The following is a 115,343-nucleotide window of genomic DNA, read 5'->3' as shown; positions in this document are numbered from 1 at the left end:
ACAGAAAACAATTTCTCAAACCAATTTTTCTATATACAGGGATTTACATTGCTGGGATATGGCCTTTACATGGGTTCCTTTCGGTTTTTATCAAAGTTATTCTGTGGATATCAAGGTTAAAGCTTCGATTCTTCAGGATTTAAAACTGAGCAAGAGAAAAGGATATTATACCAAATTCTAAAAACCGATATTTTATGCTAGCTGAAATTATAACCATTGGTGATGAAATACTGATTGGTCAGATTGTGGATACCAATTCGGCCTGGATGGCTAAGGAATTAAATCTGATCGGTATCAAGGTGAAGCAGGTAAGTTCTGTTTCTGATGATGCAGATCACATTACTGAAGCCTTACAGCTGGCTGAAAAAAGGGCTGATATCATATTAATTACCGGAGGCCTTGGGCCAACTAAAGACGACATCACGAAAGTGACCATGGCAAAGTATTTTAACATGGGCTTTAGAAGGGATCAGGAAACACTGGATCATGTTACGGAGATCTTTACACGGTTTAATAAGCCGATGATTGAAGTGAACAGGAAGCAGGCTGATGTACCTGATGGCTGCACGGTTATTAAAAACCAGAATGGTACTGCTCCTTGTATGTGGTTTGAGATGCGTGGCAAAATATTCGTGTCGATGCCCGGTGTTCCATTCGAGATGATGTACCTGATGGAGGAGGAGATTCTGCCTCGTTTAAAACGCACACTTAAACTACCTGCAATAGTTCATAAAACGATTCTTACTGCAAATATTGGAGAGTCATTTTTGGCTGAGGAGATTGCGGATATTGAGGATGGTTTACCTGCACACATCAAACTGGCTTATTTGCCAAAATTGGGGCAAATCAGGTTGAGGTTGAGCGGAACGGGTTCGGATGAGGCTGCGCTTAAAGCTGAGATTGAAGTTTATGCGCAGCAGATTGTTACCAGGGTTAAACAATACGTAGTTGTTGAGGATGATATTGCGCTGGAAAAGGCCATCCTGGATATCATGGATAAAAGGAAGTTGAGCTTGTCGACCGCCGAAAGCTGCACAGGTGGATATATTGCGCAGATGATAACCCAGCATCCTGGTTGTTCTTCGGTATTTGCCGGTGGTGCGGTCACTTATTCCAATCAATTGAAGATGTCGGTTTTGGGCGTATTGCCAGAAACGTTGAATATTTTTGGAGCAGTTAGTGAAGAAACTGTAAAAGAAATGGCACTTGGTGCTATTGCAAATTTTAAAACGGATTATGCCATTTCTGTAAGTGGGATTGCCGGACCTGATGGAGGAACTGAAAGTAAACCTGTTGGTACTGTGTGGATTGCCGTAGCAAGTAAGCGTGGTGTAGCGACCCGGTTATTTAAATTTGGTAACCGCAGAGCCCAAAATATTGAGCGTTCTGCCGTCGCCGCTTTGTCGATGCTTTTAAATGAGCTTAAACAAGATGTGGCTTAAGTCTGTAAAAAACTTTACTTTTGCACCTGATACAAATCATAAAATAAAAAATGGCTCAATACGAATTATTGTTACCTAAAATGGGGGAGAGCGTTGCAGAGGCAACCATTATTAAATGGGTTAAACAGCCCGGAGATAAGATTGACCTGGATGATACCATTTTAGAGATCGCAACTGATAAGGTGGATTCTGAAGTTCCATCACCAATTACTGGTGTATTAGTAAAGCAATTATTTAAAGAAGACGATATTGTACAAGTGGGTGCAGTAATTGCCATCATAGAAACAGATGGGGCTACTCCGGTTAAGGTTGAAGCTGTAGAAGCACCAGTTGTAGTTGAGGAGCGCGTTGCTGAGCCTGTTTTAGAAAAGATTCCGGGTATGGAGCAGCTTTCTGTTGAAAGTGCCTCAGACCGCTTTTATTCGCCATTGGTAAAGAACATTGCAGCGCAGGAAGGTATTGCACTGAATGAGCTGGACGGCATTGCCGGAACTGGATCTGACGGGCGTTTAACCAAAGATGATTTATTAAACTATATTCAAAATAAAAAAGGTGGGAAGGCTCCTGCAGCGGTAGCTACAACACCTGTTGTTTCGGCTGAGCAAGCCGCTAAACCAGCTACAGCACCAGCAGTAAAAGCTCCGGCGACAGCTGCTACAAGCGTAAGCGGTGGTGATGAGATTATTGAGATGGACAGGATGCGTAAGCTGATTGCTGAGCACATGATCATGAGCAAGCATACTTCTCCGCACGTAACTTCTTTTGTTGAAGCTGATGTGACCAATATGGTGATGTGGCGTGAAAAGGTTAAACGTAATTTTGAAAAACGTGAAAATGAGAAAATTACCTTTACACCAATCTTTGTAGAAGCAGTAAGTAAAGCCATAAAAGATTTTCCAATGATCAACGTATCTGTAAATGGTACGCAGATCATTAAGAAAAAAGATATCAATATTGGTATGGCTGCAGCTTTGCCAAGTGGAAACCTGATTGTTCCGGTTATTAAAAATGCAGATCAGCTAAACCTGGTTGGTTTAACTAAATCTGTGAATGACCTGGCAAGCCGTGCGCGTAACTCTAAGTTAAAGCCGGATGAAACACAAAATGGAACTTTCACCTTAACGAACGTTGGTTCTTTTGGTAATGTAATGGGAACCCCGATTATCAATCAGCCACAGGTAGCGATACTTGCTGTTGGTGCGATCATCAAGAAACCAGCTGTTCTGGAAACGGAGTTTGGTGATGTGATTGCGATCAGACACATGATGTTCCTATCTTTATCGTACGACCACAGGGTTGTGGATGGAGCGCTTGGTGGATCCTTTGTGCGCAGGGTAGCAGATTACCTGGAGAACTGGGATACGAACAGAGAGATATAATTTACAACATAAATGAAAAAGGCCCCAAATTGGGGCCTTTTTCATTATCAAAACAAAAGGGGTTAACTCACTAATGCTTGTTCTTTAGCTACAGTTTGAATCTGCTCCTCTGTATAAGTGTATTTCCCTGTGTGGGCAATAAACACATCTTTTTGCTCCAGTAACTCGCGGTTGGCCAACAGGCTTTTCAGATTTATATTTCCAATTACATATTTGTAATCATCACGAGTGAAACGTTCAACGATGTTTTCAATTTGTAGTTTTTCTACTGTATACTCATGTGTGTAACGCAAGTAAACTTCAAGGCTTACATCATCTGTGTGCTCAAGTCCGTTATGTTGGTGGTATTTTTTATACTCGTAACGGTAATCGTATCTTAAAGCGGCAATGTCTGATAGTACAGCTGCACCTGTAGGGTGGCCGCCAGCTCCTTTTCCAAAAAAGAATTGTTTATCGGCAAAGGCTGCCTGAACGGTTACGCCGTTGTATTCATTTTCAACATTGAAAAGGAAATCGTCAGACTTCACAAACTTAGGCATTACATAAGTAACTACTTGTTTCGTGCTGATTTTGCGTGCTGTAGGGACAAGCTTGATTTTGAAGTTCTTTTCTCTTGCAAAGCGAATATCATTCTCCGAAAGATGTTGAATACCTATGTTAAAGATTTTATCCGGGTTAATGAACAAACCGTAAGCATGGGCAGTAGCGATGGCCAGTTTAAATTTAGGATCATAGCCTCCAACATCAAGGATAGGGTTGGTTTCGGCAAAGCCTAAGTCCTGCGCTTGTTTAAGGGCTACACCATACTCAAGGTTTTCATTAAATATTTTAGACAGGATGTAGTTTGAAGAACCGTTAAAGATACCGCTGATACCGTGAAGTAATTCGTTGTCGTAATATTCTTCCAGGTTACGGATGATTGGGATACTTCCACATACTGATCCTTCGTAAAGTAATGACGTATTGTGTTTCTCTTGTAAATCAACCAATTCTGCCAGGTGCGTGGCAATCATTTTTTTGTTGGCTGAAACTACATTTTTACCACTGATTAACGCCCTTTTAACGATATTATAAGCAACGTCTGCGTCATCTATTAATTCAACGATGGTATTGATCTCCGGATTGTTTAGCAATTCATCATGATCCGTTGTGAAAAGGTGTGCATCCAGTGTACGTTTCTTGTCTGCGTTTTTTATGGCGATCTTAATGATTTCAAGATTCAAATCCTGACCACGGATAATGTCGTGCAACCCCTGGCCAACTACCCCAAAACCAAATAAACCAATTTTAAGTTTCTTGCTCATCTAATTATTATGCTGTTTTATGTAATTTAATTATTTTCTTGTTGGTGCTCTCCTTAAGGAAATTACCTATGACATTGGTAAGTGCATCTGTTTCTATAAGAAATCCATCATGCCCATAGGCAGATTTCAGACTATGGAATTCTGCTCCTTGTATGTGCTTACTTAGGAATTCCTGTTCGCAAACCGGGAATAATACATCGTTTTCGATTCCTATAACCAGTGTATTTGCTTTTACTAATGCTAAGGCATCGGTAATACTGTTTCTGTTTCTTCCTACATTATGACTATCCATCGCTTTGCTTAAGTAGTAGTAACTGTAAGCATTAAAGCGTTTGCATAGTTTTTCTCCCTGGTAGTTTTGATAAGAGGAAGCTCTGAAGCAACCTGTTTTATCGTTTACACTTTCCAGTTGAGTTGTTGAATAGGCATCGTATGTTCTGTAGGATAATAAGGCAATGCTTCTGGCTACTTTCAGACCTTTTAAGCCACCATCAGGTTTTTGCGCATAGAAACTGCGATCGGCCGTGATGGCTAAACGCTGACTCTCGTTAAAGGCAATGCCCCATGGTGAATGAACTGCATTGGTAGCCATTAAAATCAGGTTCTCAATAATGTTTTGATCTGTAATGGCCCATTCTAAAGCTTGTTGTCCGCCTAATGAGCCGCCAATAAGTACCTTGATATTCTGAATGCCTAGATGTGTGGCTAACAGGCGATGCGCCGAAACCAGATCTCTGATGGTAAATTCAGGGAAAGCAAGGTAGTATGGTAAGCCCGTTACCGGGTTTACACTTGCAGGACTGGTACTTCCATAATGCGATCCAAGTACATTGGCGCAGATGATGAAATGCTCATCAGGATTAAACAGGGAGTTGTTGCCAAACAATCCTTTCCACCAATCCAATACATCAGAATTGGCTGTAAGTGCATGGCAAACCCAAATTACATTGTCCTTTTTTGCATTTAGCTTACCATAGGTCTGATAAGCTATTTCTAGCTTACGTAACTTTTTGCCGCTTTCAAGCTTAAAAGTTTTGTTGTAATTGTATGTGGATATGGTACTCATTATTAGATCTTGATAAAATTGAGAATGTTGTTATTTGTTTATAGCAGCAAAAGCTTGTTCGAAATCAGCCTTGATGTCGTCAATATGTTCAATTCCTACAGATACTCTCAACTGATTTGGAGTAACACCGGCGGCTAGTTGTTCTGCATCACTCAATTGTTGATGTGTAGTTGCTGCCGGTTGTATAATTAATGTTTTTGCATCACCAACATTTGCTAGGTGACTTACCAGGTTAAGGCTGTCGACCAGCAAAGTCGCTTTTTCTTTAGCGCCATGTAGTTCGAAAGACAATACTGCTCCGAAACCATTTTGCAGGTATTTTTTAGCATTGGTATGGTAAGGACTGCTTTCCAGGCCAGGATAGTTTACGCTTTTTACAGCTTTGTGATTTTCAAGCCAGGTAGCTAAAGCCAAGGCGTTATCTACGTGACGTTGTACACGAAGTGATAAGGTTTCTAGACCTTGTAGTAATTGGAAAGAGTTGAAAGGGGAGATGGCCGGACCGAAATCCCTTAAGCCTTCTACACGTGCACGAATGATGAACTGGATGTTGCCAAAAGGTCCTTCAGCACCAAAGGTGTCACTGAATACCAATCCGTGATAACCTTCTGAAGGCTCTGAAAACTGAGGGAACTTACCATTTCCCCAGTTGTAGTTTCCTCCGTCAACGATTACGCCACCGATACTTGTTCCGTGTCCGCCAATCCATTTAGTAGCCGATTGAACTACGATATGTGCACCGTGCTCTAAAGGCTTGAACAGGTAGCCTGCTGCGCCAAAAGTATTGTCTACGATTAATGGTAAGTCGTGCTTTTTAGCAATAGCAGAGATCTTTTCGAAATCAATGATGCTATAGGCCGGGTTACCGATACTTTCCAGATAGATTGCTTTTGTATTTGCGTCAATTTTAGCTTCGAAATCATTAGGATCATCGCCATTGGCAAATTTAACTTCTATGCCTAAGCGTTTGAAACCAACTTTGAACTGGTTGTAAGAACCACCATATAAATGTGATGAGGAAACGAAGTTGTCGCCTGCCTGTAGTATGTTGTTTAAAGCAATGAATTGTGCCGCTTGTCCGGATGAAACCGCTAATGCTGCCACACCACCTTCAAGGGCCGCCACACGTTTTTCAAATACGTCGGTGGTAGGGTTCATGATACGGGTGTAGATGTTACCAAATTCTTTTAATGCAAAAAGGTTGGCACCATGTTCGGAACTTTGAAATCCGTAAGAAGTGGTTTGATATATAGGTACGGCTCTTGAACCTGTAGTAGGATCTATTTGCTGACCTGCGTGTACTTGTAATGTTTCGAATTTATGGGTAGTTGACATATGAGCTTAATTTTTTTTATATGGTTAAATAGGTTTCTTAGTGGCATACGATTAGGCAGAAAAGGGCATAAAAGTATATAGTCGTTTTGCGTACCCATTAAGGGCCTTCCGATGAATTAAAGAAATGCAAAAGGAAGATTTAAAGATTATTGCATGCAGCAACACATACACATGGTATGCTGTGGGCAACAATAATGACTAAGATTGGAAATAATTGTTTTCATACGTTTAAATTTATCTTTCCAAATGGCACCATGCCAGCTGGTCAGGAATTGGCACCTTCTCCATTTTGGGAGGGTTGCCAGTGGGTCAAAGAGCCTGTCTCTCGCCACTTCTTTATAAATCAAACCTTTCAATTAAGAGGGGTTGACTTGATTAGCTTTCGCTAATTGATGGGTCAAATGTACTGCTATCTTACAAAATAACCAAAATTAAATTCTGATTATTTTGTAATAGTTTGGTAATTAGCTTTTTGTGTTGTGTTTTTTGTTGGGTTTATGAGCTGATTTTAAGCTAGAGCTTGCTCAAAATCATCAATTAGGTCGTCGATATGCTCGAGCCCTACAGAGATCCGAATTAAATTCTGTGGGGTCTTGGTGTCGGGCCCTTCAACTGATGCACGGTGTTCGATTAAGCTCTCTACGCCTCCGAGACTGGTTGCCTGGGCAAATAGCTTTACTTTGTTCACTACTTTTCTGGCTTCTTCTGCGTCGCCTTTAACAAGGATGGATAGCATGCCTCCAAAACTGCTCATTTGTTTTTTTGCCGTTTCGTGTCCGGGGTGACCAGGGAGACCAGGATAATAGACAGTTTCTACGGCTGGGTGTTTTTCCAGATAAAGGGCCAGGGCCATACCATTTTCACAATGTCCGCGCATACGATAGGCCAGAGTTTTTATGCTTCTTATTAATAGGAAGCAGTCGAACGGTGATGGCACTGCACCGCCAATTTGTTGTATGTTCCTGATTTTTTCCCACAGTTCATTTTTTTCAGCGGTAACCAATATACCCCCAAGCACGTCGCTATGGCCACCAATGTATTTCGTAGAGGAATGCATCACGAGGTCGGCCCCAAGCAGAATCGGATTTTGCAGGCATGGTGATGCAAAAGTGCTATCGCAGGCCAATACCAATCCATTCGCTTTACTGATTTCTGCTATCGCGGCGATATCGGTAATTTTTAACAATGGGTTGGATGGGGTTTCTGTCCAGATCATTACCGTGTTGGTTTTGATGTGCTTTTTGATCCCTTCAACATCCGTCATATCGATGAAGTCAATTTCCAGTGTATCTGCAAAAATGGTCTGTAGCTGCTTCTTAAAGCCCCAGTACATATCATCGGGTGCCAGGATATGGCTTCCTGGTTTGAGCGCCTGGAAGACGGTCATTCCTGCTGTATTTCCTGAAGAGAGTGCACAGGCCTCAGCTCCTTTTTCTAATTCTGAAATGATGTTTTCAAGTGCAGATCTGTTTGGATTGCTTACTCTGCTGTACATGTGTCCACCAGAGTATCCACCCTCGGCATTTCTTAAAAAAGTTGTAGATAGATTTATAGGTGGTGTAACATCCTGCGTGCTGATGTTGTATAAATTTCCGGCATGTATGGCTAAGGTTTCTGCTCTCATTATTATGGGGTTAAATGCTGAAAAATTAAGCGAGGGTGTTAATAGGCTAAAGTTAAAAATTATTATGTGGAAGTTTTGGCAGGATTTATGTATTTAAAAAGTAAAAATACTTAATATGAAAAGAATATTCCTGATAGCAGCCATTTTTTGCAGTGCAATAATGGTATTGCAAAGCTGTTCTCCTAAAGGTGCAGCTACGACTCAAACAATTAGAAGAGGTAATGTAACCGGTAATTGGGTGTTGAATGACATTACTTTTGAAGGCGTTCCTCAATCATCTGTTAAATCATTATTCGGTGAATCATCGTACAAGTGTTTTATTGGAAGTGCATGGAGACTAACCAATAGCGGTAATGGTAGCTATACACTAGGAAGTGAATGTGCTGGTAAAATGCAGACTATTTACTGGTCGGCCAGCCCTAAAGAAGATACATTCCAGTTTAAAAAGATATATGAAGGTGATAAAGCTAAAAATGTAACAGAAGGTTACAGGATGTTGCTTTCTTCAGCTAATGGAGACAATATGGTGATTAAAACTCCTGTAGAATATGGAAGTGGTACAGCTTATATTGTTTTGAACTTTACTAAAGCGCAAAAATAAGGGGAAAAATAACCGTTCTCATTCGGAGTCTGGCATCTGTTGCGAAAAGCAACAGCGCCTGAGGCCTCCTCAGAGAAGGTAATTTTTCTGGTCAGACAGTAGTTATAAACTAACTGAAGAGAAAGGCAGCTTTTACAGCAATTAACCTGATTAGCAGGTTCGAAAAACAAAAAAGGTTCGTTGACAAACGAACCTTTTTTTGTTGTAATGATATTTATATCGTAATTATATTTATAGAGTAATTATATCACCCTTTTTCTATACCCCGCTATTACCCTATTTCTTCCGCCTGTAAAATATAGTAAACCGGTAATCGCATTAAAGAACAGAAAGCCAGTAAGCCACATTAATTTTTCTGAGGTATTTAATCTTTTTGATGGAAGTATCTCCATTAATACCATGATCGTATAAACAGCGCTTAAGCCAACACCTAGCGCAAGGATAGGTAGGAAGGTTGCCATGTGCATTATTTTGAAAGCAATTCCAATGACCGTACAGATAAAGCTGATGCCAAATATGGTTTTTAGGATGGTGTCTTTGTTCATGAGTTCGTTTTTTTATAAAAGTATGTTTTTTTAGCTGAGAGAGGAAATATTCATATTTACCCTGTAATTTAAGGGGATTGGATGGTAAAGTGCTTTGACACAAGGCTGACAGGTAAAATCGGTTAAAAAAACGGGTATCTAATGATTTTATACTATTTTTGTCCATTATACATTATAGATGGATACTACTTCAAAACTTGCTTTGATCTTAGAAGATGCTGATCTGTCAGCTGAATTAAAAGCAATAGCCTTAAAGGTTCAAAATCAGGAACGAATTACATTCGATGAGGGTGTTTACCTTTATAAACATGGGGAGCTTGGTTATCTTGGTACCCTGGCTAACTATATAAGGGAGCGAAAGCATGGTGATAACACTTACTTCAATCGTAATTTTCATATTGAGCCTACAAATGTTTGTGTTTATGATTGCAAGTTTTGTTCTTATTCGCGCTTGATTAAAGAGCGTGAAGAAGGCTGGGAGATGAGCGTAGACGGTATGATGGACGTATTGAAAAAATACGACAATGAACCGGTTACTGAAGTACACATCACCGGTGGGGTAGTACCTAAGCAGAATCTTGATTTTTATAGTGATTTTTTTAGAAAAGCAAAGGCACATCGCCCTGATCTTCATATCAAAGCCCTAACTCCTGTTGAGTATTATTACATCTTTAAAAAGGCTAAACTAAGTCATTATGATGGAATGAAATATATGCAGGAAGCTGGTCTGGATTCAATGCCAGGTGGTGGTGCAGAGATTTTTCATCCTGAAATAAGAGAGAAAATTGCGCATGATAAATGTAATGCGGAGCAATGGCTGGATATACATGAGCAGGCACATAAACTGGGTATGAAAACCAATGCAACGATGTTGTACGGGCATATTGAAGAGTTTTGGCATCGTGTTGATCATATGGAACGCTTGCGTGTTCAACAGGATAAATCAGGAGGTTTCCAGGCTTTCATTCCACTTAAATTCAGAAACCAGAACAACCAGATGGACAATGTGCCGGAGGTTTCGGTAATTGAGGATTTGAGGAATTATGCCATTGCCAGGATATACATGGATAATTTTGATCACATTAAAGCTTATTGGGCAATGATTAGCAGGCAGACTGCACAGTTGTCGCTTAACTTTGGTGTGGATGATATAGATGGTACTTTAGATGATACCACTAAAATCTACTCTATGGCAGGTGCTGAAGAACAACACCCAGCTATGAATACCCAGGAATTGGTTAACCTGATTAAACAGGTAAATCGTAAACCAATTGAAAGAGATACTTTGTACAATGTTGTAACTGATTATACTGATGTTGTTTTTGAAGACGAGAAGAAGCCTCAGTATTATAAATTGCCGGTAATTAATTAGAATGGATAAGGAATTATATATCATCAGACATGGTGAAACAGATTTAAATAAGCAGGGGATTGTACAGGGAAGAGGGATTAATAGCGATCTGAATGATAAAGGTCGGACTCAGGCTGCTGCATTTTATGCTGCCTATAAAGATGTTCCCTTTGATAAAGTATATACCTCTAAATTAAAGCGTACCCATCAAACTGTTAAAGATTTTCTTGATGCAGGTACACCATGGGAACAGTTGTCGGGTTTAGATGAACTTGCATGGGGCATATGGGAAGGTCAGCCTAATAATGAAGAAGCGATTGCAGCTTTTAAAGGCCTGATGGAGGAATGGGAAGGTGGCGATTATGATGCACGTTTCGAAGGTGGCGAAAGTCCGAATGATGTGGTGCTTCGTGAAAAAGAAGCTATTGAGGTCATCAAAAATGCACCAAATGAGCAAACTGTTTTGATTTGTATGCATGGTCGTGCAATGCGCTTATTCTTATGCTTGCTTACCAACAGACCCATATCGGAAATGACGGAGTTTCCTCATCAAAATACTACACTTTATAAAGTTAAATATACCGGTGGTCAGTTCACGATTACTGAATTTAACAATACCGATCATTTAAAATAATACTGTTGAATAAGATTAAAATTTCTGCCGTTTCCTATACCAATACCAAGCCCTTTATTTACGGAATTGAACATTCAGCATTGCTGGATCAGATTGATCTTAGCTTAGATATTCCTACAGATTGTGCTGCTAAATTAATTGGAGGACAGGTGGATATAGGTTTGATTCCCGTAGCTGCTATCCCTCTTGTACCAAATGCGAATATTGTTGCCGACTATTGCATCGGATCTGTTGGTGCAGTGAATTCTGTATTCATTTTTAGCAAGGTGCCAGTGGAAGAAATAAAAACGGTAAGACTGGATAGTCATTCAAGAACGTCTAATAACCTGGCTAAAGTATTATTGAAATTTCATTTCAGGCAGTCGGTAAATTACCACACGAATGATATTGAGGATACAGATGCCTTCGTTTTAATTGGCGACCGTACTTTCGGTAGGAAGGATGAGTTTGCCTATTCCTATGATATGGGACAGGAGTGGATGAATTTTACAGGCTTGCCATTCGTTTACGCTGCATGGGTAGCTAATAAAGCGATTCCGCAGGCTTTTATCAATGATTTTAATGAGGCCCTTTCATTTGGCCTTTCTAAACGTCGGGTTTTGTTGGAGGAATTGCCGAAACTGGCTAATTTTGATCTGGACGATTACCTGATGCATAAGCTTGATTTTGAGCTGACTGATAAAAAGCGCGAGGCATTAACCTTGTTCTTGTCGTACATTGCACAATTATAAACCTATTCACATTTTTTTAATTTTCAACAAAACGTAAAGCCTACAGCTCAAATAGTATCTTTACGATTTTGTAAACTGAATCATTTTGGCTAAAGATAATACTAAGGAAACTCCATTAATGCAACAATACAATGCGATTAAAGCAAAGTATCCAGGAGCATTATTACTATTTAGAGTAGGCGATTTTTATGAAACATTTGGTGAAGATGCGGTAAAGACTGCCCAGATTTTGGGTATCGTATTAACGAGGAGGGGTACAGGACCAAACGGCGGCGCGTTAGAGTTAGCCGGTTTCCCGCATCACTCCTTAGATAATTACCTTTCAAAGTTGGTTAGAGCCGGACAGCGGGTAGCGATATGCGATCAGTTGGAGGATCCTAAAACCACTAAAACCATTGTGAAAAGAGGGGTGACCGAACTGGTTACACCGGGTGTGGCTTACAATGACAATATCCTTAGTCAGAAATCTAACAATTATTTAGCTTCAGTTTACTTTGATAAAGCCCAGCTGGGCGTTTCTTTTGTGGACATTTCTACCGGAGAATTCCATGTAGCCCAAGGAAGCTCTGAATATATTGACAAGCTTTTACAGGGCTTTAAACCCAATGAAGTTGTTTTCCAAAAGAGTAAAAGGAAAGAGTTCATGGAGTTGTTTGGGGATAGGTTTTATACTTATCATTTGGACGATTGGGCTTTTACTCATGATTATGCCAATGAAATCTTAACCAAGCATTTTGAAGTTAGTTCTTTAAAGGGATTTGGGGTAGATAGGTTGCAAACAGGTATTGTTGCTGCTGGTGTAGCTTTACATTATCTGAATGAGACTGAGCACCGTAATTTAAAGCACATTACTTCCATCAGTCGATTGGAAGAAGATAAATACATGTGGCTGGATCGTTTTACCATCCGCAATCTGGAGTTGGTGAGTTCGGCAAATGAGAATGCCGTAACCCTTTTCCAGGTATTGGATCAAACCAGTACCCCAATGGGCGCGCGTTTGCTTCATAAGTGGATTATCATGCCGCTTAAGGAGTTAAAACCTATACAAGAACGTTTGGGAATGGTAGATTTCCTGGTAAAGCATGATGAGCTTGTACAGGATTTCTTGTCGCATATTAAGCAGATTGGTGACCTGGAAAGACTAATCTCTAAAGTTGGCCTTCAAAAGGTTGGGCCAAGGGAATTGTGTCAGTTAAAAAAATCATTATACCACATTGAGTCGGTTAAAAAGCTGGCTGAAGAATCAAAGAATCCATTTTTAATGGCGCTGGCTGAGCAGCTGGATCCTTGCCTGAGTATCAGAGAGAAACTGGAGCGGGAATTACAACAGGACCCACCAGCTTTATTGATCAAAGGAAATGTGATTGCTGATGGTATAGATGATGAATTGGACCGCCTGCGTAAAATCTCTTTCGGTGGAAAGGATTACCTGGTGGAAATTCAGAAAAGAGAAGCTGCTGCAACCGGTATCCCTTCCTTAAAGGTGGCCTTTAACAATGTTTTTGGCTATTATCTGGAAGTTACCCATACACATAAGGATAAAGTGCCGGCAGATTGGATCAGGAAGCAAACGCTGGTAAGTGCTGAGCGTTATATCACTCCCGAATTAAAAGAATACGAAGAACAGATTTTAGGTGCTGAAGAAAAGATTCAGCAAATAGAAGTTCGGATGTATGCCGAGTTGATGCACCAGGTAAGTGCCTATATCAGGCCCATACAGCTGAATGCATATTTAACTGCCCAGTTGGATGTATTACTTTGCTTTGCGCAACTGGCTGTTAAGAATCATTATGTAAAACCTGAGGTAAACAAGGGTAAAGGTTTGGATATTAAGGGTGGAAGGCATCCTGTTATTGAAAAAAGATTGCCTGTAGGTGAAGAGTACATCACCAATGATGTGTTTTTGGATAACGAAAATCAACAGATTATTATTATTACCGGTCCCAATATGTCGGGTAAGTCGGCCATACTGCGTCAAACCGGTTTGATTGTGCTGATGGGTCAGATGGGTTGTTTTGTGCCGGCTAAGGCGGCTACAATAGGTTTGGTCGACAAGATCTTCACCCGTGTAGGTGCCTCCGATAACTTATCATCCGGAGAAAGTACGTTCATGGTTGAAATGAATGAAACGGCTAGTATCCTGAATAACATATCAGATAACAGTTTAATCCTGCTGGATGAGATTGGTAGGGGTACAAGTACTTATGATGGAATTTCTATTGCCTGGGCTATAGCTGAGTTTTTACATACACATCCAACAGCCAAGCCAAAAACACTCTTTGCAACGCATTATCATGAATTGAATGAGCTGGCAGCTACGATGAACCGCGTTAAAAACTTCAATGTCTCCATTAAAGAGGTTGGAAATAAGGTGATCTTTTTAAGAAAGCTGATTCCTGGAGGCAGTGAGCATAGTTTTGGTATTCATGTGGCTAAAATGGCCGGTATGCCTCCTAAGCTGATCAATAGGGCTAACGAGATTTTAAAGAAACTTGAAATAGACCGGACGGAAGGTCAGAGTATAAAAGACAGCATAAAGAAGGTTCAGAACCAGGCTTATCAATTGCACATGTTTGCGGTGGATGATCCGGTTTTGGTCAAGATCAGAGATATGCTAAACAACCTGGATGTGAATGTATTGACGCCAGTGGAAGCATTGTTGAAGTTGGATGAGATACAGCGTTTAATTAAGCAGTAATATGAATATGTTAGCGACATTAAGTAAAAGCAGATTATTGATGATCCTAGTGATCATGTTATTTTTTTCGGCTTGTAGTTCGAAAAAGTATACGGTTAAATCTAATACTAAGGCTGATGCTATGTCGCATTTAAAGAACAAGCAGTTGTATCGGTTTGTAACAGACTGGACAGGTGTGAATTATCGTTATGGTGGAATGGATAAAAGAGGGGTAGATTGTTCAGGCTTGGCTTTTCTGTTGCAAAAGGATATTTACGGAAATGAACTGCCAAGGAGTTCGAAGGATCAGGCGCGTGTGGTGAAAGAAAAAAGTTTGAGTAAGTTAAATGAAGGCGATTTGATTTTCTTTTCATTCAGTGGCCGGACTGTAGATCATGTTGGGGTATACCTTAACAACAATTACTTTGTGCATGCTTCAACATCGCGCGGGGTGGTGGTAGATGATCTGAGTATTCCTGTTTACCAAAGAGCTTTTGTAAAAGCCGGTTCCTTAAAAAACTAATATGAGTAAAGCAAAACACGATATTTCATTCTGGACAAAATATAAGAAGTTTGCCACTACTGAGATCCTGATGTACCTGATTATGGTGATCGGAATTGCTGTGGGGATTTTAATTCTTAGCTAAGTTTCTATCCTGTCAGCATGGGATATTATTCTATTCGTTTATAAATTAAGAGGTTACCAAATAAGTTGAGGTTTAATGAATGATTTTTACGACTTTTGAGTTGCTACCAAAAAGTGTAAAATGAAATTAAATTTAAAACGCCCACTCGCTTTTTTTGATCTGGAAACTACCGGCATTAATGTCGGTGCTGATCGTATTGTTGAAATTGCTATTTTAAAAGCAATGCCAGATGGATCAGAAGTGATCAAATCAATGCGGATTAACCCTGAAATGCCTATTCCATTGCATTCATCGTTGATCCACGGGATTTATGATGAGGATATCGCTACAGCGCCAACGTTTAAGGATGTTGCTGCTGAACTAGCTGAATTTATAGGTGACGCAGATCTTGCAGGTTACAATTCAAACAGATTCGATATTCCGGTATTGCTGGAAGAATTCTTAAGAGCTGAAATAGATTTCGAGATGCTCGACAGAAAGTTTGTTGATGTTCAGAATATTTTCCATCAGATGGAACAACGTACATTGCGTGCTGCTTATAAGTTCTATTGTAATAAGGATATCGTTAATGCGCATTCGGCTGAGGCTGATATTACGGCTACTTATCATGTATTGCTGGCACAAATTGAACGTTATAAAGAGGTTGATTTTGAGGATAAGCAAGGAAACATATCTAAGCCGGTTGTAAATGACGTGCATGCGCTTCATGTTTTTACCAATATGAACAAGCCTGTTGATTTTGCAGGAAGAATGGTTTACAATGAAAAAGAAGAAGAAACATTCAACTTTGGGAAACATAAAGGTAAAACCGTAGAGCATGTTTTTGATATTGAGCCAAGCTATTATGCCTGGATGAAACAAGGTGATTTTCCTTTATACACCAAGAAAAAACTAGACGAGATCTGGGCAAGATGGAGTAAAAAGAAAGATTTACTTAAGCAGGAGCGTCAACAGCAGGCAGAGGCTAACAGGCCAAAACCAGCTCAGGCACAACCTCAGCAGAGTAAGCCGCAACCTGTGCAACAAAAAAAGGAGAAACCTCCTGTTGATGTAACCCACGATATGTTGGAACAGTTGAAGATGAAGTTTGGCAAATAAAGCCTTATATAATAAAAAGACCCTCTAGAGGGTCTTTTTTATGAAATCAATATTTCTTGTTAGTCCTTTAAATTTGGTGCGCTTAACTGCGGAGTTTTTAAAGATGGTTTTGAAAACATCTTCGGTAATGTCCAGCCAGTCCTCACGTTTCATTTGTAGCAATTGCTCATTTGGTTTAAACAGGGGTTCAACATTCGGAGCTGAAAACCTGTTCCAGGGACAAACATCCTGACAAACGTCGCAGCCGAACATCCAGTTATCCATTTTATTTTGAAAGGCCGGGTCGATTTCTTCCCTCAGTTCGATGGTTAAATAGGATATGCATTTGTTTGCATCTATTACAAATGGGGATAAAATAGCTTCAGTAGGGCAGGCGTCGATGCATTTTGTACAGGTACCACAGTGGTCGGTTTGGAATGGATTGTCGTATTCCAATTCGAGGTCGACAATCAGCTCTGCAAGGAAAAAGAATGATCCGTTCTTTTTATTAATCAGGTTACTGTTTTTACCGATCCATCCGATGCCGGCACGTTTTGCCCATGCGCGGTCTAATACCGGTGCTGAATCAACAAAAGCACGACCGGCTACTTCACCGATCTCTTCTCCAATAAAATTAAGCAGCTGGAACAACTTGTCTTTTATGACCTGATGGTAATCTGCACCATAAGCATATTTAGAAATTTTTGGCGCAGCCGGATCTGTTTGGCGCTCTTCTGGGAAATAGTTGAGCGTTAATGAAATGACAGATTTTGAATCGTCGACCAGTAGCCTTGGGTCCAGTCGTTTATCGAAATGGTTCTCCATGTAAGCCATTTGACCATGGTGTTTATTTTTCAGCCATTTCTCCAGCTTAGGTGCTTCGTCTTCCAAAAATTCTGCTTTGGCAATGCCGCATTGCATAAAGCCAAGCCGGCTGGCTTCTGCTTTAATCATTTTGCTATATCTGGAGGCATTGTTTAACATCCCTGCAAAGATAAGGCTTTGTAATGGAAACTTTTTAAAGGCCCGCTTGTTGTTAATTTAATAGTTAAAGCTTATAGTTATGGAAAATATGGAAAATGAAGAGCAAAAAAAACCGGAGGAAAAGCCGCATGCGCATAAACCCATTGAACATGATTATGCAAAGCATCAAGCTGACCCAGGTCCACCACGTGAGGCTGTCGAGGAAGAGGATATCAATGGAGCAGCAGTGGTAATGAGATGGCTTATACCACTGCTTGTTGTCGCATTGTTGATATATTGGTTGTTTTTTAAATAGCTTATTTAAGCAATCTCACCTCATATAGATCTTTTCGACGGTCTTTCAGGATACGTACGGTACCGAAATGGTGTAATTCATCCAGAAGATGTAAATCTACGTCAGCTACCAGCATCATTTCTGTATTGGGGGTAGTCTCTGCTTTAACCCCATTGGTAGGGAACGCAAAATCTGAAGGCGTGAAGACTGCAGATTGCGCGTACTGTATATCCATGTTATTTACTTTAGGTAGATTGCCTACAGAACCGGCAATGGCCACATAACATTCGTTTTCAATTGCTCTGGCTTGTGCGCAATGTCTTACCCTGGTATATCCGTTTTGTGTATCCGTTAAGAAGGGAACGAAGAGGATTTGCATGCCTTGATCGGAATAGATTCTGCTTAGTTCAGGGAATTCCACATCGTAACAGATCAATATGCCTACTTTACCACAATCGGTATCAAATACCTGAATCTTATCACCCCCAACCATACCATAGTATTTTTGCTCATTTGGAGTGATGTGAATCTTTCTGAATTCATCTGTTTTACCGCTTCTGTGGCATAAATAAGAAGCGTTGTATAGTTTGTTGTTCTCAACGAGTGGCAAACTGCCGGATATGATGTTTACATTGTAAGACAGCGCGTACTGCTGAATTCTTTCTACAATTTCTCCGGTCAGTTCTGCCAGTTTACGCATGGCCTCCATTTCCGGTAAATGGTTATAAGGTTGTAGTAATGGTGTGTTGAAGAATTCAGGAAACATGATGAAGTCTGAATGGTAGCCACTCACTGCGTCGACAAAGAATTCTACCTGTTCATAAAAGGCATCAATATCAGGAAACAAACGCATTTGCCATTGTACCAGACCGAGTCTGATGGTTTTAGCGGAGCGGGCTGAGGCATCAATCCCCTGGTAATATATGTTATTCCATTCAATTAGTGTTGCAAACTCTTTAGATTCATGATCTCCGGGTAGGTAGTTTTTAAGGACTTTCCTTACGTGGAAATCGTTAGATAACTGGAAGGTAAGGGTAGGATCGTAGACCTCCTTAGCTTTAACTTTATCTATATATTGTCGGGGGCTAAGCTTATCAGCATATTCATGATAACCGGGGATGCGGCCTCCGGCAATGATACTTTTAAGGTTTAAGCTTTCGCAGAGCTCTTTTCGGGCTTCATATAGCCTTCTGCCTAACCTTAATCCCCGATATTCAGGGTGCACAAATATCTCAATCCCATACAATACATCACCTTCCGGATCATGAGTGGAGAAAGAGTAATCACCAGTTATGTTTTTATAAGTATGCCTGTCGCCGTATTCATCATAATCCACAATAATCGATAACGAACAAGCTACAACCTTATCGTCCACTGCAATGCAAAGCTGACCTTCAGGAAATAATTTAAGCAGCCGTTCAATGCTGCTTTTACTCCATATTTGTCCCAGGGTTTCGTAAGCTTGTTGCATGGATTCCCTTAAATCATTGTAATCCGATAAGGTCAATTTTCTTGTTTCTACGTTCATATAAGCGGTTTTGTCTTATAAGAGAACAGAAAAATGGCCTAAAAGTTTAGTGATTTGACTAAATACCTTTTAAAACTGATAACATCTTTTGTATCAGCTGCCTTATTCGTTTGAAGCTATAGCATTTAAAACAATCTTCCTGTTTGTCCAGGGAAATTTCTTTGTAGATGTTTATATGCTGCTTCTGTTACTTCACGACCCCTTGAAGTACGCATCAGAAAACCTTCCTGAATCAGGAATGGTTCATAAACTTCTTCAATGGTACCCTCATCTTCTCCTACAGCAGTAGCTATGGTTTTTAAACCAACTGGGCCACCTTTGAATTTATCAATGATGGTGGTTAGGATCTTATTGTCCATTTCATCTAAACCATGCTCATCCACGTTTAAGGCTTTTAACGCATAACGGGCAATGTCGGTATTGATTTCTCCGGTACCTTTAATCTGTGCAAAATCTCTTGTACGTCGTAGCAATGCGTTGGCAATACGTGGGGTACCACGACTACGGCGTGCAATTTCATAAGCTCCTTCATCAGTAATAGGTGTTTTTAATATCTCTGAGGATCTTAAAACGATAGTTGTAAGGAGTTTTGCATCATAGTAGGCCAGTCGGGAGTTGATTCCAAACCTTGCTCTTAATGGCGCTGTAAGCAAGCCGGAGCGGGTTGTTGCCCCTACAAGGGTAAAAGGATTTAAACTGATCTGTACAGAGCGGGCATTGGGCCCACTCTCCAGCATAATATCTATTTTAAAGTCCTCCATTGCCGAATACAAGTATTCTTCAACCAGGGGACTTAATCGGTGTATCTCATCAATAAACAGGATGTCGCCTTCGTCGAGCCCGGTTAATAAACCAGCCAGATCACCTGGCTTGTCCAATACAGGGCCGGAAGTAACTTTAATACCTACACCCATTTCATTGGCAATGATATAGGAGAGGGTGGTTTTACCTAGTCCCGGAGGGCCGTGTAATAAAACATGATCCAGTGGTTCGCCACGTAATTTTGCGGCCTGCACAAAGATCTTCAGGTTCTCCATCACTTTTTCCTGTCCGGTGAAATCATCAAAAGCCTGCGGCCGCAATACTTTTTCAATATCGCGTTCTATAGGTGACAGGTTTTCGGATGATGGATCAAGATTCTCGTTCATTGCTCAAAAATACGCTTAAAAAATTAGAATTATAGAATAGGCTAGCTAAATTTGGCTGCTACAACCGCTTCTTTAACACCTTTGGCATAGTTGTAAAAACCTTCGCCAGATTTAATTCCTTTATTGCCAGCGGTAACCATATTTACCAGTAAAGGGCATGGAGCATATTTTGGGTTTCCAAAGCCGTCCTGCAATACACGTAATATAGCCAGGCAAACATCCAGACCAATAAAATCGGCCAGTTGTAATGGTCCCATTGGGTGCGCCATTCCTAATTTCATTACGGTATCAATTTCTTCAACACCCGCAACGTTTTCATATAATGTATAGATCGCCTCATTGATCATAGGCATTAATATTCTATTGGCCACAAAACCAGGGTAGTCGTTTACTTCGACAGGGACTTTAGCCAGTTTTTTAGAGAGATCCATGATCAGGGCAGTAGTTTTATCGCTGGTTGCATAACCACGAATTACTTCTACCAGTTTCATTACAGGAACCGGGTTCATAAAGTGCATACCGATCACTTTATCACCGCGATTTGTTACTGAAGCTATTTTGGTGATAGAAATAGAGGAGGTATTGCTGGCAAGGATGGCCTGAGGTTTAGCAAACGCATCCAGTTCTTTAAAGATCTTTAGTTTAAGATCAAGGTTCTCCGTTGCAGCCTCTACAATAAGATCTGCATCGGCTACACCGGCCTGCATATCTGTAAAACTGATGATGTTTTTTAATGTCGCTGCTTTGTCCGCTTCAGTTATGGTCCCTTTAGTAACCTGTCGGTCGAGGTTTTTACTGATGGTGTTTATAGCTCTTTGTATGGCTTCAATATTGATATCGATAAGATTTACCTGATAGCCAAATTGCGCAAAAGTATGCGCTATACCGTTGCCCATCGTACCTGAGCCGATTACTGCGATGTGTTTCATTGGTTTTTATGATGTTAGTGTTAGTTTAATATTTTATGGCGCTAATCTATTTATAATCCACGACCCGTCCACCAAATCGTAAACAATTCTATCGTGCAGCCTGCTCGGTCGCCCTTGCCAAAATTCCATATGTGTTGGTTCTATTAAATATCCGCCCCAATGAGCAGGGTGTGGAATTTCTTTGCCTTCGTATTCTTTTGTTAGCTGAACAACTTTATCTTCAAGAGATTCACGGCTGTTGAGTATACTGCTTTGTGGCGAAGCCATGGCGCCAATCTGGCTGCCGGCAGGGCGTGAGTGGAAGTAATTTGCAGAGGTTTGCGGATCAACTTTGCTTACCACGCCTTCGATCCGCACCTGACGTTCCAGTTCGGCCCAAAAAAATACAAGTGCAGCTTCAGGGTTTTCTAAAAGATCCTGCCCTTTTTTGCTTTCATAATTGGTGTAAAATACAAAGCCATTCTCATCATATTCTTTTAATAATACGATTCTGGCAGAGGGTTTTCCATAGCGGTCGGCCGTAGCCAGTGTCATTACATTTGGTTCGTATAGCTGTGCATCCAGAGCGGCCAAAAACCATTTGCCGAATTGATGGAGGGGATTGGCTTCAACATCATTTTCTGTAAGCTGAGCAGTTTTGTATTCCTGCCTTAAATTGTGTAAATTATTTTTGTTAAGCTCCATACGCAAAAATAGGTTTTAGTTTATTCAAATTTATCCCTAAATTTCCAAAATGATAAGCAGGTTACAACCCAAGTTAGGCAGATTACTAATTTCTGAGCCATTTTTAATGGATCCTAATTTTAAGCGTTCTGTAATTCTAATTACAGAACATCAGGAAGAGGGAACAGTTGGGTTTATTCTTAACCATTCCAGTACTATAAAACTTAAAGATATTGTTCCTGAGTTGAACGAAGCAGATTTTCCTGTATATCTTGGTGGACCGGTAGAAACGGATACCATACATTTTATACACAGATGCCCTGAATTGATGATGGATGGCCAGGAAGTTGGAAAAGGAATATTTTGGGGCGGTAATTTTGAAACCTTAAAAGTACTGATCAATAACAACAGTATTAAAGGGGAAGATATTAAGTTTTTTATCGGGTATTCGGGCTGGAGTGCAATACAATTGGAGATGGAAATGAAAGACAATACCTGGATTGCGTCTGATGAATTTCATCCCGATGTGGTTTTCTCCAATCATGAAGAAAACCTTTGGCGGGAAGTAATAGTTAATCTAGGGCCAAAATATGCTCATGTAAGCAAATTCCCCCAGGATCCGAATTTGAATTAAGCTTACATATCAGCAGCGCTTTCTTCAACTTTCTTTCTTAGCTCATCTTTGTAAGACTGCATTTTATCTGCCAGTGAAGCGTCGGCTGTAGAAAGTATCTGAACAGCTAGTAAACCTGCATTTTTTGCTGCATTTAACGCAACTGTCGCTACAGGAATACCATTTGGCATTTGCAGGATAGAAAGGATAGAATCCCAACCATCAATAGAATTTGAAGATTTAACAGGAACGCCAATAACCGGCAATACGGTAATTGAAGCAACCATTCCCGGCAAATGCGCAGCACCGCCTGCACCTGCGATAATTACTTTTAATCCTCTGGAAGCAGCACTTTTAGCGTATTCAAACATCCTTTCGGGTGTACGGTGTGCTGACACTACAGTCATTTCAAATTCAACTCCAAACTCTTTAAAAATATCGGCAGCATCTTGCATGATGTGAAGATCCGACTTGCTGCCCATGATAATGCCTACTTGTACGCTCATTTATGAAATAACTTTTAGTGTGTTTTTAATGTAATTGGCTTTTTGTATTGCGCCATCCCTGTTTTGATCTACCACGGTAATGTGGCCCATTTTACGGAATGGTTTGGTATATTTTTTACCATAAAGATGTACGTAAACGCCTTCTATGGCCATAATCTTTTCTAATCCCTGGTATTTTGCAACGCCATTGTGGTTTTTCTCGCCCAATAGGTTAATCATTACTGCATGGTTGATGGTACTGGTATCTCCTAATGGCAAGTTAAATATCGCACGTAAATGTTGTGCAAATTGTGAAACACGATTACCTTCAATGGTTTGGTGACCGCTGTTATGTGGACGTGGAGCCAGTTCATTTACCAGCAAATCGCCATTTTTAGTCACAAACATCTCTACTGCCAGCAAGCCTGTTATATTAAGAGAAGAAGCAATGTTTTTAGCTATAACTTCAGCTCTATTTTGTAATTCCTCCGGGTAAGTAGAAGGGGAGATCAGAAACTCGACAAGGTTTGCTTCTGCATTGAATTCCATCTCCACCATTGGAAATGTTTTCATATCACCTTTAGGATTTCTGGCAACAATGATCGCGATCTCTTTTTCAAAATCTACCAGTTCCTCAATTAAGCAAGGTGCATCAAAGGCCTGATCAATATCAGCCACCTCATTTATCCTCATTACTCCTTTACCATCATAACCATCTTTACGTTGTTTAAGAATGTAAGGGAAATCAAACCTGCTGTTCAGCATGTCTTCCTTAGTATTTACCAATTGAAAAGGAGCGGTAGGAATGTTGTTTTCTTTAAAAAACTGTTTTTGTACACCTTTGTCCTGGATTAAACGGATTACCCTTGATTGTGGGAATACTTGTTTTCCTTCTTTCTCCAGTTGCTCAAGAGCTTCGATATTAACCTTTTCTATTTCGATGGTGATGATGTCTGCTTTCTTTCCGAAGTTATAAACGGTATCAAAATCGGTAATCGAGCCGCATTGAAAGTAATTTGCTAGATGTTTACATGGAGCGTCAGTATCTGGGTCTAAAACGAGGGTAGTCAGGTTGTAATTGATGGCTTCCTGTATCATCATTCTGCCCAATTGTCCGCCGCCTAATATTCCTAATTTTAAATCACTTATTTGTTTTGCCATATCTATATGAAAAAGTTATGCTTATTTTGCACAAAAATAACAATATAAACGGATTGATGGATGCAGATGCTATAATTATTGGGGCCGGAGCTTGCGGTTTGATGTGTGCGGTACAGGCGGGGTACCTTGGTAAGCGGGTTATTTTGTTGGAGAAAAATGATCAGCCAGGTGCTAAGATCCTGATTTCGGGAGGGGGAAGATGTAATTATACAAATATGTATGCCACCGATGAACAGTTTATATCCGAGAATAAACATTTTGTAAAATCGGCTTTTACGCAGTGGACAGTTGATGATACCATTAGTTTTTTTGAAACCTATGGCATTGATGGAAAGGAGAAGACTCTTGGACAGTTGTTTCCTGAAGGAAAGAATGCGAAGGATGTTGTTTCGGTATTTACGTCGATTTGTGAAGATTTTGGGCAACAGCTGATCTGTAATGCGGAAGTTTCGGATATAGAATTACTTGCTGATGGATTTAGCGTAAAATATGAAAAGGGAAACAAAACCCGTATTTTAAAGGCACCCAAATTGGTTATTGCAACAGGTGGCTTACCTATTCCAAAAATGGGGGCTACTGATTTTGCTTTGCGCTTTGCGAGGAAACAGGGGTTGAAAATTGTTGAAACTGCACCGGCTTTGGTGCCACTAACTATAACCGGGAAAGATGAAGAGTGGTATGCTCATTTATCGGGTAACAGCGTTTTCTGTAAGGTAAGCAATGATCGGATAGCATTTGAAGAGAATATACTCTTTACGCATTGGGGCTTAAGTGGTCCGGCAATTTTGCAGATCTCCTCTTACTGGAAGCGTGGCGAGGTATTTAATATTGATCTGTTGCCTCATCAAAATATAACGGAATTAATAGAAACGGAACGTAAACATAATGGGAAAACATTGCTGTCGACCTTGTTTAACCGTTTTTATGCAAAGAAATTTACAGATGCGCTTGGTAAATATTTGCCAATAGAAAAACAGGTAGCAGCACTAACTAAAGTTGAATTGGAATTGATTGAACAAACCATTCACAGGTTTATGGTAAAAGCGGCGGGTGATAAGGGCTATGATAAAGCTGAAGTGATGCGTGGGGGAATAGATACCAATGAACTGTCCTCCAAAACGCTGGAATGCAAACAGGTTCCTGGTCTTTATTTTGGAGGTGAATGCATTGATGTTACAGGTTGGCTTGGTGGCTATAATTTTCAATGGGCCTGGGCAAGCGGTTTCGTGATTGCCCAGAACCTGTAAGTTAAAAAATTAAAAGGAGGTGTTACTCACAGTTTGGAATTGTGTAAGTCCATGTTTCAGAAATTCCTGTAGGGAAGGTGTACACCATTCCTTTTCCGTTTTCAAACCATAGTTTGCCGCGCATTTTTTCTCGATTACCTATTTCGTTCATAGATAGGCTGTCATAGATTCTACCATTAATCATGACGTACTTGATTTTTTCAGAATTTCTGATGTCATCTAATGGATTGGCATCCATAACAATCAGATCTGCAAGTTTGCCAACTTCCAGAGAACCGATTTCCTTGCTCATGCCCAGGTAAGCAGCACCATTTACTGTAGCACAGCGGATGGCTTGTAAAGGAGTCATGCCGCCCTGAGCCAGCATCCATAGTTCCCAATGCGCACCAAGGCCCTGGATTTGTCCATGTGCACCTAGATTTACTTTGGTGCCACCATCTGCAATTTGTTTTGTTGCTTTGGCAACTTCGATATGGCCATAGTCACCATATTCTGAAGTCGTTCTTCTACGGGCGCGTGGATCTATAATTGAGCGGGGTGTGAAAGCCATTAACCGTTCATTTTCCCAAACATTGGTTCTGTCGTACCAGTAGTTTTCTCCCCACTGACTACCGTAGCTTACGATAAGCGTAGGGGTGTAGGCTACCTGGGTTTTGTTCCAGAAACTGGTAATGTCTTTATACACCGGGGCAACCGGAATACTGTGTTCAATGCCTGTATGTCCATCAGCTACCATATTCATGTTGGTAAAGAATGTTGATCCGCCTTCGGGAACAACCATCATTTTTAATTGTCTGGCTGCTTCGAGTATTTGCTGACGTTGATCACGACGGGGCTGATTATAAGATTTTACTGAAAATGCACCTACAGCTTTTAACCTTCTAAGGTTTGATAAGGCATCGTCGAGGTTATTAATAACCACCTTGAAGTCGCCATCTGCACCATAAAGAATGGAACCTGTAGAGTATAAGCGAGGGCCAACTAACCGACCTGCTTTAATCATTTCGGATTGACTAAACACCATTTCGGTATTGCTGGAAGGATCATGCGAAGTGGTTACACCAAAGGCCAGGTTGGCGAGGTACGACCAATCATTTTGTGGACTTATACCATCGGGACTGGTACGTAAATGGGCATGTACATCTATCATACCAGGCATAATGGTTTTTCCGGTCACATCAATAACTCTGGTGTTTGGTGGTAATGGCAGATCTTTGCCAATGGATACAATTTTATTGTTTTCAATAAGTATGGTTCCATTTTCTATGACTTCATCACCTTTCATGGTGATGATTCTAGCACCAGTTAAAGCGGTGAATCCGGTGGGTACATCACTTTTTAGTTTTAATCCTATAGTCAGCCCAACACTATCAGGTGGGCGAATACCTTGTGTAGAGCCATCCGTAAAGTTAAAAGCGGATTTAACCTCCCGGCTAAAGTATTGTTCTCCTAATGTCCAGAATAGATTGTTGCTGTCATTGCTCCAGTGAATATAGGTACCTGCATCCTTTGTAATACGGGTAAGTGGTATGGCTTTATTGGTTGATGACAGTTCGAGTGCAGTACCGGCTGTAACCATTGGGGTTACATAAATATTAAACAGTTCGGTAAAAGCCATCCATTTGCCATCCGGACTAGGGCTAAATTGTGTGGCATAGGTAGAGGTGTAATGTGTGCGCTCATTGCCGCCATTTAAATCGACACTTTTAAAGGCTTTCTTTCCGCCTTCGGAGGATTGGAAATAGATCCTTGTGTCGTCGGTATTGAACAATGGTTTGATACCGCTTTCGGAGATAAGGGTTTTAGGTCCACCATTCGCCGACATGGTGAATATACCTGTTCCACGCCCGTAGGAGTAACCCAATACATCATTTCCTACTCCTTTTCTGAATACGATTTTGTCTCCTTTGTTAGAAAATGAAGGTGAGTAGTAGAAACCTTTTTCTTCTGTTAGGGTTACGGTTTTTCCGGATTTAAGGTCTGTTTTTTTTACAGCACCTTTAAATTCGTCGCTCCATGTGGTATAAATAACTGATTTGCCATCGCTGCTGATTTCAGGCTCAAATTCGAAATCAAGGCTTTTGGTTATTCTTTCTGGTGTGCCATTCGGGAGGTCTTTTTTGTATAAGAATCCGGCTGCATTGAAAACGACAAACTTACCATCAGCTGATGTAGTGAGCTGGCGAATCATTTTTACCGAAACTTCAGGGTTAAATACTTGTTGAGGGAAATTGAGCGCCTCCTGGATGGTTTGAGAGGTAGTTACATGAAATGGAATGATGTTGGTGAATAAGGAATGGAGGTCGATCTTTTTGATCTTTCCCTTGGCATAAAATACGATGCTTTTTCCATCTGGTGTCCAGGCATAATTCGGGTACACACCAAAAATGGCCCATGTTTCCTGCTGATCGTGTGAAAGCTCTTCATATATTGGCCATTCTTCAGCTGTTTGCAGGTTTTGCAATACCAATACAGATTTTAATCTGATTCGCTTTACATAGGCCATCATTTTACCATCAGGGGATATTTGTGGTCTCGCTGCACCTCCGGCCTGAGCAATCAGATTGGTTATTTTTCCTGTTGTGAGGTCTAGTTGCCTAATGGCATATATCATCCCATTGGGATCTTTACTGTATTCAAAGTTAGGGCCGGGCGACATGTCTTCACTATAATAAAGATATCTGCCATTGGGTGAAACATTTGGTTCTCCGGCATCCTGCTGGTCATTTTTTCTTTTGGTTAGTTGTACACCTTCACCACCATAAATGTTATACATCCACATTTCTCCGGCACCTAAAGAACGACTGCCTGTAAAGTGTTTGCGTGCGATAAGGTATTCGCTGTTGGGCATCCATGTGGCGTTATTGAGCAAACGGAAGGTTTCTTTGGTTACCTGTCTTTTAGCAGAACCGTCGCGGTTCATAATCCAGATATTATCGCCACCATTTTTATCACTTGTATAGGAAATATATTTTCCATTCGGACTAAAGCGGGGTTGAATGTCCCAGGCAGGTCCGCCACTTAACAATACTGCCGGACCACCAATAATGGGCATGGTATAGAGATCTCCCAGCATATCGAATACGATATCCTTACCATCAGGGCTCACATCGAGGTTCATCCAAGTGCCTTCATCAGTATTTAAAGTAAAGGTTTTGGTTGTACCCTTATACTTTTCTATATCCCATTTTTTATCCTGGGAGAACGACGATTGAAGTATTAATAGGAAAATTAATAGTAAAAATGATGTTCTCATATGATCCGAAGTGTAATTTAGAGGGCTAATTTAGTAATATCAGTTCATTTTTATAGTTTTGATGGGCAACCTTTTTATGAACGAAGCAGAGATATTAAAGCGATATTGGGGATTTGATAGTTTCAGACCGTTACAGGATGACATCATCAGGTCTGTTTTACAGGGGAATGATACTTTGGCGCTATTGCCTACAGGTGGAGGGAAATCTATTTGTTTCCAGGTACCGGCAATGGTAAAAGAGGGGATCTGTATTGTGATCTCACCTTTGGTGGCCCTGATGAAGGACCAGGTAGAGGGGTTGAAAGCAAAAGGTATTGATGCTGTTGCGATTTATGCCGGGATGGGTAAACGGGAAATAGATATCCTGTTGGATAATTGTATTTACGGAAACATCAAATTTTTGTATTTATCTCCTGAGCGATTATTATCGGAATTGGTGCGTATTCGCATCTCCTATATGAATGTGAATTTAATTGCTGTTGATGAAGCGCATTGCGTTTCACAATGGGGATATGATTTCAGACCCCCTTATCTGAAGGTTAATGAGATCAGAGAAATTCATCCTGAAGTGCCGGTGCTGGCCCTTACTGCTACAGCAACCCGTTTTGTTAGAAACGATATTGTAGAGAAACTACACTTTAAACAACCTAATGTTTTTGTACAGAGCTTTGCCCGTAAAAATCTGAGTTACGTTGTGTTAAATGATGAAGATAAGTATAGAAAGCTAATCAGTATCGTTAACAATGTGAAGGGGAGTGGACTGGTCTACGTGCGTAACAGAAGGGAGACCGCAGAGGTTGCTCATTTTTTAAGCAGGAACGGAATTGCCGCGGATTTTTATCATGCCGGCGTGGAGAAAGATGAGCGTTTTAAAAAGCAGGAGGACTGGAAACGCAACCGGATAAGGGTAATGGTAGCCACCAATGCTTTTGGAATGGGGATTGATAAACCGGATGTTCGTTTTGTTGTGCATTTAGATCTGCCGGATAGCTTAGAGGCTTACTATCAGGAAGCTGGAAGAGCCGGAAGGGATGAGCAGAAGGCTTATGCTGTTTTGCTGGCGAATAAGTCTGATGAACTATCTCTCAAAGCTAAGTATGCGGATAGTTTCCCAACGGTTGAAGAGATCAAAAAGGTTTATCATTATTTGGGCAATTATTTTCAATTGGCTTATGGTGCCGGTGAAGGATTGACCTTCAGTTTTGATCTGGCAGATTTTTGCAAAAGATTTAATGTCGGGGTCATAAAAACCATGGCTGCACTGAAGTTTTTGGAGCATGACGGTTACCTCACTTTATCGGAGAATATATTTTTACCTTCCAGATTGTTGTTTGTGGTAGGTAACGAAGATCTGTATAGATTTCAAATAGAGAATGCTGGTTATGATCCGCTTATAAAATCTATCTTAAGGTCTTATGGAGGTGCTTTTGAACAGTATGTGAAGATCAGTGAAGCTGATATTGCCGGGAAAACCAGGATTTCCTTTAAGGATGTTGTGCGGCACCTGAACAATTTGCAGGATCAGGGATTGCTTTCCTATCTGCCGCAAACAGACCAGCCGCAATTGCAATATTTGCGACCAAGGTTGGATTTTAATCATATGGATATCGATGCCCGGTATATCGAACAGCGTAAGCAAATCCAGACTGATCAGGTCAAGGCCGTGTTGGCTTATATGGGTAAAAAAGAGTGCAGGAGTATACAGTTGCTGGCGTATTTTGATGAGCCGGAAGGAGAAAAGTGTGGGGTATGCGATGTGTGTCTGGCAGAGAAGAAGGCAGATGATGCGGATGAGTTGCCCGATAGAATTGACTTTGAAATTGTGACCCTTTTACAAGTTGAGATGCGTTCCCTGGATGATTTGGTTGCTGGGATTCATGTGGGTACTGAAAATGAGCGCCTGGAGCAGATCCGTGTATTGCTTGACGCGGGAAAAATTAAAACAGATGGTAAAAATTATTATCTTTAAACTTATGAAGAACATATCCCTTATTGGCTTTTTTATCCCTGTTTTACTCGCAGGATGTGATAGCAATTGTATTGAAGATTCTGGTAATCATATTAGCCGAACAGTCACTGTAAAGAATTTTGACGAGATAAAAGTAGAAGGCGCAATTAAACTGGTGATTACCCAGGATAGCAGCTATAGTATCCGGGTTGAAGCAGATTCAAATATTATTACTTATGTAAAAGCTAAGGTTTCTGGCTCTGAATTAAAGATTAAACTGGATGATGCTAACTACTGTGGACAGGATTCAATTGTGGTGCACGCAGGAATAGGAGAGTTAAAGGAGTTGAATCTGTCAGGTGCTGTTGAGGTTGCAGGGGAAGGTCCGATTTATGCAGGCGATGTAGATTTTACATTTTCGGGCGCTTCAAAGGTAAATCTGAATGTGAATGCATCTAAAGTAACTACAAAAGCTGATGGCGTAACTAAAATTACATTGACTGGTCAGACGGGTACACATAATTTAAAAATTAATGGAACAGGGCAGTTAAATGCTTTTGATTTTGTTGCTGGTATTTACAACATCGATATTGATGGCACAGGGAAAGCGAATATTAATGTGCTTAATGATTTGAAAGTTAAAACTTCAGGAACCAGTGAAATCTATTATAAAGGTAATCCTAAAAAGGTAGATGAGCGGAAATCCGGAGCTGCTAAATTGGAAAAAGTAAATTAGCCTGATTAGTGCTTTTTTAGCTACTTTAGCATCCTTATTTGATTCATGGAACTTAAAAACAACAAGAAAGTTATTCGATCGTGGGCATTTTTTGATTGGGCCAATTCTGCTTATAACTTAGTTATCACCTCAACGATATTTCCTGCTTATTACACGATAATTACTACAACCAAGGAGCATGGCGACCAGGTTACATTTTTTGGCAGGACTTTTACTAACACCGCTTTGTCTAATTATGCGCTTTCGATAGCCTATTTGATTATGGTTATTTTATTACCTATCCTCTCCTCGATGGCGGATTACAGAGGTAATAAAAAGCTGTTTATGAAACTGTTTACTTATATGGGCGGTTTGGCGTGTATAGGACTTTATTTCTTCAAACTCGAAACCCTTGAAATTGGAATCATTTGTTTTGCTATTGCAGCAATGGGCTATGTAGGAGGGGTGATGTTTAACAATTCCTATCTTCCTGAAATTGCGACGCCAGATCAGCAGGACCGGGTAAGTGCCAAAGGATATGCTTTTGGATATATTGGAAGTGTATTGCTACAGCTGGTTTGCTTTGTTTTTGTATTGAAGCCAGAGCTGTTTGGGATTACAGATCTTTCTTTTCCACCAAGGTTATCCTTTTTGCTGGTTGGTTTGTGGTGGATTGGTTTTGCCCAGATATCTTTTAAAAGATTACCTGCGGGAAGCCCCAATTATAAGGCGATTAACAAAAATGTAATTCACAATGGTTTTCAGGAGCTTATCAAAGTTTGGAAACAGTTAAAGCATATGAAGTTTTTGAAGAAGTTTTTGCTGGCTTTCTTCTTTTATTCTATGGGCGTGCAGACGATTATGCTGGCCGCGGCTGGTTTTGGTGAGAAAACGTTACAATTGGGGACTGCAAAACTGATTGCTGTGATTCTAATCATACAGCTGGTAGCTATCGCAGGTGCAGTACTAATGTCGAACTTTGCAAAAAAAATAGGTAATATTAAGGTGTTGATCTTTGTGGTTATCATTTGGATCGCTGCTTGTTTTTGTGCGTATTTTATAAGTAATGAATATCAGTTTTATGGTTTGGCTGCAATCGTTGGTCTGATCATGGGAGGGATCCAATCCTTATCGCGTTCTACTTATTCTAAATATTTGCCTGCCGATACGCCTGATACAGCTTCATTCTTTAGTTTTTACGATGTTACAGAGAAGATGGCGATTGTAATTGGTCTGTTCAGTTTTGCCTTTATAGAAGAGGCGACCGGCAGTATGCGGAATTCTATTATTGCTTTGGCGTCATTTTTTGTAATAGGATTGGTATTTTTGCTGTTGCTTAAAAAAATAGAACCGAAATTGGCGAAGGCCGATAGCCATTCTTAATTTACCTACATGAAGATAGAATTATTTATACCTTGTTTTATTGATCAGCTGTATCCTGAAACCGCGTTTAATACCATTAAGTTATTGGAAAAGTGCGGTTGTGAGGTGTATTATAATTCTGCTCAAACTTGTTGTGGACAACCTGCTTATAATGCAGGTTACTGGGAGCAGGCTAAAGAGACAGGGATTAAGTTTTTAAATGACTTTTCGGAAACAGATTATATCGTTGCACCATCGGCTTCTTGTGTAGGGATGGTGAAAAATGGTTTCAATGATTTGTTTACCAATACGACCGTTCATAATAAATGCAGGAACGTACAAGGTAATATATTTGAGCTTTCCGACTTTCTGGTGAATGTATTGAAAAGAGATTACTTTGGCGCTGAATTGGAGGGGAAAGCTGTTTACCATGATTCCTGCAGTGGGTTGAGAGAGTGTAAGATCAAAGAGGAACCAAGGCAATTGTTGTCTAAAGTCCACGGACTGGAGATGGTTGAAATGAAAGATACGGATATGTGCTGTGGCTTTGGTGGAACCTTCGCAGTTAAGTTCGATGCTATTTCTTCTGCCATGGCCGAACAGAAAGTAAACAATGCATTGGAGCAAGGTGCTGAATATGTTATTTCTACGGATTTATCCTGCCTGATGCATCTACAGGGATATATCGACAAAAATAATATTTCTTTAAAAACCATGCATTTGGCTGATGTTTTAGCGAGTGGTTGGCTTGAAAGCACGGAATATTAAGCTCAAAAATCTCCTGGACTATATAATCCGGGTAAACTTAGTTAGATAGGAAAACAACAAATGCTATAAAAAGTTGGATAGTGTCCTAAAAAACAGCAAGTTCAAGCAGTTCTTTCCGAACTCACTTTTTAGGCCATTACGATTTTAATGCCTTTACCCTGATATTAGACAAGTATTTTCTTATCTTCGCAGTATTAAAAATCACTTAGTACGTGATTACTTTTAACAATTTCATTAATTTTTAAATCATAGTTGTAGATGATTAATATTACACTTCCTGACGGTTCTAGTCGTCAGTATGAAAAGGGCACAACTGCCCATCAAATTGCATTATCAATTTCAGAGGGTCTTGCCCGTAATGTTTTAGCTGCCGAAGTAAACGGCGAAGTTTGGGATTCATCGAGGCCTATTGAGGCTGATGCTTCTGTTAAACTATTAACCTGGAACGATCAGGCTGGTAAAGCTACATTCTGGCATTCATCTGCGCATATCATGGCAGAGGCTTTAGAGATTTTATATCCTGGAACGAAATTCGGTATTGGTCCGGCTATTGAAACCGGCTTTTACTATGACGTTGATTTTGGCGACAGAGAGTTCTCTTCAGATGATTTTAAAGCTATCGAAACCAAGATTATTGAACTGGCAAAACAGAAAGAAGTTTTTGCTCGTAAATCAGTTTCTAAGGCCGATGCTATTGCTTATTTTGAAGAAAAGGGTGATGAGTATAAGCTAGACCTTTTAGAAGGTTTAGAAGATGGTAAGATCACTTTTTATACACAAGGGGAGTTTACAGATCTTTGTCGCGGTCCACATATTCCTAATACAGGATTTGTAAAAGCTGTAAAACTAATGAACGTTGCAGGTGCTTACTGGCGTGGCGACGAAACAAGAAAACAATTAACCCGTATTTACGGCGTAACGTTCCCTAAGGCAAGTGAACTGACTGAGTACCTTCATATGATTGAAGAGGCTAAGAAAAGAGATCACCGTAAATTGGGTAAAGAACTTGAACTGTTTGCTTTTTCTGAAAAAGTAGGTATGGGCTTGCCATTGTGGTTGCCTAAAGGTGCTGCTTTGCGCGAACGTCTGGTTCAGTTTTTAACAAAAGCACAGAGTAAGGCTGGTTATGAGCAGGTGGTAACACCGCATATCGGTCATAAGAACTTATACATTACTTCCGGCCATTATGAGAAATATGGTAAGGATGCTTTTCAGCCGATAAAAACACCACAGGAAGGAGAGGAGTTCTTTTTGAAGCCGATGAATTGTCCGCATCACTGCGAGATTTATAAGGTTAAACCTCGTTCTTACAAGGATCTTCCTTTGCGTTTTGCAGAGTTTGGTACGGTTTATCGTTATGAGCAAAGTGGTGAACTGCATGGTTTAACCCGTGTTCGTGGCTTTACTCAGGATGATGCGCATTTGTTCTGCAGACCAGATCAGGTAAAAGAGGAGTTTAAAAAGGTAATTGACCTGGTATTGTATGTTTTCAAATCTTTAGGTTTTGATAATTATACGGCTCAGGTTTCCTTAAGAGATCCGGAAAATAAATCAAAATACATTGGAAGCGACGAAAACTGGCACCTTGCAGAATCAGCGATTATAGAAGCTGCTGCGGAGAAAGGTTTGCCGACAGTAGTTGAGTACGGTGAGGCAGCTTTCTATGGTCCGAAATTGGATTTCATGGTTAAGGATGCTTTGGGAAGAAAATGGCAACTTGGAACCATTCAGGTTGATTATAATTTACCTGAGCGTTTTGAATTGGAGTACACTGGAAGCGACAACCTGAAACACAGACCAGTGATGATTCACAGGGCTCCATTCGGCTCTTTAGAGCGTTTCATTGCTGTTTTGATTGAGCATTGTGCGGGTAATTTCCCATTATGGTTATCTCCGGAGCAATTTATTATCCTTCCTATCTCTGAAAAGTATGAAGAATATGCAAAAAAAGTTTCAGATGAACTAAATAATTCCGATATTCGCGGGCTGATTGACTTCCGGGATGAGAAGATTGGAAGGAAAATCAGGGATGCAGAGGTTAAGAAAATCCCTTATATGTTGATTATTGGTGAGAAGGAAATGGCAGAAGGAAAGGCATCAGTAAGGAAACATGGCGAGGGAGATTTAGGTGAAATGACCCTGCAGGAGTTTAGTGAATTATTAATTAAAGAAATAACAGTTTAAACAATATACAAATTTGGCATTAGGCAGACCAGGATTTAACAGGGGACCACGTCCTCCTTTTAAGAAAAAAGAAGCAGAACATAATATTAATCAGCATATCAGAGCACAAGAGGTGCGATTGGCTGGAGATAATGTTGAACCGGGGATCTATCCTTTGGCAAAAGCTTTGGCCCTTGCCGACGAATTGGAATTGGATTTGGTAGAGATATCTCCAAATGCAGTACCTCCGGTTTGTAGGATTATTGATTACAGTAAGTTTGTTTACGAGCAGAAGAAAAAGCAGAAAGAGATTAAAGCAAACGCAAAACAAACTGTAATTAAGGAGATCCGTTTTGGACCTAACACTAACGATCATGATTTTCAGTTTAAACTAAAGCATGCTGTTAGTTTCCTGGAGAATGGTGAGAAAGTTAGGGCTTATGTTCACTTTAAAGGTAGAGCGATTGTTTACAAAGAACAAGGTGAGATCTTGTTATTGAAATTTGCTCAGGCCCTTGAGGATATAGGCAAGGTAGAGTTACTACCTAAATTAGAAGGTAAGCGTATGTTTTTGACGCTTGCACCTAAGGTTGTTAAGAAATAAATTACATTAATATAAACACAGGTTATGCCAAAAATGAAAACCAATTCCAGTGCTAAAAAGCGTTTTAAGCTTACTGGAACAGGTAAAATCGCAAGGAAGAATGCCTACAAAAGCCACATCTTAACTAAGATGTCGACTAAACGTAAGCGTAATTTAGGACACACTTCAATGGTGTCAGCAGCTGACACGGGCAACGTTAAACGTATGCTTGCAATCGGTAAATAATTAATTTTTAACCAGGTAACCGGTAGTAAGTTTGCTGTAATACGCAACGCCGTTTATCAAAAACAACAAACACATGCCACGTTCGGTAAACGCAGTAGCTTCGAGAAGAAGAAGGAAAAAGGTCTTAAATTTAGCCAAAGGTTATTGGGGATCAAGAAGCAAGGTTTTCACCATTGCTAAAAATACGGTAGAAAAAGGTTTGCAATATGCATACCGTGACCGTAAAGTTAAGAAAAGAGAATTCCGCGGATTGTGGATTCAGCGTATCAACGCTGGAGCACGTCAGCACGGTATATCTTACTCTCAGTTAATTGGTAAATTAGCTAGCAAAAACATCGGTTTAAACCGTAAAGTTTTAGCAGATTTAGCTATGAACCATCCAGAAGCTTTTAAAGCTGTAATTGATGCAGTAAAATAGATATAACTTATAAGTTATAAAAAAAGGGGGAGTCGATTGACTCCCCCTTTTTTGTTTATCATATGGTGCGTAAATTATAATGTAATGTGCTGACCTGCCTTTTTGATATTCTCGCTATCTACGACACTCATTTTTGGAATTCTTCCAAGGACTTTTACCTTGCTGTAGTTCGTAATGTATTGCTCGCTTTCCTGATTTTCTGTTCCATTGAAGACAATACCTTCAACGCTGATATTATTTGCTTTAAGTACTTCCAGGGTTAGTAGGGTATGATTAATACTACCCAGGTAGTTTTGCGATACAACAATCACTTTGGCTTGTAAACTTTTGATCAGGTCCAGGATTAACTCGTTATCATTTAAGGGAACCATTAAGCCACCGGCTCCTTCAATAATCAGATGGTTATTGGTTTGTGGCTTTTTAATGGATTCAACTGTAATGTTGATTCCATCTAGCTTTGCCGATAGGTGTGGTGATAAAGGCTGACTAAGGCGATAGCTTTCGGGATGTATGATGGTATCTGGGCTAACCAGATGTTTTACAAAAAGACTATCACTAATGTCCAGGTCGCCTGATTGCACAGGCTTCCAGTAATCTGCTTTTAGTTTTTCTGTAAGTATGGCGCTCACAATCGTTTTGCCAATACCTGTACCAATCCCCGTAATAAAATAAGTATTATTCATGTTTTAAGGTCTTTAATTCGTTAACCAGCATTTCAATTTCCTGATCGCTGTTAAATAGATGAAGGCAGATTCTTAATCTCTCTTTTCCTTCGGCAACTGTAGGACTCAATATTGCTCTGATATCTAATCCTTTATTTTGCAGTGTTTGAGCAGCTTCTTTTGCGGCAATGCTATTGTTGTATAAAACAGTTTGTATAGCACTCGTACTTGGAATGGTACGAACATTTGATTTTCTGACCAAATCCAGGTACAGGGCTATTTTTGATTTTATTTGGACGGTATGATCCGTTTTTGCCAGAATTTGGTAGGCGGAATGGATTGTCGCTATGGAATGAATAGGGGCAGCAGTAGTATAAACAAAAGATCGTGCAAAGTTGATGAGGTATGCGCGGAGATTTGTGGATCCAAGTACAATGGCACCATGACAGCCAAGTGCTTTCCCAAAAGTTACGATTCGTGCGAAGACCATATTTTCAAGACCAAGCATTTGCACGAGTCCGCTGCCAAACGCTCCGAATATACCCAGAGCATGGGCTTCGTCGACGATTAGGTGTGCCTGGTATTGCACACAAAGTTTACTGATCTCGGCTAAAGGGGCAATGTCGCCATCCATTGAATACACACTTTCTGTAAGTACATATACATTGCCCCTGGCTATTTTTAATTTGGCTTCCAGCTGATGCAGATCGTTATGTTTAAAGGTATAACGGTTGGCATGACTAAGTCTTGCTCCGTCGATCAGACTGGCATGTATCAATTCATCAGAGATAATGGTATCTCCACGTTGCGCTAAGCTTGATATAAGCCCCACATTGGCATCATAACCTGAATTGAATATCAGTCCTGCTTCTGCGTGATGAAAGACAGCAATGCCTCGTTCTGTCTCTTCTGTAAATGCGTGATTGCCACTAAGCAGACGCGAGCCTGTCGCTCCGTTTTTATAATCTGTTAGATGAGTCAGTGCGCTTGCAGTGTGCTTCTTTAATTCGGATGATCTTGCAAAGCCTAGATAATCATTAGAAGAAAAATCTATGGGGAATTCAGTTGAGGAGAGCGTTCTTAAGATGCCTTTATCGGCTCTTTGTTGTAACCTGTTTTGAATGAATTGCTCTGCGTTGTTCATGGTATTCAAAAATATACAAAGCAGATTAAAGTATACCCGTCAACCTGAATTTATTTTGCTTCGCAGCTACTCCGTGGTCAGGTTGATGGGTGTTAAATATATAGGTAGATGTTTTTAGTTTTTGTTCAGTTGCGAGATTGACTTCTGCATCTGTGCCATCATTGTGCTTAGTGTTTCTATGGTAGGTTCAGGTGTTGGATCGGGTAAAGCCGTTGAGATATAAGCCTTGGCTTTCCATATTTCCAGGATATCGTCAGCTGAGACGGTATATGGATCATAGATTTTATTGTCTGATATCAACTTAAGATCTTTGTTTTCTTTAAAGCGGTTTCCTGCTCTTTTGTAAACAACACCTTCGTTTTTGCTGACAACAATATAAGTTTCTCCGGTTTTAACGTCATTCCAGTTATCCATGTATTCGGCAACGATTACACTTCCCGGTTGTATAGGCAACATGGAATCGCCAACAATTTCAAATGCCCTGAATGTTCCATGCTTTAAAAAAGGTAGGGGTAGCTGAAATTTAGGTAGGTCTTTAATATACTGAGGATCGGCAAATCCGTTTAAGTAGCCGGCACTAGCCTTTACGGGTACCATCTCAATATTCTCATTATCGTCTTTATCAACTGATATGCTTAATATCCGAAGATTAGAACCCTGGCTTTTTGGTTTGGGTTTCCAGTCTTCATTGATGTTTTCGTTAATGAATTCATCTATTGTTAGGTCAAAGTGTTCTGCTATTTTTTTTAGCAAATCGTATTTTGGCTCCGCCCTGTCTTCTTCATAAGCACCAATAAGCGACCTTTTAATTCCCATAGCATCAGCGAATTGCTGCTGAGTGAGGCCTTTTTTCTTTCTTAAGTACTTAAGGTTGGATGAAATATTTGACATAAAATAAAAAGTTAGAATTAATTTGTTTTTACTAAAATTGTTAGTATTATTGTGCCAATAAAGTTAGTATTATTAATTTGAATATCCAATAGGTGTACTAACTAATTTAGTTTATTAAATTTAAGCTTAATGTTATGAAAAAATTTGTGTACGTGGTAACCGACAGGAACAGAACTAGTTTACATGTAGGTATGAGTTCTGATCTAATTAAAACATTAGATTTCTACAAACAGATGCCTTGTTTATTCTTTGACAGTGGACAGCAGTTAACCAGGCTGGTTTATTTTGAAGAGTTCAAAACAGAGGCTCAGGCATTAAGTCGCTTTAAATTAGTTAGCAGATTTACCAGGATGCAGAAAGAACGTTTGGTAAGATCTTGTAACCCGGATTGGGTTGATTTAACCATTGGTTTGGATTTCGAACACATTACTTCCGGGAGAAAAATGATCAATCAGGTTAACCTGTCATTTAATATGCTTTCTTAAATTTCATCATTGCAGCGTATACATATAAACTATATAAAAAAAGTCGTATCATGATTCATGATACGACTTCTGGTTGGCTTTTAACCGACTCTTCAGGTGATTACCAGCCTGGTGCAAAGGTTAAGCCAAACACGCCGGTTTTGATGTCATTACGCTGAAAAGGAATAGCATAGTAAGGTTCCAGTACAAATGCCCCAAATATATTTACCCTTAAGGATATACCAACACTCATTGCTGGTACGCGTTCATTGGTTTTAGTATAGATTTTATTTCCATTTAGGTCCGTCAGTTCATTTCCCTGATCATCTTTCAATGGATCTATATTATTTGTGGGTTGATTTTTGAAAACAACTTTAGAGCCTTCATTCCATGCTAAGCCAGCATCAAAGAAGAGGTTTAGATCCGTAAACAGGAATTTAGAAGGGATTGCAGATAATTTCTTAGGTCCTGTAAATGGTAACCTCAGTTCAAGATTAAATACCGCTATTTTGTTTCCAGACAATTGGTTGATATCAAAACCATTGGAAATGCCACCACTGTTGTTATAAAGAGAAGTCGCTTCGTAGCCCCTTATCAAGTAGGGGTAGCCTATAAACAAAGGATATAGGTTTTCTCCGTCTTTACCTATTCTTAAATAGTTATAACTTCTTGCTGCTAGTGTAACCGGCTTTAAACGCCAGTATTTCCTTAAGTCAACATTAACAGCAGAAAAATTATAATCTCCAAAATATTGCTCAGCTCCAACTCTATATCTAAAGCCATCCAAAGGTGAGGTGATTCCGTTTATAGAATTGTCGCCAACAAATGAAGCGTTTGCCTGGAATATATTGAAGCTTTTAAATGGCACTCCAAATTCATTGGTAGCCTGATCTAAAGGAACTTTAGTCTTTTCTGATGCAATGAAATATCCAGGGTAGCCATTTACATTTTCGTAGTAATTACTGATGCGGTCGATCCTGTAACTGTAACGTGAGAAGGCTCCACCAGCTTCAAAGCGGTGTACTTTGTTGAAAGGATAGGCTGCAAATAATTGTGCCTGGTCTTCAAATGTTCTGATCAGGTTGGTTCTGTCATTAAGCACGTCGATTTGTTGCCCGTTGTTGTCGAGTTTATCAGGGACAAATTCTCTGAAACCGGTTATATACGGTATATGTGATAAAGCAGCACCCCAATTGATTCTGTTTTGTTGATTGATATAGCCTACTAAACCGCCAAAATCATAGATTTCACCATTTACAGATAGGTTTGCAACAATCTGATTTCGACCAAGGATATCACTAAACATACCAACAATCCCCCCTTGTACGCCTGTGCCGAATCTGCTTGTTGAAACACCAACACCGCTATTTGCCAGGTAGTCTAATTTGAATTTAGGTTTGTAAGGAACCAATCGCATGGAGTCTGCAGTTGTTCTTTCAAATTTTTCAAAATTATTTAGGTTTGCATTAACGATGTCAACGCCAAGATTTTCCATTGGAGGTAAAATGGCAGCATCAAAATTTACATCATTAGCTTCTACTGGTTTTGCGCGGAAGCTGCTAAGGGGTGAGTTGTACAAGGTATACCGTTGTGAGCGGTAGTAGCTGTATATGATTTCGTCATTTCTGGATACTGAAATGGCTGGTGAGAACTCGGTGATTCCACTGATTCCCGTAAAGTACTCGGTAAGTTGTTTTACGCTGTTGTCAGTTAGGTTGTACTCATAAAGATTTCTAAATCCATCTCTGTTTGACAGGAAGAATAGTCTTTTGCTATCTCCTGAGAACTGTGCATTGAGATTGTTTGCTCCCGGGAATACTGGAATATCTGTTAATGATTTACTATCAATGTCGTACACGGTAAGGTTGATCGGGTGTACAGCTGTTTTGTTGTTGCTGGACATGGATACTCTGTCTGATGAAAAAGCGATTTTCTTCCCATCCTGTGAGTAGGCCGGGGCATAATCAGAATAGATGTCGTTAGTGATTTGGGTAACTTGTCTGGTTTTTAAGTTGTAACTAAAGATATCGCTTTGTCCCTGAATCATTCCTGAGAAGGCAAGGTCGTCACCATTTGGAGACCAGGATAGATTCCCAAACTGCGCTACGTTGCCCATTTCTGCTCGTAGTGCAACTGAACCGTTGTCTACATTAATGATCATCAGCTGGTTTTTACCTTTACTGAATATACTAAATGCGAACTGCTTACCGTCTGGCGACCATGTTCCGGCGGATTCTAAAAAGTTGAAATCATCGATATGGGAATTGGATACCTGGCTACTCAGTTTTCTAAGAATTTTACCTGTTTTGGCATCAGCGAGGAAGAGATCAATTCCAAAAAGATCTTTCTCGGATAAAAAGGCAAGGTATTTTCCATCCGGACTGATGGCCGGTGCAACGTTCATATTGCCTGCATTTTTATTGTCTATGATCTTTGTTCCAACGATTTTAATCTGGGAGCTGTCGGACTTAAGCATAGGGCGATAATGGGCTTCAATGGCGTTTTTCCATAAGCCGGATAGTGCTCTGTCGTCATAGCCAAAAGTATATCTCAATCCATTTTCGTAACCATATTTTGCTGTCGCTTTAAACAATGGGACAATGGTCGTATCACCGTAAACGGAACCAACGAAAGTCCAGAATGCCTGGCCATAACGGTAAGGGAAGTACTTATTTGAGTTGGTTAAATCTTTTAATGAAGGGATATCTCTGTTTAATAGGGCATCACGCATCCACATGGAAGTAAAAGCATCTGTTTTACCTACAGATAGATATTCGGCCATACCCTCAATCATCCATAAAGGTATCTGACTAATGTTTTCCAGGTTTATCGAATCTTTTTCCAGCAGGAGGTGGTATTGGAAGGCGTGAACAAGCTCATGGCCCAGTACATGTCGGGTTTGGTTGTTCAACTCCATAACAGGCATAATTACCCTGTTTTTAAAAGCTTCGGTAACACCACCGGTTCCTATACCTATGTCACCTTGCAAGGCTGTTGTTTGCTGAAAATCCGGGTGGTTGTTGTATAGGATAATTGGATTCTTTTTTACAAAAGTATCTTTAAATATTTCCTGGTGCATTTTGTACCAGGTTTCAGCATCCTGAGCAAACTTTTCTATAAATTTTTCATTCTGCAGGTAGTAGTAGATTTCAAAGTGTGGGGTTTGCAGAACTTTGAATTTCTCATTGTTGTAGCGAACCTTATTTTGTCCAAAATATTGGGCATGAAGATCGGCATAAGGTGCCATGAGAATGAAAAGGATGGGGATTATTCTTGTTAGAAAAGTAGATCTTTTATTCATAGCGCTTATATTTTACTGGATTATTGATTGTTTTTCTTTCTTTCCTTTTCTTCCTGACGTTGCTTTCTCCTCATTTCCCTTTCTTCTTTTCTGGTAAGCGGAACTTCAGTAGTAGGCTGTTTAGCTGGTTCAACTGTTTTCTTTTCTTCTGTTTTCGGGAGTACAGGCTCATTTTGAACTGGCGCCGTTTCTTCTATTGGAGGTACATCAAAATTAGTTGAATCCACAGCTAAGCTATCATTAGAGGTTGTGTCGACTTGTTGTCTTGGGGTAGGGCAGTCAATCTCTTTCGTGATTTTTACCTTAGCCTTAGGGAAAGGTCCCATGGTATATCCCGTACTTGAGTCTTTATATACTTTTTCCATGAACTTGCCAAAAATAGGCAGAGCGGTTCTTGAGCCTTCACCTGTTTCTCCATTTTTGAAGTGCGCTGTGCGCTCATCGCAACCTATCCAGATACCTGTTACCAGGTCTTTGGTAACGCCCATGTACCATGCATCTACATAATCACTCGATGTGCCTGTCTTTCCACCAATCTGGTTTCCTTTTTTCCAAAGATCCCATTCCCATAAAGCCTGAGAGGTTCCACCTGGTTCGTCCATTCCTCCTCTAAGCATGTACAGCATTAACCACGACATTTCTTCTGTAAGAGTTCTTTTTGTTTTTGCTTTGAATTCTTCAATGACATTATCGTCCAGATCGGTAATCTTTTCAACAAGAATCGGATCGGTCTTTATACCATCATTTAAAAAGGTGCCATAGGCTTTAACCATTTCAAATACGGTAACATCATTCGGCCCCAAGCCCACTGACGGAACGGATTCTAAATCACTCTCGATACCGCATTCATGTGCCCATTTTACCACATTATCCCATCCAACTTTTTCAGTAATTTGTGCTGTAACGGTATTTACAGAGCGTGCCATTGCGTAACGTAGCGACATCTCATTGTAACTAAAGCTGTAGCTCGCATTTTTAGGCTCCCAGTACTCTGTTTTTCCTTTTTCCTGATAGGCTATTTTTACAGGCTTATCGGTAAGCTTATCGCATGGACTCATACCACTTTCAAGCGCGGCAAGGTATGCGAAAGGTTTAAATATAGAACCTGCTTGTCTTTTCGATTGGTTTACGTGATCGTATTTAAAGTATTTATGGTCAATACCACCAACCCATACTTTTATTTTACCATTGAAAGGATCAAGGGTCATCATTCCTGCATTCATGATTTTTCCGTAATAACGGATCGAGTCCATGGTAGAGAAAAGCGTGTCTCTGTCACCTTTCCAGGTAAAGATTCTCATCTTTTTCTTTTTATTAAAATATGCGTTTATAGAATCGGGGGTATTGGCGTATTTTTTTTCCAGTTGTTTATAAATCGGAAGGTTGCGCATGGCGCGATCCGGATAGTCTACTTTTTTCCCTTCAGAATCTTCCCATGGATCTTCATTGCCCCAAACACTATAAAATCTTCTTTGAAGGGTTTTCATTTGTTCGGCTACAGCTTCTTCTGCATATTGTTGAAGTTTTGAGTCAATGGTTGTATAGATTTTTAATCCATCTTCATATAGGTTATAGCCATTGTCTTTACACCATTTTTCAAGGTATTTATCTACTGCGGCTCTTAAATAAGAATCGCCATCACTTCCTTCATCAATTCTTCCTTCCTTAAGTTTTATCGGCGTGTTTTTGTAAGTGTTTAATTCGGCAGCAGAAATATAGTTATACTTGTTCATCTGCGCCAGGGCAACATTACGACGTTCTAATGCTTTCTGAGGGTTTCTGATTGGGTTATAGGTTGTTGTGCCTTTTAACATACCTACCAGCAATGCTGATTCGGGTACTTCGAGTTGATTGGCTTCTTTATCAAAATAGATGCGGGAAGCGGTTTTGATACCATATGCATTATTACCAAACGAAACGGTGTTTAGATACATGGTAATGATATCGTTTTTAGTATAGTTGGATTCTAATTTTACCGCAGTAAGCCATTCTTTTAGTTTGGCTACGATGGTACGAAGCACTGGGACATGACTTAAAAAACCTTGTGATTTGTTGTATCTGGTACGGTACAGGTTTTTTGCCAGCTGTTGGGTAATGGTACTTGCTCCGCGCTTGTCGCCGGTAGCAGTAGAGATTCCACTGGAAAGCAATGAACGGAAGTCGATACCCATGTGGCTGTAAAAACGAACGTCCTCCGTAGCTACGAGGGCGTTGATTACACTGGGCGATATCTCATTAAAATTTACAGGTGTGCGGTTTTCTTTGTAATAGCGACCGATTAATTTTCCATCGGATGTATATAGTTCTGAGCCTACACGAAGGGTAGGTGCTTTGATGTCTTTATAAGATGGAGAGTACCCAAAAAGCCATAAGAAATTGAGTTGCAGCGCACAAAAAAAGATGATGATACAAAAAAGGAATATGCTTGAATAACGGATGTACTTATTGCTAATTTCTTTAAACATGGACGTAAAGATCAAAAAAACGTAAAACAGTTTGTGTTAAATAGTGTTAAAACTTAACAGTGCAAATTAACGTAATTAATTTACTTAAATTTTAGCTCAAATTTATAAAGGTTTACAATTTCTTGCTATATATTTTTATTTGATTGCTTATGAAGATAGATGTTAAACAATATCAGGTTGCTGCCGGGAAAAAAGTTTCGCTTAATGACTATTCCACATGTTATAACGGATCGACTGAAAAGGACGATGGTACCGAAGAGCTGGCAGAGATTAAAGCGCAATTGACCAGGTTTCAGGAAATATTCTATGCTGCCGATTCTCACTCTATTTTGATTATGTTTCAGGCAATGGATGCCGCAGGAAAAGATGGTGTGATATCGCATGTGATGTCAGGTTTAAATCCTCAGGGCTGCCAGGTATATAGTTTTAAAGCGCCTACTTCAGAAGAATATGATCATGATTTTTTATGGCGTCATTATAAGGCTTTGCCAGAAAGGGGACGTATAGGTGTTCACAACCGGTCGCATTATGAGAATGTGCTGGTTTGTAAAGTTCACCCTGAATACGTGTTGAATGAGCGGGTTCCGGGCTATACCGATATTAAGAAAATTGATGAAACATTCTGGAAGCGGCGGTATGAGAGCATCCGGAATTTCGAGAAACACCTTACTGACAATGGAACAGTGATCATAAAGATATTTTTGTATGTTTCAAAAGAAGAACAAAAAAAACGCTTTCTGGAAAGAATTGATGACCCTGCAAAGAATTGGAAGTTCTCTTCCGGGGATATAGCTGAAAGGGGATTGTGGAAGGATTATATGAAGGCTTATGAGGAGGCTTTGTCTGAAACCTCTACAGAAGCATCGCCCTGGTACATTGTCCCAGCTGATAAAAAATGGTATGCAAGGTTAGTAGTCAGTGACATTCTTTTACAAACTTTTAAGGGTTTGGACCTTAAATTTCCTGTATTGGCTAAGCCGGAACAAGAGCAACTGGTTGAAATCAAAAAGCAACTACTTGATGAAACCATCATGAGTTTACACTCGAAAGCAATGAATAAAAACTCATGATAGCTTCATTACCATTAAGAAACAAATTACACTCCAATGAAAAATAATTGTTATTGCCGCTTTTTCTCCAATTCGTAATTGTACAGTAGCTTTCCAATGTTCTTCATAAAAGGATAGCAGACAGTTTCGTATTCATATTTGCCATCATTGTAAATACCATCTTCATTGGATTGAACAACTGCTGTCAGAAAGAATTCGATGTCGTTTTTACTGTCTTTGAAGTAGGCGTTGTCTATGATGAATCCGTATGAATCTCCGTATTTATTAAATATCCTGAGGTCCGGATTCAATAGCGCGCCCTTTTCCCGACCGTAATAAAGCATTTTCGCATAGGTTGGCCAGAATTCCTTTGGGTCATAAGCAGGGTAATCGCTTTCAGTGGGTAATTTGCTCATGTAGGTATAGATCAGTTCATAATCTGCAGGTTTCAGGTTGAATCGTTCTGAAGCGGGGAAGGCTTTTGGATACATGAGTCTTTTTAGCATTGATTGTTGATTTGGGATACTAAAAGCATTTTTGTTGGCCAGAGTAAAGGGCTTATTGACTAATTTTTCAGCGCTATCTATGTAGCCAGTTCCCATTGTTGTAGCAGACAATTCTAAGGGGTATTCTTTTGGGTCGTACTGGGCTGGTTGTGTATATATCAGTTTTTCTTTATTATAGAATTTGATGGGGTTAGTGTGTTTTGCGGAGTTGCCGGCATCACCGATGGCAAGACGGTTTAGTATGCGACTATCATCAAAACCATACTTTTTAAGTTTTTGATTGATCTCTGCACGACCTATGAATTCGAATAATCTATTAAATGCATCATTATCGCTGGTTAACAGGATTTTTTTGATGTAATGTTCAATGGACGGGAGTCCGTTTTTATCAGTGGTATCTTTACGCACTTTGGTTTGCCCCATATAGGCGCTATCAGTAAGCATAGTACTTTGTGCAGTTAGTCCTGTTATGTTCAATTCATTGATCTTCTCCAATGCAAAGACAACGGCGGCGAGTTTTACCGTGCTGGCTGGGTAAAAATACCGGTGAGGATCCAAATTGTAGCTATAGCTTCTAAACAATGGGGGGAGGTTTTCATTTTTAATTACCTGCGTGTACAACACCTGTATCTGGTTTTTTTGTGGATGATTTAATACGGCGGTAAATAGATCCGGATGTTGACGCATTAATTTCTCTATCAGGATTGTATCAGTTTTTTGTGCCATAGCAGGGAGGCTGATCAGGAGTATAAAGGCGAAAATTATTCTATTCATTGTTATGCATTAATAAGGATAAATATAAGTATTAAAAAATATATGAATTATGGATGTTGGTGGTAGTTGAATTATTAAGTACATTCGCAGCGCTTTTGGTTCCGGTTTAGGGTTAACCTATCTGGATTAAAAGGGAATACGGTGTAATTCCGTAACTGTCCCGCAGCTGTAAGCTCTGTAACGGTGTTCAAATCTAAGCCACTTTTCTAAAACCTGTAAAGGGGGAGAATGGGAAGGCAGGATATCCGGGAGTAAGTCAGAAGACCTGCCACGAGTAATAAATTTCATAGCTTTCGGGGATTGAAGCTAGGGGTGAGTGCTTATTTACTGTATTTCATTTCCTTAATCTAACTGTTTGCTGTGGGTAATAGCTCACAAACAAAAACAATATAAAATGAAGCTTAATAGTAAACTATTAATTGCAATGAGTGCTGGTATAATCCAGCTAGGTGTTACAGAGACATCGCAGGCCCAGAAGGTTGTAGACCTTGATAACGTTGTTATTTCGGCCACAAAGAACGACCAGAAGCAATCGCAGACTGGTAAGGTGGTTACCATTATCGGACGGGATGTGTTAGACCGTAGTCAGGGTAAAAATTTGGTTGAACTGCTAAACGAACAAGCCGGACTTGTTGTAGGTGGTGCAACGGCAAATGCAGGCTTAAATAAGAGTTTGTTTTTAAGAGGTGCAGGAAGTGCTTATGCTGTAGTGTTGATTGATGGTATTCTGGTAAGTAATCCGGCTGGTTCAGGAAGTGCATTTGACCTTCGTATGTTCTCAATCGATCAGATTGACCATATCGAGATTTTAAAAGGCGGTCAGTCGACCATTTACGGTTCTGATGCGGTATCCGGCGTAATTAACATCGTAACTAAAAAAGGTAAGGATGCTGGCAATAGCGTTTATGGTGTAGCTAGCTACGGAACTTATAACACCTATAAAGGTACTATAGGGATGAGTGCTAATGTGGATAAATTCTCTTACAACATTGCTTACACTCAAGGAAAAACTGATGGTTTTTCGGAAGCAGCTGAACCAGCTGGAAATACAACTCCATTTGAAAAGGATGGCAACAATACTGCGGCAGTTAACGCGAATTTCTCTTTGCAGGCCACGGATAATTTTAGCATTAGCCCTTTCCTTCGCTATTTTTATGGACATTACGATTTTGATGCGACATCGTTTACGGATAACCCAACTAACAATTCGAAGGTGAAGCACTTTAATGGGGGTGTTAGCTCAAGATATAATTTCGGAACAGGTAAAGTGACGTTCAATTACAGCTACGAAACTTCTTCGATTGGTTCTGTAAATCAATATGGATCAAATCTTGGTGAAGGTAAGTTGAATCTGATTGATTTATTTTACAATCAAAAAGTAGGTAGTAATGTTGATGTTTTAGTGGGTTTGGATAATAGGGCTACGAGCTCCAGAACGAATTCTGGTTCAAGCGTGTCGACCAACCTATTTAGTACTTATGCATCTGTATTTGCACATGATTTAAGCATTTTTAACCTTGAAGTTGGCGGACGTTACAATAAACATAAACAATATGGTGAAAACTATACTTACAACATTACCCCTTCGATTAACATTATAAGACAAGTAAAGCTATTTGGTACGCTTTCAACTTCATTTAAGACGCCTACATTGGAGAATTTATTCGGATTGTATGGGGCTAATTTAAATCTTAAACCAGAGAGTTCTAAAAACTACGAAGCAGGTGTTAGCCTCAGTCTTGCGGACAATAAATACACGTTGCGTATTGCGGGTTTTAAAAGGGATTTAACAGATGGTATTGTGTATGGAAATGTGGGGTATGTAAACCAGGCACACCAAACAGCTAAAGGTTTTGAGGTAGAGCCATCATTGAAATTTGGTGCGTTTAATATCAACGCATTTTATGCTTATGTAGAAGGGACAGAATTTAATTTTGTGACCAACGAGGTTTCTGACTATCTGTTGCGTCGACCAAAGCATATTTTTGGTTTAAATGCAGGAATTCAGGCTACTAATAAGCTTTATGTAAGTTCTTCATTTAAGTATAATGGCAAGCGTACGGATGGTAATTTTGATGATTATGTAATTGAAAACCTTCCTGCTTACAAATTATTAAACTTCTATGGGGAGTATACGCTGATTAAAAAAGTAAAGCTATTTGCAGATTTTAAGAACGTTTTGAACGAGAAGTATAATGAATTTTATGGTTACAATAACATGGGCTTCAATGTGAACGCCGGTGTAAGTTTTACCATTAAATAAAACCATAGGTTAATTAACCTTTTTTTATCATAAAGGCCTCTTTTGTATCATGCAAAAGAGGCCTTTTATTTTATAAGTGTTTGCTGGTATCTATATAATAAGTACCTTCGCAGCGCTTTTGGTTCCCGATAGGAATTAACCTATCTGGATTAAAAGGGAATACGGTGTAATTCCGTAACTGTCCCGCAGCTGTAAGCTCTATAACGGTATTCAAATCGAAGCCACTTTTCTAAACCTTTAACAAGGGGACGATTGGGAAGGCAGAATATCCGGGAGTAAGTCAGAAGACCTGCCATTCGCTTTTATGATTTCATAGCTTTCGGGGATTGAAGCTAGGAGTGAGTGCTTATTTATTGTATTTCATTTCCTTAATCTAACTGTTTGCTGTGGGTAATACTCACAACAAAATGATAAGAAACAAATATGCCTTTAGGGGTGTTAATTGTGCTTTATTGACTGCTATTGCCGTTACCGGCTGCAGTCTCCTTGTGCCTCAAAATCTTAAGGCACAAACAGGGGCAATTAAAACCTTAAAATCAGATTCCTTAAATAAAGTAAACCAACTCAAAGAAGTCCAGATCAATAGGGTAAAGGTTACTCGCCGACAAACCTCTTCTACACCACTGCAAATATTATCAGGAGCAGAGTTACAAAGGTTAAACAGTTTATCCGTTGCTGACGCCGTTCGCTTTTTCTCAGGTGTTCAGTTAAAGGACTATGGGGGTATTGGTGGCTTAAAAACCATTAACGTGCGTAGCATGGGAACCAATCATACTGCCGTGTTTTATGATGGCGTGCAACTTGGTAATGCTCAAAACGGGCAGGTAGATCTTGGAAAGTTTTCTTTGGATAACATTGAGGAAATAGAATTGTATAATGGCCAGAAAAGCACTGTTTTTCAGTCGGCCAAAGGCTTTGCATCTGGAAGCTCCCTTTACCTTAACGCCAAACAACCTGTTTTCGAGAAGGGACAGCATGATCATTTAACCGCAACATTTAAAACAGGTTCCTTTGGTTTAATTAACCCATCAGTTCGCTGGCAAAGGAAAGTAAGCGATAAGGTTTATGGTTCATTCAGCACGGAATACAAAAAGGCTAATGGAAAATATAAATTCCATGATACCAATGGCGCATACGATACCACACTGGTGAGAAAAAACGGCGACATAGAAACCATGAGGATCGAAGGGGGCTTGTATGGTAAATTGCCGGATAGCAGTGAATGGAGTGCCAAAGTGTATTTCTACAATGATGAGCAAGGTCTGCCAGGGGCGATAGTTAACAATGTGTACGACTTTACCCAGCGCTTATGGAACAGGAATTTCTTTGTTCAGGGGAATTATAAAAAAGAAGCGGGCAGGTATAACCTGATGGCATCTGCAAAGTATGCCAACGACTATTCCAGGTATCTGGATCCAACTATTGTTAAGGATGATGGGCTTACCAATAACATATACAAGCAGCAGGAGTTCTATTTAACCCTATCTAACCGCTATAAAATCAATTCTTTATGGGATGTTGTATTGTCAACAGATTACCAGCGCAATACCTTAGATGCTAACCTGTATCGTTTCCCATATCCAACCCGACAAACAGTATTGATTGCGGTGGCTACAGAAATTCGTCTGAACAGGTTAAACATCCAGGCCAATTTACTGGGGACACTGGTAAATGACGAAGTAGAACAATATTACTCTGCAGGTAATAAAAGTGAATTTACGCCCACGGTAATGACCTCATGGCAGCCTTTTAGTTCAAAGGAGTTCCGTTTGCGTGCCTTTTATAAGCACATTTTCAGGATGCCAACCTTTAATGATCTCTATTATACATTTATTGGAAGCACCTTTCTTAAGCCCGAATATACTCAGCAGTACGATCTGGGTTTTACGTATATAAAGGTCTTTGAAAATAATTGGTTGAGCCAGATCAGTGTACAATCAGATGCTTATTACAATACGGTAAAGGACAAAATTGTTGCTGTTCCGGGAGCCAATCTATTTAGGTGGAGCATGCAAAATTTAGGACGGGTGGAAATAAAAGGACTGGATGTGAATGCGCAGTCTGTCTGGAAAATTACAGATAAACTAAGGGCTAATGCAGGACTTACCTATACTTATCAGCAGGCACTTAATGTTACCAATGTGAATTTGAACTACATGCACCAGATTCCTTATACGCCCCTTCATAGCGGTTCAGTTATTGGCGGACTGGACTGGAAAAACTTAAGCTTGAATTATAGTTACATCTATACCGGCGAGCGGTATGATCAGAGTGCAAATATTCCTGCAAACTATGTTCAGCCCTGGTATACACACGACATCGCCTTTCAATACAATAAACAGCTTACCAGTAAAAACATCCGTTTTTCGGCCGAAGTAAATAACCTGTTTAACCAGTCTTACGCCGTAATTACCAATTTCCCTATCCCTGGACGTTCATATCGTTTCACGCTATCTTATTCTTACTAATGATGAACAATAGAAAACTATATTTTTTATACCTGGTTCTGCTTTGTGGGCTAACATTTACAGCCTGCAGGAAGGATTTAAATCCTGTAAAAGAAGAAGCAGAAATGACTGTTCCTGATCCTTCTAGTGTGATAAAGGGTTTTTACCTGGTAAACGAGGGAAACATGAATATGAATAAGGCTTCATTGGATTACCTGGATTTCAGAACTGGCCTATATCGCAGAAATATTTACGGTAAAGTTAATCCCGAAGTAGTGAAAGGATTGGGGGATGTTGGGAATGACATCGCGGTGTATGGTTCTAAACTGTATGTGGTAGTCAATATTTCTAATAAGGTAGAGGTATTGGATGTTAAAACCGGAAAGAAGATTAAGCAGATTGACGTGCTCAACTGCCGCTACATCACTTTCCATAAAGGCAATGCTTATGTAAGCGCCTATTTAGGTGAAGTGGGTGATCCAAAAGCACCGCGAGGAGTTGTGGTACGCATAGATACGGCGACTTTGAAAGAGGATAAAAGGATAGAGGTAGGTAGGCAACCTGAGGAAATGGCGATTGTTGGAGAAAAGTTATATGTAGCCAATTCAGGAGGGTATAGTCCGCCAAATTACGAACGAACCGTTTCAGTAATTGATTTGAATGCTTTTCAGGTGGTTAAAAACATAGATGTGGCTATAAATCTGCATCGTCTTAAGGCTGATCAGTATGGAGACCTCTATGTCACTTCAAGGGGGGATTATTATGATACCCCTTCCAAACTTTTTGTGATTGATACCAAAACTGAGACCATTAAAAAGACCTTTGATATTGGGGTAAGCAATCTGGCAATTGATGGCGATAAAGCCTACTTCTACAGTACTGAATTTAGCTACATAACGGGAGGTAATACCATAAGTTACGGTGTCTTAAATGTAAAAGATGAGCTGTTTGCTGATCAGAAGTTTATCACTGACGGTACAGACAAAAATATTCTCATCCCATATGGAATTGCTGTTAATCCTTTTACCAAGGATGTATTTGTAACGGATGCCAAAGATTACGTTTCGCCCGGAACCTTGTATTGTTTCAATTCGGCGGGGAAAAGGAAATGGTCTGTTACCACCGGCGATATCCCTGCACACTTCGCATTTATTTATTAAATCATATATAATCTTAAAATGAATTTCAACAAAACCAATCTGAGTTTGAAATCTGCAATGGTATTGCTTATTGCTTTTCAAATGTCTGTTAGTTCCTGTAAAAAGGATGAATCTGAGGACACCGGTTATGTAACCAGGCCTATAACTTCATCGAGCAGCAAGTTTATCAGTAAAATATATGAGTATATGCCTGCTCCTGGTCAATTTATTAACGAAGGGGTGGGGAGTGTTGCTGCTGCTGAGGCACTTGTAGGTAAAGCCCGCCAGGGATTACTTTCCCTGGGCGGATTTGGCGGGTATCTTATTTTTGGTTTCGACCACTCGATAGCCAACGGAGAAGGTGCTGATATTGGTATTTTTGGTAACCCCTTAACCGGCACAAATGGGGAATGGTCTGAGCCAGGTATCGTGATGGTGATGCAGGATCTGAACAACAACGGATTGCCTGATGATGGAAACTGGTATGAATTGGCCGGAAGTGAGTACCATAAAGTCGAAACCATCAAAAACTATAAGATTACTTATTATAATCCTAAAAATACAACTGATGATATCAGGTGGACTGATAATCAGGGTAAAGAGGGATATATCCTAAGAAACCCCTTTCATAACAAACAGTATTATCCATTATGGATTAAAGATCAGGATCAGCTCACATTTACCGGTACCAAGTTGAAGAATACCTTGTCTGATGGATCCATAATTACCAATAAACCATTTGAATGGGGGTATTTTGACAATGGATCTGAAGACTATAAAACCATGATGGAAACTTCAGGACTACCTTATAATTCTTTTGATATCTCCTGGGCTGTTGATGATCAGGGTAAGCCTGTCGCTTTGAAACATATCGACTTTGTTAAGGTTTATACCGCGCAAAATTCGAATGGAAACCCATATGAGCCGGTTAGAGATAGTCCAAGATCAAGATTTCTGGGAGAGATTTCTGCTGAGATCGGTGGGGCAATTGATATCAGCCTAGACTTAAAGAAATAATCTGTTTTAAACCAATACAAACTAAATAAAATGAAGAAAGTTAACTGCAATTTTAGCCGTTTAACGCTAGCGCTCGCTATGCTTGGTTCCGTAATGATCACTTCTTGTCAAAAAGACGAATCAGCTGAGCCTGTTATAATTGATCCTGTAGTGCCTGCTCCGGTTATTACCGGAACAAAAGGAGTGTATGTACTTTGTGAAGGCACGATGGGCGATAACAATAGTGCTATCTCTTACTATGATATTGAAAGTGGCGATTCAGAGAAGGACTACTTTAAAAAGATTAATGGCCGATCGCTGGGCGAAACTGCCAATGACCTTAAAGCTTACGGAAGTAAAATGTACTGTGTGCTTTCGGGTATTCAGGGCAAAAAGCAATCATTTGTTGAGGTTATTGATATCGCTACCGGAAAATCCCTTAAATCGATATCTTTTAATTCTGCAATTGATGGTTATATGCCTCGTTACGTTACTTTCTATAAGAATAAGGCCTATGTTTCCCGCTATGATGGGGTGATCAGTCGCATTGATACGGCTACCATGGCTATTGATGGGGAACTTCAATTGCTTAACGGAACCCAAAAGGCAGGTGGACTGGAAGGCTTGGCCGCTGCCAATGGCAAGTTGTATGTGACCAATTCTGACCATCCTTATTATGGGGGCTTGAAAGACAAAGTAACAGTGATCGACCTGGAGAAATTTACAAAGCTAAAGGATATTGCTGTTGGCTATAACCCCGTAAAGATTACTGCAGCAGCAAATGGCGATTTACTGGTTGTATCCTGGGGTAATTACATGGATTTAATGCCTGATCTTAGAAGAATCAGCAGCAGCACCGATATGGTTACAGGAACCTATGATCAGAACGTTGGCCCAATGACCTCGAATAAAAACAAAGCTTATTTAATTACAGACTGGAATAGCGCCATTAAAAGCTTTGATGTAACTACAGGTACGGTTACAAGTGATTTTATTAAGGATGGTACTTCTTTAAACACGATGTATGGTGTTAATGTGAATGCTTTTAATGAGAATGTGCTGATTACTGATGCGAATTATTTCAATTCAAACGAAGGAAAGGCCTATTGCTTTACAGTAAACGGTAAAAAGAAATTCGAATTTGTAACAGCTGGTTTGCCTCAGCATGCAGTTTTCGCTTATACCTACAAATAATATTCAGCAATATAACCTGATTATATCACAGTATACGCTCTCTTAAATAAATATCTAAACAAATAAATGAAGATTTTAAACTTAAAAAATGCAGCACTTGCACTAGTTATGTCAAGTGCTTTAGTTGCGTGTAAAAAGGACGACAGTGTTAAAGAAGAATTACCCGTTGTAAGCAAGTATGAAAACGGTTTTTTTGTAATCAACGAAGGTTGGATGGGGCATGGTACCGGTTCAGTGAGCTTTTTTGATAATGAATCAGGAACATTGAAAGACAGTGTGTTTCAGAAAGAAAACCCAAATAGCAGCGGATTTGAGCCAACTAGCTCGACAGTTCAATTTGCTACAAAGTTTAACAATAACCTTTATGTAGTGAGTAAAGTTAGAGGACCTGTTGTGGTAGCTGATGCCAAAACAATGAAAGAAGTTGGTCGTATTCCAGGATCCGCTGATTACGATTGGCGTGCTTTTGTTGGATTGGACGAAAACAGGGGGCTTTTAAGTAGTTCTGATGGGGTTTATTTAATTAATCTTAAGACGCTTAAACCTTCATTTAAGTTATTAGGTGCCAGCGGACAAACGGGAGACATGCTAAAAGCAGGTAAATACATCTTTGTACTTAACCAATCGGCAGGTGTGATTATCTATGATGCAGATGACCTTAGTGTTGTTAAGAAAATAAAGAGTGTTACTTTAGGTTTCGCCCAAACACCTAATCAAAAGGTATGGTATACCAAAGCTAAATTCTTGTACAGCGCTAATCCTCAAACTTTAGAAACGGATAGTGTTGAATTACCTTTTACACCTTCGAATACCTGGTTTGCCTGGTTCTCGTCGCCAATTGTAGCCTCTACAAAAGACAATACCGTATTTTTATTGAAGTCGCCAAGTTTTGGTGGCGGTAAAGAACTTTATAAGTACACTGAAGGCAACAAATCAACGCTGGATAAGCCGTTCATCACTACACCTGATAAACAGTCGTTCTATAAAAAGAACTTAGGATACAACCCGCAAACCAATCAGATTGTAACTACGACTGTGCAGGATGGCTATGGCGTAAACTACGCTGTGAACAATATCTATTTTCACAATGCAGAAACAGGGGCGTTGATTAAACAGATTCCATACAGCGGATATTATTTCCCTTCGATGTTTGTATTCCATTAATTTACAGAATACCTTATCATATTATCTGTTTAAATAGTAACTTTGCGTTATAAATTAAAAGAACATGTCTGGATCTAAATTTAATCCGAGTACCATAATTCTGTTAGCAGTTGTTGTACTTGTAAGCATTTTCCGCATAGCGGCGCCTCACTCTGATAATTTCAAAGAAATAGCCAATTTTTCGGCTGTTGGGGCTATTGCCTTATTTGGAGGAGCATATTTTAACAACAATTTAAAGGCCTATGGCTTTCCTTTATTGGTATTGTTGCTAAGTGATATTTTCATTGCTCAGACTTCAGGTTTTGGATTTTTCTATGGTGGGTGGTATTGGACATACATCGCATTTGTGATGATGGTTTTTGCAAGCAAGCAATTGCTTAAAAAAGTAAATACCCAAAACTTAGTATTGTCAACCATCGTTATTACCCTTATTCACTGGGTAGTTTCTGATATCAGTGCTATGTACGTGCCAGGATTATATCCAACTACATTGGCTGGTTTTGGCGCTTGTCTGATCGCTGCTATTCCATTTGAATTGAAGTTTTTATACGGCACACTGGTTTACGGATCAGTAATGTTTGGTGTAATGGCATTATATCCTAGCTTGAGTTTAAAGAAGAGCGTTAACGCATAAACTTATCCGCGATAAGGTATTTAAAGGTTGCCCCTAAAAGGCAACCTTTTTTTGTACCCATACATTCTCGTCTGATCATATAGGGCCTCTGTTGCATTTATTGTTGCTGTGGTTGTTTTACACAGGTTAATGCTGTATCAGATTTAGAAAACCAGAGAACTTAGCGGTCCTTTAACTCGGCCAATATCTCTTCGCCAATAAGATTAACTGTATGTTCGCATAAAACGAAGTTTAGCCGATCGGAATTTAAATCCGGCGAGTAAAATGGTAAATCACCGGCCACAACTTCTTCATCAGGTACCTGTTCCCATTGTTCCCCGTCAGCATCTAGTTTAACCGCTCCAATAATGCCCCCAAAATAGGTGACCAGGTATTGCCTTTCTGTGATGGGTAAGATCGTTAACGCTACTTCATCCCGACCAAAACCAACTTTAATATTAAATGGTTCCATATCAAGACAACAGGAAGATGCAAGCTTTTGTTTTGTAGTGTGTTACATTATGGTTATGCCAGCGTTAAAACCTAACCAGCCCTTAGTGTCTTTTCCAAAACTGGTATGGTTAACTGGCACCACATTTTGCTTATATCCCGGAGCACTGGAGCCTGCAGAAGTATCACCGCTATAAAACGCAAAAGCAGGACCACCAAATACAGTTAGCCCCCTAAACAGCTGAAACTGAAAGTTACTTTGAATGCGGTTAAGTATATTTGCATCGTTCCAATGCCCAAGATACAGGAGCTGTCCGGTTAATTCTAAGCCAATAGCCATGCCTTTGTTAAACAGAAAGTCGTGACCGATACCCATCCCTACAGTTTTTATTTTTTCCTGATCAGATACATTTATGCCGGCAAATAATACCGTATACAGCTTGTTATTCCCCGTTTTAAATGAAAAATTGGTATTCACAGTCTCGTTAGTGGAGACGCTTATTTTATGGTATCCATTTTTTACAAAATTGATTAAACCCAGGCTATACCCTGAAGAAGTATCAGCAATGTTGATTAAACCAAGCTGGAAGCCCTCCATTTTCTTCGCGTAATTAAATACCCCTGCAATCTGTACTCCCTTTAGGTGTTTTGAAACAACATTACCAATTCCAGCTATTTGTACACCATCATAGTCTTTTTTAACCAGGTTTGCTACACCGCTCGCTTGCAGCCCCTTCATGTTATTCGCCGTAGAATTAAATATTCCGGCTATTTGGAAGCCGCTAGCATCACCTTTTACATTATTCCATACTCCAGCTGCCTGTAACCCACTCTGCTTCCCTCTGCTATCATTTGCAAGGCCCGAAACCTGGATGCCGTTTACAGACCCTCCAACCTGATTAAAAAGCCCCGAAACCTGAAGTTTCTTTACATCGCCCTTCGTGATATTGAAAAGCCCGGCAATTTCAAAGCCGTCGGTACCGGCCGTATACCCTCCTAAAACATTTAGCGAGAATCGATTTATTACCTGCGAACTCATGATGCCATGGGAACTTAATCCCGGTGTTAAGGAGGCTTGAAATGGACTATTAGCAAAAAAGTCAGGGATATTCAAACTCTGAATTCTTTGTTTTGAAGAAATAAAAAAACGGCCAAACCCTGAGTTTTCTATATCATCATAGCCAGCGTTTCGTTTAGTATCTTCGGGATCATTATAGCCTTCCGGTTTTACTTTTATGTCAGATAAAAAGATCAGGGTAGTATCACGGTAACTCTCTTTACTCGCAGTTAAGATCACTTCGTTGTGATTGCCCTTGAATTTTAACTTAAAATGACCCTTACTGTCTGTAAGGGTCGATTGCAGCAATCTTTTTTCATAAACACTAGCTTGTTTAACTCTTAATCCTGTTTCCCTGTCTATTATGAAGCCACTAATCAGATATAGCTTTTCACCAGTGGCAATATTTTCGGGCTCAATAGTCAGGTGGTTTGCAGCATAACGAAGGATAATGTATGCTCCGTGCTCAGCATAATCAACTTTGTTGTTGAATAACCGGTTTAATATCTCCCTTACGGGTACATTCCTCATACCTAGAGTAATCAAACTGTCTTGCCTGAATAATGTGCCGCTATAAGAGAAATAGAAGTTTCCGGCTTTGCTAATCTTGTTCAGAACTTCAGGTATTTTTTGATCTTTCACCTCGATACTCACCCTTTTCTCCAGATTATGCTGAGATGGGATTTTTGGCAATTGTGCTTTTGAGTATCCTATGATGAGCAATAGGATCAGGGTGATGTTGATTCTCATTATTGGTTTTTAGACAATAAAATTTGGTTTTCGTTACGCTGAATAGTGAGGTCTAAAGTTTTGCAAATAATGTCTAAGTTATCATCCAGGCTTGCAGTAGTTTTTAAGGTTGTGTTTAATGTGAGGTTGCTTATTGCAGGATCATTAAGAATGATGTTTGCATCATATGCTTCATTTAGTAATTCAACCATCTTCCATAGGGGAGTGTTGTTAGCATTAAATTCTTTGCTGCGGTAATAGTTGTACAACTGATCCGTGCTTGGCTCTTTGATTAATTTATCTGCGTAATTTTTAATGATGGCTTTTTCTCCTTTCTGAAGATTTATATGATCATTACCCAGGCTTACTTTAACAATTCCTGTTTCAACAATTACTTCAGTTTGGCTCTTTAAGTGCTTTATATTAAACGAAGTGCCAACAACAAGGATTGATATTTGATCTACATCAATTACAAATGGTCTTGATTCGTCGTGTACCACATTAAAGAACACTTCCCCCTTTTCAAGATGGATGCTTCTATTGTTTTGAAAATTGTTGGCATAGCTAATCTTTGCGTTTTTATTTAAGGTAAGCGCCGAGCCATCTGGTAGTACTTTAGTGGTTACTGCATTCCCTGCTGTAAAATCTATATACGAAACAGGAGAGAGGATACTGTACAAAGACCATCCGGCGGCCACCAGTACTAACATGGCCGCAATTTTAAGCCAGCTATATTTTGGCCTTAATTTTTGTGTTATTGGCGCCTGGCTTTTGCTGTCTGCTTTATGTTTAAATCTCACCCATGCCTCGTTTTCGTTGACCTGGCTTTGACTTGAAAGTGCTTTGCTACTCGTCCATATTTTCTCGAATTGTAAAAAATAGGTTTTATTAGCCGGAGCAGCATCAAGCCAGTTTTGCACTGTGATGCTTTCCCTTTCATCTGTTTCATTTAATAGAAACTTTATCAATAATTCATCAGTCATTCTATTTCTTTTAATTAAAGTAATCCTTGTAATACATCAGGCCTAATAAAACCAGAGAGAGGAAGTCGGCCAGCTCCAAACGTAAAATCCTAAGTGCTTTGCCCATTTGGTTTTCAATAGTTTTTACCGATAGCCCAAGTCGCTCCGCAATTTCTTTGTACTTCAATTCTTCAAACCTACTCATCTGAAATATAGTTCGACATTGCTCAGGTAAGCGGTTTAAGGCAATGTTAAGGTTAAATGTCAATTCAGTCATCTCTATTTTTGACGATGCTGGCTCATTTTCATGATTCATGGTATAGGTTGCAAAGTCCTGGTATTTGGTTTTGATCTTTTGATGTTTTAAGAAATTCAGACTATCGTTGTATACACACTTATAAAGGTAGGCCTTTAAGGAGGACTGAACAGTCAGCAAATCCCGCTTTTCCCAAAATTTTAAGAACATGTTTTGTACGATCTCTTCTGCATCATCCTCATCTTTTAAAATTACGTAGGCATAGGCATACAATGCTTTAAAATGATCTTTGAACAATTGTTCAAAAGCGTGATCATCATATTGCTGATGTCTGTTTTCTGGAGTGCTGTGATTTAATTTCAAAGTATAAGTCTATTCAAATTTATGGTTTGCTATACCGGTAGCACTGTTTATTTCTTCAAATCTATGTACTGAAATTTAGGAAACAAACATTGCCCCGGTAAAAGCCCGGTGAATTTAAAAACTGTACTGGATTCCGCCACTATAGCCGATATAGAAGGCCTGGAAGTTGTTGTCCTTTTTGTTCTCCCAGGTGTTGATGTACTTTTTGTTTAGTTTCCTGCCTTCAGTTGTGTTGGTATTCACGTAATTAAATGATGGTCCTCCAAAGAGTTCAAGGTTGCGCGTGATTTTAAGTGCTGGCATTAATCTGAATGATGTTTTGAAATATTCACCCGCTTTGAAACTTTCTAGTCCTATCCCCGTAATTTCTGCATTTAATCTAAAAGAGTTGGATTGGAAGAAATGTGCACCTAAACCTGCCTCAAATGCGTATACTTCATCTGAATTTTTAAAATTATAGCCCAGACCAATAATTCCATAAAGTACTTTTCCTCCAGATCTGAAAGATAGCATGGTGGTAAGGGTTTCATCTGTAGTCAGGCCAATGCTCTTCTCACCATTTTTTACAATGTTGATGATACCAATTGGATAATCACTACTATCAGCTACGTTGATAAAACCTGCAATCTGGGCACCTTTTACCTTTTTGGCTATATTGATAAAGCCTGCTATTTGAGTCCCATTAATGTCTTTAGCCTTATTGATAAACCCCGCAACCTGAGTACCACTTATGTTTTTTGCGATACTGGCAAAACCTGAAAACTGTATCCCTTTAGTATCGTTTTTTGAAAGATTAGCGAGACCGGCAACGGCAACTGTATTTCCGCCGCCATAGGTATTTAGCACACCGGAAAATAGTCCTCCGTTTGCTGCGGTGCCTATATGGTTTGAAATACCGGCAAATTGAAAGCCTTTGGTGTCATTGCGGACTATGTTAGCAATCCCTGCAAAGGATGCGCCCCTTTCGGCTGCAGACACACCGGCTAGCACGTGGAAGGAGAGGTTGTTGGTATCTAATGCTGCATGTTTTCCATTGGTGCTCACTGGGTAAGTAAAGCCGACGTGCAGCTTTCCCATAGTCTTGTTTTGACCAAGAGATTTTGCTCCGGTAGTTAGTAAAACCGCACATGCCAGCACTTTTAAAGCATTAAATTGAAAATTCGTTTTGTAGAATGTAAGTCTCATTTTTGTCTTATTTTAAAGTAAGACAACGGAATGAACTTTTACCCCTACGCATGGGGCAAATAAATTTTGCTTTTAATCTTGCTTGCTTAGTCTTTGCCTTCCAAAGTATAAAATTGTCAATGCAAGTATGGAGGTTACGGCCATAACACTTACCGTAGGTACAGCAGATTTAACACTAAAAAGGCTAACGCCCACAGAAGCTAAAGCACCCACACCCATTTGAATGGCGCCCATTAAGGCCGATGCACTGCCTGCATTTTTTGTAAAAGGTACAAGCGTAAGGGCAGAGGCATTTGGACTCACAAAACCCAGGCAACATAGGAACACAAAGAGCAGAATGGTGGTTTCTGCAAGTCCAAACCACCCGTTGATGCTACCAATTAAAAATACAAGTGCTGTTACCACTTGCGTAATCAATGCAGCAAATATCAATTGCTGACTGGTATAACGCCTAAGCATCAATGTATTTACCTGACTGGAGCCTATAAAACCAAACGAAAGCAAGGCGAATATCCAGCCGTAGGTTTCTTCACTCACCTTAAATATTTCCATAAACAGGAGTGGAGAACCCGAGATATAGGCAAATAGACCAGAAAAAGCCAGGGCACCTGTAATCGCATAAGTGTAAAACTGAGGTGTTTTAAAAACCGTCCAGAAACTGTTTATGATTGGTTTGGGTTTTAAGGAAATGTTGGTGTCCGGTTTATAGCTGTCGGGCAATCATAGCCAGCTGGCTATTAAGTTAAATGCACCCAGACCAAGTAAGATTAAAAATATAGAATGCCAGCCCAAAGCTACCGTTACATATCCACCTAATGTTGGAGCGATCATTGGTGAAACGCCCAAAACAAGCATCAGCAGTGCAAAAACTTTGGCATTTTCCTTAACAGGGAATAAGTCGCGCACCATGGCTACAGCAGCAACTGTAGCGGCACAACTTCCAAGTGCCTGAATAAACCTCAGGATGATTAAGGCATCTATACTGGTGGCAAAAGCACAGCCTGCAGAAGCAAGAATATACACCAGCAAGCCGATATACAGTGGCTTTTTCCTTCCAAATCTATCCAATAATGGTCCGTATAGCAACTGCCCGGCTGATATGCCAATGAAAAAACTGGATAGGGATAGCGCTACCATCGAGGTATTTGTGCGAAGATCAGCTGCTATAGCGGGAAATCCAGGAAGGTACATGTCAATTGAAAAAGGCCCAAGTGCAGTTAATGAGCCCAGTATTAATATCAGACTGTAGTATTTTTTTTGTGTCATTGTTTTAAATAGGGTTCACACCGTTGAATGCTGAGCGAGCGGGAGCATGTTGTGAAGGTCTGCAAATATAGTAATCTTCTACCTAAGCAAAAGGTATCTTCCGGTTAGATTTGTGTAATGAAAATGTGAAAACCAAGAATAGATTAATTATTGCTTTATCTTTGTGAAAGGGCATAGCCTGATCAGTAATTAATTGTTAGATGCGTATGATTTTATATGTTAAGAATATGGTTTGCGACCGTTGTATCATGATTGTGAGACAGCAGTTAGAGAATTTCGGTTTAAGGGTTAATGAGATATCTTTAGGTAAGATTGAGGTTGAACCTTCACCTGATGCAAATCAATTACAGGACATCGCGACTGCAATGCAATCTTTAGGGTTTGAATTGATCGATAAGGAAAAAGATCAGCTGGTAGAGCAGATTAAAAATCAGGTTGTTGAATTGGTTCATTATTCTGATTTGACTACAATTGGACAGAGTTTAACCCAAACAATTGCTGATAGATTGAACAAGGACTACGCCTACCTAAGTCGCCAGTTTTCAGAAGCTGAGGGGCTAACCATCGAAAAGTACATTATTCAGCAAAAGATCGAGAAGGTAAAAGAGCTGATGGAGTATGGTGAGCTAAATCTAAATGAGATAGCTTTTAAGATGGGCTATAGCAGCAGTGCTCATTTATCCACTCAATTTAAAACAATTACCGGTTTTACACCGAGCAAGTATAAATCAGCACAATTAAACAATAGAAAACCGTTAGATAAGGTTAAATAACACCGATATTTTAGCATTTTTGCTAATTAAAACCCGCACACATAAATAAAAATTATAAGTAAAGAATGAATAATATGATTGATCATCCCGGTGTTATTATTGGGTTTGCAGTAGTGGTAATAGTCATGCTCCTGTTGGATTTGGGAGTTTTTAACAAGAAGGTTCATGCAGTAAGTAATAAGGAAGCTGCCATTTGGTCGATCGTTTGGATAAGCCTTTCGATGCTTTTTAGTGGTGTGGTTTATCTAACCTCCGGATTCGAAAAGTTTACGCAGTTTCAGTCCGCCTATTGGATAGAGAAGGCCCTTTCAGTTGATAACCTATTTGTTTTTATATTGGTTTTTGGCTTTTTTAAGGTTCCGAAAGAACTGCATCATAAGGTATTGTTCTGGGGGATCCTTGGTGCATTGGTATTCCGCGCCATCTTTATTTTTGCAGGCGTAGGTCTGATAAATATGACTTATTTACCTGAAATGATGGTGCTCGGATACGTAGTAGAAGTGAATGTCGTATTATTTCTGTTTGGTTTATTCCTGATCTATGCAGGAGTAAAATCCTGGGTTGGACATGATGATGAGGAGGAGAACAAAGACTTTAGTAAAAGTACCGGAGCACGTCTGATTTACAAGTTCTTTAAGGTTAGTGATAAATTTGATGGTGCTAAGTTTTTCACCGTTCAAAATGGCGTTAAAATGGCTACACCTTTATTGGTTGTTGTGGCTGTAATTGAGTTTACCGATCTATTGTTTGCTGTAGATTCGATACCAGCAATCTTCGCGATCGCTCCTGATGATCCTTTCATCTTATATACCTCTAATATATTTGCCATCTTAGGCTTAAGAGCGCTTTACTTCCTTTTAGCAAACTTCATTCATATGTTTAGCTTGCTGAAGTACGGATTGGCGATCATTTTAGCTTTCATAGGTGTTAAAATGGTTATCTCGCCACTTTATCACATCTCATCACCAGTGTCTTTAATCATTGTTGCTGGTGTATTGCTTATTGCGGTTGTTGCCTCACTTGTTTTTGCACCTAAAGAGGGTGGAGTTGCAAAAAACGCTGATTAATAATTTTGGTACATAAAAAAAGCGCATGCCTGATATCAGGCATGCGCTTTTTTTATGTGAAGAATTTACAGATTAGTACAATGAAAATTCAACACGACGGTTTTTCTGACGACCTTCAGCAGTTTTGTTCGATGCTATAGGTTGGTTCGGACCGTATCCTGTTGCTTCAATACGTGAAGCGTTAGCGCCTTGAGATACTAAGTAAGCTTTGATGGATTCAGCTCTATCTTTGGATAAACGTAAGTTTAAAGCCATTGAACCTGTGTTATCAGTATGTCCGGCTAATTTTAAGCTAAAGTTTTTCGCAACCAATAACTCCGCAACTCTATTTAAAGTAGCATATGAGGTAGGACGAATAGTAGCTTTTCCTAAGTCAAACTCCAGGTTTTTAATTGCTTCCTCAACAACTTTACGATCTGCTTCAGTTACAATAACTTTAGTTTCTTTGATCACCTCACGTTGAACTTTGATAGGGCAACCTGAACCATCTACAACAGTATTAGCTTTTGTACCTGGACATTTGTCGAATTTGTTTGCAACGCCATCATTATCTTCATCAGCCATATCTTTAGCATATTGAGTTCTGTCTCTTTCTGCATTTTGCTCAGCAGTAGATAATGCTCTTCTTAACTCAGCACTTTCTTCAGCAGTCTGGTTACGTAAGTTAGCCAATGAACTGTAGTTCTGTAACTGTGGTTTTGATTTGCTGCCTAAAGCAAATTCTAAACCAGCATGTCCATATGAGAATTTGTCGAATTTACCAGTGTTATTACCGTCAAAATCACCTCTTTTGGTAAAGTTAACATCATAACCAAAGTCTAAATTGATGCCTTTAGCGATACCTAATTTAAAACCGGCCCCTACAGGGATGAAATATCCTTCTTTGTAACCTTGATTATCAACTGTCGTTCCGTTGGTCACATCAGTACCTGCAGATAGGTAACCCGCACCAGCTTTCACATAAGGAATCAATATTGCATTTTCGTTATTGATGCTGATGTTTGCCAGGTTGTAAACTGCTGTTAAAGCTGCCGACCATTCTAATTTTGTTTCAAAGCTAGTGTTAGGTGTATAAGTAGCAGTGGATGTATTAAAGGATCTCAAACCTTCAACTTTACCTGCTAAGAAATCAGCTTGTAAGCCTAAAGCCGGGAACAGTTGTTTTTTGATATATCCACCGTAACCCAGTGATTCTTTAGCTGCCTGGAAATCGCGTTGACTACCATTAAAGATGGTGTTCGAACTTAATACGCCAGCATGAGCACCGATAGACCAGGTGCGAAAAGATTTTTCTGAAAATCTATTTGTCGGTTGGTCTTGGGCAAAAAGCTGCGAAGATAATCCAACCAGGGAAAGCACTAAGGCTGTTTTTGTGAATTTTGAAGTCATTTCTTTATATTTAGATGTTTGTTACCCAGCTTTAAAATAGCCAAGATAACTGTCTTCTTGTAATAACCTTGCCAAAGCCAATTTTCTTAATTATTAATTCGTAATACATTAATAGTCATTGGTTTATTTGAATCCATGGAAATTGTAAAAGAAATAGATTTTCTACTGAAAGCCTTAAAAATCTGTATAGTATTTACTACATATTTGAGGGTTTCAATAATCTTATAACTCAAAAATCTCGTCCTTTTTGGGGATAACCACATTATAGTTTTCCTGCTGCAGCGCGTCAGCAAGATAGTTGAGGCTTCTTTTTTCGCCATGTACTAAAAATACCTTCTTTAAAGTAGCAGGATCTTGCTGTTTAACGGTGTTCAGCAGGTCATTATGATCTCCATGTCCACTCAACAAATCCGTTTGCTTTATGGTTGCATAAACCATCAGGTCGCGGTTTCTTAACCTAACAATAGGGTCGCCTCTTAAAAGTCTGTCGCCCAGAGTGCCCTTTGCACAATACCCAATAAACAGGATGGTGCAATAATAATTCTGGATGTTATAGTAGAGGTGATCCTGTATTCTACCGCCTTCTAGCATTCCTGCAGATGATATAATGATACAAGGCTCATGATAATTACTTATCGATACACTTTCCCGTTTGTCGTGAACATACGAAAGCTCCTTGAAATCTGTAAGCTCAGTTTTATCTTCATAAAAATCCTGTGCCTCGTCATTCAGGTAATGCTGGTATTTATGGTATATTTCGGTAGCTGAACTGGCTAGTGGGCTATCGATAAACACCTTAACAGGTGGGAGTAGTTTTTTACTGAACAGCTTATTCAGGGCATAGGCCAGTGCTTGTGTCCTACCAATACTAAATGCTGGAATGATTAGTCTGCCGGGATATTTAATACAGGATTCCGTTATGGTTTCAATTAACTTTTGCTCCAGTGTGGTATCGGTAGTGTGTAATCTGCCACCATAGGTAGATTCAGAAACCAGGTAATCCACTGGTGGAATAACTTGCGGATCAATTAGTAAAGGGTAGTTTTTCCGGCCAATATCCCCTGTAAATGCAATTTTCTTTGTTGTACCATTATCATTCACTGTAAGATATACTGCTGCGGCACCTAACAAGTGTCCTACGGGTATAAAGGTTACGGAAAGATTTTCATTGATTCTGAATTCCTTTTGAAAACCGATAGTTACAAATCGCTCTACCGTTTCAGCAACATGTTTATATAAGTATAAGGGCTGCGGGCCAGATCCTTGTCTTTTAGAACGTGAGCGCTTGTTCTGCTTGCTTAAAAAAATATTTACCGAATCTAACAAAAGTAGTTCAGTCAGCTCGGCAGTGGGTGGGGTACAAAGAATTTGTCCATTGAAACCCATTCTTACTAAGGTGGGTAAATTCCCCGAATGATCAATATGTGCATGGGTCAAGATCACCACGTCTATGTCTGCCGGATCAAATGGAAAGAACATATTCTCGATCTGACGGGAATCCTTTTCATAATCAAGGCCGCAGTCAATCAATATATTATAGTTCTCCAGTTGTAAAAGATGCATACTTCCTGTTACCTGTTCTGCAGCACCTAAGATTGTCAATTTCATGTTTACTTATTTAACCATTCTATCCAGTCGGACACAATATAATTGTAATTTGCTAAAGGAGCCTGAATACTGGACACTATTTTCCAGTTCAATAATTCATCTTTAAAAACAGGAGGCGTTAATCGGGCTTTTAAAGTAGCCGCGGTATAAAAGGTTTGTTTACTGGGATGATCGGGCGAGCAGGCATTATAGGTATGCCCAAATGCTTCATTTTTAAGCAAGTTTAAACTGATGCCAATGCAATCATCCAGATGAATCAGGTTGATGGGAGCCTGGCCATTAGGTACATCAGTCTTACCGGCAAAAAATCTCCCTGGATCCCTGTTTGGACCAACCAGACCTGCAAAACGGATAATCGTATAAGTAAAATCGTTTTGGTTTTTGAGCATGTTTTCGGCCTCCAGCATAGCTATGGCAGAAGGGGTTTCAGGCTGCGGTATAGACCATTCGTTTACCTCGGCATTCACATCTCCATATACTGCAATTGAACTGATAAACACCAGTTGTTTTACATGGTTAAGCTTGGCGGCATGAATGATCCGTTCTATTTTGTAACAGAAATCAGCTTGTTCAGCGCTACTTCTTTTTGGAGGGATGGAAACGAATAAGATATCACTTTGAAAAAAAGAGGGGTCATAGTGTTCTTCATCCTTTTGGAAATTGACCAGAAAGGGCTCAATCTGATGTGCTGATAGTGTTTCAAGCTTTTCGGTAGTAGTGCTTGAGCCTTTAACACGGTAACCGGATTGGGTTAATACTTTTGCCAATTCCAATCCGTACCAGCCGCAACCTAAAATACTTATGGTTTTCTTTATGTTTTCCGCTTTCTCAGCTATTGGATGATCCATCTGATATGCTTTTCTTATTGAATTATAGATGAACCATGAGCTAACTAACAAATTGTGTGCTCATGAAAAAGGGGTAATGTTCCGGACATTCCCCTTTTATTAAACCGAGTTGGGTAATTAAAGTACTGCTACGTTTGCTGCTTCAGGACCTTTTTTACCTTCATTTAATTCAAATTCAACACTGTCGCCTTCATTCAATTCTCTGAATGAATCGCCTGCAATTGCAGAAAAGTGCACGAATATATCTTTACCTCCGTCTTCTGGAGTTATAAATCCAAACCCTTTTGCCGAATTAAACCATTTAACTTTTCCTGTTGTGCGCATATTATTTTAATATATTTTTCGTTTGTGAAACTAATCAATTGAACTTTAATATCAAAGGTACCGTCGCCGAAAAGATACGATGTTTACGAAAATGACAAGATTCGGGAAATCCGGATGTAAAAAAACAATTATGGAGGAATGATGACCTTTGGCATCATTTTTTCTTACATTAATAAGAATACACTATTTAGTTTAAAATTTAAGGTTATGAAAAAGGTACTTTTAGTTATAGTATTGGGGATTGGATTATCAGCCTGTTCAAATAATGCTAAAGAAGAAGCATTGATTAAGGAAAAAGCAATAGCTGCAATAAAGGATAGTTTAAGACTAGATAGTTTTAAAAAAGCAGATATAAAAGCTAAAGAGGAAGAAAAGGAAGCGCAACGTCTGGCCCAGATCAAAGAAGAGAAACGAGTGCTTTTATTGTCTGAGCGAAATGAAGCTGCCGCTGCCCGTTCATCAAATTCAAACAATAGTAGTGAAGCCGCTACTCCTGCTAAGAAAAAAGGATGGAGCCAGGCTGCTAAAGGAGCCGTTATTGGAGCAGGTGCAGGTGCTTTAGGTGGTGTACTTATTGATAAAAAAGACGGCAGAGGAGCCATCATTGGTGGTGTAGTAGGTGCGGGTACGGGATATATAATTGGCCGTAGTCAGGACAGAAAATCAGGAAGGGTTCAGCCAAAAAATTAATTTTACCTAGTTTAAAAAGGGCCTAATGAAATTTGTTTTCGTTAGGCCCTTTTTTATTTTACAACAATAACTACTTTGCGTCCCGCATCAGGTAATAAAAGTATGCACAAGCGAGTAACATCCCGCTGATCAACATCCACAATACGTTGTAACCATAATTCTCGGCGATGAAAAAGCCTGCTGTTGGTCCCACCAGTGAGGCAACAGACCAGCATAACATATATCCTGCGGCGTATAATCCTCTGTTAAATTCGTTAGACCTGCTCATTACAAAGGTATTGATGAAAGGTAAAGCGAACATCTCACCAATGGTGAATAAAACAATACACATGCACCCCAGCAATACGGGCAGGTTAAAAGGCAGCAGCAATACAAGGAAGCAGGCTGCAATGAAGAAAACACCAACAACAATAAAGAAGATTGGTGAACGCTTGTTTTCGATTTTATGAATCATCACCATCTCAAATAGGGCAATGATAATACCATTGAAACCCAAAATCAGGCCGATCATAAATTCATCAATCTTCCATACCTGCTTAAAAAATACAGGTACTACTCTGAATATCAGGAATGCACAAATGATAAATACCGTGCTCAGTAATATGAATTTAATAAAGACAATGTCTTGCCAAGGCTTCATAACAATCATATCCTTAGTCTTTTCCTTTATGGCTTTTCGGTATCCCTTAATTCTGGGAAGGAACCATAAGATCGCTAATCCAGCAATGATACTTACTGCTCCATCAACAATAAATAACATCTTGTAGTTGTACGACGCAATCAGTCCACCCATACTTACGCCTACAGCCCATCCGATATTGGTAGCCAGTCGGTTAAGTGAATAGGAACGTGTTTCAAGCCCTGGCTTTGCATAAGCTGCAATGGCTGCAAAGTTTGCCGGTCTGAATGCTTCTGAGAAAAAACTGATCACTACAGCGAGGATACATAAGGTTTGAAAATGAGTAACATTGGCAAAGATCAGGAAGAAAATACCACTAACAATGGCAGCCACAATCTGTACAGGGCGAAAGCCTACTACATCGGTGAGCTTACCGCCGGCAGCAGAACCCAGAATGGAACCGAGCCCAAACAGGGTAATAATATATCCTGCGTCGGAGGCCGGTCTGTGCAGCGATTGGGTAACGAAAAGCCCCATAAATGGAACAGCCATGTATCCACTTCTGTTGATGAGCATTACGATACTCAGGATCCAGGTCTCACGGCTCAATCCTGTAAAAGATTGCTTGTAAGTGGTAGTGATTTCTTTAAATAGTGACATAATAAGTTAGTGCGGCAAAGATACTATTCTTAAATTGCCATTGTATGGTGAAAACAGTAATTCCGTAGACTATGACCAATTTACTTGAACAACAGTATCAACTTATAAAAGAAGTAAGAGAAGTGGTTTTTCAGTACCTGGAGTTTGAGGTAAAGCAGGACCTTGTAAAGGCTGTGGATAGTTTCAACAATAGAAGTATTGCCTATCTAATGACTCATGTGGCTAATACTTATATCGCATGGGCCGGTAATTTTGCTTTGTCTATGCAGAAATCCTATTATACTGAAACTGATGGCGAAACGGTAGCGGAGCTCAGGTTAATCTTTAAGGAAGTAGATCTCACCATGGAACAATTCATTTCACGTTTTTCCGAAAAACCATTTACCCCTGTTAAGGGTTACAGATGGGTGGATAAGTACATTGAAACGGATGCTTACAGTATTTTTACGCATGTATTGACTCATGAATTTCACCACAAAGGGCAATCAATGACTATGAGCAGGCTCCTGGGGCATATACCTCCTGATACTGATATTTTGAGATTTTAATTATAGTATGGAAAAGCGCGAAAATTATCGCTGTCCCTACAGGTATCGTGTCTCCATTTTCCTATTCATAGTAGAAAGGATAAGTATTGTGCAAACTGCGGTACACGATTCAGCTCTGATTAACAAGCTTTTCGAAGATAAGTAGAGGACAGGATTTTTATGGAGGCGTTAAATAATAAAGCGTCCGGTCATGGTAAATGATCAGACGCTTTATTTAAGATTAATAACTCATTTTAACGATTTTCTCTGCATCTGCAGGGGCAAGCGTTTTATGCTCACCTAAGCCTAGCCAACCTCTTTCGGTAAAGCGCTCAGATACTTTCTCTGCCGTACCTTCATATGCCGAAGTGTAATCCGATAATTTGGTGTCTATCCCCAGCGAATGAAAAAAATCGACAGTCTTTTCAATTGCTGCTTTGGCTATTTCTTCAGTTGATCCAGATTGTATGTTCCATACGCGTTTACCATATTGGGCTAGTTTTTCTTTCTTAGCTTCAAAGTTGTAGTGGTAGTGACTTGGTGCAATAACGGCTAATGTCCGGGCATGATCTATTCCGAACAAAGCAGTTAGCTCATGTCCCATCGCATGGACTGCCCAATCCGTAGGAACACCTTTTTGTATCAATCCGTTTAAAGCCATGGTACAGCTCCACATAAAATTAGCTGCGGCGTCATAATCTGCTGGATCTTTCATGATTTTTGGTGCAATTTCAATCAATGTCTGCAATATGCTTTCCGAAAAACGATCTTGTAAAAGTGCTCCAATGGGGTAAGTCATATATTGTTCAAGTACATGCGTATAAGCATCGGCTACTCCATTTGCCAGTTGTCGCTCTGGAATGGATTTAACTACCTCTGGATCCAGGATTGAAAATTCCGGGAATAACCCAGGGCCTCCCATAGCCAGCTTTTCCTGAGTTTCTTTCCTGGTGATTACGGCGCCTGAGTTCATTTCAGAACCTGTAGCAGGCAAAGTCAGGACCGTTCCGAAAGGCAATCCTTTTTCTGTTTTGATGGCGTTTTTAAGGATGTCCCATGGGGTATCTCCTGTGTATAAAGCAGCTGCCGACAGGAACTTAACGCCATCTATTACCGAGCCGCCACCAACGGCTAGCATATAAGTAATGTTTTTCTCTTTGATGATTTTTAAGGCATCCATCAAAATTTCATATTCCGGATTGGCGGGGATACCCGAAAATTCTACGACTTCAAAGCCGCTCAATGCATTTTTTACCTGCTCATATATCCCGTTGGTCTTAATAGATCCACCGCCATAAAGCATCATTACCTTTGCATTTTCTGGGATCTCATTACCCAGTTTTTCTATTTGACCTTTACCAAAAATAATCTTGGTCGGGTTTTTAAATTCGAAATTTAACATATGTTTTTGAATTTGAAATCATTTGTAGTAGGTTTCCCTACCGGACGATTATTTAACAGGATTACTTTATTCATAGGTTGAGGTTTTGTTTTGATACTGATTGTTCAGGGAGCAAATTATGTAAACAATACTTTGATCAATTGTGTTTCTCTCTTTTTCGATTAATGCGTTTACTGAGGGCAACAAAGGTATTCTCACAGATAGTATTATCTACAGAAACCTTTCAATAAACGATTTCCTGGGAATCATATGCAGGTAAGCATAATCTCCGGAAAGTTGGCGTCGCTGTTTCAACTGATATAAGAAATGTCCTCCAAGGTCGACGATGATCGGGCATTCCGCCTGGTACCAGACAGCGTGTGGATGTTTCCAGCAAAAGGAGTAATAATGTGAGGTGAGTTTGATTGTTTTTAATTCTGCGTGATAGAAGTTTAATCTTTTAGCGTTGTTTCCCAGCAGCAAGTGATCTGATTTGCGGATCATACAAAGATGGTCGGTATGACAAAACTCATAATCATCAAGTTTCGGATCGTCTACATCCGGTAAGCTTTTAAGGATCCTGAACCCCTTGAACTTCTTACCATTCAATATCCATATCAACTTCGGATAAAATGCTTCCCTGCTTCTCAGTTCAGCCATACTGATTGGCGAATTCTGAAACTCAAGCGTAGTACCACAGGGCGTATGTACATCTGCGCGGTGAAGATCCCCCAATAATTTATCAGGGAAACTGATTTCCCGGAAAGCAGGAGGGAAAGCTAGTTTCCAGTTCTTATGCCAGGGTGTTTCACCCGGGTAGTACCCGGGTAATTTCCCTTCCGTTGGAACCGTTACGACTAATCCATCAGCGCTTTCATTACCAGAAATATCGAAGTTCAAATCCATTAGTAAAAGACAACAAACACCAGCAGGCTCCAAATTTATACTAATATAATTAGTATACAAAAAATTAGATAAAATCCCATATTTTTGGTTTGTATTCCATAATAATAACCTACTGCTATGAATATTGAAGATTTGCGTGATTATTGCCTCAGCAAACCCGGAACCACTGAAGGAATGCCATTCGGCGAACAAACTCTGGTATTTAAAGTAGGAGGTAAGATCTTCCTGCTGATCGGACTGGAACAAGCCAACCGTTTCAATGTCAAATGCGATCCGGAACGCGCTATAGAATTAAGGGAACAACACCATGAAATTATTCCTGGCTTCCATATGAATAAGAAACACTGGAATACCGTTTATCTCGACGGAGGCCTAACCTCGGTACTGATCCGCGAATTGATCGACCATTCCTATGATCTGGTATTGAAGAGCCTGCCTAAAAGCCTACAGAATTTATGAAACATCAAGCAATATCTATCCGACCATTTAATGTTTTCTGTACGATCCATTAGGAATCCTTTGGCACTTCGGCGAGTTTTTTTAAGTAGGTTAATCAAAAAAAGATATCATGGAGAACAAGACCCCCTCAAAATTGGACGGAGTATTTTACATATAAAATACGTTAAATTTATGCCCATCAGGGTCAGCAAATACAAAACCATAGTATCCCGCTCCAAACTCTTTAGGTTTTGAAACGATTTTTCCGCCTGCGCTTTGGACTTCTTTCTCCCATTTGTTCACCTCATCTTTGCTTTCAGCAGAAAGCGTAAATATGATTTCGTTTGCAATGTGTGCGTCGGAAATTTCAATCTCCACATTCGCTTTCAGCTTGTCTTTTAAAAAGAAGTGCATTACAAAATTATTCTCACCAAAAAAAAAGCTTGTCAGGTCGTCAGACCTCCCGTTGGATCTAAATCCCAGTTCCGTATAAAATTTAGTTGTTCGGTCCAGATCACTTACTGTTAAATTTGACCATATCTTTTTCGGGTTCATATCTATCTTTTTTATTTATAGTTCGCGATTGCTTCTTTTTAACGCATTAATCAATTTTTTGTTTTTAATCGTTGGAATTTAAAATCGAACTGGAAGTCACAATGCATGACTTCCAGTCGCCGAAAGGTAACGCGCTATAAAATCATCCTAACTTGGGTCGTACAGCCAAACCTGTTCTGTGAGCATCGGATGTTTGGATGCCACTAAGGTTTGTGCTTCCTGGCTGGGATAAATACCCCAGGCGTTTAGGAATGGTAGCATGTCTTTTGTGGTATAGTCGGATATCAGCTCATAAAAGTAATCCAGTTTTTTCTGGTTTCTAATCACCGAATTGGGGTAGGCTGTAGTACTAAAATCTAGTGTACTGGCCCTTGCGGTATTAGACATATAGGTGATGATTCCGTAGCCATATTTTTCCATCAACTGCATAAACAAACCAAACCTTACATCTAAACTAGCCGAAGTATACAATTTATCCTTGTTTGGATTAGGGATCGAGGTAAAGGCAAGTACGGCAGGCATCATTTGTGCTATTTTGGTATGCTTATAGCCCGCGCGATTGGTCACTTTAAGAGAAAATATATTATTTGAGACTTCCTGAAGGTCGATCCAGCTCCACAAACCTCCCATTTGCATGTTGTGCCCTATTTCATGATAGGATCCCCAGTTTCCACCAGTCCATTGATTGATGTCTACAGCCTGGGAAAAATAATTGTCATTGGCTGTTGCAACAACGGGGTATCCCGCATGTTGTGCCCCTGCACTGGGTTGTATATCGTGTACAATTCTCCAGGGAGTACCCGGCATCCGGTTTTTAACATTAGTAGTGGTAGATGACCAGCCATACCAGGCCATCATATCATGGTATAGTTTATCATCAAATTTGGCTACCAGTGCCGTAGGACTTGCCAAAGGATAGGTAGCCAAACGCTTGGTTTCCATAGTCAGGATCAGTCTTCTTCCACGCAATTCAAAGAATGGGACGGTAGTATTGGCAATCATAGCCTGCCATTGTGCATCAGTAGTCACGTCCCTAACATAATCCGGAGATTTGACGGCGCCGCTTATGGTCAGGTTAACGATATACCCCAAAGGATTAGCTACTCTGATCCAGATTTGTCCGCCATAAAGGTTCCGGGCAGTATTGGTACCTGATGTCAGCGCATTTTTTGTGAAAATGATCGGATCACGTTTACGGGATGCAGGAGCTATTGAAGTAAGGTTGTCAGTATGGGCACCAATCTGAACCTCCAGTCCGGGTGTATTTGCCGGTGCTTCAATGGTGATCAGCTCTCCTGCAGGTGCGTATAGCCCCGTACTTAGCCAGGCATCAGGTGCTTTTGATATTTTTAGGTCTTCAGTGGTAACCTTTGTGTAGGTAAGGTCGAGGGCGACATTGTAATTGGTAAGCCGTGGTTCGCTCGATGCTACCAATCCAGGGAAAATTCTGGCAGCGGGATATTTTGAGGTGTCTGTACCTGGCACAATTGGCAATACACTTGCAATCTTCCGCAGACTTCCGGCAGAGATCTTCTCGATGTTCTCTGTTTCCAGCTTGTTTTTTTTACAATTTGTGTTTAGCATAACAAGCAGGCAGCTTGTGCAAAACAATAGGGTAGTTTTCATAATCATACTTCAGGTTTAGGTTTATTTTTATTTGGTTTGGATGAAATCCATTACTCAAATCTGAAGGATTATTATTTTAAAAAAGATGAAAATTCTAAAGGATTGGGTAGACAAATCCCTTATCCAAATAACGTACCTTTTGCATGAGCTTGTCTTCGATCTCTTCCACACGGTAACCGCAGATTACGCCTGTAATTTTTGACACATTTGGGTTTATTTGTGGCGCCTGAGCACTTCTTCTTTTGTGCGTCCTTTTTTCTCGGCTTTCTGAATGTAATGCGGATAAACGCTTGCAAAAGACATTTTATATACTCGTATGTTATTATTCATTTTACCTGTGATTATTTGCCAAAGTTAGTCGTTTTGTCTGAGGGATAGAAGCGGGTAGGTGGAATGTTAAGTGTTCCTTGATTATTTTTAATTGAAATATTTTGTTTAAACTTGCCGGCTCCACTCCGTTATAATTTCGTAAATTGGTACGGGAGAGGGTTTATGCAGAGATATGATAAATATACAGATTCGCAGTTAGCTGGCCTACTAAAAAAAGGGGACAGGGATGCTTTTACTGCAATTTACGAACGCTTTTTTGGTGTACTTTATATTCATGCCTTCAATAGACTAAAAAATAAGGACGAAGCAAAAGATGCGATACAGGATTTATTTATCCGGTTGTGGAACAAACGAGACTCAGTTGACTTTACCAATCTTTCCAATTATTTATATACAGCAGTAAGAAATGCGGTAATGAATGTCATATCTCATAAAGCCGTTGAGTCTAAATATATTTCGGCATTGCCCCAATCTATCGTAATAGCAGATTGTATAACCGACCACCGATTAAGAGAGCGCCAGCTTTCGGAGATCATAAGCAAGGAAATTGAACTGCTCCCTCCAAAAATGCGGGAAGTCTTTCAACTCAGCCGCTTTCATAACCTAAGCCATAAAGAAATTGCAGAGCAACTGGGCATTTCAGAGCAATCCGTTAGAAGTCATGTCAAAAATGCGCTCAAAATACTCAGAGTACGGTTAGGATTGGTACTCTATCTGGTCTTATTGATCAGCCGCTAATATTATTTTTATTTTTTATCATTTTTTTTACCCCTATGCTATGGGGGATTCCTGTCTATATTATTAAGGGGCCAGTTGAGCCTCCATGATGGATAATGGAAAACATAGATTTACAACACTTATTAAGGAAATATAAAGCTGGTTCTTGTAATCCGGAAGAACTGGCCTTGCTGGAAAACTGGTATTTACAATGGCAGGTTGAACCTAAACAGCTGACAGAAGAAGACTTAATAGACCTGAAGAAAGATATCTGGCAAAAAATTGATGAAGAAACCAAAGTCACTAAGCCTGTTAAACTATGGCCTCGAATCGGTATAGCTGCGGCAGTTGCTGCCATTATTCTCTCTACTGGTATTTGGTTTTTGAAAAATAATCAATCAGGTCCGCATACCTATGCAAGTGATGTAGCCCCTGGTCGCTCAGGTGCTACGTTGACACTAGCGAATGGCCAAAAGATCAATTTAACCAGTGCGGCCAATGGCGAACTAGCCAGTCAATCAGGAGTAACCATTAGCAAATCCGCCAATGGACAGCTCATCTATGAGATCAAAGAAAACACAAATCAGGAAGTTCAACTAAATACGCTATCAACAGCGAATGGAGAAACTTATAAAGTCCGTTTGCCCGACGGATCGTTGGTATGGTTGAATGCGACGTCCAGCTTAACCTTTTCAAGCAACTTAAATGAAGGGGGCAAGCGTAGGGTAAAACTTATCGGCGAGGGGTATTTTGAGGTAGCAAAGGATAAAGACCGTCCTTTTATTGTAGAAAGTTCCAATCAGGAAGTTGAAGTACTTGGCACTCACTTTAATATCAATGCTTATCAAGATGAAGATATGATAAAAACTACCCTGATTGAAGGCAGCGTAAAAGTGTCAACCCTGCAGTTGCAAAAGACGCTGTTACCTGGCCATGAAGCTGTAAAATCTGGAAATGACATTCAAGTCCATAACGTTAAAGCGGAACAGGCAGCAGCCTGGAAAGACGGGAGATTTGTCTTTGACGATAAAAAAATTGGGGACATCATGAAAATGATAGAACGCTGGTATAATGTACAGGTAATCTATGAGGGAGAAATGCCTGAAGACCTTTTCCTGGGGTCGGTATCCAGATTTGATCATGTTTCTCAGGTATTGAATGTATTGGAATCAACCGGCAGGATTCATTTTAAAGTAGAGGATAGAAAAATTTATGTTTCAAGATAGTTAACAGAATAATAAACCTAATTCATAAAGTATGACAGAAAGTATACGAAAGGAATATTAGAACAGGATTAAACTAAAAACCCGAAAGTGTGACAACACTTCCGGGATAAGATTGGTCCGCGAATTAAATCAACGTAAACCTCAGTTTGCCAACAGTTTCGAAGCAAAGGCAAGCTGAATAACCAACTAAAACAAATGTACAAAAATTACACTAGGAAACTCGGTGTACCGCATCTGGTATACCATAAAATCTTGCTGACTATGCGATTAACCGCCGTCATACTATTGGCTACACTGATGCAGGTAAGTGCCTCCGGCCTCGCCCAAAAAATTACTTTATCCAAGTCGAATGCCAGCCTGGATAATGTGCTGAACGAACTGCGTCTACAAAGTGGATTCGATTTTGTTTATACCAATGTGCTTTTAAATAAGTCAAAGCGTGTTACCATCACTGTAAAAGGAGTTCAGCTTGAAGATGTGCTTGATGCAGTTTTTAAAGATCAGCCCCTGACTTACTCCATCAACAACAAAATCGTAATCATCAAAGCCAAAGAACAATCACTTCTTGATAACATTATTGCCCGATTTCAGGCAGTCGATATCAAGGGCCGTGTGGTTGATGAAGCGGGAAATTCAATGCCAGGGGTCTCGATCAGATTAAAAAGTGGAAATAAAGGAACGATAACTGACAATAACGGTAGATTTTCTTTATCAAACGTTGCAGAAGATGATATTATACTCTTTGCATTTGTAGGCTACGACCTTAAACAACTAAAGGCAATAGAGGCTAAAGGAACCGATATTGTAGTCACCTTGAAACCTAAGGTAAATAGCCTTGATGAGGTAGTTGCTGTGGGATATGGAACTACAAGAAGAAGGGATCTCACAGGCTCGGTTGCTTCCGTTGATATCAATGAAGTGAAAAATACCCCGTTTGTAAGTATCGATCAGGCATTGTCGGGCAAGGCTGCCGGTGTGCAGGTGGTACAGGCTGATGGTTCGCCGGGAGGTATGGCGAAGATCCGCATACGTGGCGGGAGTTCTTTGATTGGCGGAAATGATCCACTGTATATTATTGACGGGGTTCAGATCACCATTCAAAACAGATATGTACAGAGTGAAGCAGAAGTGCGGAACCCGGTGGAAGCCCTGGGGAATGATGACAATTATGCGAGTAATGGTGTAGGTTCTTCTTTTTCGCGTGGATTAAATACGCTTGCGGGTTTGAACATCAATGATATTGAGACCATCGACATTTTGAAAGATGCCTCAGCAACGGCAATCTATGGGTCCAGGGCTGCCAATGGCGTTGTAATCATCACTACAAAAAAAGGAAAACTCAATCAAAAGCCTGTGTTGGAAGCCAATTACTACACTGGAATGAGTAAAGCAATTACCGAAAAGTTGTTGAATGCGGATCAGTACAAGAGCGTGATGCTGGAGGGGGCGAAAAATCTCAATGCGCTTAGAGCTGCTCAGAACCGACCTGCCGATGGAGTTGCAACCTCAATCATCAATGATCCTAATTTTCTAGGCACGGCTAATACCGACTGGCTAGACCTGATTACGCGCACCGGCGTTACCCAAAATGCAGACATTAGCGTGCGTGGGGGAGGAACCGGATCACGTTATTACACTTCACTGGCCTACAATGATTCAAAAGGAACCCTGCTGGGAACCGATTTCAGCAGGATCGCAGGCAAAGTAAACCTGGACAATGAGATCAACAGTAAGTTGCGTGTAATTACTAACCTGGACTATGCTTTTACCAAAAACAATGTAACCAACGGGATTTATTCTTCTGCGATTTATGCCCCGCCAACGTTAAACCCATATAATGCCGATGGCAGCCCGGTAGCATTTAATACTGCAGCTACAGGGTTTGGTCAATACACGGATATCCAGAATCCCCTGGCGCTTTTACAAGGAAAAAACAGTTCAAAAAATAACCTGTTATTGGGTTCTCTTTCGCTGGAGTATGACATACTGAAATCGCTTAAATTCAGGAGTACCGCCTCGGTAAATTATTCAAGCTATCATCAACTGAACTACGCACCTTCTTCGGTCTCTGTTACAGATGCTTCCGGAATCAATTCGGTAAATTCGAACGGTGGTATAGGTAGTCAGGCCCAGACTCAGCAAACCGATGTGTTCTACGAAAATACCTTAACCTATGAAAAACAGTTTAACGAAAACAACCGGCTGACCCTATTAGCGGGAACCTCCTGGCAAAAGACAAATGCTGAAACCTTTTCGGCTTCCGGACAGGGGTTTCCGGACGATACTTTTCTGAACGGATTGTCATCTGCAGCTCTGGCACTTCCTCCGCAAGCAAGCGAGTCACAGAGTGCGCTGCTCAGCTTTTATATGCGTGCAAACTATGCATTAAAAGAAAGATATCTCCTCACCTTGACTGCCAGATCGGATGAATCCTCTAAATTTCCTAAAAACAACAGAATAAGTTATTTCCCTTCGTTTGGTATTGCATGGAGAGCATCTGAAGAGTCATTTCTGAAATCATCTACCTGGCTAAGCGAACTAAAATTCCGTGCCAGTGCGGGCTATACCGGTTCTCAGAACTTAGGCAACAACCTATTTTATACGCTATTTACCCCTTCAGCTTATGCATCAACAAATGCATTAATCCCTACACAGTTGGGGAATGATCAGATCAAATGGGAAACGACCTTGCAAAAGGACGCAGGTGTGGACTTTGCCATTTTCAATTCGAGGATTACCGGCTCAGTTGGTTACTATAATAAACAAACTTCTGATCTGCTGATGGCCTATACAGTGGCGACAAGTTCGGGTTTCAATTCAGCACTTGTCAATGTGGCTGACATTAGGAACCAGGGTTGGGAATTCGACCTGAGGGCGGATATCGTACGTGGGAAAAATTTCACCTGGAACCTTGCTGCCAACATTTCCCGCAACAAATCCAAAGTGACCAATATCAACAGGGATTTGCAGAATCCAAATACCATTTCCCAGGAAACTGATCCATTTGTCAACTCCTTATTTATCGGTAACACGATATTACGCGAAGGGAGTCCGGTTGGATTGATTTTTGGATACCAATATGATGGGGTAATTAAGAACCAGCAAGAGCTGGATGCCTACAAACAAGCGAGTTTGTATGCGCAATTTGGAATTCTTTCCAATCTTGCCATTGGTTATCCAAGGTACAAACTTCAGGAAAGTGGTGTTTACAAAGGATACTTCAAACGTGATGTCATCGGTAATGCTGAACCTAAGTTCTATGGAGGTATCACCAACAACTTCCGATACAAACAATTTAACCTGGTTACTTTATTTAGCTACTCGGTGGGAGGAGATATTCTTTATCTGCCAGATGTTAGCTCACTAGGCCTTTCAGATAGGGGCAATCTCAATACCAGGGTACTATTACCTCATTATACCGCGCAGACTCCGGATGCAGACCGGCCAAGTCTGGTGTACACCGAAAGTAACCGATTTGGAACCGGTAGCTCCGACCTCACCGTACATGACGCCTCCTATATTAAGCTGAAATCAATTTCCCTTGGCTATCAGCTACCGGATAATTTAAGTAAACGACTTGGACTTGGTTCATCGATGGTTTATGTATCAGGCAGTAATCTCTTTACGATTACAGGGTATCCAGGTCCGGATCCAGAGATTAGCAATGATCCTTATAGTTTAATCAGCGGGTATACCGACTCTGCCAATTATCCCTCTATGCGTCAGTTCACTTTTGGGCTGAGAATTGGATTCTAAATGTTCTGTATAACCACAAAAAAAATTTCACATGAAACGAATTTCAAAATATATTTTACTTGCAGCATTTTTCGGGACTTTAGTATCCTGTGATAAGCAGCTCAGCGAGCCCCCTGCAAACGCCAGGGTGGATGGCACCGCGATTACTGATCAGAAATCAGCACAAACGGTCCTAAATGGCGCATACTATCGGTTTGCAAATGTAGATAATAACAATGTAACAAACTGGACAAGCCATCAGGTTGCGGGGGGTATGTATAACGGGCTCCTCGCTTATGGTGTTGGCCAGCTACCTGATGAAAGAAACGAGAATGCTAGTGCTGGATATGCTCCCATGATTTGGACGCAGTCTTACTTGTTGGTCACAGCTACAAATGCTGTAATCGACGGTGTGAGTGCACTGGCGGACAATGCATTTGTAGGTTCCAGAAAAAATGAAATTATCGGAGAAAGCCGTTTTTTACGTGCATACGGACACTTTAAGCTACTTGTATATTTTTCAGAATGGTTTAAGCAGGATAGCAAAAATGGTGTACTAATCAGGGATAAATTTATCACCTTAAGTCAGGTTCCCAAGGCACGCAGTACTGTCGCCGAATCTTACGCTTTTATACTGGCTGATCTGGATTTCGCAATAGCCAATGCCCCGGCTACTAACCCAAATTACTATGCTACCAAATGGGCAGCCATGGCATTAAAGATGAGGGTACTGCTATGCCGTGGTCAGCAAACTGACTATACAGAAGTCAACAGTCTGGGAAATACTTTGATCCAAAGTGGTCCTTATGCACTGGAAAACAACCTTAAGGATATTTTCTATACAAAGGGTTTGAGCAGTACGGAAGTGATTTTTGGTGTCAAACCGCAACCCAGTCAGGAATTGTTCTATTATATCCAAAGCCGGGCGTACTATCCTGGTCAGTCTTCCGTGTTTGCAGCTACACAAAAATTTAAGGACCTGCTACAGAACGACCCAAGGGGAACATGGATGGTCGGAGCGCTGACACCTTACCAGGCTTATTCACCGAACACCTATTATTTTCTAAAATATATCGCAGTCGGAGGAAATCCTTCACAACTCACCGAAACCTCCTATGCTTTGCGTTTGTCTGAAGTTTACCTGATGCGGGCGGAGGCAATTATTCGTTCTAATGGTGGTGACCTCAATGCTGCAAAATCGTTGATCAAAACGGTTATGGGCAAAGCAGGTGTGACCAACTTTTCGGCCGTTGATGATGCAAACACGACAGATGCACTGCTGTTGCAGAATTATTATGAAGTAGAACGAAACCTCACCGGAGAGGATGGTATTGAGTGGCTAACCCTGATGCGTTTGCCTTTTGCTACGGTAAAGCAACTCAGACCAACTATAGTTTCAGATATTCAATTCTATTTCCCGGTACCCAGATCAGAGTTCGATACCAATCCGCTCTTCGGAATACAAAACACTGGCTACGGACAATAAATAATGACCCTATATTTTAATGATATGAAACATACAATCAAAAAAATGAACATTTTAAAAAGAATAATCTTTGCTGTCGTTTTAATCATCCCCACAACTATAGCTGCCGCTCAGAGTAAGGCAGCCCTAACGATAGGAGACACCGCGCCTGAATTGAAATATGCCAAATGGATTAAGGGAACACCTGTAACTAAATACGAAAAAGACCACCTCTACGTATTTGAATTCTGGGCCACCTGGTGCGGCCCATGTAAAGCTGCCATGCCTCATTTATCAGAACTGGCCAAAAAATATCAGGGGAAAGTTACTTTTGTTGGCGTTAACATCTGGGAAAAAACCGGTGATAAACCTTACGAATCATCGTTACCCGCGGTGACTAACTTCGTGAAAAGTGTTGGAGATAAAATGGCCTATAATGTGATAGCTGATAATAATGAGCAACATATGGCCAATAAGTGGATGATTGCAGCTGGTCAAAATGGGATTCCTTCAACCTTTTTGCTGAAAAATGATAAGGTCATATGGATTGGCCATCCGATGAAACTGGATTCAATTATAGAACTGTCAATTTCTGGAAAGTATGACATGGAGGCATTTAAGCAAGAGTTCAATGGCTCAAAGATTAAAAATGAGGCATATATGGCTAAATTTAAAATTTTGGAACCCATGATGAAAGCTTTTAAAGCCAAAGAATACGATAAAACTTTAGCGATCATCGACACGCTTAACATCTCAGATCCAATGATCTCGATGCAGGCAAATGTTGCGAAGCTGAATGTATTGTTTGCGCAAAAAAAGGAAACAGAAGCACTGAGTTTTAGTCAAAACTGGCTCAAAGACAATAAAGGTTTCGGTGGAACTGTGGCCGGTATAATTATAGGAATTGAAGGCCTGTCCAAAAAATCTTATTTGTATGCGGCAGACCTTGGCAAAGCTGTATTGGCGGAAGAAGGAGTTGTTAAACCGCTGGTCCAACATTTTATCGCAACTGCATATGATAAGGCTGGCGATGTGAAAGCGGCTGTAGCTTTCGAGATAATGGCGGTTCAAGGTGCTAAAGATGCTTTAAAAGAAGGAAAATTTGTGGGCTCTATATTGGATTCTACAGTTACCGAATTTGAAGCGCAGCTGGATTTATATAAAAAGAAATTATAAAATGATGAACAGAATTTTAAACCTAATGATGCTGGCCCTGCTTTTAATTGCAGGGCCACTCCTGGCACAACAGCGTCCGACAAGTCCGGTTAAAGTGTTATTTGTAGGCTATGATCCGGTTAAGCCTATGCCCGAAATTAAACGGTCTGCTCCGGGTATGATGTCTGAAAAGGAATTCAAGGCTGAATATCCGCTGCGCATGCCTGCTTTCAAGGCACTACTTAGTCAGTATTTTGCTGAAGTGAAAACTATTGATTGTAGAGACTGGAAACCAGCCGATTCTGAGCCTTATGATGTAACGATCTTCGATTTTGCAACCACACCTACAGAACCATCAAAAATGGAAAAGGATGCCAAAGGCGAAAATAAGTTTACAGCAGCCAGGTACCTGCCCGATAATTTTTCTAAACCAGTTATTTTTATAGCAAGTACCGCTGATGAAATGGGCCGCAGGATAGGACTTAAACTGGATTGGCTTTGTCTGTGCCTGGATGCAGACGCACATCACCTGAATGCCAACCATGCGATCTTTAAAGGACCTCTGGAAAAGGTAATACCAACTATGGAAAATAAAAAAGCACCTGATGGGATTTTTCACTATGCAAGTGGTGCGGGTGTTCCCAAGGAAATCCCGATGTGGAGGGTGCAAAAAACGGGCTATCTTGATGGTAAAGGGAGCAGGATAGGATTGGTTTCTCGGGGCAACAGGTTCGCAGAATCCCCGGATGCGGAGATGATTTCCAGCGGGGTTTGCGCAAAGGATGTAGGTGCGGTAGCATTGGGCCGCCATGGCAATTTCTTTTTGTGGGGTTTCAGTGCTTCGCCAACTGATATGACAGATGAAGGCAAAAAAGTTTTTGTAAATGCGGTTGCTTACATGAAACAATTTAATGGTAAAACGCCAATTGCCAGGAAATACAACGACCGTATGGCAACTACCGATGATGTGCGGGAGATTATTGCTGCTGCAACTAAAGCGCATTATAACGACTATGTAGCACAAATGAAATCATTTAATGAAGGCAATGTGAAAGAAAGCAAGCGCCTTGCCGATAAAAAAGCAGCGGGTCAAACACTGACTCGCGAGGAAGAAGCCTCCCTCCCTTATATTGGAAATACGCAGGAAATTGACTCCTGGGAAACTTATCTGAAAAGATCAATGGGGAAATTTGCTGATAAGTTTGGTACAGACGCTGAAGCTTTCCAGAAATATTTGAAGGATAATGACGGTTACATTTATTGTAATCCGGATGGTTTTTATGACTATTCAATTGATGAAGATGTTCAACAGATAGGGGTGTCTAATCACAGCGTGATGCTGTTGGATGTATGTGTTGGCATGCTGAAAAAAGGCAAGCAGAGCGAACTGGCATTACGCGTGCTGAAAAGGTACACCGGCGAAAACTTTAATACTGCAAAGGAATGGGCCAGCTGGCTGTCCAAAAACAGGAATAAATTATTTTTTTCGGAGACGAATGGATATAGATTTATGATCAATACTTATAGCTAATGAAAAAGTTAATCGGATTATTTATGATCTTTTTATCTAGCGGATTGTGTGCCAGTGCACAGTCCGCCTTCGAAAAAAAGATAACAGCCGCAGTGACGCAGTTAACATCTACTGAGCCAACCAATGAGAACCCCGTTACTTTAAATGCCCGGATACTACTGGAAAAAGATAGTATTGCCGTTATCGTTAAAGTCCGCATGGCACCGGGCTGGCACGTTTATCAGTACGTACCTTCTACCATGCCTTATATTCCAATAGAACAGATTTTAAAACTGCCGGAAGGCTTGCAAGCGGTAGGTAAGTGGGAGATCAGTAAACCCTTTCCTTTTGCCAACGACCCTGGTGTGCTGATTTATGAAAAACAGGCTTGGTTTGTACATAGAGTAGTAAGGTCAGCAGGAGCCAGAAGTGGTGGGGTAATCCAGACGGGTTTATATTATCAGGCCTGTGATCTACGGCAATGTCTTCCCCCTGTTGAAAAGATTTTTGATCTGAAGGTAGAACCAGGGAACTAGTCAAGATAGTTTTTCTACAAATTTTTCGAACGCTCCATTGTTGAATAACACAGGCCCATGACCAAAACAAATTACCTTCGGTTTTAAGGCAGCAAGTTTTTTAACAGAATGGATGTTTTGTTCCATATTCGTTGTGAATAAGTGAGGTGGAAGGCGCAATCCCACGCTGGTGGTCAACAAGTTCATGTTAAGCATCACATCGCCAGCAATCAGAACCCCATCTTCTTCTCTAAAAAAGGATAGATGTCCTGCAGCATGTCCCGGCGTTTCAACGACTGTAAAGCTTCCGACCATATCTCCTTCTTTTATTGTTTCCGAGACAGGCCAAGCACTACCAGCCCAATAGCGCTGCTGAAAACGAGCGATAAAGTGGTTTTTATCGGGGTAAGTATCAGTTACTAACCCCGATTCAGCCCCCGTTTTCTCCAGTTCTGAAGTCAGAAGAGGGATTTTTAATTTTTCACAAATTCTACTGCTACTACCTTGATGATCAGCATGGGCATGTGTCAGGACATGCTTCTTAATGGACCTCCCGGCGATAGATTTTAGTATTTTACCGGCAGAGCTACGAATCCCGGCATCAACAAGTATATCATCAATCACATAACAATTGATGGCATTTCTGGGCATTAAAGCGAGGTGGAAAACTCCTTTTGCAATTTCTTTCATTTGGACTATTTTTGAAAGCAAAATTCAGAAAAGTATCGTTCTTTACACTTGACAAATGTTAGGAAATGTAGTTCATGTTCCGGATATAGTCTTCAACTGTTTTTGCTAGTAATTTCCCGACGGATTCTGCTTAATGATTCAGGTACGATACCCAGAAAGGAAGCTACATAAATAAGAGGGGTTCGCTGGGCAACTTTGGCTGGTGCATGCTGAATAAAATCGAGATATTTTTCTTTGGCGGAACTGGAGTGAAGTTCTAAAACTCTTTTTGCCATACACAGAAAATTCCGTTCTGTTAATACCCTCCCTACAAGCTGCCAACCCGGGATCCGGTCATACAGTTCTTGCATTCTATCGTAGGATATAGACAAGGTATGAGTGGCTTCAATGCATTGAATAAACTCCAAAGAAGGTGTTTGTGTGATAAAGGCCGCATACGAAGAAATAAAATCGCCGTCGCCGGATAAATAGGTTGTTACCTCTTTTGCTTTTTTAATATGGTAGGCTCTGACTAAGCCAGATACTATGAAGTAAATCTCTTTCGATTTATTTCCTTGAAGGAGGATATGTTCTTTCGGTCGAAACTCCCTGGAAATAAAACATTGACCAATGAATTCCATCTCCTCAGCTGAGAATTCTGCGACAGCTAGGATCGTCTCTTTTAATTGAGGGGGTATCATTTACCTAAGTTAAATTTGACCATATCATTTTCGGCTTCATATCTATCACAAAGTTACCATGTAATAGCGAAATACTAACACGCCGTGGAATTATTTAGGATCGCTACCCGGGGTTAAAAAACTCCTGTGAATTTTACCTAATAAATGGGTATCGGCAACATCAGAGCTTCGACGAGTGCGTGACTGTCTTCCTGTAAGCGGTAACGGACAATCTGTGAATCTTTCACGGTGAAATGTGCAGAAAACATGGATGAATAAACCTGTCCGGAACGGTTCATTTTTGAACTGAAATGACCTGTAGCTATTGCAAAATCATCTTCGACCAAGATATGATCTATTTGCGCAGATATTGGTTCAATACTTTGCCAGAGCAGTTTAAAAAAATCCTTTACTTCGTTTCGCTTCGTACGTTTACCTAACCAGGGTGCAAGTTCTTCATTACCTGGAATATCCCAATCGATCGTTTCTGCAAACAATTGAGTTATTGTTTCTAATTCCTTACCAACTAATGCCTTATAAAAGTTGTTGATGATTTCTCGTGTTTGAATAGTTTGTGTCTGGAGCATGATCTACGTGTTTAAGTTTCTACACAAAGAAAACAGGCTCTACTGACAACCCTATGGCAGTGTGATATTTTTTATCTGTGACATACCGTAATTTCTTTATCTGGGAGGAAATGGCATATGGAAAGACCACAGCTTGTGAAGAATTGCTATTAAAGTGTATCAAGTCAATCCTAAATATCATATTTTTGGACATATTCACGAGGTGTATGGTATAATTGAGGACGGTGATACTACATTCGTTAAAATTTTATAGAAAAACAACTTATTTCAATGGCCGAAGTTCAACTAAGCAGCTTTATTGAGTCATTGCGGCCGTCAGACGAAGACGTTCGTAAGCAATTGGACTATGGTTACAGCTGGGATGGACAAGCTGCTATTCTGTTTGAAATCCGGCCACAGTGGAATGATTCAAGCAAAACTTTGAAAGTTGAGTTTGCCAAATTACGCTATGTTAAGTCTAATAAAACTTGGAAACTGTATTGGTTACGTGGATCTAGGAAATGGGAAGCATACGAGCCACTACCGGAGAGCACAAATCTGCAAGAATTATTGACTGATATTAAAAACGATGAGTACGCTTGTTTTTTCGGATAAGGTAGATAGAGCTGCGACTGATGATAGACGAATAACCTATCTAAAAAAATGTTAAATTAGTGGCCAATTTACATTTAACGCTTCTAGATTGAAATTAAGGCTTTTTCTGATACTTGTTCTCCTATATCAAAGCTCTATTGCTTTTTCTGAAGTGATTACCGTAACCAGCAATGCTGATGCGGGAGTTGGAACTTTAAAGGAGGCCTTAACAAAGGCTGCGGCCAACGGTGTTGTCGAAAAAGATTATATTCATTTTAACTTACCCGGAAACACCGAGGCTGACCGAACTATCCTCCTGCAGACCGAACTTCCGCGTGTTTCATCAAACCTGGTAATTGACGGCTCCAGTCAACCCGGTAGTGGTCTTGGGATAAGCACAGCAAAAATCATAATTAAACCAAACCGGTATATTTATAAGCCCAGAAACTGGACAACTGCAGCCTTTTATTTGTTTCAGGTTAGCAATGTAGAAATCTACGGATTCTATTTTACTGGTTTTTACAACCTTTTAAGTCCTTATGGTGTTTATTCTGGGACCAAACCTTCAGGCATATTTGCAATAGCTTCTAATGATATAACAATTGGTGCACCTGGTAAAATCAATATATTTTCTAGCAACGAGATAGGTTTGCATATTGCCCTTTCCGATGATGAATTGTATTACCAACCACTTGCTAAAGGAGTAAAAGTGCAATCAAATTGGGTTGGGTTAACACCTGAGGGTACAAACAATGGGTCAAACCTAATCGAAAGTGGAATGGTCATTAGTTCCGATGGTGGTATAATTGGAGGAAGCAATATAGACCATGGAAATATTTTTGTAGCGAATGGATTGTCAAACGGGGGAAAAGATAATGTTGTAGAAAATAATAAATTCGGAATTGATGCTCATGGAAATATATCCAATGTAGCGCGGGTTGGCTGCTCAGGAGAGGGCTTAACTTTTAGAAATAATATTGCGAGTAGCTTTTATGTCGAATTCAGCTACTTGAAAAACTTTGCAGTAATGGGTAATAAAGATTTAATATTCAGCGGAAATGTAACCGCTGACTTTTCCATGTATTATTGCGAAAACGGAAAATTTGGTACAGATGCCGATGAAGATAAAAATACTATTCGGATCCGGAACGGTGCAATAGGATCTACCGGAGGTAAAAACATAGAGATCAGAAAAAATAGTATTCACTGTTCTTATCCTGCTTATGCTTTCAATGACAGCCGCAGTGCGATACCTCTTATACAGGTTTTAATAAATACTGATACTGAATACTCTGGTACTGCAACTCCCAATTCTGATGTATATATTTACAATGATAATACCGATTGCAATGTGTGCAGCCCTGTTGAGTTTTATGCAAAATTAAAGGCGGATCCATCGGGTAATTGGAAAATTACCGGCGATTTCAGCAATAATAAGTTCGTATCTAATGCCACATTAATAAATTCATCATCCGAATACACTCAGCCCAGGGTTTTATCAGCAAGGGGTGGATATCCACATTTAACGGTTAACCCTTCATGTGGATTGAATAATGGTAGTATAAAGTTACTCAATCTGATTCATGTTTTAAAGGTAGAATGGTTTAATACCCGGGATGAGAAGGTTGGGGAAGGAATAGAGATCAGCGGACTTGGACCCGGTAGGTATTACGCAAAAGCCTATAATGGAAAATGCTTTGTTCGCTACAATGAAGTCGATTTGATAAATTCTAAACCCATAATTAATGATCAAAATCTAATCGTCAGCCAACCTGGTTGCGGTACAAATAATGGTTCGATTAAAGGTATAAGTGCCTGGGCTACGGATGGAAGTATGGTTAGCGTCAAATGGCTGGACAATAATAATAACGTGGTGGGTACTGGTAGCACGAATATTTCGGGTTTAGCCCCAGGTAAATATACACTAAATGTTGAGACCGCTCGAAATTGTGGCGACAGCTATGGTCCGATAATCCTAACCAACCAAACCGGCCCCAATATCGATCAATCGACAGCAGATATTCAGAGTAGCTCGTGCAATGTTGCTACAGGATCTATAAAAAACATACAGGTTACAGGATCCGGCACCTTGACTTATAGATGGAAAAATGCCGCGGGCCAGCAGGTTGGTAACGCAGCTGAGCTCATTAATATGTCTGCGGGGCAATATACCCTTGAAGTGAAAGACGTAAGTGCCTGTCCGGCTCTGGTATCGTCCCCCATAACTATACCTGAAATTAATGGCATTACCATCAATACGGCAAATAAGTTAATTGACAAGGCAACATGTAACACCGGCAACGGCCGCATTACCGGGATTACAGTAAGCGGCGCTACCAGCTACCAGTGGCTCGATGCAGGGGGCACTGTCGTAGCCAGCACGCTCAACCTTACAGGTATGCCAGCTGGTAAATATCGGTTGGTTGCTTCCAACTCAGTATGCAATAAAACCAGCGAAGAACTCACTATAGAACTGGCTCAATCCACCCGGAATTATACAACTACAAAAATCAGCACACCTGCTACCTGTGGTTTAGACAATGGAAAAATTGAAGCCATATTTACCAATGACCAGCCTGGTTCCTGCTTTTGGAAGAACAACGCAGGTACGATTGTCGGGAATTCTCGGATATTAGAAAATCAAGGAGCAGGGGCTTACGACCTGTATGCCATTGATGATCTGGGTTGTGAACGTTTTTTACAGCAGTACAGTATTGGCAACCTGGCTGGGGCTTCAATTAACAGAGGGGTTGAAAGGATACTCAACGACGAATGCGGCTTGGGAAGTGGTCAGATCATAGCACCGGGTTTGAGCGGCGGGCAGCTTCCTTATTTTTATGAATGGAAAGATGCTGGCGGGCGTGTACTAGCATCGGGAGCTACATTGGATGGAATAAAAGCGGGAGTATACCAACTTACTATAGGAGATGCTTTGGTTTGCAGCAGGCAAACCATTTCTTATACCGTTAATGATGAAAGTAGAATTCTGCCTGCTCCAGTAGTAAACAATCTAAAAATCTGTGCAGCCGGCGATGCACTGATCCAGGTACTCCAGCCGGTCAACGGAAAATATCTGCTTTACACCGGAGGTGGAAGCCTTGTGGATCAGAATAATACAGGCACATTTAAAGTAAACGTTAAAGAAAGCCAGAGTTTTAGCGTGGTGCTACGACAGGGCAACTGCGAAAGTTTGGCTTCAAGCTGCAGGATTACTATAGAAAATGACGGCATTAGCAAGCTCGCTAATGCACTTTCTCCCAATAACGACGGTGTAAATGATGAGTGGCTGCTACCGGGAATGCAGAACTATCCTGAAGCTACAGTAGCCATTTATAACCGCTATGGACATAAGGTCTTTGAAACTACGGGATATAGAACCCCATTTAATGGCAGGCGGAACGGTAACGAATTACCAATAGGTACGTATTATTATATTATTGACCTCAAAAGAGGTTGCGGTTTACAAAAAGGAAGTTTAACGATTGTCCGATAATACATGTCAATATTTTCCTCTTCCGACAATTTACACCTTCATTTCACCTTCATTTTACACTTGTCTTTTTAATAGGAAGTCGGTTCTGTTTAGAATAATGTGGCTTTTCCAACTGTATTTTACAAATCCTTCCTGGATGCGCTTGATCCCCGATCCATATTTTTCAACTAACTGTGCCTGATGGTTAGTTTTTCATTCACGTTTTCTTTCACCTTTTTATTCACGTTAACGATATCTAAATGAAAGAGGTTATCGAAACGGTAGATTTAAACTACCACTACACTATTTCCCAAAAACCAACCTTTTTAGAGCCAATTCTTTTAATTATCCCTTTCTCCCTAAGTTTTTCTAAATCGCGAGAAATAGTAATTCTACTCACATGAAGTTGTTTTGACAATTCTAGCATTGAAATTTCTTTATTTAATTTGATTAACTCGAGTATATCCCCAAAACGTTCCTTATTTAAAGTATCATTTAAAGTATCATTTGCTGAGACTGTAGTAATTTTTTGTGTGATGTAGGATAATTCAGTTAGAAAACCACCAACTTGTTCTTTGTACTGAAATTTCATCGTCGGATAATCTTTAATCTCTTTTCTGATTCTAAAGAATCCAGTGCCATATTTTTCTATATCCTTTGTTAAATAAAATGCCTCTGCAATAAGTTTATTGCGTAGTTTTGAAGTGTAGGTGTCCATTTTTAGGTCTTCCCCGCATCGGGGATAATGCTCGGTTGTGTTTTATTCTTGATTTCATTGATCCATTTTTGAAGGGTTTCAGAACCAATGGTAAAACCATTTACAGGAATACCGGTATTATCTATTCCGATTAAAACCTTTCCTCCTTTTGTGTTAGCAAATGCAACCAGTGTCTCGATAACGGCATCATTAAAGGTACTTTTAAACTCTGTATGTAGGTCTTCGTCCATTACTCTGTTTAGCTTGTATTATACTATTCCGTAATAATGCAAAGTTAACTAAATATTATAAAATAACCAAAAAGAAATATTTTATTGATATATGTAAAATATTAGAAAGTTTAACAATATTTCAGAGGGTATGGAGTGTCATCATACCCAACCACAAACCTGCCACATTCGCGATTGGGTAAGTGATTAACTCTACCCGTTACAGCAAATCCGCTTTTATAGTTTTTACAGGATTACCTCTTTCAAGTGCATTATGCTCCTGCCAATGGCTATGCTGTTTCTCCATCAGCTGTGCTGTTTGCCAAACCAATAGTTTGGATTCTAGCCTCGCCAAGCAAAGCTTCTTGTTTTCCAGTTGTGAGCGGGTATCCATTGCCATTACCTGTATCCCGGAGGGTAGGTGAGTCCCTCTTACTGCAGTTTCTACTTTGTTTACATTCTGACCGCCAGGGCCAGAAGAGCGACAGGTTTCCAGCTTCACATCCTTAGAATTCCACTGCATCAAATCCTGAACATTAAAAGCAGCCACGCCAACAAACCAGTTTTTACGCTTATGGTACTTTCTATACGGGCTTTGTGCTATCCATTGTATGGTACCGGCCCATTCGCCTATAAAAGCATCCAGGTTATTTCCTGTCGCCATCATCGTTGCAGATAACAGCGTTCTGTTTAATTCACCAGCCTTATTTTCCAGCACCTGCAATTCAATGCCCAGCTGTTTAGCCTGTTTCATCATCAGACTTTGCACACAAGCTACAACGCGGCAGCATTCTGCCGGGCCTTTGCCTGATGTAATTTGTATCATCATCTTTTCCATGCTTAATCCTTATTCATTCTAACGATCCGTGGAAAAAACTTGCCTTGAATATCAACCAACTCACGTTGAGCGGTAATTACAGCTTCGATGTCCTTATACGCTAAAGGATTCTCCTCAACCGTTCCACCAATTAGGCTGACACCTGCGTTGGCCAGCATTTTTTTCATGGTAGAAACCGTCATGCTGTCCTTCGCTTTTTGCCGGCTCATAGCACGACCTGCACCGTGCGAAGCTGAGTATAAGGCATCGGCCGAACCTTTACCCGATACCAAATAGGCTGGGGTAGTCATGCTTCCCGGAATAATGCCCAGCTCATTACGATGTGCCGGTGTTGCTCCCTTACGGTGAAGAATTACATCTCTACCATCAGCTAATTGGTCCTTCCATGCAAAATTATGATGGTTTTCTACAACCTGTATAGCTGTTAATCCTAATGCGCTTAACAAGTTGGCATGTATGCGCTCATGACAGGCTTTTGCGTAATCTCCAGCCAAGGTCATGGTTAGCCAGTATTCCTGGCCGGCTTCGCTGTTCATATCCAGCCAGGCCAATTGTTGCGCATGGCGAGGAAGCTTACAGGTGTTCATGGCAATCTGGGTATAGTGCCTTGCAATGGCCGAACCCAAACCTCTGCTTCCTGAGTGAGATAATAAGGCTACATACTTTTTGGCTGGTAGCCCCAGCGTATTATCAGGTAGCATTTCAATCTCACCGAACTCTACAAAGTGGTTTCCATTACCAGAGGTTCCCAACTGCCTTACCGCCTTTCCACGTAAGGGTTTTAAAAAAGGAATCTCGTTAAATACAGGGCTATCCAAAACCTCGTGTTCCTGTCTTGCATCCAGGCCACCTTCCATACCGAAATGAGTATGGTTTTTTAAGGCCTGTTTGATCTGGTATTCAAACCGCTTTATAAAACCATCGCTCTCATCAATAATAGAGAGTGCCATACGACAGCCAATATCCATTCCTACAGCGTAGGGGATCACCGCATTATCGGTAGCCAATACACCACCAATCGGCAAGCCGAAGCCCATATGTGCATCAGGCATTAATGCGCCCTGTACACTGATCGGTAACAGGTTGGCCAGCTCCATTTGCTGTTTAGCCGACGACTCGATATGCTTAGCACCATAGGTTTTACAAAATACCGGCTCATCTCTCAACTCATAAGCATTGAAGGATGGTGTATTGATCTTACCTATAATTTTTTCGGCTATTTTAGCCGTTAATTCATTGTCCAGAAATGCTTCCGGATCGTTTTTTATATTCACCAGCAGATCCAGCAATTGCTGTTTACTGTAGTGTTTAAAGTTTTTAGAGGCTATGCCAATAACCAGGCTTCGTAGCTGATCATTATGATAACCTATTTTGCTTAAATCTTTTGTTCTTAAATTGCCCATGTGGCTTGTATTTCTGATTCCAGATAAGCTTTTTTATGCGTATACCCGGATATGTTATCAATTTGGTTTGTCCGCAGGACTCCCAATTAATTTCCTTTAATATTGATTTTTGATTTCGATTCGTCCTTGAGAAAGGATATACCCTTTTTTAACAGGCTCAATGAAATCCAATGAATACACAGTTTTTACCTGCCTAATTAGGCAATGAGCGAAAGGGGCGATATGTAGATTTGCTCTGTCATGATTCCTTGATATTTATAGTTAACAGATCAGGAATTAGCTGCAAATATAGAGAATTAATTTCTAATACCTATTCGGGACCTTCATTTCAATTATCGGATCCTTGAATGCAATAATGTGAATCACATGATGTTCAGTATAAAGACCGTAATGTTTCATCTCATTTGGAAACATGTCGTTCGCCAAGGTTTCTTTTAAGATGTACTCCATATATCCCGATTTGGTGAATAGTCGTAGCCTGTTATGTCCAATTTTTATAAATTCATCATTTGGATCAGGTACTGAAAAATTTTCATTAAGAACATGATAAGCTATATAATTTTTGAATAAGATCACGTAAACCTCCGTTTCTTCATCAGCAACTACGGATCCCTTAACCTCTAATAGTAAGCTGTTCTTTCGAGGCTCATAAATGTCAGTTAGGAACAGCGTATCTATTTTATTAATATTTTCCAGGTATTGCATGTTTTTTTTATAGGGAATCAAAAGCTGATTACAAATAAAGATATAATAGTTCGGCAGTATTTTCAAATCGTAAATCCATTCTTCCATCGTTGGTATTGTTCTTTCATACAGTGACCACAGGGACGGTAACCGTTTTGCATTGTTTCCGTTTCTGAAATAAAAAATACCCGGTTTTCTTTTTTTAGTTTCTTACCTGATCGGCAGGATAATGCTCCGTAAATTTTTAGGTCAGCAGACACGCCCTACAATTTGAGGGTCAAAGCGAAAACAGTACTTTTGCTTATCGGTATCAGGGGAATCAATAACTTATGGAAGAAAGTAAACAACACTGGGAAAATATCTATGGGCAGAAACAGCCCAATGAGGTCAGCTGGACACAGGAAGTCCCTGAAACCTCAATGAATTTTATCCGCGGCTTTAAATTATCTAAAACAGCAAAGATCATAGACATTGGTGGTGGCGACAGTAAGCTAGTTGATTTTTTAGTAGATGGGGGTTATGAGAACATCACTGTACTGGATATATCGGAAAGGGCATTGGAACGTGCAAAAGAGCGACTTGGTCCTAAAGCAGATCAAGTAACCTGGGTAGTGTCGGATATTCTTGATTTTGTCCCGGAAGCGCAATATGATGTTTGGCATGACCGCGCGGCTTTTCATTTTCTAACTAGCCCCGAACAAATTTCAACGTACCTGAATATCGCAGCGGCTGCAGTAACAAGTAACATGGTGATTGGGACTTTTTCGGAAAATGGCCCGCTGAAATGCAGTGGTCTCCCGATCAAGCAATATTCAGAAACTGAACTGCAGGAGACTCTTGCAATCGGTTTTGAGAAAATCAAGTGTATCACTGAAGATCACACAACTCCCTTCGGTACCAAACAGAATTTCCTGTTTTGCAGTTTTTCTAAACGTTAACCTTAAAATAAAGATTATTGCGGCAGGAATTAAAACCACCACTACGCTGAAATTTCATTGTTGGATAATCTTTATGATGTAAAGATATAGTTTCCATGTTTTGCTATTCCTAATTGTCCTTGAAATCCGCCAAGGTAACGATGTGTAGGTAAGGTTAGCAAAAATCATTTACCCATTATCATTTTTCTTAATGACCAAAGAATTGCCAATACATCTTTTTTTGATGTCTCATCTATACCGTGTTCCTCCAAAACGCTCATAATATCATCCATAACGCACATGTATTGCTCAGCACTGATAGCCATACCTTTATGAGTTGCAGGCATATCACGTCCCTTATACTCAACTGGCCCTCCGCTACCTGCACTAAAAAAATCGATAGTGTGCTGACGGATAGAAGCCAAACGTTCGGGTTGATCTTTGTAAGGTATAAAAATACCTTTGATAACCGGGTTGTTCATGTGCGCTTCAATTACATCATCAACAATAAGTGTGATTCCTTCAACCTCTCCTAGTCGTTCATAAAGACTTGCTGAGGTCACAGTTGCTGGATTTTGTGTCATGGCTGTGATTGTTTGTGATAAAATGATAAATAGAATAAAAATTTAGATTACAATCATTAAACAATTTTATCAGCACATTGTTATCTCGTCTTGTGAATCGTAAATCCATTCTTCCATCGTTGGTATTGTTCTTTCATACAGTGACCACAGGGACGGTAACCGTTTTGCACTGCTTCCGTTTCTGAAATAAAAAATACCCGGTTCTCTTTTTTCAGTTTCTTACCTGATCGGCAGGATAATGCTCCGTAAATTTTTAGTTTACGGTTTCCGCCCAAATTTATCTCCTGATTTTTGATTTTATTTCGCAAATCAATAGCCGATATTTCACTGTGCTTTATCATGCTTTAACTTAAAGCATCGTGAAAGATGATACCCAATGTGAAGCGTTCTCCGGTGTGTACTTCACTCACGCCATGCTTCATATTTACACGATAATATCCCTTGGATCCTTTTACAGGTCTGAAGTTAGTGGTAAAAATCAACATGTCGCCTTTTTTGGGATTCAATACTATCGCCTTGGATTGTGCCCGTGGTGTTTGTTGTATTAATACAAATTCTCCACCTGTAAAATCTTTGCCAGGTTCGTTTAAAAACATTACCGTTTGAATCGGGAAATAGATATCTCCATACAAGTCCTGGTGCAGGGTATTGTGTCCGCTTTTCCCATACTTTAATATCAAAACCGTAGCTTTTTGCTGATTGTTTTGGTGGCATTGCTGCAATAGTTCTTCATGTTGTAATGGAAATTGTCTGTCAATTTTCAATGCATTAAACCATGCATTGGCAATCGGGGCCAACTTTGGGTAAATATTTGTTCTGATTTGCTGTATAATTTCAGGTAGGGGGTAGTTGAAGTATTTATATTCACCCAGACCAAAACGGTAGCGTTCCATCGCTACCGTTTTTCTGTAAGCCTGTGGATGATCATACCTTTGTATCAGTTCATCGCACTGCTTCTCCGATAAGAATTTTGAAATAGTTGCAAAACCCTTTCCGTGCATTTCTTCAGTAATGAAATCCCAATCTGTTTGTTCCAATACTTTGCTCATTATCTCCATTGGTTTTAATTTATATGGCAAAGATGGCCTGCTTTTCTATTGTAGAAAACCCGATCCTTGCTAACTTATCCCTTGTGCTCAGGTGCACCGTTAGGATCCATCCATACAAACTCCCAATGATGGCCATCAAGGTCTTCAAATCTGTGTTGGTACATAAAACCATAATCGGTGGCCGGATTAGGTACCGTGGCACCTGCCGCTTGTTTTTATTTTAAGGCAAATCCTGGTGTTTAATTTTATTAAACTATTTTTTGTGCTGCGGCCAGTACTTACAATTATGTAATGTCGGATTTGTTTTAAAATTAGTTGTTTTTGTTCAATTATTGGACGCTGAACTGCATTAATTTTATTAATAGAACCAGTATAAACTTTCTTGTGATGCGTCGACTAATTTTTATGTTGCTGGGTGCAGTGCTTTTAACTAGCATCTACATATATTCATCTTCTGGACCCAAACTGCCAAAAGATGTGGAGGAGGCATATAATACCTTGCCAAAATCACTTGACTATAACATAGATGTTAAACCAATACTTTCTGATAAATGCTTCGCTTGCCATGGCCCCGATAAAGCCAAGCAGAAAGCAGGACTAAGGCTAGATCACGCTAATTTTGCTTACGCTGAATTACCAGAGAATAAAGGGAAAGTTGCTATAGATCCTGGTAATCTTGATAATAGCGAAGCTTTTCACAGGATTATATCTGGGGATCCGAAGTACAAAATGCCGACACCGGAGTCGCACCTTAACCTTACACCTACTGAAAAAGCAACATTAATTAAGTGGATTAAGGACGGTGCAGTGTACAGACCACACTGGGCTTTTGTAAAGCCTGTTAAAGTGGAAGTGCCAAAAGCTAATGAGGCGGATAAATTGAATAACTCGATAGATAACTTCATTGTCAATAAATTGCAAAAGCAGCAGTTAAAGCAATCTCCGGAAGCAAAAAAGGAGCTTCTGCTTCGTAGGGTATCTTTAGATCTGACAGGTTTGCCTCCAACCATAGCAGAAATTGATGCTTTTTTAAAAGATCAGTCTTCCAATGCCTATGAGAAACAGGTGGACCGTTTACTGAAGTCAGAACACTATGGCGAAAAAATGGCGGTAGACTGGCTAGACGTTGCACGTTTTGCTGATTCTCATGGATATACCGTTGATAGACTCAGAGATATGTCGCCTTACCGCGACTGGGTTATTAAAGCTTTCAATACCAATATGGCTTACGATAAATTTATGCAATGGCAGCTTGCAGGTGATCTTATGCCAAATCCAACGCGTGAAATGATGATTGCAACGGCCTTTAACCGTAACCATCAGCAAAATATGGAGGGTGGAATTATTGAACAAGAATTTCAAACAGAGTATGTGGTAGACCGCACGAATACTTTTGGTGATGCAATGCTGGGTTTGTCGGTGGGTTGTGCAAAATGCCACGACCATAAGTACGATCCCATCTCGCAAAAGAATTACTATGAGTTGTTCAGCTTTTTTAATAATGTGAAAGAGGCCGGACAGATTTCATTCGATGATACCATGCCCGCTCCAACGCTATTACTCCCTGATTCAGAAAAAGAGCAGGTGATAAATACTATTAAAAAGACCATCGCAGTACAGCAACAAAAAATAAAAGAAAAAGAGCGTGAGCAGGAGAGTGAGTTTCAGAATTGGCTTGGCCGAAAGGATTATAGGAAACTATCTGTAGAGAAAATGCCTATGGATGGGCTGCAAGCTTATTTTAACTTTGATAAGAACAATTTAAAAGATGGAATAGATGCCAGGCAAATTGCAGTGATGAAACGTGATGCAGGCCAGGTTGGCGATGTCCCGGTTTTTACTGTCGGGAGCGCAGGAAAAGGTTTGGAACTAAACGGTGATACCTGGCTTGATCTGAATCAAACCGGCGTCTTTCGCAAATCTGAACCCTTTAGTATAGGGCTTTGGGTTAGTATACCCAAACAACTTACCGAAGGGGTAATCTTTCATAAAAGCAGTGCAGAACGCTTGTATAATTTTAAGGGATATCACCTGTACTTAAAAGACAATAAATTGGAATTGAATATGGCTCATGCTTATCCGGCAAATGCCATAACCAAACTTAGTATTAATGATGTGCCACGCAACAAATGGATACAGTTAACCATGACCTACGATGGCTCTTCAAAGGCTTCTGGTATGAGGCTATACCTTGACGGGGCAGAAATGAAAATGGAAACGGTTATGGATAAGTTGGACAAGGATATTCTATTCGGCGGTGGTACACAACCGGGTTTACAGATAGGAGCCTGGTGGCGTGGCCGTGGTTTTAAAGAAGGTAAGATAGATGATATTACCGTGTATAACCGTAACCTAAGCCCAGTAGAAGTAGGTATTCTGGCTAAAAAAACAAGCTGGAGTCAAATAGTCTCAAAAGCCAAATTAACAGACGCCGAGGTAAGCTCATTTAGACAGTATTATTTTACAGTAGTTGATCCACTATTGAAGAAAGAAGAAAAAGAACTCAAGGTACTACGTACTGCTTTGTCCGATTCAACTGCAAATGTTCAGGAACTGATGGTGATGCGGGAAATGCCAAAACCAAAGAAAACTTTCTTACTTAAACGGGGAAATTACGACATGCCAGGAGAACAGGTATTCCCAAATACTCCGGCCAGTATATTGCCTTACTCTAAAAACCTGCCTAAAAACAGATACGGACTAGCACAATGGTTAACTAATCGTGATAATCCTTTAACAGCCCGTGTTGCCGTAAATCGCCTTTGGCAAAATTTCTTTGGTGTAGGTTTAGTAAAAACCTCAGAAGATTTTGGTAACCAGGGAGAGATGCCTACTCACCTGGAGCTACTTGACTGGTTGGCTGTTTCTTTCATGGAATCAGGATGGAATGTGAAAGAATTGAATAAAATGATAGTAATGTCTGCCACTTATAGGCAAGATTCTCGGGCTACTAAAGAAACGCGTGAAAAAGATCCGGAAAACCGACTGCTTTCTCACGGACCGGCTTATCGGATGTCGGCAGAAATGATACGGGATAATGCACTTATGGCAAGTGGATTATTGAACCCGAAAATAGGAGGGAAGAGTATTAAACCTTATCAGCCAGATGGCCTTTGGGAAATCAATAATACTTCATATACTCAGGATAAAGGTGCTGATGTATACCGCCGTAGTTTGTATGTTATTGTTAAAAGGTCGGTGCCAAATCCTACACTGTCAACCTTTGATGCCACCTCACGCAGCTATTGTGTTATCCGAAGACAAAAAACGAATACTCCTTTACAAGCACTGGTAACGCTAAATGACCCCACTTTTTTGGAAGCGGCAAAGGTAATGGGTGAACAGATGACCAAGCTTGGCAACAGCCGTCAGGCCATAGCACAAACTTATAGAAAACTAACTGGCCGTTGGCCTCAGCAAAAAGAGCTGGATCTGCTGGCAGCTTTACAGCAAATGGAATTAAAGAAGTTCCGGAAAAATCCGGAAAAACAAAACGGTTGGCTCAATGCGGGTCAGTACCAGGTAAATAAAACAATGGATAGGACTATGATTGCTGCTAACGCGGTTGTTGCCAGTACCATATTGAATTCAGATGCAACATTAACAAAACGATAACTACATGGCAGATCATCACCACCACGAAGAAGAATTTAGGCTCCATGATCCTGAATTTAACCGGTTGAACCAAAAGCTCGACAGGCGCGACTTTCTGACCAAAACATCTATGGGTATAGGCGCTTTGGCGCTTGGATCTCTATTTGGTAATAAACTGATGGGTAATGCCCCACGACCAGCGATCATTAATGCTACAGGAGATATGGAGCAGGAGATATTGAGGGCATTGCCACACTTTGCCCCAAAGGCCAAAAGAGTAGTCTATCTTTTCATGAGTGGGGGGCCTTCACAGCTTGAAACTTTTGATTATAAGCCTGCATTGGTAAATATGATGGGCCAAGATCTGCCAGAATCAGTTCGTAAGGGACAGAGGTTAACAGGGATGAGTGCAAACCAGAGTGTTTTACCGCTGGTGCCTTCCTATTATAAGTTTAATCAACACGGGCAAAACCAGACCTGGGTTAGTGAGTTGTTGCCTCATACAGCAAAGGTTGTTGATGATTTATGTATCGTAAAATCCATGCATTCCGAAGCAATTAACCACGATCCCGCAATTACCTTTTTTCAAACCGGCAACCAGTTGCCGGGGCGTCCATCAATAGGTTCATGGCTTAGTTATGGTTTGGGCTCGGATAATGAAAACTTGCCCACATTCATTGTATTGGTCTCAAAGAATGGTCAAAAAGATCAACCCCTTTATGCCCGGTTATGGGGCAATGGATTTTTACCTTCCAAACACCAGGGGGTACAGTTTGGTTCAGGAAAGGATCCGGTACTGTTTCTTAATAATCCAGATGGCTATGATGGTGCCGATAGAAAGGAAATGTTAGCATACCTCTCAAAATTAAACCAGATACAAAACAGTACTTACGGAGATCCTGAGGTAGATGCCCGAATAGCACAATACGAAATGGCTTACCGTATGCAGACATCAGTTCCCGAAGTGATGAGTGTGGCCGATGAGCCTGAAGAAGTATTTGAGTTGTATGGACCTGATAGTAAAGATCCGGGTACCTATGCCGCAAACTGCCTGCTGGCGCGAAAACTGTTAGAAAAAGATGTGAAATTTGTTCAGCTGTATCATCAAGGCTGGGATCAGCATGGTAGTTTGCCATCTGGTATTGCAGGACAATGTAAAGCTACAGATCAGGCGACAGCGGCCTTAATCACAGATCTGAAGCGCAGAGGTTTGCTGGAAGATACATTGGTGATTTGGGGTGGTGAATTTGGTCGCACAGTATATTCACAAGGCAAGTTAACCGCTAATGATTATGGTCGTGACCATCATCCACGTTGTTTTACCATGTGGATGGCTGGTGCTGGTGTAAAACCGGGAATCAGTTTCGGCGAAACTGATGATTTTAGCTATAATATTGTTAAAGATCCTGTTCATGTACATGATTTTCAGGCTACGCTATTGCATCTCATGGGAATCGATCACGAGCGACTCACCTATAAGTTTCAGGGCAGAAGGTTTAGACTTACAGATGTAGAAGGAAAAGTAGTAAAAGGGATTTTAACATGATATTACTAGATATTTTCACTTTTTCAGGTCGGTTACACCCGCTAATCGTACACTTACCGATTGGCATTATCTTGCTAGCTATCTTGTTTAACATCTTATCCTATTTGCAAAGATATAGGTATCTGAAGCAAAGCGTCCCTCTTATTTTGCTCATTGGTTTTATGGCTGCTGTGCTTGCCTGTGTATTTGGATATGTACTTTCCCTCAGTGGAGATTATGATGCGGATACACTTACCCATCATAAGTTTTCGGGAATTACGCTAGCCATTATTTGTGGCTTACTTTATTTATCTTCTATCTCAAAATTTAGAGAATATCTGCGTGTAGGGGATAAACTCTTTTCTGCCCTGCTATTGGGGTTGGTGGTACTCATGAGTTATAGCGGTCACCAAGGTGCAAGTCTGACGCATGGTAAAGATTACCTGACTTTTCGCACATTGATGCAGCAGGAACGTGAAAAACCAGCAACAGTTGAACAGGCTATGTTATTTGAGGATGTAATCCAGCCAATTCTTCAAAAGAAATGTGTGCAATGCCATCGTGATGGTAAGCAAAAAGGAGAACTGTCACTTGAATCTTTAGCAGCGCTTAAGGAAGGTGGTAAGAATGGTCAGGCTGCGGTGCCTGGAAAACCTGATGCCAGTGAGCTTTTCAAGCGCATTACCCTCGATGAGGATCATAAAGATTTTATGCCGGCCGATGGGAAAGCGCCTTTAACCAAAAATGAAGTAAAACTGATCGCATGGTGGATTAAAGAAGGGAAAGCAGAAGGGGGTAAAACTATTGCAGAAATTAAAAACACAACTGCATTAAAACCAATGGTAGCCTTGTTTTTGGGGATCGGGGGACTTACGGATTCTGATGAGGGCGATAGTGAAATGTCTCAGGTAGTTAATCCCGATTTACCACTTGCTGTAGATGCTATGACCATAGCTAACCTTAAAAACAAAGGTGTTAGGGTAAGGATGATGCTCAACAAACCCGTAATGCTGGACATTACTTTACCGCCGAAATCCGGGATTAAAGTAGCTGATGTGAAAACTGAAATATTAAAGCTTGCAAAGAACATTGTCTGGTTAAATTTTTCGGACAATGAATTAACCGATCAGGAGCTTGATTTTCTGCCTGCATTAACAAACCTTGAGAAACTAAGGCTTGATAAAAATCCTATCACGGACCAGCTAAGTGATTATCTGATTTCTTTGAAACATCTTGAAGCAGTGAACCTCAATGAAACTAAAATAACAGATGTAACCACACTTAAGCTTAAAAAGAACCGGGGTATTCAAAGGGTATACAGCTGGAAAACTAACATCGCCGAAGTAAAAATTGATTAACTATAAAAAGCTAACTGGAAACAATTTTTGTGGAGATAGAAATGGAAAAGATTATCTTCAAATAAATATTTTTCAATGAACACTATTGATTGCAAGTCTACATTTACATTGCTGCTTACAGATTATGTGAAATTAAATAAGAACTGGAATTATAAGAATGTTACCAGTGTGTTCTTTAGAATAATATACATTGATGAGGGGAAAGGGAAACTCATTTGTGACCTGGAAGAGTATGTTCTTGAACCCGGTTTTTTGTATTTAATACCCAGTTTTACTACCTTTAGTTATGTATGTGAGCATTATCTGAGCCATTATTATATATGTTTTTTAGAAGAATTTCAGTTGGGGTCCCTATTTGCTTCTAATAGAAAAGTATTTAAAATTTCTGCAAATGAAATAGACATTACGTCTATGAAAAGGGTTTTTAATCTTAATCCTGGAAGAGGTTTGGTTACCTCTCATAATCCCGAAGTATTTGAAAAGGATAAAGATTTAACTGCTTATTATGAATTGAACAATACCATTCCGTTGTCGGCCTATATGGAAACATGTGGACTTCTATTGACACTGGTTTCCAGATTTGTACAATCTCCATTGTTTTTAAAGTCCGAGGCAAACCATATTAATTCCAAAATTGCGACCGCCATTTTTTTTATGCAGAATCATTTAAGTCATTCGATCTCGGTTGCGGAATTGGCTAAAACAGCCAATTATCACCCAGATCATTTCTCCAGACTATTTTTACAGAATACTGGTACAAGACCATTGGATTACCTTAAATCGAAAAGAATTGAACGTTCCCAATTTCTTCTGGCAACCACCGATAAGACTTTTTATGAAATTGCCAATGAATTGGGGTTTGAAAGTCAAGCCTATTTTTCCAGAGTTTTCAAAAGCATAACAGGGTCTACTCCCGGGCAGTATAAGAAGGGAATTACCCGCAGATTAATTATATAACCAAATCTGCCCCACCCGAAGTTTGTTTTTTTATTCACTTATAAGATTTCGTGTATTTTTTTTATATTTGCATTAGCTAAAAAGTTTTGAGCTTACATATCTCATCCCATGATGGGTGTTGCCAGTATTGGCACGGGGGCTTTGGGATTTTTTGGCTTTTTTGTTTTATATCGATTCCTGATATAGATTGATGATTTCTCCATATTTACTTCTTAAGGCTTCAAAGTAACGTTTTTCTCCTTTTAGTAATTTGCGTTGAATAGCCCACATCATATAGTCAATAATACTTAATTCCGGCATTTCGTTGCTTGGAACCAGCTCTAGCTGATAAGTTCCTGAATTATTATATTTAACATTTCCAGCTTCTAATGCTTTGTTAACGGCTTCTTCAAAGCGATGTAGTGTATTATTACCTCTTTGAGATAAGTACAAGCAATGGTGTAGATCTGAGGTCTGTAGTTTTCCATTAAGTAAATGGTGCAAAACATCAAAATAGAATTCAGTTGGATTCCCATTATGTTTTCTGTTAAATATGCTTAAGTCTTTCTTTGCTATAACCACATGTGCTTTGTATCCTTCCAGAGTTCTTAGTAACTCAAAGAATTTTGCCCTTATTTCTGGATGATCACTTCTGGCATGAACATACCATCCTTTTTCGTTTGCAACTGAAGGAATAGAATTATACATAATATCAGTTTTGATATTATTCATAAATTCAATTATAGCTTTTCGAAGCATTTTTCTATCGTCAGTTTCAATCATTCCAATGAGAAGAAAGGGTTGAAAACCTTCTGTACCAACCAGTAATTTTTTTCTGGAACCATAAAAGATCGGATCCCCGCTTTCGTCAATAAAAAAGTATCTTTTATTCAATTTTATTATTTATAAGGCAGGCGTGAAAAGTACCTGTTGGTGCATTACAAACCTATATAATTATAGATAAATAACCAAAAAGAAATATTTTGGTTTATTTAAGAAAATACAAGAATGTTTTACAATATTTTAGATAGTTGGAAAGCTGTATCTTCAAAAGAGATGATTTTATTATATTTGGGTATGAAATTAACTGCACTTATACTTTCGACATGCTTTTGCATGGCTTTAGGAACAACTGCTCTCGCTCAAAATGACTACATCGTTACCCTTAAAAATGACACGCTAAGAGGTGAGATAACGAAACCGCTCTTTGGTAAACATAGATTTCAAGAAACGGGTCAATCAAAACCGCTTGTGATCAGTGAAAAGAACACAAGCGCTTACCATAGGGTTTTTAATCCAACAAAATCTGAGACTTTTGTAGCCAGGGCTTTACCTAATCAATCAAAGTTGAGGTTTTTGCAGCTGCATGAACAGGGCGATGTTCAGTTATATGAATTTGAGAAGACAACCTACAGCCGATATGGTAATACTATCGTTACTTCCTGGTATGCCAGTAAAGGTAATGGCCCTTTGTTTAGTATAAAAACGACTGCACTTTCTTTTTCCCGTGCTGAGAAGGAGGGCAATTTTGAACAGTTGTTAGGCGATAACCCTATATTATGGGCAAGGTTTAAAGCTGAAAAGAGTTTTAGCTTTGATATGCTGAGAAATTACATCAAGCTATATAATCAGGAGAAACAAAATACTACTTCAGCTAAATAATTTCCGTCCCGAGATGAGATCTAAACGTTTTATATTTACGCTAGTTGCAGTTTTTGGAACTGTAATTTTGATGAACGGATGCGGAAAGAAAGGATGCCCTGAAGGTATGCACGAGGAAACAATTGCTGGGGGCCAGATTATCTGTGTGCCTGATGATTTGGGAAAAAGGTAATGGAGTAAGGCTTCTCATGAGAAACAAATTTAAAATACTGGGAATTGCATTAATGGTTGGAGGGTGGCTTTCCGCTGGAATAGCATTTTCAACAAATATACCTGATCCAATTAATACTATAATGTTTGTCGGTGGACCGGTAATGTTATACATCGGGGTTATTATTTTAGGTGTTATAGTTTTGAAAAGTTAATCTTTCATAGAGTTGATATTGTGATTGGGACTTTCAGGCTAACGAAGTAGACAAGCAGCAGCGTGATGCAATGGCCGCTCGGCGCTACTGGCAGGAAGATTTTAAGCTTATTATCTATTGTCATATCGAATAAGGATTAATTTACGACAACTGAGTTACAAACCCCTCAGGCCAGTTATCGCTATCTACTGTATAGGTTGCTATTTCGAATCCATCTTTATGATCCTTAAAACCCTCACAGGTTCCCTTCCGTACTATAGCTGAGTTAGCTTCACCAATTGAACTATACACGCCTATCAGTTTCACATCTTCTCCACCATCAAGTCTTTCATCAACATGAGTGTGCCATACTAAGTATACTTCCATAGCATAAAGATATTCGAACCAGTTTTAAAAGCAATGCAATTATGTCTTTTATTATCTACTCGATAATTAGTATAATAAAAGTATAATAGTTCGGCTGGATTTAATGATTGCTTTATTCGAATAAATTCCCAAACTTTGGATACCAAACACCAAAACGCTACTTATTCATGAAAAATCTACTTCTTTTTTTAGCCCTACCTATGTTTTTTTTTGCATCATGTGAAAATAGGGGAGAGTGGGTTATTTCTGACGTTTCGAAGGATACGTTGTTAATTGCAGAAACTAGAGTTAAAACTCCAACTGCGTTACTTTTGGAAATTTCGGGTCATGTAAATGATAGTATTGAAGTCCGCGGCGTGAGATTGCCCGGAGGTAAAATTCAAGAGAAATTTAGACTTGATCACTACTACCCAAAAGTAGCTGTTCAATTCAAGTCATACAAGGCTACAAAAGGAAGCTTAAGGATTAAATATCATGTTCCAAGTATTTATGACTTTTGAGAGGCCCAAATAGGACCGTTTAATTTTCAGAAATAATAGCTTGAATAGCTTGTTCCAAATCAGGTAGTTATAATAAAGATATAATATAAGAATTCTTAATTATAATTGTTTTAATATAAGGAATTTGTATATTTGTACCGGAGGCTTTGCTAGTGATAGCATTACCTTTTCTTTTTTATACTATTGCTATACTCCAAATAGTATGATTTCTAACATGGTTTATTTCTCTAGAGGTGATATATCTCATAGGTTTTATTAATTCCAAATAACTGTTTAGCTCAGGCCTGCATACTTTATCCAATTTTGTTTAAAGAGGTGTTCTCCACAACTAAACCTTCCCTATGTAGGCACAATTAGGTAGAAGATACTGGACTGAGGATGGTTTTAAGCTGCTTTTGATTCTGGCTTATGCAAAAAGAAATTTAACTTGTCACTATTCAATTCTTTACAATTCAGTTCATACTTTTCTAGTGAAATTCCGTGTAATTTACATAGATACCCCGCAACAACATCAAGATGCCGAATTGCTTTGGCTAAATGAATTTCATAAGTTATATGTGCCTGTTCAGGAGATTTGTCTGGTGATTCATTACATAAATATCTTGCTCGCCTTGATAAGCTTTCTAACTTTACGTAGGACAAATATATTCTCTCTGGAACTGCTACATCTTTCCCGCAAAAAAGGGCTTGCTTAACAGATACATGCGATTTATAGTGATGATTAGCTATTTTTGCCATGTGGCCATTAACAAGGTGGACAGCAGTGTAAAAAGCTGTTGTTACCTGCCAGTCCCAGCTATCTGGTACATTTTGGTTTATTGATTTTAATGTCTTGCAATTGTGTATTGCTTGATCGACATGAGCACTAAAACCAGCCATTTAATCAAATTTTATAGCTTTATAATGAGGAGGTACAGATTGCTGATCTCTATCTTCAACTATTGTTGAAGAAATAAAAAAACCATAATCATGAAATTTAGCATTTGCTTTTGCTTCAGCTAAAAGTAATGCGTCTTCTGTCGACTCATCATCGTTATGAATTTTTGCCCAAACAAGAATTTTGGCGTCTGACAAATCAAAAGCGATTTCTAGAGGTACCTTATCGTAATTTATGAGTTCGCCTATATAGGTTTTTAAGAGCTCCTGGATGAAATACATTGAACTTTGATTTCTAGCGCTTTGATGAATTTTATGTGCATTTCCACTCATCAAAGTGTTGTAAAATGAAGTCTTCTTTTCATCAGCAGTCATGGTTTGTAGCATCATCTTATCTACTTTCATGTTGTTAATGATGTCATCAAACCAATTCTCTAAATCATTGGGTTCAAAATCAGCTGTTTTATGTTTTACAGTACTCATAATTTTTCCATTTTTGAAAGCAGGTCGCAGGAATTATTTTTAATATAATTCTGATGTTAAAAATATGCAAATAGTTACAATTGCATATCCACCTTCCGTCGTGATCTCGTTTAATAATGCTAATATATGTAATCTGTTTTAATTGGTCCACAAAATACCACAACTAATGCATTCGCACAGTAGGTTACATTATTGGAGAAATAGAAATATTTCAGAGAATACTTTGTTTTATTGGATACTGTTAACCTTGGTACTTGGTATAAGATTAGCCTGCATTAAATAAGCTTGATAAGCAACCTCGAATGCCGATTTCTTAAAATCAGTATCCAGAAGTTCTGTAAATTCAATAATAAAATCCGAATTGCTTTTCAAAGTAAATTGTTGTTGAAGATTGTTCCTCTCAACAACTTTATGCCATAATGTACCTTCTTTATGTAAAATTTCTACTAATTGTTCAGCGTTAAAGCTACCATATTGTTTTACAATATGATCAAGCGCATCTATCTCATAATCTGAAAAATTGGAATCATCAAATTCCTTTACAGGTTTTAAAATAATCTTGTCGGCTAAATGTGAAGTAGTGAGATTGATTTGATCTATTGCATCTATCTCTAAATTGCTCGTTAATTTTGGCTTGTTCCAAATTTCTTCGGGAACAGGGCCGTATTTCCAAGCTTTATAATTTAGCCAGGTAATAGGTACACCAGAATCTTTAATTGCATATTCATCAGCAAGATATAATAGCTTAATTGCCTTAGTTAAATAAAGTGGCTTTACTCTTTCCGTAAAATATACTAAGGCATTAAGAGCTTTATTATGTGCTAGCGTAATTTCCATATAATCTTTTATCCTAATGCGGAGCTATTCAATATTACAATTAGAAATGTTATTTCGCATAGTATGAACCCTAAATCAAGGGTACAAATATTAATACCATGTGTGCAACCCATTTGCATTGGAAGTGTTTTTTTAAAGTAATTATATCAGGTAGGTGTGGATGTGCAAAAAAGACAAGTTAAGGAGGGAAATGTGACTTGGTAATCTCGGAATTTATATATTAGACCATATATAACAAATTAATCGAGCTTAAGCATACCGTGAAGCTATTGAGTAATGTAACATCTTCAAAGGTGTTAACGGGTGATGAGGCCACATTTTCTACATTAGAGTTATGAAAACACTTTATCCGTTGGAAAAACATATTCCAGAACTTGAAGAGACATTGCGGTGGGTGTTTGATCCTGCTCCTAGAGATTTCTTTTTAAAAAAAGCCAGGTACGATCGGAGGTTGCTTTATAGAGCAGCAGCCCGTTATTCAAATTTTACACTTAAAAGTGGAGTAGTATTTATATCTGGGGCTATTCAAGAAATGAATGTGGCTGACGTACATGGGCTTGCTAATCTATTTATTCAAAGAGCAGGTCGTTATATTCACATTAGTGGTTATAAAGAAGACGCTGCTAAGTTATTACTGGTTGTACTGTTAGCCATTGAACCGGAATTATATCATGCTAACGATGGAGGTAAAAGTTATAAAAAAGTAATAGAAGATGTTTTTTTTCATTTTAACGAATTGGATGACAATTTAAGAGGAAAAGTAAGCAGGTCAAGAATTTATCATCGTTTACTGACCCATTACAAGGGTATGTAAAATAAACTGTGTCAAGGCGGTGATTCATTAGAGTTACTGCCTTGTTCATTTTAGTTCAAATCTAATACCATCCGATCAGGAAACCAAATGGCAAGTTTTTGCGCAGTGATACCCCAATTACTCAATGGCATTGTCCACTTCTGGCTAATGTTATTATGTGCCAGGTAAATTAGTTTTAGTAGTGCCATATCAGAAGTAAATGCTCCTTTTGTTTTAGTCACCTTTCGTACCTGTCGGTGGAATCCTTCAATGGTGTTGGTGGTGTAAATCAATCTGCGTACAGCAGCATCATATCGAAAATAGCTGGTTAATTTTGACCAATTATTCCTCCAGGATTCAATCACTTTTTCATATTTCTTACCCCATTTAGCCTCCAGATCATCCAATCTGAGTTCTGCCTGTTCAAGTGTATCAGCTTTATAAACAGGCTTCAGATCGGTCATAAATGCTTTTTGGTCTTTTGAAGCTACATATTTCAAGCTGTTGCGGATCTGATGTACTACGCAGGTCTGGATTTCCGTTTGTGGAAATACGGTATTGATAGCAGCAGGAAACCCATTCAGGTTGTCAATACAGGCAATCAGAATATCTTTTACCCCTCTGTTCTGTAAATCAGTGAGCACCGATAGCCAAAAATTGGCGCCTTCATTTTGAGAAACATACATTCCTAAAAGGGTCTTATAACCGTGGCGATCTATGCCGATTATATTGTAAACTGCATGTGAGATCATGCGATGATCCTCTTTGACTTTGTAATGCATCGCATCCAGCCATACAATAGTATAGAGATCCTCCAATGGACGGGATTGCCATTCCTTTACTTCTGGAATAATTTTGTCTGTAATGGCTGATAAAGTGCTGTGACTGATATCTGTATCGTACATATCCTTTATGTGTTTGGAAATATCCCTAAGGCTCATTCCAAGCCCATACATACCAATGATTTTAGTCTCCAGACTTTCTGCAAGAATAGTCTCGCGTTTGCGAATCAACTCAGGCTCAAAGGTAGAGCTCCGATCTCTTGGGGTGTCGATGGTAATGGTACCGGAGGAAGTACGTACTTCTTTACTGGTCTTGCCGTTTTTACGGTTGCCTGAAAGGCGTTCCTCAGAATCTAAATGGCTTTCAAGTTCCGCTTCTAATGCCGAGTCTAAAAAGCTTTTTAGTAAGGGAGCAAAAGCTCCGTCCTTACCGTACAAGGATTTGCCCGAACGCAATTGCTCAAGGGCCTTTTGCTTCATTTGCTCATAATCGAGCTGCTCATCTTTTCTCATTTTATAAACTGTGTCTCTAAGTTAACAATTAACTATTTTGACACAGTTTATTTTACACCCTC

General features: G+C 39.8%; 107 protein-coding genes, 1 pseudogene and 3 riboswitches (1 of these 111 running past the window's edge). Of the genes and pseudogenes, 54 read left to right on the top strand and 54 right to left on the bottom strand.

Annotated elements, in window-relative coordinates; translation table 11 throughout:
* The 3 genes in view from B9A18_RS15350 to B9A18_RS15340 are tightly spaced (at most 50 nt apart) and all read left to right on the top strand, a layout consistent with a single transcriptional unit that may run on beyond the window.
* Positions 1 to 181: the 3' portion of a putative LPS assembly protein LptD gene (locus B9A18_RS15350; RefSeq protein WP_084290208.1), read on the top strand. Its footprint begins 2,513 nt before the window's first position; the window shows 181 of its 2,694 coding nt (coding positions 2,514-2,694); its start codon lies beyond the left edge, outside the window; its stop codon occupies positions 179 to 181.
* Between the two features lie 13 nt (positions 182 to 194).
* Entirely contained in the window at positions 195 to 1,442 is a 1,248-nt protein-coding gene (locus B9A18_RS15345) for a competence/damage-inducible protein A (protein ID WP_084290207.1), read from the top strand.
* 50 nt (positions 1,443 to 1,492) lie between these two features.
* On the top strand, positions 1,493 to 2,821 hold the full coding sequence (locus B9A18_RS15340; protein ID WP_084290206.1) for a dihydrolipoamide acetyltransferase family protein: 1,329 nt from the start codon (positions 1,493 to 1,495) through the stop codon (positions 2,819 to 2,821).
* 62 nt (positions 2,822 to 2,883) lie between these two features.
* Here B9A18_RS15340 and B9A18_RS15335 read toward each other — a convergent pair whose 3' ends face one another.
* The 4 genes from B9A18_RS15335 to B9A18_RS15320 form a co-directional block, all read right to left on the bottom strand.
* Positions 2,884 to 4,125 carry a homoserine dehydrogenase gene (locus B9A18_RS15335; RefSeq protein WP_084290205.1) on the bottom strand — a complete coding sequence of 414 codons (1,242 nt, stop codon included), beginning with the start codon at positions 4,123 to 4,125 and terminating at the stop codon, positions 2,884 to 2,886.
* A 7-nt stretch (positions 4,126 to 4,132) separates the two neighbouring features.
* Complete coding sequence (locus tag B9A18_RS15330) at positions 4,133 to 5,191, bottom strand: homoserine O-acetyltransferase family protein (protein ID WP_084290204.1); 1,059 nt, start codon at positions 5,189 to 5,191, stop codon at positions 4,133 to 4,135.
* Between the two features lie 30 nt (positions 5,192 to 5,221).
* Positions 5,222 to 6,526: an O-acetylhomoserine aminocarboxypropyltransferase/cysteine synthase family protein gene (locus B9A18_RS15325; protein ID WP_084290203.1), complete on the bottom strand. Its 1,305-nt coding sequence runs from the start codon at positions 6,524 to 6,526 to the stop codon at positions 5,222 to 5,224.
* 231 nt (positions 6,527 to 6,757) lie between these two features.
* Positions 6,758 to 6,871: riboswitch (SAM riboswitch) on the bottom strand.
* Positions 6,872 to 7,034: 163 nt separating this feature from the next.
* On the bottom strand, positions 7,035 to 8,150 hold the full coding sequence (locus B9A18_RS15320) for a trans-sulfuration enzyme family protein (protein WP_084290202.1): 1,116 nt from the start codon (positions 8,148 to 8,150) through the stop codon (positions 7,035 to 7,037).
* A 115-nt stretch (positions 8,151 to 8,265) separates the two neighbouring features.
* On the opposite strand from B9A18_RS15320, the gene B9A18_RS15315 reads away from it, so the two are divergent.
* Positions 8,266 to 8,751: a hypothetical protein gene (locus tag B9A18_RS15315; RefSeq protein ID WP_084290201.1), complete on the top strand. Its 486-nt coding sequence runs from the start codon at positions 8,266 to 8,268 to the stop codon at positions 8,749 to 8,751.
* Between the two features lie 242 nt (positions 8,752 to 8,993).
* Here B9A18_RS15315 and B9A18_RS15310 read toward each other — a convergent pair whose 3' ends face one another.
* Positions 8,994 to 9,296, bottom strand: a complete 303-nt coding sequence (locus tag B9A18_RS15310) for a hypothetical protein (protein WP_084290200.1) — start codon at positions 9,294 to 9,296, stop codon at positions 8,994 to 8,996.
* A gap of 178 nt (positions 9,297 to 9,474) precedes the next feature.
* On the opposite strand from B9A18_RS15310, the gene mqnE reads away from it, so the two are divergent.
* From mqnE to B9A18_RS15280, 7 genes are all read left to right on the top strand, one after another.
* Entirely contained in the window at positions 9,475 to 10,668 is a 1,194-nt protein-coding gene (gene mqnE / locus B9A18_RS15305; protein WP_084290199.1) for an aminofutalosine synthase MqnE, read from the top strand.
* A 1-nt stretch (position 10,669) separates the two neighbouring features.
* A complete protein-coding gene (locus B9A18_RS15300; RefSeq protein WP_084290198.1) occupies positions 10,670 to 11,281 on the top strand; it encodes a histidine phosphatase family protein in 612 nt (203 codons plus the stop codon).
* A 5-nt stretch (positions 11,282 to 11,286) separates the two neighbouring features.
* Complete coding sequence (locus tag B9A18_RS15295; RefSeq protein ID WP_084290197.1) at positions 11,287 to 12,012, top strand: menaquinone biosynthetic enzyme MqnA/MqnD family protein; 726 nt, start codon at positions 11,287 to 11,289, stop codon at positions 12,010 to 12,012.
* 85 nt (positions 12,013 to 12,097) lie between these two features.
* Positions 12,098 to 14,710, top strand: a complete 2,613-nt coding sequence (gene mutS / locus B9A18_RS15290; protein ID WP_084290196.1) for a DNA mismatch repair protein MutS — start codon at positions 12,098 to 12,100, stop codon at positions 14,708 to 14,710.
* 1 nt (position 14,711) lies between these two features.
* Entirely contained in the window at positions 14,712 to 15,212 is a 501-nt protein-coding gene (locus B9A18_RS15285; protein ID WP_084290195.1) for a C40 family peptidase, read from the top strand.
* A gap of 1 nt (position 15,213) precedes the next feature.
* A complete protein-coding gene (locus tag B9A18_RS25540; RefSeq protein ID WP_262497666.1) occupies positions 15,214 to 15,336 on the top strand; it encodes a hypothetical protein in 123 nt (40 codons plus the stop codon).
* A gap of 120 nt (positions 15,337 to 15,456) precedes the next feature.
* On the top strand, positions 15,457 to 16,434 hold the full coding sequence (locus B9A18_RS15280; RefSeq protein ID WP_084290194.1) for a 3'-5' exonuclease: 978 nt from the start codon (positions 15,457 to 15,459) through the stop codon (positions 16,432 to 16,434).
* Between the two features lie 24 nt (positions 16,435 to 16,458).
* On the opposite strand, the gene queG is transcribed toward B9A18_RS15280, so the two are convergent.
* The gene (gene queG, locus B9A18_RS15275; protein WP_084290193.1) at positions 16,459 to 17,397 is read right to left on the bottom strand and encodes a tRNA epoxyqueuosine(34) reductase QueG; all 939 of its coding nucleotides are present in this window, start codon (positions 17,395 to 17,397) and stop codon (positions 16,459 to 16,461) included.
* 79 nt (positions 17,398 to 17,476) lie between these two features.
* On the opposite strand from queG, the gene B9A18_RS15270 reads away from it, so the two are divergent.
* Positions 17,477 to 17,692 carry a hypothetical protein gene (locus tag B9A18_RS15270; RefSeq protein WP_200816371.1) on the top strand — a complete coding sequence of 72 codons (216 nt, stop codon included), beginning with the start codon at positions 17,477 to 17,479 and terminating at the stop codon, positions 17,690 to 17,692.
* Between the two features lies 1 nt (position 17,693).
* On the opposite strand, the gene B9A18_RS15265 is transcribed toward B9A18_RS15270, so the two are convergent.
* From B9A18_RS15265 to pdxH, 4 genes are all read right to left on the bottom strand, one after another.
* Positions 17,694 to 19,199: a bifunctional GNAT family N-acetyltransferase/carbon-nitrogen hydrolase family protein gene (locus tag B9A18_RS15265; RefSeq protein ID WP_084290192.1), complete on the bottom strand. Its 1,506-nt coding sequence runs from the start codon at positions 19,197 to 19,199 to the stop codon at positions 17,694 to 17,696.
* 125 nt (positions 19,200 to 19,324) lie between these two features.
* On the bottom strand, positions 19,325 to 20,347 hold the full coding sequence (ruvB, locus tag B9A18_RS15260; RefSeq protein WP_084290191.1) for a Holliday junction branch migration DNA helicase RuvB: 1,023 nt from the start codon (positions 20,345 to 20,347) through the stop codon (positions 19,325 to 19,327).
* A gap of 41 nt (positions 20,348 to 20,388) precedes the next feature.
* The gene (locus tag B9A18_RS15255) at positions 20,389 to 21,276 is read right to left on the bottom strand and encodes a 3-hydroxybutyryl-CoA dehydrogenase (protein WP_084290190.1); all 888 of its coding nucleotides are present in this window, start codon (positions 21,274 to 21,276) and stop codon (positions 20,389 to 20,391) included.
* Between the two features lie 33 nt (positions 21,277 to 21,309).
* Positions 21,310 to 21,960, bottom strand: a complete 651-nt coding sequence (gene pdxH / locus B9A18_RS15250) for a pyridoxamine 5'-phosphate oxidase (RefSeq protein ID WP_084290189.1) — start codon at positions 21,958 to 21,960, stop codon at positions 21,310 to 21,312.
* A gap of 49 nt (positions 21,961 to 22,009) precedes the next feature.
* Here pdxH and B9A18_RS15245 point away from each other — a divergent pair, with 49 nt between their 5' ends.
* Positions 22,010 to 22,573: a YqgE/AlgH family protein gene (locus tag B9A18_RS15245; protein WP_084290188.1), complete on the top strand. Its 564-nt coding sequence runs from the start codon at positions 22,010 to 22,012 to the stop codon at positions 22,571 to 22,573.
* A 2-nt stretch (positions 22,574 to 22,575) separates the two neighbouring features.
* Here B9A18_RS15245 and purE read toward each other — a convergent pair whose 3' ends face one another.
* Together purE and B9A18_RS15235 are read right to left on the bottom strand one after the other, a co-directional pair.
* On the bottom strand, positions 22,576 to 23,058 hold the full coding sequence (purE, locus tag B9A18_RS15240) for a 5-(carboxyamino)imidazole ribonucleotide mutase (protein WP_084290187.1): 483 nt from the start codon (positions 23,056 to 23,058) through the stop codon (positions 22,576 to 22,578).
* A complete protein-coding gene (locus tag B9A18_RS15235) occupies positions 23,059 to 24,198 on the bottom strand; it encodes a 5-(carboxyamino)imidazole ribonucleotide synthase (protein ID WP_084290186.1) in 1,140 nt (379 codons plus the stop codon). It abuts the gene before it with no gap.
* 17 nt (positions 24,199 to 24,215) lie between these two features.
* Here B9A18_RS15235 and B9A18_RS15230 point away from each other — a divergent pair, with 17 nt between their 5' ends.
* Complete coding sequence (locus B9A18_RS15230) at positions 24,216 to 25,445, top strand: BaiN/RdsA family NAD(P)/FAD-dependent oxidoreductase (protein WP_235005336.1); 1,230 nt, start codon at positions 24,216 to 24,218, stop codon at positions 25,443 to 25,445.
* Between the two features lie 22 nt (positions 25,446 to 25,467).
* On the opposite strand, the gene B9A18_RS15225 is transcribed toward B9A18_RS15230, so the two are convergent.
* Positions 25,468 to 28,701, bottom strand: a complete 3,234-nt coding sequence (locus tag B9A18_RS15225) for an amidohydrolase family protein (RefSeq protein WP_084290185.1) — start codon at positions 28,699 to 28,701, stop codon at positions 25,468 to 25,470.
* Between the two features lie 76 nt (positions 28,702 to 28,777).
* On the opposite strand from B9A18_RS15225, the gene B9A18_RS15220 reads away from it, so the two are divergent.
* From B9A18_RS15220 to rplT, 8 genes are all read left to right on the top strand, one after another.
* The gene (locus tag B9A18_RS15220; RefSeq protein WP_084290379.1) at positions 28,778 to 30,670 is read left to right on the top strand and encodes a RecQ family ATP-dependent DNA helicase; all 1,893 of its coding nucleotides are present in this window, start codon (positions 28,778 to 28,780) and stop codon (positions 30,668 to 30,670) included.
* 4 nt (positions 30,671 to 30,674) lie between these two features.
* Complete coding sequence (locus B9A18_RS15215) at positions 30,675 to 31,385, top strand: head GIN domain-containing protein (RefSeq protein ID WP_235005335.1); 711 nt, start codon at positions 30,675 to 30,677, stop codon at positions 31,383 to 31,385.
* A gap of 45 nt (positions 31,386 to 31,430) precedes the next feature.
* A complete protein-coding gene (locus B9A18_RS15210; protein WP_084290183.1) occupies positions 31,431 to 32,747 on the top strand; it encodes an MFS transporter in 1,317 nt (438 codons plus the stop codon).
* 9 nt (positions 32,748 to 32,756) lie between these two features.
* A complete protein-coding gene (locus B9A18_RS15205) occupies positions 32,757 to 33,494 on the top strand; it encodes a (Fe-S)-binding protein (protein WP_084290182.1) in 738 nt (245 codons plus the stop codon).
* Between the two features lie 258 nt (positions 33,495 to 33,752).
* Complete coding sequence (thrS, locus tag B9A18_RS15200; RefSeq protein WP_084290181.1) at positions 33,753 to 35,678, top strand: threonine--tRNA ligase; 1,926 nt, start codon at positions 33,753 to 33,755, stop codon at positions 35,676 to 35,678.
* Positions 35,679 to 35,691: 13 nt separating this feature from the next.
* Positions 35,692 to 36,261: a translation initiation factor IF-3 gene (infC, locus tag B9A18_RS15195; RefSeq protein ID WP_084290180.1), complete on the top strand. Its 570-nt coding sequence runs from the start codon at positions 35,692 to 35,694 to the stop codon at positions 36,259 to 36,261.
* A gap of 24 nt (positions 36,262 to 36,285) precedes the next feature.
* Positions 36,286 to 36,486, top strand: a complete 201-nt coding sequence (rpmI, locus tag B9A18_RS15190; RefSeq protein ID WP_084290179.1) for a 50S ribosomal protein L35 — start codon at positions 36,286 to 36,288, stop codon at positions 36,484 to 36,486.
* Between the two features lie 73 nt (positions 36,487 to 36,559).
* Positions 36,560 to 36,904 carry a 50S ribosomal protein L20 gene (gene rplT, locus B9A18_RS15185; protein WP_008238152.1) on the top strand — a complete coding sequence of 115 codons (345 nt, stop codon included), beginning with the start codon at positions 36,560 to 36,562 and terminating at the stop codon, positions 36,902 to 36,904.
* 74 nt (positions 36,905 to 36,978) lie between these two features.
* Here the strand turns inward: rplT and bioD are convergent, their stop codons facing one another.
* The 3 genes from bioD to B9A18_RS15170 form a co-directional block, all read right to left on the bottom strand.
* A complete protein-coding gene (bioD, locus tag B9A18_RS15180) occupies positions 36,979 to 37,587 on the bottom strand; it encodes a dethiobiotin synthase (protein WP_084290178.1) in 609 nt (202 codons plus the stop codon).
* Positions 37,580 to 38,710, bottom strand: a complete 1,131-nt coding sequence (locus B9A18_RS15175) for an aminotransferase class I/II-fold pyridoxal phosphate-dependent enzyme (RefSeq protein ID WP_084290177.1) — start codon at positions 38,708 to 38,710, stop codon at positions 37,580 to 37,582. Before B9A18_RS15175 ends, bioD begins: the two co-directional genes overlap by 8 nt.
* A gap of 114 nt (positions 38,711 to 38,824) precedes the next feature.
* On the bottom strand, positions 38,825 to 39,601 hold the full coding sequence (locus B9A18_RS15170) for an XRE family transcriptional regulator (RefSeq protein ID WP_084290176.1): 777 nt from the start codon (positions 39,599 to 39,601) through the stop codon (positions 38,825 to 38,827).
* 134 nt (positions 39,602 to 39,735) lie between these two features.
* Here B9A18_RS15170 and B9A18_RS15165 point away from each other — a divergent pair, with 134 nt between their 5' ends.
* Complete coding sequence (locus B9A18_RS15165; RefSeq protein WP_084290175.1) at positions 39,736 to 40,086, top strand: GIY-YIG nuclease family protein; 351 nt, start codon at positions 39,736 to 39,738, stop codon at positions 40,084 to 40,086.
* Between the two features lie 100 nt (positions 40,087 to 40,186).
* On the opposite strand, the gene B9A18_RS15160 is transcribed toward B9A18_RS15165, so the two are convergent.
* Together B9A18_RS15160 and B9A18_RS15155 are read right to left on the bottom strand one after the other, a co-directional pair.
* Positions 40,187 to 43,366 carry a basic secretory protein-like protein gene (locus B9A18_RS15160; RefSeq protein ID WP_084290174.1) on the bottom strand — a complete coding sequence of 1,060 codons (3,180 nt, stop codon included), beginning with the start codon at positions 43,364 to 43,366 and terminating at the stop codon, positions 40,187 to 40,189.
* A 20-nt stretch (positions 43,367 to 43,386) separates the two neighbouring features.
* Positions 43,387 to 45,831 (bottom strand): transglycosylase domain-containing protein, encoded by a 2,445-nt coding sequence (locus B9A18_RS15155; RefSeq protein ID WP_084290173.1) that lies wholly within the window; start codon positions 45,829 to 45,831, stop codon positions 43,387 to 43,389.
* A 149-nt stretch (positions 45,832 to 45,980) separates the two neighbouring features.
* On the opposite strand from B9A18_RS15155, the gene B9A18_RS15150 reads away from it, so the two are divergent.
* Entirely contained in the window at positions 45,981 to 46,901 is a 921-nt protein-coding gene (locus tag B9A18_RS15150) for a polyphosphate kinase 2 family protein (RefSeq protein ID WP_084290172.1), read from the top strand.
* Between the two features lie 50 nt (positions 46,902 to 46,951).
* On the opposite strand, the gene B9A18_RS15145 is transcribed toward B9A18_RS15150, so the two are convergent.
* The gene (locus B9A18_RS15145) at positions 46,952 to 48,160 is read right to left on the bottom strand and encodes a serine hydrolase (RefSeq protein ID WP_084290171.1); all 1,209 of its coding nucleotides are present in this window, start codon (positions 48,158 to 48,160) and stop codon (positions 46,952 to 46,954) included.
* A gap of 79 nt (positions 48,161 to 48,239) precedes the next feature.
* Positions 48,240 to 48,447, top strand: a riboswitch (cobalamin riboswitch).
* A 107-nt stretch (positions 48,448 to 48,554) separates the two neighbouring features.
* Here B9A18_RS15145 and B9A18_RS15140 point away from each other — a divergent pair.
* The 7 genes from B9A18_RS15140 (at position 48,555) to B9A18_RS15110 (ending at position 57,997) form a co-directional block, all read left to right on the top strand.
* On the top strand, positions 48,555 to 50,423 hold the full coding sequence (locus B9A18_RS15140; RefSeq protein WP_084290170.1) for a TonB-dependent receptor plug domain-containing protein: 1,869 nt from the start codon (positions 48,555 to 48,557) through the stop codon (positions 50,421 to 50,423).
* A 102-nt stretch (positions 50,424 to 50,525) separates the two neighbouring features.
* Positions 50,526 to 50,734: riboswitch (cobalamin riboswitch) on the top strand.
* Between the two features lie 96 nt (positions 50,735 to 50,830).
* Complete coding sequence (locus B9A18_RS15135; protein ID WP_084290169.1) at positions 50,831 to 52,891, top strand: TonB-dependent receptor; 2,061 nt, start codon at positions 50,831 to 50,833, stop codon at positions 52,889 to 52,891.
* Complete coding sequence (locus B9A18_RS15130; protein ID WP_317048239.1) at positions 52,891 to 54,030, top strand: YncE family protein; 1,140 nt, start codon at positions 52,891 to 52,893, stop codon at positions 54,028 to 54,030. The genes B9A18_RS15135 and B9A18_RS15130 overlap by 1 nt, the downstream gene beginning before the upstream one ends.
* A gap of 18 nt (positions 54,031 to 54,048) precedes the next feature.
* A complete protein-coding gene (locus B9A18_RS15125) occupies positions 54,049 to 55,026 on the top strand; it encodes a PKD domain-containing protein (protein WP_084290168.1) in 978 nt (325 codons plus the stop codon).
* Positions 55,027 to 55,056: 30 nt separating this feature from the next.
* Positions 55,057 to 56,199, top strand: coding sequence for a YncE family protein (locus B9A18_RS15120; RefSeq protein ID WP_144009514.1), 1,143 nt, complete (start codon positions 55,057 to 55,059; stop codon positions 56,197 to 56,199).
* Positions 56,200 to 56,265: 66 nt separating this feature from the next.
* Positions 56,266 to 57,363 (top strand): DUF5074 domain-containing protein, encoded by a 1,098-nt coding sequence (locus tag B9A18_RS15115; RefSeq protein ID WP_084290166.1) that lies wholly within the window; start codon positions 56,266 to 56,268, stop codon positions 57,361 to 57,363.
* A gap of 64 nt (positions 57,364 to 57,427) precedes the next feature.
* A complete protein-coding gene (locus B9A18_RS15110; RefSeq protein ID WP_084290165.1) occupies positions 57,428 to 57,997 on the top strand; it encodes a DUF6580 family putative transport protein in 570 nt (189 codons plus the stop codon).
* 160 nt (positions 57,998 to 58,157) lie between these two features.
* Here the strand turns inward: B9A18_RS15110 and B9A18_RS15105 are convergent, their stop codons facing one another.
* The 7 genes from B9A18_RS15105 to B9A18_RS25395 all read right to left on the bottom strand — a co-directional run bounded on the left by B9A18_RS15105 (position 58,158) and on the right by B9A18_RS25395 (position 64,244).
* A complete protein-coding gene (locus B9A18_RS15105) occupies positions 58,158 to 58,448 on the bottom strand; it encodes a hypothetical protein (protein ID WP_084290164.1) in 291 nt (96 codons plus the stop codon).
* A 42-nt stretch (positions 58,449 to 58,490) separates the two neighbouring features.
* Positions 58,491 to 60,233, bottom strand: a complete 1,743-nt coding sequence (locus tag B9A18_RS15100) for a peptidase associated/transthyretin-like domain-containing protein (protein ID WP_084290163.1) — start codon at positions 60,231 to 60,233, stop codon at positions 58,491 to 58,493.
* A complete protein-coding gene (locus tag B9A18_RS15095; RefSeq protein WP_084290162.1) occupies positions 60,233 to 61,195 on the bottom strand; it encodes a FecR family protein in 963 nt (320 codons plus the stop codon). Before B9A18_RS15095 ends, B9A18_RS15100 begins: the two co-directional genes overlap by 1 nt.
* A 10-nt stretch (positions 61,196 to 61,205) precedes the next feature.
* Positions 61,206 to 61,793: an RNA polymerase sigma-70 factor gene (locus B9A18_RS15090; RefSeq protein ID WP_084290161.1), complete on the bottom strand. Its 588-nt coding sequence runs from the start codon at positions 61,791 to 61,793 to the stop codon at positions 61,206 to 61,208.
* A 114-nt stretch (positions 61,794 to 61,907) separates the two neighbouring features.
* The gene (locus tag B9A18_RS15085) at positions 61,908 to 62,978 is read right to left on the bottom strand and encodes a hypothetical protein (RefSeq protein ID WP_084290160.1); all 1,071 of its coding nucleotides are present in this window, start codon (positions 62,976 to 62,978) and stop codon (positions 61,908 to 61,910) included.
* A gap of 72 nt (positions 62,979 to 63,050) precedes the next feature.
* Complete coding sequence (locus tag B9A18_RS25400) at positions 63,051 to 63,698, bottom strand: MFS transporter (RefSeq protein ID WP_235005334.1); 648 nt, start codon at positions 63,696 to 63,698, stop codon at positions 63,051 to 63,053.
* Positions 63,699 to 64,244 carry a Bcr/CflA family efflux MFS transporter gene (locus B9A18_RS25395; protein ID WP_235005333.1) on the bottom strand — a complete coding sequence of 182 codons (546 nt, stop codon included), beginning with the start codon at positions 64,242 to 64,244 and terminating at the stop codon, positions 63,699 to 63,701. It abuts the gene before it with no gap.
* 200 nt (positions 64,245 to 64,444) lie between these two features.
* Between B9A18_RS25395 and B9A18_RS15075 the strand changes: the two genes are divergently transcribed.
* Positions 64,445 to 65,017 carry a helix-turn-helix domain-containing protein gene (locus B9A18_RS15075; RefSeq protein ID WP_235005332.1) on the top strand — a complete coding sequence of 191 codons (573 nt, stop codon included), beginning with the start codon at positions 64,445 to 64,447 and terminating at the stop codon, positions 65,015 to 65,017.
* Positions 65,018 to 65,082: 65 nt separating this feature from the next.
* Positions 65,083 to 66,084 carry a TerC/Alx family metal homeostasis membrane protein gene (locus B9A18_RS15070; protein ID WP_084290159.1) on the top strand — a complete coding sequence of 334 codons (1,002 nt, stop codon included), beginning with the start codon at positions 65,083 to 65,085 and terminating at the stop codon, positions 66,082 to 66,084.
* Positions 66,085 to 66,156: 72 nt separating this feature from the next.
* Here the strand turns inward: B9A18_RS15070 and B9A18_RS15065 are convergent, their stop codons facing one another.
* From B9A18_RS15065 to B9A18_RS15050, 4 genes are all read right to left on the bottom strand, one after another.
* Entirely contained in the window at positions 66,157 to 67,473 is a 1,317-nt protein-coding gene (locus tag B9A18_RS15065) for an OmpA family protein (RefSeq protein WP_084290158.1), read from the bottom strand.
* Positions 67,474 to 67,695: 222 nt separating this feature from the next.
* Positions 67,696 to 69,081, bottom strand: a complete 1,386-nt coding sequence (locus B9A18_RS15060) for an MBL fold metallo-hydrolase (RefSeq protein ID WP_084290157.1) — start codon at positions 69,079 to 69,081, stop codon at positions 67,696 to 67,698.
* 2 nt (positions 69,082 to 69,083) lie between these two features.
* Positions 69,084 to 69,929, bottom strand: a complete 846-nt coding sequence (locus B9A18_RS15055; RefSeq protein WP_084290373.1) for an SDR family oxidoreductase — start codon at positions 69,927 to 69,929, stop codon at positions 69,084 to 69,086.
* A gap of 117 nt (positions 69,930 to 70,046) precedes the next feature.
* Complete coding sequence (locus B9A18_RS15050) at positions 70,047 to 70,253, bottom strand: cold-shock protein (RefSeq protein ID WP_084290156.1); 207 nt, start codon at positions 70,251 to 70,253, stop codon at positions 70,047 to 70,049.
* A gap of 207 nt (positions 70,254 to 70,460) precedes the next feature.
* On the opposite strand from B9A18_RS15050, the gene B9A18_RS15045 reads away from it, so the two are divergent.
* Complete coding sequence (locus B9A18_RS15045; protein WP_084290371.1) at positions 70,461 to 70,943, top strand: YMGG-like glycine zipper-containing protein; 483 nt, start codon at positions 70,461 to 70,463, stop codon at positions 70,941 to 70,943.
* 70 nt (positions 70,944 to 71,013) lie between these two features.
* Here the strand turns inward: B9A18_RS15045 and B9A18_RS15040 are convergent, their stop codons facing one another.
* Entirely contained in the window at positions 71,014 to 72,222 is a 1,209-nt protein-coding gene (locus B9A18_RS15040; RefSeq protein ID WP_084290155.1) for an MFS transporter, read from the bottom strand.
* 71 nt (positions 72,223 to 72,293) lie between these two features.
* On the opposite strand from B9A18_RS15040, the gene B9A18_RS15035 reads away from it, so the two are divergent.
* Complete coding sequence (locus B9A18_RS15035) at positions 72,294 to 72,770, top strand: DinB family protein (protein WP_084290154.1); 477 nt, start codon at positions 72,294 to 72,296, stop codon at positions 72,768 to 72,770.
* 220 nt (positions 72,771 to 72,990) lie between these two features.
* Here B9A18_RS15035 and B9A18_RS15030 read toward each other — a convergent pair whose 3' ends face one another.
* Both B9A18_RS15030 and B9A18_RS15025 read right to left on the bottom strand, forming a co-directional pair.
* Positions 72,991 to 74,151: an iron-containing alcohol dehydrogenase gene (locus B9A18_RS15030; protein ID WP_084290153.1), complete on the bottom strand. Its 1,161-nt coding sequence runs from the start codon at positions 74,149 to 74,151 to the stop codon at positions 72,991 to 72,993.
* 210 nt (positions 74,152 to 74,361) lie between these two features.
* Positions 74,362 to 75,036 carry a competence protein CoiA family protein gene (locus B9A18_RS15025; RefSeq protein ID WP_200816370.1) on the bottom strand — a complete coding sequence of 225 codons (675 nt, stop codon included), beginning with the start codon at positions 75,034 to 75,036 and terminating at the stop codon, positions 74,362 to 74,364.
* Positions 75,037 to 75,153: 117 nt separating this feature from the next.
* On the opposite strand from B9A18_RS15025, the gene B9A18_RS15020 reads away from it, so the two are divergent.
* Complete coding sequence (locus B9A18_RS15020) at positions 75,154 to 75,495, top strand: MmcQ/YjbR family DNA-binding protein (RefSeq protein WP_084290152.1); 342 nt, start codon at positions 75,154 to 75,156, stop codon at positions 75,493 to 75,495.
* A 147-nt stretch (positions 75,496 to 75,642) separates the two neighbouring features.
* Here B9A18_RS15020 and B9A18_RS15015 read toward each other — a convergent pair whose 3' ends face one another.
* From B9A18_RS15015 to B9A18_RS15005, 3 genes and pseudogenes are all read right to left on the bottom strand, one after another.
* Positions 75,643 to 76,029, bottom strand: a complete 387-nt coding sequence (locus B9A18_RS15015; protein WP_084290151.1) for a VOC family protein — start codon at positions 76,027 to 76,029, stop codon at positions 75,643 to 75,645.
* Positions 76,030 to 76,176: 147 nt separating this feature from the next.
* Positions 76,177 to 77,655 (bottom strand): M60 family metallopeptidase, encoded by a 1,479-nt coding sequence (locus B9A18_RS15010; protein WP_159452670.1) that lies wholly within the window; start codon positions 77,653 to 77,655, stop codon positions 76,177 to 76,179.
* A 94-nt stretch (positions 77,656 to 77,749) separates the two neighbouring features.
* Positions 77,750 to 77,910 (bottom strand): annotated as a pseudogene (locus tag B9A18_RS15005) (DUF2200 family protein); the annotation flags it as partial.
* A 237-nt stretch (positions 77,911 to 78,147) separates the two neighbouring features.
* Between B9A18_RS15005 and B9A18_RS15000 the strand changes: the two are divergent.
* The 7 genes from B9A18_RS15000 (at position 78,148) to B9A18_RS14970 (ending at position 88,329) form a co-directional block, all read left to right on the top strand.
* Positions 78,148 to 78,723, top strand: a complete 576-nt coding sequence (locus tag B9A18_RS15000; protein ID WP_084290149.1) for an RNA polymerase sigma factor — start codon at positions 78,148 to 78,150, stop codon at positions 78,721 to 78,723.
* 95 nt (positions 78,724 to 78,818) lie between these two features.
* Entirely contained in the window at positions 78,819 to 79,928 is a 1,110-nt protein-coding gene (locus B9A18_RS14995; RefSeq protein ID WP_084290148.1) for a FecR family protein, read from the top strand.
* Between the two features lie 261 nt (positions 79,929 to 80,189).
* Positions 80,190 to 83,684, top strand: a complete 3,495-nt coding sequence (locus B9A18_RS14990; protein WP_084290147.1) for a TonB-dependent receptor — start codon at positions 80,190 to 80,192, stop codon at positions 83,682 to 83,684.
* Positions 83,685 to 83,715: 31 nt separating this feature from the next.
* On the top strand, positions 83,716 to 85,149 hold the full coding sequence (locus tag B9A18_RS14985; protein WP_084290146.1) for a RagB/SusD family nutrient uptake outer membrane protein: 1,434 nt from the start codon (positions 83,716 to 83,718) through the stop codon (positions 85,147 to 85,149).
* A 24-nt stretch (positions 85,150 to 85,173) separates the two neighbouring features.
* A complete protein-coding gene (locus B9A18_RS14980) occupies positions 85,174 to 86,304 on the top strand; it encodes a TlpA family protein disulfide reductase (protein ID WP_159452669.1) in 1,131 nt (376 codons plus the stop codon).
* 1 nt (position 86,305) lies between these two features.
* A complete protein-coding gene (locus B9A18_RS14975) occupies positions 86,306 to 87,814 on the top strand; it encodes a hypothetical protein (RefSeq protein WP_144009513.1) in 1,509 nt (502 codons plus the stop codon).
* Positions 87,814 to 88,329 carry a protein-disulfide reductase DsbD domain-containing protein gene (locus tag B9A18_RS14970; RefSeq protein WP_084290143.1) on the top strand — a complete coding sequence of 172 codons (516 nt, stop codon included), beginning with the start codon at positions 87,814 to 87,816 and terminating at the stop codon, positions 88,327 to 88,329. The genes B9A18_RS14975 and B9A18_RS14970 overlap by 1 nt, the downstream gene beginning before the upstream one ends.
* Here the strand turns inward: B9A18_RS14970 and B9A18_RS14965 are convergent, their stop codons facing one another.
* From B9A18_RS14965 to B9A18_RS14955, 3 genes are all read right to left on the bottom strand, one after another.
* On the bottom strand, positions 88,330 to 88,998 hold the full coding sequence (locus tag B9A18_RS14965) for an MBL fold metallo-hydrolase (protein WP_084290142.1): 669 nt from the start codon (positions 88,996 to 88,998) through the stop codon (positions 88,330 to 88,332).
* Between the two features lie 92 nt (positions 88,999 to 89,090).
* Positions 89,091 to 89,678 carry a Crp/Fnr family transcriptional regulator gene (locus B9A18_RS14960; protein WP_200816369.1) on the bottom strand — a complete coding sequence of 196 codons (588 nt, stop codon included), beginning with the start codon at positions 89,676 to 89,678 and terminating at the stop codon, positions 89,091 to 89,093.
* Between the two features lie 137 nt (positions 89,679 to 89,815).
* Positions 89,816 to 90,244 (bottom strand): nuclear transport factor 2 family protein, encoded by a 429-nt coding sequence (locus tag B9A18_RS14955; protein ID WP_084290141.1) that lies wholly within the window; start codon positions 90,242 to 90,244, stop codon positions 89,816 to 89,818.
* A 270-nt stretch (positions 90,245 to 90,514) separates the two neighbouring features.
* Between B9A18_RS14955 and B9A18_RS14950 the strand changes: the two genes are divergently transcribed.
* Together B9A18_RS14950 and B9A18_RS14945 are read left to right on the top strand one after the other, a co-directional pair.
* Positions 90,515 to 90,838 carry a DUF3024 domain-containing protein gene (locus B9A18_RS14950; protein WP_144009512.1) on the top strand — a complete coding sequence of 108 codons (324 nt, stop codon included), beginning with the start codon at positions 90,515 to 90,517 and terminating at the stop codon, positions 90,836 to 90,838.
* 88 nt (positions 90,839 to 90,926) lie between these two features.
* Entirely contained in the window at positions 90,927 to 94,310 is a 3,384-nt protein-coding gene (locus tag B9A18_RS14945; RefSeq protein ID WP_084290139.1) for a T9SS type B sorting domain-containing protein, read from the top strand.
* A 277-nt stretch (positions 94,311 to 94,587) separates the two neighbouring features.
* Here the strand turns inward: B9A18_RS14945 and B9A18_RS25170 are convergent, their stop codons facing one another.
* The 6 genes from B9A18_RS25170 to B9A18_RS14915 form a co-directional block, all read right to left on the bottom strand.
* Positions 94,588 to 95,007 carry an HTH domain-containing protein gene (locus B9A18_RS25170; RefSeq protein WP_084290138.1) on the bottom strand — a complete coding sequence of 140 codons (420 nt, stop codon included), beginning with the start codon at positions 95,005 to 95,007 and terminating at the stop codon, positions 94,588 to 94,590.
* 2 nt (positions 95,008 to 95,009) lie between these two features.
* Positions 95,010 to 95,237, bottom strand: coding sequence for an AlbA family DNA-binding domain-containing protein (locus tag B9A18_RS14935; RefSeq protein ID WP_084290137.1), 228 nt, complete (start codon positions 95,235 to 95,237; stop codon positions 95,010 to 95,012).
* A 199-nt stretch (positions 95,238 to 95,436) separates the two neighbouring features.
* Entirely contained in the window at positions 95,437 to 96,045 is a 609-nt protein-coding gene (gene prfH / locus B9A18_RS14930; RefSeq protein ID WP_235005331.1) for a peptide chain release factor H, read from the bottom strand.
* Positions 96,046 to 96,056: 11 nt separating this feature from the next.
* On the bottom strand, positions 96,057 to 97,457 hold the full coding sequence (locus tag B9A18_RS14925; RefSeq protein ID WP_084290135.1) for an RtcB family protein: 1,401 nt from the start codon (positions 97,455 to 97,457) through the stop codon (positions 96,057 to 96,059).
* A 303-nt stretch (positions 97,458 to 97,760) separates the two neighbouring features.
* The gene (locus B9A18_RS14920) at positions 97,761 to 98,249 is read right to left on the bottom strand and encodes a hypothetical protein (protein ID WP_235005341.1); all 489 of its coding nucleotides are present in this window, start codon (positions 98,247 to 98,249) and stop codon (positions 97,761 to 97,763) included.
* Positions 98,225 to 98,401 (bottom strand): Ada metal-binding domain-containing protein, encoded by a 177-nt coding sequence (locus B9A18_RS14915; RefSeq protein WP_084290133.1) that lies wholly within the window; start codon positions 98,399 to 98,401, stop codon positions 98,225 to 98,227. The genes B9A18_RS14920 and B9A18_RS14915 overlap by 25 nt, the downstream gene beginning before the upstream one ends.
* 69 nt (positions 98,402 to 98,470) lie before the next feature.
* Between B9A18_RS14915 and B9A18_RS14910 the strand changes: the two genes are divergently transcribed.
* Positions 98,471 to 99,079, top strand: coding sequence for a class I SAM-dependent methyltransferase (locus B9A18_RS14910; protein ID WP_084290132.1), 609 nt, complete (start codon positions 98,471 to 98,473; stop codon positions 99,077 to 99,079).
* A 164-nt stretch (positions 99,080 to 99,243) separates the two neighbouring features.
* On the opposite strand, the gene B9A18_RS14905 is transcribed toward B9A18_RS14910, so the two are convergent.
* From B9A18_RS14905 to B9A18_RS14895, 3 genes are all read right to left on the bottom strand, one after another.
* Entirely contained in the window at positions 99,244 to 99,621 is a 378-nt protein-coding gene (locus tag B9A18_RS14905) for a group I truncated hemoglobin (RefSeq protein WP_200816368.1), read from the bottom strand.
* A 101-nt stretch (positions 99,622 to 99,722) separates the two neighbouring features.
* The gene (locus B9A18_RS14900) at positions 99,723 to 99,983 is read right to left on the bottom strand and encodes an Ada metal-binding domain-containing protein (RefSeq protein ID WP_084290130.1); all 261 of its coding nucleotides are present in this window, start codon (positions 99,981 to 99,983) and stop codon (positions 99,723 to 99,725) included.
* A gap of 3 nt (positions 99,984 to 99,986) precedes the next feature.
* Entirely contained in the window at positions 99,987 to 100,691 is a 705-nt protein-coding gene (locus B9A18_RS14895) for a 2OG-Fe(II) oxygenase (RefSeq protein WP_235005330.1), read from the bottom strand.
* Positions 100,692 to 101,078: 387 nt separating this feature from the next.
* On the opposite strand from B9A18_RS14895, the gene B9A18_RS14890 reads away from it, so the two are divergent.
* The 4 genes from B9A18_RS14890 to B9A18_RS14875 all read left to right on the top strand — a co-directional run bounded on the left by B9A18_RS14890 (position 101,079) and on the right by B9A18_RS14875 (position 108,125).
* Entirely contained in the window at positions 101,079 to 104,306 is a 3,228-nt protein-coding gene (locus B9A18_RS14890) for a DUF1553 domain-containing protein (protein ID WP_084290128.1), read from the top strand.
* Positions 104,307 to 104,310: 4 nt separating this feature from the next.
* Entirely contained in the window at positions 104,311 to 105,831 is a 1,521-nt protein-coding gene (locus B9A18_RS14885) for a DUF1501 domain-containing protein (RefSeq protein ID WP_084290127.1), read from the top strand.
* Entirely contained in the window at positions 105,828 to 107,168 is a 1,341-nt protein-coding gene (locus B9A18_RS14880) for a c-type cytochrome domain-containing protein (RefSeq protein WP_084290126.1), read from the top strand. The genes B9A18_RS14885 and B9A18_RS14880 overlap by 4 nt, the downstream gene beginning before the upstream one ends.
* A 75-nt stretch (positions 107,169 to 107,243) precedes the next feature.
* Entirely contained in the window at positions 107,244 to 108,125 is an 882-nt protein-coding gene (locus B9A18_RS14875; RefSeq protein WP_084290125.1) for a helix-turn-helix domain-containing protein, read from the top strand.
* Positions 108,126 to 108,290: 165 nt separating this feature from the next.
* Here B9A18_RS14875 and B9A18_RS14870 read toward each other — a convergent pair whose 3' ends face one another.
* Complete coding sequence (locus tag B9A18_RS14870; RefSeq protein ID WP_084290124.1) at positions 108,291 to 108,998, bottom strand: DUF3800 domain-containing protein; 708 nt, start codon at positions 108,996 to 108,998, stop codon at positions 108,291 to 108,293.
* Positions 108,999 to 109,220: 222 nt separating this feature from the next.
* Between B9A18_RS14870 and B9A18_RS14865 the strand changes: the two genes are divergently transcribed.
* Both B9A18_RS14865 and B9A18_RS14860 read left to right on the top strand, forming a co-directional pair.
* Positions 109,221 to 109,766 carry a hypothetical protein gene (locus tag B9A18_RS14865; protein WP_144009511.1) on the top strand — a complete coding sequence of 182 codons (546 nt, stop codon included), beginning with the start codon at positions 109,221 to 109,223 and terminating at the stop codon, positions 109,764 to 109,766.
* 152 nt (positions 109,767 to 109,918) lie between these two features.
* A complete protein-coding gene (locus B9A18_RS14860) occupies positions 109,919 to 110,131 on the top strand; it encodes a hypothetical protein (RefSeq protein ID WP_084290122.1) in 213 nt (70 codons plus the stop codon).
* A gap of 141 nt (positions 110,132 to 110,272) precedes the next feature.
* Here the strand turns inward: B9A18_RS14860 and B9A18_RS14855 are convergent, their stop codons facing one another.
* A complete protein-coding gene (locus B9A18_RS14855) occupies positions 110,273 to 110,497 on the bottom strand; it encodes a DUF7336 domain-containing protein (RefSeq protein WP_084290121.1) in 225 nt (74 codons plus the stop codon).
* Positions 110,498 to 110,664: 167 nt separating this feature from the next.
* Here B9A18_RS14855 and B9A18_RS14850 point away from each other — a divergent pair, with 167 nt between their 5' ends.
* The gene (locus B9A18_RS14850) at positions 110,665 to 110,997 is read left to right on the top strand and encodes a hypothetical protein (protein ID WP_084290120.1); all 333 of its coding nucleotides are present in this window, start codon (positions 110,665 to 110,667) and stop codon (positions 110,995 to 110,997) included.
* 384 nt (positions 110,998 to 111,381) lie between these two features.
* Here B9A18_RS14850 and B9A18_RS14845 read toward each other — a convergent pair whose 3' ends face one another.
* From B9A18_RS14845 to B9A18_RS14835, 3 genes are all read right to left on the bottom strand, one after another.
* Complete coding sequence (locus tag B9A18_RS14845) at positions 111,382 to 111,876, bottom strand: hypothetical protein (RefSeq protein WP_084290119.1); 495 nt, start codon at positions 111,874 to 111,876, stop codon at positions 111,382 to 111,384.
* Positions 111,877 to 112,356: a hypothetical protein gene (locus B9A18_RS14840; RefSeq protein ID WP_084290118.1), complete on the bottom strand. Its 480-nt coding sequence runs from the start codon at positions 112,354 to 112,356 to the stop codon at positions 111,877 to 111,879.
* A 228-nt stretch (positions 112,357 to 112,584) separates the two neighbouring features.
* On the bottom strand, positions 112,585 to 113,193 hold the full coding sequence (locus B9A18_RS14835; protein ID WP_084290117.1) for a Panacea domain-containing protein: 609 nt from the start codon (positions 113,191 to 113,193) through the stop codon (positions 112,585 to 112,587).
* Between the two features lie 334 nt (positions 113,194 to 113,527).
* Here B9A18_RS14835 and B9A18_RS14830 point away from each other — a divergent pair, with 334 nt between their 5' ends.
* Complete coding sequence (locus B9A18_RS14830) at positions 113,528 to 114,007, top strand: hypothetical protein (protein ID WP_084290116.1); 480 nt, start codon at positions 113,528 to 113,530, stop codon at positions 114,005 to 114,007.
* A 50-nt stretch (positions 114,008 to 114,057) separates the two neighbouring features.
* Here the strand turns inward: B9A18_RS14830 and B9A18_RS14825 are convergent, their stop codons facing one another.
* Positions 114,058 to 115,281, bottom strand: a complete 1,224-nt coding sequence (locus B9A18_RS14825; RefSeq protein WP_084288746.1) for an IS256 family transposase — start codon at positions 115,279 to 115,281, stop codon at positions 114,058 to 114,060.
* Positions 115,282 to 115,343 lie beyond the last annotated feature (62 nt).

The organism is Pedobacter nyackensis (genome assembly GCF_900176505.1).
In the GTDB taxonomy this organism is placed as follows: Bacteria; Bacteroidota; Bacteroidia; order Sphingobacteriales; family Sphingobacteriaceae; genus Pedobacter; species Pedobacter nyackensis.
This window is presented reverse-complemented; position numbering and strand designations above follow the sequence as displayed.

Bases quoted from the DNA above. Each gene is read 5' to 3' on its own strand.
- B9A18_RS15345 (WP_084290207.1), top strand. From the start codon at position 195: ATGCTAGCTGAAATTATAACCATTGGTGATGAAATACTGATTGGTCAG.
- B9A18_RS15340 (WP_084290206.1), top strand. From the start codon at position 1,493: ATGGCTCAATACGAATTATTGTTACCTAAAATGGGGGAGAGCGTTGCA.
- B9A18_RS15335 (WP_084290205.1), bottom strand. From the start codon at position 4,125: ATGAGCAAGAAACTTAAAATTGGTTTATTTGGTTTTGGGGTAGTTGGC.
- B9A18_RS15330 (WP_084290204.1), bottom strand. From the start codon at position 5,191: ATGAGTACCATATCCACATACAATTACAACAAAACTTTTAAGCTTGAA.
- B9A18_RS15325 (WP_084290203.1), bottom strand. From the start codon at position 6,526: ATGTCAACTACCCATAAATTCGAAACATTACAAGTACACGCAGGTCAG.
- B9A18_RS15320 (WP_084290202.1), bottom strand. From the start codon at position 8,150: ATGAGAGCAGAAACCTTAGCCATACATGCCGGAAATTTATACAACATC.
- B9A18_RS15315 (WP_084290201.1), top strand. From the start codon at position 8,266: ATGAAAAGAATATTCCTGATAGCAGCCATTTTTTGCAGTGCAATAATG.
- B9A18_RS15310 (WP_084290200.1), bottom strand. From the start codon at position 9,296: ATGAACAAAGACACCATCCTAAAAACCATATTTGGCATCAGCTTTATC.
- mqnE (WP_084290199.1), top strand. From the start codon at position 9,475: ATGGATACTACTTCAAAACTTGCTTTGATCTTAGAAGATGCTGATCTG.
- B9A18_RS15300 (WP_084290198.1), top strand. From the start codon at position 10,670: ATGGATAAGGAATTATATATCATCAGACATGGTGAAACAGATTTAAAT.
- B9A18_RS15285 (WP_084290195.1), top strand. From the start codon at position 14,712: ATGAATATGTTAGCGACATTAAGTAAAAGCAGATTATTGATGATCCTA.
- B9A18_RS25540 (WP_262497666.1), top strand. From the start codon at position 15,214: ATGAGTAAAGCAAAACACGATATTTCATTCTGGACAAAATATAAGAAG.
- B9A18_RS15280 (WP_084290194.1), top strand. From the start codon at position 15,457: ATGAAATTAAATTTAAAACGCCCACTCGCTTTTTTTGATCTGGAAACT.
- queG (WP_084290193.1), bottom strand. From the start codon at position 17,397: ATGTTAAACAATGCCTCCAGATATAGCAAAATGATTAAAGCAGAAGCC.
- B9A18_RS15270 (WP_200816371.1), top strand. From the start codon at position 17,477: ATGGAAAATATGGAAAATGAAGAGCAAAAAAAACCGGAGGAAAAGCCG.
- B9A18_RS15265 (WP_084290192.1), bottom strand. From the start codon at position 19,199: ATGAACGTAGAAACAAGAAAATTGACCTTATCGGATTACAATGATTTA.
- ruvB (WP_084290191.1), bottom strand. From the start codon at position 20,347: ATGAACGAGAATCTTGATCCATCATCCGAAAACCTGTCACCTATAGAA.
- B9A18_RS15255 (WP_084290190.1), bottom strand. From the start codon at position 21,276: ATGAAACACATCGCAGTAATCGGCTCAGGTACGATGGGCAACGGTATA.
- pdxH (WP_084290189.1), bottom strand. From the start codon at position 21,960: ATGGAGCTTAACAAAAATAATTTACACAATTTAAGGCAGGAATACAAA.
- B9A18_RS15245 (WP_084290188.1), top strand. From the start codon at position 22,010: ATGATAAGCAGGTTACAACCCAAGTTAGGCAGATTACTAATTTCTGAG.
- purE (WP_084290187.1), bottom strand. From the start codon at position 23,058: ATGAGCGTACAAGTAGGCATTATCATGGGCAGCAAGTCGGATCTTCAC.
- B9A18_RS15235 (WP_084290186.1), bottom strand. From the start codon at position 24,198: ATGGCAAAACAAATAAGTGATTTAAAATTAGGAATATTAGGCGGCGGA.
- B9A18_RS15230 (WP_235005336.1), top strand. From the start codon at position 24,216: ATGCTTATTTTGCACAAAAATAACAATATAAACGGATTGATGGATGCA.
- B9A18_RS15225 (WP_084290185.1), bottom strand. From the start codon at position 28,701: ATGAGAACATCATTTTTACTATTAATTTTCCTATTAATACTTCAATCG.
- B9A18_RS15220 (WP_084290379.1), top strand. From the start codon at position 28,778: ATGAACGAAGCAGAGATATTAAAGCGATATTGGGGATTTGATAGTTTC.
- B9A18_RS15215 (WP_235005335.1), top strand. From the start codon at position 30,675: ATGAAGAACATATCCCTTATTGGCTTTTTTATCCCTGTTTTACTCGCA.
- B9A18_RS15210 (WP_084290183.1), top strand. From the start codon at position 31,431: ATGGAACTTAAAAACAACAAGAAAGTTATTCGATCGTGGGCATTTTTT.
- B9A18_RS15205 (WP_084290182.1), top strand. From the start codon at position 32,757: ATGAAGATAGAATTATTTATACCTTGTTTTATTGATCAGCTGTATCCT.
- thrS (WP_084290181.1), top strand. From the start codon at position 33,753: ATGATTAATATTACACTTCCTGACGGTTCTAGTCGTCAGTATGAAAAG.
- rpmI (WP_084290179.1), top strand. From the start codon at position 36,286: ATGCCAAAAATGAAAACCAATTCCAGTGCTAAAAAGCGTTTTAAGCTT.
- rplT (WP_008238152.1), top strand. From the start codon at position 36,560: ATGCCACGTTCGGTAAACGCAGTAGCTTCGAGAAGAAGAAGGAAAAAG.
- bioD (WP_084290178.1), bottom strand. From the start codon at position 37,587: ATGAATAATACTTATTTTATTACGGGGATTGGTACAGGTATTGGCAAA.
- B9A18_RS15175 (WP_084290177.1), bottom strand. From the start codon at position 38,710: ATGAACAACGCAGAGCAATTCATTCAAAACAGGTTACAACAAAGAGCC.
- B9A18_RS15170 (WP_084290176.1), bottom strand. From the start codon at position 39,601: ATGTCAAATATTTCATCCAACCTTAAGTACTTAAGAAAGAAAAAAGGC.
- B9A18_RS15165 (WP_084290175.1), top strand. From the start codon at position 39,736: ATGAAAAAATTTGTGTACGTGGTAACCGACAGGAACAGAACTAGTTTA.
- B9A18_RS15160 (WP_084290174.1), bottom strand. From the start codon at position 43,366: ATGAATAAAAGATCTACTTTTCTAACAAGAATAATCCCCATCCTTTTC.
- B9A18_RS15155 (WP_084290173.1), bottom strand. From the start codon at position 45,831: ATGTTTAAAGAAATTAGCAATAAGTACATCCGTTATTCAAGCATATTC.
- B9A18_RS15150 (WP_084290172.1), top strand. From the start codon at position 45,981: ATGAAGATAGATGTTAAACAATATCAGGTTGCTGCCGGGAAAAAAGTT.
- B9A18_RS15145 (WP_084290171.1), bottom strand. From the start codon at position 48,160: ATGAATAGAATAATTTTCGCCTTTATACTCCTGATCAGCCTCCCTGCT.
- B9A18_RS15140 (WP_084290170.1), top strand. From the start codon at position 48,555: ATGAAGCTTAATAGTAAACTATTAATTGCAATGAGTGCTGGTATAATC.
- B9A18_RS15135 (WP_084290169.1), top strand. From the start codon at position 50,831: ATGATAAGAAACAAATATGCCTTTAGGGGTGTTAATTGTGCTTTATTG.
- B9A18_RS15130 (WP_317048239.1), top strand. From the start codon at position 52,891: ATGATGAACAATAGAAAACTATATTTTTTATACCTGGTTCTGCTTTGT.
- B9A18_RS15125 (WP_084290168.1), top strand. From the start codon at position 54,049: ATGAATTTCAACAAAACCAATCTGAGTTTGAAATCTGCAATGGTATTG.
- B9A18_RS15120 (WP_144009514.1), top strand. From the start codon at position 55,057: ATGAAGAAAGTTAACTGCAATTTTAGCCGTTTAACGCTAGCGCTCGCT.
- B9A18_RS15115 (WP_084290166.1), top strand. From the start codon at position 56,266: ATGAAGATTTTAAACTTAAAAAATGCAGCACTTGCACTAGTTATGTCA.
- B9A18_RS15110 (WP_084290165.1), top strand. From the start codon at position 57,428: ATGTCTGGATCTAAATTTAATCCGAGTACCATAATTCTGTTAGCAGTT.
- B9A18_RS15105 (WP_084290164.1), bottom strand. From the start codon at position 58,448: ATGGAACCATTTAATATTAAAGTTGGTTTTGGTCGGGATGAAGTAGCG.
- B9A18_RS15100 (WP_084290163.1), bottom strand. From the start codon at position 60,233: ATGAGAATCAACATCACCCTGATCCTATTGCTCATCATAGGATACTCA.
- B9A18_RS15095 (WP_084290162.1), bottom strand. From the start codon at position 61,195: ATGACTGATGAATTATTGATAAAGTTTCTATTAAATGAAACAGATGAA.
- B9A18_RS15085 (WP_084290160.1), bottom strand. From the start codon at position 62,978: ATGAGACTTACATTCTACAAAACGAATTTTCAATTTAATGCTTTAAAA.
- B9A18_RS25395 (WP_235005333.1), bottom strand. From the start codon at position 64,244: ATGACACAAAAAAAATACTACAGTCTGATATTAATACTGGGCTCATTA.
- B9A18_RS15075 (WP_235005332.1), top strand. From the start codon at position 64,445: ATGCGTATGATTTTATATGTTAAGAATATGGTTTGCGACCGTTGTATC.
- B9A18_RS15070 (WP_084290159.1), top strand. From the start codon at position 65,083: ATGAATAATATGATTGATCATCCCGGTGTTATTATTGGGTTTGCAGTA.
- B9A18_RS15065 (WP_084290158.1), bottom strand. From the start codon at position 67,473: ATGACTTCAAAATTCACAAAAACAGCCTTAGTGCTTTCCCTGGTTGGA.
- B9A18_RS15060 (WP_084290157.1), bottom strand. From the start codon at position 69,081: ATGAAATTGACAATCTTAGGTGCTGCAGAACAGGTAACAGGAAGTATG.
- B9A18_RS15055 (WP_084290373.1), bottom strand. From the start codon at position 69,929: ATGGATCATCCAATAGCTGAGAAAGCGGAAAACATAAAGAAAACCATA.
- B9A18_RS15050 (WP_084290156.1), bottom strand. From the start codon at position 70,253: ATGCGCACAACAGGAAAAGTTAAATGGTTTAATTCGGCAAAAGGGTTT.
- B9A18_RS15045 (WP_084290371.1), top strand. From the start codon at position 70,461: ATGAAAAAGGTACTTTTAGTTATAGTATTGGGGATTGGATTATCAGCC.
- B9A18_RS15040 (WP_084290155.1), bottom strand. From the start codon at position 72,222: ATGTCACTATTTAAAGAAATCACTACCACTTACAAGCAATCTTTTACA.
- B9A18_RS15035 (WP_084290154.1), top strand. From the start codon at position 72,294: ATGACCAATTTACTTGAACAACAGTATCAACTTATAAAAGAAGTAAGA.
- B9A18_RS15030 (WP_084290153.1), bottom strand. From the start codon at position 74,151: ATGTTAAATTTCGAATTTAAAAACCCGACCAAGATTATTTTTGGTAAA.
- B9A18_RS15025 (WP_200816370.1), bottom strand. From the start codon at position 75,036: ATGGATTTGAACTTCGATATTTCTGGTAATGAAAGCGCTGATGGATTA.
- B9A18_RS15020 (WP_084290152.1), top strand. From the start codon at position 75,154: ATGAATATTGAAGATTTGCGTGATTATTGCCTCAGCAAACCCGGAACC.
- B9A18_RS15015 (WP_084290151.1), bottom strand. From the start codon at position 76,029: ATGAACCCGAAAAAGATATGGTCAAATTTAACAGTAAGTGATCTGGAC.
- B9A18_RS15010 (WP_159452670.1), bottom strand. From the start codon at position 77,655: ATGAAAACTACCCTATTGTTTTGCACAAGCTGCCTGCTTGTTATGCTA.
- B9A18_RS15000 (WP_084290149.1), top strand. From the start codon at position 78,148: ATGCAGAGATATGATAAATATACAGATTCGCAGTTAGCTGGCCTACTA.
- B9A18_RS14995 (WP_084290148.1), top strand. From the start codon at position 78,819: ATGGAAAACATAGATTTACAACACTTATTAAGGAAATATAAAGCTGGT.
- B9A18_RS14990 (WP_084290147.1), top strand. From the start codon at position 80,190: ATGCGATTAACCGCCGTCATACTATTGGCTACACTGATGCAGGTAAGT.
- B9A18_RS14985 (WP_084290146.1), top strand. From the start codon at position 83,716: ATGAAACGAATTTCAAAATATATTTTACTTGCAGCATTTTTCGGGACT.
- B9A18_RS14980 (WP_159452669.1), top strand. From the start codon at position 85,174: ATGAAACATACAATCAAAAAAATGAACATTTTAAAAAGAATAATCTTT.
- B9A18_RS14975 (WP_144009513.1), top strand. From the start codon at position 86,306: ATGATGAACAGAATTTTAAACCTAATGATGCTGGCCCTGCTTTTAATT.
- B9A18_RS14970 (WP_084290143.1), top strand. From the start codon at position 87,814: ATGAAAAAGTTAATCGGATTATTTATGATCTTTTTATCTAGCGGATTG.
- B9A18_RS14965 (WP_084290142.1), bottom strand. From the start codon at position 88,998: ATGAAAGAAATTGCAAAAGGAGTTTTCCACCTCGCTTTAATGCCCAGA.
- B9A18_RS14960 (WP_200816369.1), bottom strand. From the start codon at position 89,678: ATGATACCCCCTCAATTAAAAGAGACGATCCTAGCTGTCGCAGAATTC.
- B9A18_RS14955 (WP_084290141.1), bottom strand. From the start codon at position 90,244: ATGCTCCAGACACAAACTATTCAAACACGAGAAATCATCAACAACTTT.
- B9A18_RS14950 (WP_144009512.1), top strand. From the start codon at position 90,515: ATGGCCGAAGTTCAACTAAGCAGCTTTATTGAGTCATTGCGGCCGTCA.
- B9A18_RS25170 (WP_084290138.1), bottom strand. From the start codon at position 95,007: ATGGACACCTACACTTCAAAACTACGCAATAAACTTATTGCAGAGGCA.
- B9A18_RS14935 (WP_084290137.1), bottom strand. From the start codon at position 95,237: ATGGACGAAGACCTACATACAGAGTTTAAAAGTACCTTTAATGATGCC.
- prfH (WP_235005331.1), bottom strand. From the start codon at position 96,045: ATGATGATACAAATTACATCAGGCAAAGGCCCGGCAGAATGCTGCCGC.
- B9A18_RS14925 (WP_084290135.1), bottom strand. From the start codon at position 97,457: ATGGGCAATTTAAGAACAAAAGATTTAAGCAAAATAGGTTATCATAAT.
- B9A18_RS14920 (WP_235005341.1), bottom strand. From the start codon at position 98,249: ATGGAAGAATGGATTTACGATTTGAAAATACTGCCGAACTATTATATC.
- B9A18_RS14910 (WP_084290132.1), top strand. From the start codon at position 98,471: ATGGAAGAAAGTAAACAACACTGGGAAAATATCTATGGGCAGAAACAG.
- B9A18_RS14900 (WP_084290130.1), bottom strand. From the start codon at position 99,983: ATGATAAAGCACAGTGAAATATCGGCTATTGATTTGCGAAATAAAATC.
- B9A18_RS14895 (WP_235005330.1), bottom strand. From the start codon at position 100,691: ATGAGCAAAGTATTGGAACAAACAGATTGGGATTTCATTACTGAAGAA.
- B9A18_RS14890 (WP_084290128.1), top strand. From the start codon at position 101,079: ATGCGTCGACTAATTTTTATGTTGCTGGGTGCAGTGCTTTTAACTAGC.
- B9A18_RS14885 (WP_084290127.1), top strand. From the start codon at position 104,311: ATGGCAGATCATCACCACCACGAAGAAGAATTTAGGCTCCATGATCCT.
- B9A18_RS14880 (WP_084290126.1), top strand. From the start codon at position 105,828: ATGATATTACTAGATATTTTCACTTTTTCAGGTCGGTTACACCCGCTA.
- B9A18_RS14875 (WP_084290125.1), top strand. From the start codon at position 107,244: ATGAACACTATTGATTGCAAGTCTACATTTACATTGCTGCTTACAGAT.
- B9A18_RS14865 (WP_144009511.1), top strand. From the start codon at position 109,221: ATGGCTTTAGGAACAACTGCTCTCGCTCAAAATGACTACATCGTTACC.
- B9A18_RS14860 (WP_084290122.1), top strand. From the start codon at position 109,919: ATGATTTGGGAAAAAGGTAATGGAGTAAGGCTTCTCATGAGAAACAAA.
- B9A18_RS14855 (WP_084290121.1), bottom strand. From the start codon at position 110,497: ATGGAAGTATACTTAGTATGGCACACTCATGTTGATGAAAGACTTGAT.
- B9A18_RS14850 (WP_084290120.1), top strand. From the start codon at position 110,665: ATGAAAAATCTACTTCTTTTTTTAGCCCTACCTATGTTTTTTTTTGCA.
- B9A18_RS14845 (WP_084290119.1), bottom strand. From the start codon at position 111,876: ATGGCTGGTTTTAGTGCTCATGTCGATCAAGCAATACACAATTGCAAG.
- B9A18_RS14840 (WP_084290118.1), bottom strand. From the start codon at position 112,356: ATGAGTACTGTAAAACATAAAACAGCTGATTTTGAACCCAATGATTTA.
- B9A18_RS14835 (WP_084290117.1), bottom strand. From the start codon at position 113,193: ATGGAAATTACGCTAGCACATAATAAAGCTCTTAATGCCTTAGTATAT.
- B9A18_RS14830 (WP_084290116.1), top strand. From the start codon at position 113,528: ATGAAAACACTTTATCCGTTGGAAAAACATATTCCAGAACTTGAAGAG.
- B9A18_RS14825 (WP_084288746.1), bottom strand. From the start codon at position 115,281: ATGAGAAAAGATGAGCAGCTCGATTATGAGCAAATGAAGCAAAAGGCC.